We start from the raw sequence: 114,549 nt of genomic DNA on the forward strand, positions 1-114,549 counted from the left end.
CGTATGGCAACACCACTGGAGGCTTGCAAAACCTGTCTGTCACACTGCTCCCGCCGCCGAACGACGACTTCGACTATGCCTTCGCGGCCGGTGACTCCTATGTGGACTACGAAAACACGGGCAATGCCACGACCACCGACGACGATCCGTCGTTCACCTGCGGTAACTACTTCAATGGTCAGGGTTCGCACAGCGTCTGGTACACGATCACGTCGCCTTACAGCCGCGTTTTAACGGCGAGCACGCTAACCAGCAACTACGACACCGTGCTCGGCATCTGGACCGGCAGCCGAGGCGCGCTCAGCCTGGCCGCATGCAACGATGACACCGGCGGCGGCTACCAGTCGCAAACGCAGGTGGCCATGCAGGCCGGCACGACCTATTCCATCGAAGCGTTGGGTTACGGCGCCGGCAACGGTGCACTGAACTTTGCCACCAGCTTAGGCCCGATCTGCCCGGACTTCACCGCCCCGGCCGGCGTTGGCGTCGAGGACGTCGCGCTGATCTCCAGCTTGTGGGGACAAGCCGCCGGCCCGCCCTACGATTATGACGGCGACGGCATGATCACCATCTACGACATCACCCAGGTCACGCCGCTGTGGGACCAGGACTGCCTGGGAGTGGTCGCCCCGCCCGAAGCCTCCCCCAAACCGTAGGTCACGCCTCCGGCGTGACAACGCTGTCTGCGCCGGAGCACACTTCCCTGCGCCTGTAACGCAAGCCTCTGGCTTGCGTTACAGGCGCACGTCTTCTGATTTGGCGCACATCCAATCAAGGAGCGCGGCGATACATCGAAGCCTAACGCAATTTATGATTCCTTTGCGGTGAAAAATACGGTTGGGGCTGCAATTGTCGTGCTCGGTTCCCCAGGCTTTCCCATCATTATACTTTCAAGTATAATACTTGAAAGTATAATCTGTCACACGGAAAACAGGTATGATCGGTAACCGATTCGTTGGCCGCGAGCAAGAACTGGGTCTTTTCGATGCGCAGTGGCGGGCTGCCGGGCCGCGGTTCCTGGTGCTTTACGGCCGGCGGCGCGTGGGGAAGACATCGCTCATCTCCACCTGGCTTGAGCGCAGCGGCGCGCGTGCCCTCTACTGGGTCGCCTCACCCACCTCGGCCGCGGCCCAACTGCGTTCCTTCTCCCAGGTGGTGTATGAGTTCGCCAATCCGAATGTGCCGTTCGGCAGCGATTTCACGTACAGCACCTGGGAGCAGGCCTGGCGTGAAGCGGCCAATCTGACGCGTGCAGGCCGTCTATTCCTGGTCATTGACGAATTCACCTATTTGCTGGAAGTGACGCCGGGCATCGCCGGGCAGCTGCAAAATTTCTGGGATCAGGTGCTCAGCAAAACCGATTTGCTCCTGTGCCTTTCTGGCTCGCATCTCGGCATGATGAAGCACGAATTCCTTTCCTACCAGGCGCCGCTGTATGGTCGTGCAACCATGCAGATTCACCTGCAGCCTCTGCCCTTTGGCTTGACCAGGGACTATTTCCCGAGTTACAGCGCCGTGGACCGCGTGGCGATCTACGCCATCTTCGGCGGCATCCCTGCTTACTGGGAACGCATTGATCCGAACCAGTCAGTCTCACAGAACATCAAAACCCAACTGCTGACCCCCAACAACCTGATGCAGGCCGAGCCGGCCCTGCTCCTGCACGATTTTGTCTCCGATCTGCACAACTACGCGGCAATCCTGACTGCCATCGCCAACGGCGCACGCACGCCCAAAGAGATTGCCGACCTGACCGGTCTGCCAAACGTGCAGGCGCCCAAATACCTGGGTGTGCTGGCCGAAGCGGGATTCGTCGAACGGCGCGTGTCGGTCACCGCACCAACTGCGTCACGCACGGGACGCCATCACATCACAGACCCGTACCTGCGTTTCTACTTTCGTTTCCTGGCGACCCGGCAGCATCAGTTCGCATTGAAAATTCAAGATCAGGCATTGGCCGAGATCAGCCGCCATCTGATTGACTTTATCGGTACTTACACCTGGGAAGAATTGTGTCGTGAGTGGACGCTACGCGCGGGCGCACGCGGAGTGCTGCCGTTCATGCCCGATGAGGTCGGCAGCGCCTGGAATCGCACGGTGCAGGTGGATGTGGTCGGCATCAACACCATGCACAAGACGTTGATCCTGGGAGAATCGAAATGGACGCTCGAAGCCGCGTCGCGCAAGGTGATGACCGAACTGGTCGAGGAAAAGGCAGATCGGGTAGTGCCAGAGCAGGGGAGTTGGAGAGTGTTTTTCGTTGGCTTTTCGCGCAGCGGCTGGACGGACGCGGCGCAGGCATACGCCGCAGAGCTTCAGGACAGGCCGCCCGCAGGCAGAAATTGGACCTGCGCCGGAATGCGCCTGCTCGATCTGACGCAGGTGGATGACGACCTGACCGCCTGGTCAGAGTAGCATGAATCCGGCGTGCGGGGCGCCGGATTCATGCACAGCCTATGTTACGCTCGCCCCAGCGCGGCCAGCATCTCGGCCACGCTGGTGAACTTCACACGCGGGCGACCTTGTTCCTGGCCGCGGCGCAATTCCATCTCGTTCAGGCGCTGCCAGTCCGCGTAGGAGAAATAGTTCGACTGCCGCGCCTTGACCAGGTCAGCCAGGGCCGCGACATCGGGCCGGGCCGGCGTGAGGGTCTGGCCGTGCGCCAAATCCTCGAGCATACACATCACCGTTTCGACCGCATCCGGTTTGTTGGTGCCAATCACGCCATTGGGGCCGCGCTTGATCCAGCCCGCGGTGTATTCGCCCACCTGCGGCTGCTGCGTTTCCGGGTTCAACACACGTCCCTTTTGATTCAAGATCACGCCCCAACTTTCTTTGAAGGGCACACCCGGCACCGGCACCCCGCGGTAGCCAACCGAGCGAAAGACCAGGCCAACCGGAATCTCCTCGGTCTCCCCGGTCGCTTTCGGGCGCAGCGTGCCGGTGTCCGTGGCCACCAGCTTGTTGTGTGCCAGGCGCATCGTCTTGACATGCCCGGTCTCATCGCCTTCGAGCGCCGTGGGCGAGACCAGGAAGCGGAAGATCAGGCGGCGTGACTTGCCGGTTGGCTCGTGTCGCCCATACTCCTGCAAAATCTCGACCTTCCTGAACAGGGTGCGGTCGTTGTTGCGATCAAGCTCGGCCTGACTCAACGGATCCAGCGTCACCTCGGCGGGCGGTACGATGACATCTACGTCGGCCATCTCGCCAACCTCCCTGATCTCCGGGTTGCTGAAGGCAGCCTGCACCGGGCCGCGGCGCCCCAACACGTAAACGGTGCGCACACGGCTGTGGCGCAAAGCCTCCAGCGCGTAATCGGCAATGTCCGACTTGAGCAGTTCATCAGGCGTGCGGCATAAAATACGGGCCACATCAATCGCCACGTTGCCAATGCCCACGACCGCGGCCACCTCCTGTGAAAGGTCGAACTGCAGGTCGCGGTAGTCAGGATGGCCGTTGTACCAGGCCACGAAGTCGGTGGCCGGGTGGCTGCCGGCCAAATCCTCGCCCGGAATGTCCATGCGGCGGTCGGTCTGCGCGCCGGTGGTATAAACGATCTGATGGTAGTGCATCTTCAGTTCGTCCACCGTCAGATGCTTGCCGATCTCGACGTTGCCATAAAAACGAACATGCGGATGGGTCGCGGTCTTGTCGAAGACTGCGGTCACGGTCTTGATCTTCAGGTGGTCGGGCGCCACTCCTGCGCGCACCAGGCCAAAGGGCGTGGGTACGCGATCGAACAGGTCAATCTCAACGCTGAGATTGGTTTGCTTGAGTAAATGCTCGGCGGTGTAGAAGCCGGTCGGGCCAGCGCCGATGATGGCCACGCGTAGGGGATTGCCGGCTGTACCTGGTTGTGTCATTCGATGCTCCTTTGCCTCGAACTCTGGGTGAATGATTGCCATCAGACCTGTGCGCACACCGGCGTCTCAGGCCTAGCTGCCCATCATTTCGATTTGCAGGCGATCCACCTCGCCCATGTACGTGTCGCGCTCGGCCTTCAGAATGTCGCCAATGGAAACGATGCCCACCAACTCGCCATCTTCCAGGATGGGCACATGGCGGGTGCGCGTCTCGGTCATCGTGTGCACCAACATGCGCAAATCATCATGCGGCGAACCGATCACCATGTCCTTCTTCATCACCTCGCCCACGCGGCGCTCGAAAATGGCCTCATCGCTGGCCGCGCGGCGGATGATGTCGTGCTCTTCCAGAATGCCAACCGGGCGGCGGTTGTCATCCACCACCACCAGCGACCCAATGTTGTGCATCGCCAGGACCCCGATCGCGTCCCTGATGGTGAGTTCGGGGTGAATCGTTGCCACATTCGGCCCTTTTTTTGCCAGAACCAGACTGGTTTTCATCGTTACCTGCTCCTTTCACTGCTCTGCGTCTCACTGCCTGTCACAGCATTCATTCTATCACTTTGTGGGCAGTTTTGCCACTTGGGGGGAATGGAGATTGGGGAGTGATGAGTGCAAAGTGATGAGTGCAAAGTGCAAAGTGATGAGTGCAAAGTGATGAGTGCAAAGTGCAAAGTGATGAGTGCAAAATGCAGAGTGCGTGGGACATTCTGCGTTTTGTACTTTGCACTTTGCACTTTGTACTATTCAGCCTCCCTCGCTCAGCGCGCCAATGACGGCGAATACAGGCTGAGGGCCAGGGATTGGCCTGTTTCGATGATTGACTGTGATACCGAGTCAACCGACCCGATTTCCAATACACCCGCATCCACACCCCCGTGTCCCCCGGCCGTTGCTACCAGGGTCAGATAGAACGAGTAGGTCTGCTGGCTTTTCATGGTTCCGAACCAGTAATACACGCCCTCTCTATAACTGGAGAATCTGAGGGCGGCCGCCAGGGCGGTGTCTTCTACCTCTACGCGCGGCTCGCTCGATTGCAGGCCGCCGATGGAAGTCACGATGCCAACCGATGCGTGCTGCAAATCCACCAACGGCGTCACTTCGTAGACCACGGTCACCGGTTGGTTCAAGGCCAGTGTGCCCGACAGATACAGCCGGTTCTGGATCAACCCAGGTTGAAGCCCCGGTCCTCCTCCTGGGACGCTTGCGTGCGCCGACTCCCAATGATTGGGCGGCGGGTCATGGCTGACCCAGGTGTCTTCGCCTTCTACCAGGAGGTACAGGGCATCTGGACCAGGGAAAGAACTTCCATAGGGAGTGTCTTTGCGACCAAGCCCTACGATCTTGTAGTATCCATTTTCCAATACCCGAGCAGTTGCGGTGAAGACATAGGTTTGGTCTGCCTCCATGTTCTCGATCCGCCATTCGCCGGGTGTGTCCAGCAATTCGACGCCCGCCGGCAAGACGAAGCTCACCGCCACATCGGTGAAGGCCATCGAGGTGCGCAGTTCCAGTCGCAGCATGAAAGGTTCGCCCAGGGCGGGTCTTCCCTCCAGCGCTAACGATCCTGTCATGGGTGAGCTGGGCGCCGTACATGCAACCAGCAGCAGCAGCATACACAGCCCCACGGCCACGGTCGCGGCCGTGATCCAATGTCGTGCCTGCACGATCCGCAGGTCCTTGTTCCACAACGTTATCATGAGATCCTCCTTGTATCTGACATCGAGTAGCGGGCAGGCCTTGCACCTGCCCGCCTGGGCGACCGCAAGGGTGCGCCCCTACGGACAGGAGATGGCATCGGGGTTGATCTTGAACTTGCTGGCAGACACCAGGCAGAAGTAGAAACCGGGATGGTTGTCGGTCTCCTGCACCACGTTGCCCCAAGGGGCCCACGTTCCCTGCCTGAACTCGAGTTCCTGGAATGTCGTGCCTGACTGGTCGCAGGTGTTGCGGGCGCGTCCCAGGGCGAGGGGGTACAGATTCGTCAGGTTCAGCGTCGTAGCCGCTGCCGGCAGCCCGGCCACGTCCACCCCATCCACCCGGTAATGCCACACCCCGCCTTCCTGGACGATCTCGAAACGAGGCGTCGTTCCCACGGCCAGGGGGGCGCCCACATAGCGCGCAGGGATAGGAGTGGCAAGTGGCGAATCAAACAGCCCTGACCCAAGAACCACACCAAGTGGGGACTGAGCAAGGAGAACGGCGGCCAGCACGGCCAACGCCAACACTAGAGCCATAGAGAACACTCTGCGAGAAAGGGATTCGTTGCGCATCCTTACACTGTCGTTATGGAATATTGTGCGAAACCGAAGCAATTACAGTCCCGTTTACAACTACGTTGAACGTGGCATCCCCATCCCAGGTACCCACCTTCTGCACCTGAACCAAATGATAGGGTGAGGTTACTATGTCATTTTTCTTCCTATCAGGTGGGGGTTCTTGAAGCCGGACGAAGACGGTGACTTTGTCTCTCAGGTGAGTGATACGCTCGACCTGAATATCGTAACCATCGGTTGGTTTCCAACCCTGGAACACTGCAAGGACGAAATCTGCATCGTAATTCAGACTCTGTAGTCGTGCCTGGGCCTCGGGCGTAACCCGGGCGTCTAGGTTAGCCACCTCTTCCAGCGTGGTAATAACTATTAAGCCAGGTTGCTTGTCCTGGTAAATTTGCCTGGTGCCAGAAGCATCGCGCTGCTCGATAGTCTCGAAAGACAGATCGGTTTCCTGAGGTTGACAGGCGTTCAGCCCGGCCAAGGCAAAAAGAAGGCAAAGCATAGATATAGTCTTGTACTTCATTTCAAAACTCTCCATTCGTCAAGGCAAATCACTTGATGAAACGCCTCCTTCTTGGGGTAGCCTAACGCGAATTAGCGTCCAAAGTTCGCGCGCCCGCTGCTGCGATGTCAGCCGACCTGGGCGCAGCTGGCTTAGGCCGCGCCACCGTCAAATCCCTTGCGGTAAATAGCCAATGCCAGTAAAATGGGTCGTCTCGATTCTGTGTTCAGGAGTCTGCCCTTGTCTATTGCTGCTTTCATCGAGGCCATGCCCAAGGCCGAGCTGCACATTCACCTGGAAGGGGCCATTGCGCCGGCCACCCTTCTGCGCCTGGCCGAACGTCACGGCCGGCCGCTGCCTGCGGACGATGTGAAGGGCCTGCAGGCGTGGTACCATTTCACCACCTTTCGCCATTTCATCGAAGTCTACCTGATGGGCCAGGCCTGCCTGCGCCAGGCCGACGACTTCGCCTTGATCGCGTATGAGCTGGGCGCGGACCGCAGCCGCCAGGCCATCCGCTACTCCGAGGTGACGGTCACGCCCTACACCCACATCTGGCAGCAGAAGGGCATCCGGCCCGAGGAGATCATCGAAGGGCTGGAGGATGGCCGGGCGCGGGCGCGGCGTGATTTTGGCGTGGAGATGCGCTGGGTGTTCGACATCCCGCGCAACCTGCCTGAACCGGCCGGCGCCTGGACCGCCGATTTTGCCATCCAGCATATGGACAAGGGCGTCGTGGGGTTTGGCCTGGGCGGCGACGAGTCCAAAGCGCCGCCAGAGCTGTGGATCGCCCCGTTCCAGCGCGCCATCGCGGCCGGCCTCTACAGCGTTCCTCATGCCGGTGAAGTGGCCGGCCCGGTCAGCGTGTGGGGCGCGCTGCGCCATCTCGGCGCGCGGCGCCTGGGGCACGGCGTGCGCAGCAGCGAAGACCCGGCCCTGGTGGCCTACCTGGTGGAGCACCAGGTTCCCCTGGAGGTCAACCCCACCAGCAACCTGCGCCTCAACGTCTACCCCGATTTTGCCCACCATCCGCTGCGCCGCCTGTGGGACGCGGGCGTCTACCTGACGGTCAACTCCGACGATCCGCCGATGTTCGACACCACCCTGACCGCGGAATACGGCGTGCTGGCTGCGCATTTTGACTTCACGCCCGCGGAACTGGAGCAAATCAGCCTGAACGCCGTGGCCGCGGCCGCGCCCCTGGGCCTGGACGCGGCCGGCCGGCGCCAGATGCAGGGTGAATTTCGCGGCCGCTGCGCCGACCTGCGCCAGGCGCTGCACATGCCGGCCGCGGAGGCGCCCCATGCCTGAGGTGCGCCTGACCGCGGCAGATTACCTGCCCCTGACCGCGCTGACCGCGCTGCTCAACGCGGTCTATGCCGATTACGCGCTGCCGGTGCAGCGCTCCAGCCAGCAGGTGGCGATCCACCATGCGGTGTGGGATATCGAGCCGGCGCTGTCGGTCATCGCGTGGATGGAGAACGAGCCAGTGGGCGTGGCGCTGCTGGGTCGCCGCGGGCAGGCCGGTTGGATCGGCAGCATGGGCGTGCTGCCTGCCTGGCGCCGGCAGGGGATCGGCCTGCACATGCTGCACCAGGTTCAAGCCAATGCCCGGCGTGCGGGCCTGAGTCACGTTGATCTGGAGGTTCTTACCCGCAACACGCAGGCGCAGGCGCTGTACGAAGTCGCCGGGTTCCAGGTGCAGCGGGAGCTGCTCACCTGGCAGCGCCGCGTGGAACAGGGCGCGCTGCCGGATCCGTACTTCAAACTGCAGCCGACCAGCGTAGCCTGGGCCTTGCAGCAGGCGTCCGCCTGGCACACCACACCGCCCTGCTGGCAGCGCAGCGTTGGCTCGCTCCTGCACATGACCGATCTCAGGGCGTTCACCGTGACCGATCAGAGCGGAGAAACGCCGGTCTACCTGCTCATGCGGCATCTGATGCAGGGTCAAATTCGCCTGGCCGATATCGGCATCGCGTCCGGCCACGAGCCGCGAGGCCTGGGACGCGAACTCCTGCAAGGCTTTCATCTGCGTCACTTCGACGCGACCGTCATCCTGGGCAATGAGCCGGTGGAGAGTCCCTGGAACCGGGTCTTTGTGGCCCTGGGCTACTACGTCATCGAACGCCAGCATGAGATGCGCTGGCTGGTGACCTGAAAGCGGTCAGGAATTACAGCATGGCCCAAAAACCAACAGAACCGACCGACTATCGGCGTTACCGTCGCGAAACCGACCGCAAGCTGCTGATCGCGGTGCTGGCCCTCCTCGTGGTGGGCGGCGGCGCCTTGATCGGCCTCATCTACGGCGGCTGGGCCGCGGCCACCGCGCTGATCTGCCTCCTGGCCGGCGCCGGCGTCATCCTCGTCCTCTGGCTGCTGCTGAGCCTGCTCGAACGCTGGATCAACGAATCGGAATGAGCAGCCGGGCGCCTACCGCAGCACCGCGCTGCAATCGTAGGGCGCGGCATCGAGCGGCCCAAAACTCACGCAGGGAATGCACAGACCGCTGCCGGTGAGGGCAACGGCGGTCAACGGCTGTCGGACGCGCACAGCAAACAGGCGCTTGACAGCCGGGTTATCGGTGTCAATTTCGCTACCGCGAGCCACCTGTGCGCCATCGGCGCCATAACCGGCCATTTGCACCGGGTTGTCCTGCGGCGCGCCGGTGGCGGCGACCGAGTTGAAGGATACGATGGACACCTGACGCATCTGACACTTCAGGCTGCTGAACTCCATGCGCAGGGTGGCGCCGTAGAGCGCGGGCAGCGGGAAATTGCCGCCGCAGTAGGCGCCCGCGTACTGTCCTTCGCCCAGGGTGAAGACCACGTATCCCTCGCCCGTAGGCGCCGGCATACGGAACTTGCTCCAGTCGTCGGTCTGTGCGTCCTGAAAATTGAGCACGAAATTGCAGTCTGGCGCCGCACTGCCCGTTGCGCCCGGCATCCCATCCGGAAAAACGGCCTCCTGCACATCTTGCACCGTGCTCCCGGCGCTGGCGCTCCGGTACCAGGCCAGCAACCGCGCCCACCGCTCCTCGCCCAGCGTCACCGGTTCGTTGGCCGGGCCGCTGGGATCGGTCCAGGAGGCCTGCCCCGCGCCGACGCTCCACTCGACCTGCGGCTCGTTCCAGGAATGCACGCGCACGCTGTCCTTGAACCCAAACACCCAATCGCGACCGCTGCCGGCTTCACTCACCACCAGGAACTCGGTGCCGGTGGAGACCACCTCCAACAGATTGGTCTGCACACTGACGCGGGACGTGGCCGCGGCTTGATCCACGCGGCCAAACAGCGCGCCGAAGCTCAACAGTACCGTTACCACCGGATCGCTATCGCGTACCGGCACGCTCTTGAGCGCCAGGTCGCCATCGCGAAACACCTCCAGGGTGATCGCGTCGCCAAAACGCAGCAGCGCCCGCCCGCTGGCGCTGACATCCAACTGATCGCCCGTGCGCAGATCGGTCGTTGCGCTCGTCGCCAGAGGCTGAAAAGCGCGATTACCGCCGGTGCGCACGGTTACCGCGTCCAGCTCCGCCTCCGCCTTGACCGTCTCCGACCGGCGGCCGCCGCAGCCGGCCAACAGCAGGCCGATGCAAAGCATCATCGTGCCAACGCGTAACATGCGAGACGCCATGATTCCCTCCCCTTCAATCTTTAGAAAAAGCGCCGAGCGCCCACGCCAGGCTGGCGCCGATCACAGCGCCGGTCAAACCGGCCTCCAGATCGAGAAAATCCAGGGCCAGGCCAAAGCGATTCGCCAGGATCATCCCCGCCGCGCCGGCCGCCAGGGCCGTGATGATCCGCAGGCGAAAATTGCCCGACGCCAGGCCCACCCCCAACAGGAGCGCCAGGCCCAGGCTGCTGACCAGCCACAGGGGCGGCGCCTGCGCGGCGATCAGGCCGACCGCGCCCAGGATCAGGCTGAAGGCCAGGCTGCCGCCCACGGCCCCGCCCAGCGCCGCGCCGGCCCACGGCCTTTCCTGCCAGATGACCTGGCCCAACGCCCGCGCCGCGCTGACCAGAGCGCCCCCGCCCGCGCCCAGCAGCCCCATGACGACGGCCACCACGAAAATTGCCGCCGGCGCCATCGTCTCGGTCAGCGTCTGGCGCCGGTCGTAATAGAGCAGGGCCAGCAGGCCAAAACCGAGGCCAAAGCCCAGCGCGCCGCCGACGACGCCGGCGATCGTTTGCCGGCGAACGAAGGCCGCCGCGCGCTGATAGCGCCGCCGGCTGGTCAGCCAGAACGCGGCGCGCTGATCGGCCGCGGGCAGGCCGGCCAGCGCGCGGGGGTTGACATCCCGCGCCGCGCCCAGGGCCAGGAGGGCGGCCGGGCGCTGCGCCGGGTCGGCCAGGGCCGCGGCCAGGGATGGCTCGCGCGCGTCGCCGGCCAGGCGGCCAAAGGCCTCCGCGGCCGCGGTGCGCACCGCCGGCTCCGCGTCGGTCAGCGCTGCCTGCACCAGCGCGGGGAGAATGGCGGGCGTCATGGCATCCGGCGCGCTGACGCCCAGGCGCGCGGCGGCTTGCATGCGGCCCTCCGCCTCGCGGTGCGTCAGCAGGTCGAGCAGCACCTGCGTGCGCAGGCCGGCGTCGGGCGTCAGCGCCAGCCAGGCATCCACCTGGCGGTTGTAGCGCACCGCGCAGCGCAGCAAGAAGGCGGCGGCTTCCGGCGTCAGGCGCAGGCGGCCGCGCTGCGCGTCGAGCAGATCGAAATCGCCCTGCGAGGCGAACGAGCGCCGCGCCTGCCAATCGGCCAGCAGCCGCGCCAGCAGTTCCTGCGCCTGTTTGAGCGCCACCTCTTGGGCGTCCAGCCAGCCGGCAATGCGCGCAGCCAGGTAATCATGCGCCAGCTCGAAGCGATCATCGTCCAGGCGGCGCAGCAGGCGCTGACCGAGCAGGCGATTCAGCAGGGCCGCGGCAATGGGGACCGGCAGACCGCTGGCCGCGGCGACTTCGTCCACGCTCAGCACCGCCTTCGTCTGGTTGGATGTCACCAGGCTGGCGAGCACCGCCTGCACCTGCGGTCGTTCCTCATCGCTGTACGCGGCCAGCGCGTCGCTGAGATACGCGGCCAGAATGCCCGCGGCGCCGCTCACCTGCTGGTAGTCGGCCAGGGTGATGGCCGCGCCGGGCCGGCCAAACTGGCGGTAGAGGCGGTCGCACACCAGTTGCAATTGCGGCGGCGCCACGCCGTCCTGCCACAGATCGCGCAGCAGGCGCTCTACCAGCGCCGGCTCGAAGGTCACGCCAAAACGAGCGGCCGGGCCGCTGATGGCCTCGCCCGCGCCTTCCCACGACAGGCGGTCCAGCCAGTAGCGGCGGTCGAACAGGCCGGGCAGTTGCCTTTCCAGGCCGGCCAACTGCGGCAAGAAATCGCTGCGCAGGGCCAGCACCACCCGCCAATCGCGGCCGCGGTCGGCCAGGGCGGCCATCAACGCCTGCGCAAAGGCCGGGCGCCGGGCCTCGCCCCACAGCAGCACCATTTCCTCGGCCTGGTCCAGGATCAACACCGCCGCAGGGGGCAGATCGGGCAGGGCGCCGGCGCTTGCCTCCAGGTCTCGCACCCGCAGCAGGCGGACGTGAAAGCCGGCGCGGACCAGCCGCGGGGTTACGCCGGCGGCCAGCAGGGAAGTTTTGCCGCTGCCCGATTCGCCGTAGAGCACGACCAGGGGATTGGCCAGGATCTTGTTTGCCAGCCGCGCGCTGTCCTCCTCGCGGCCAAAGAAGATGGCCGCGTCGCCGGCCGCGAACGCGTCCAGGCCCTTGTAGGGCGAAGCGGGCAGGGGCGCGTCCGGCGCAGGTTCGACCGCGGCCGCGACCGCCATCGCCGCTGGCGAGGTCAGCGCCTGGATGTCGGCCAGCAACCGCTGCAAGAACTGCGCCGCGTTTTCGGACAGCAGCATCACCCCTTTTTGCGCCCAGTACTGCTGATCGGCCGGCGTGAGCGGCTGTTCGATGACCGCGTAGGCCTGGCGCCGGTGCTGGCGCACGCTGCGCGTCACCTGGGCAAAGAGGCGTCTGAAGGCCGGGGAACTGAGATCATAGCCCAGGAAGATCAGCGTTTTGGTGGCGAAGAAGGCGCGCATCAGGTCGGACAGGGTGGGCAGCCGGGCCAGGAATTCATCGAAGTCGTCTTCGGTGATGACCAGGGAGTCAGGCTGGCTGAGATCGCCCTGCATTTTGATGACGACCACTTTGCTCTCATCGAAGTAGGGCACGTCCGCGTCGCGCACGATGAGGACATAGGATTTACCGGCCATGCGCAGCGCCTCTTCGAGCAGGGCGTCATAGGCGGTGGTGATGATCTTGGAAGAAGGGAGCACGGCTTGGGCCAACAGTTCGTGCAGCGCGGAAGGTTGCAGGGCCAGGCTGTGCAGCGCATCGCGCAGGGCCTGCACCAGGGGTTGGCGCCCGCGCAGGGCTTCGAAGTCACGCGCCACCGCGGCCAGCGAACGATCCGGCCGGTCGTAGCCGATCTGCTGGGCCAGCAACTCGGTGATTTGCGTCAGCGGCAGGGGCGCGGCGTCCCCGCGCAGACTGTCGCCCACGAAGAGCAGTGCGTTGTCGGCCGCCAGCTCGGCGGCCAGGTCACGTGTCAGGGTCATTGGCTGTGCTCGCACCAGTGTAAGGCAGAGGGGATTTACCGGCCGGGAACATTCGTCGAACTGATTGTACCACCAAACAACGGGTCACGAAAAGTTGCACGCATACCCAATTTGCGTTATGCTTGTGCGAATCGCTGGCTTGTAATTGAGGGAAAAATGTTCCATCAGTTATATCAGGTTGTAGATTTCGACATCTTGCATGACTACGTCATTTGGATCAGATTCAACGATGACGCGGAGCAGGTTATTGATTTCGAGCCGATGCTTCACGGAGAAATCTGGGGTCCTTTGCGCGACAAGGACATGTTCAACCAGGCGATGATTGACCCAATTGCACGCACACTGTGCTGGCCGACTGGCGCCGATTTTGATCCCGAGACTCTGCGACACTGGCCGATCTATCAGGATGAATTGGTAGTGCGAGCACGGCAATGGGACGCTGTTTTGGCTTAGGCAGATAACAGATCACGAACAATTGCACATATATCCTATTTGCGTATGCTTGTGTTTCGTTAGTATTGGAGGAGCGATGACAACTGCGATTCTGACCAGACCAGCACCAACTCGATATGAGCATGTTTCACTGGATGACCAACGGGTGCCGTGGATTGCCGGAACCACCATGAAGGTCATCGAGCTTGTCCTGGATTATCAGACGCATGGCTGGAGTCCTGAGGAACTGCGTTTTCAGCATCCCTACTTGACGCTTGGTCAAATCCATTCGGCTCTGGCCTACTATTGGGATCATCAGGAACAACTCGATGACGACATTCAGCGACGCCTGCGAAAAGTCGAACGGCTGCGGCGTCAGGCGCGAGTCTCATCATTGCAGGCTCGCTTGAGAAGTGAGCAAATCCAGTGACGCTTGCACTGTTTCTTCCGCTTTAGCGCGAACATCCCTGAACATTGTGATAAGAAGAGGTTTGAGTACACGATGGCAAATTTCACCCATAACCAGTATGGCTCGCGCGCGGTGCTCGAAACCGCGGGCGGGCCTGTTCATTATTATCGGCTGGCGGCCCTGGAAGAGGCCGGCCTGGCCGCGGTCTCGCGTCTGCCGTTTTCGATCAAAATCCTGCTCGAAACCGCGCTGCGCAACTGGGACGACTTCCTGGTGACAGAGAAGGACATCCTCAACCTGGCGACCTGGAACCCGCAGGCGCCGGCGCAGGTGGAGATTCCGTTCATGACCGGGCGCGTCATCATGCAGGACTTCACCGGCGTGCCGGCCGTGGTTGACCTGGCCGCGCTGCGCGCCGCGATGGCGCGGCTGGGCGGCGATCCGCAGCGCATCAACCCACTGATTCCGGCCGACCTGGTGATTGACCATTCGGTGCAGGTGGATAACTTCGCCACCAGCACCGCCCTGCTCTTCAACGCCGAGCGCGAGTTCGAACGTAACCGCGAGCGCTACGAGTTCCTGCGCTGGGGTCAGCAGTCCTTCAGCAATTTCCGCGTCGTGCCGCCCGCCACCGGCATCGTTCACCAGGTCAACCTGGAATACCTGGCCTCGGTGGTGCGCACAGAAACCACCGCGCAGGGGGACATCGTGGCCTTCCCCGATACCCTGGTGGGCACCGATTCGCACACCACCATGATCAACGGCCTGGGCGTGCTCGGTTGGGGCGTGGGCGGCATCGAGGCCGAGGCTGCCATGCTCGGCCAGCCGATGTACATGCTGCTGCCCGAAGTGATCGGCGTCAAAATCACAGGCCAACTGCCGCAGGGCGCCACCGCCACCGACCTGGCCCTGCGCGTGACGCAGATCCTGCGCGCCCGCGGGGTTGTGGGCAAGTTCGTCGAGTTCTACGGCGATGGCGTGGGCCGCATGAGCCTGGCCGACCGCGCCACGATTGCCAACATGGCGCCCGAATACGGCGCGACCATGGGCTTCTTCCCGGTGGATGCCGAAACGCTGCGCTACCTGGCCGGCACCGGCCGCAGCGCCGGGCTGGTGGACCTGGTCGAACGCTACTGCCGGGCGCAGGGCCTTTTCCGCACCGATGGCATGGCCGAGCCGCAGTTCACCGACACGCTGACGCTTGACCTGGCGACGATCGAGCCGAGCCTGGCCGGGCCGAAGCGGCCGCAGGACCGCGTGGCCCTGGCCAACGCCAAGCAGTCGTTCGAGGCGGCGCTGACCGCGCCGATTGCCCAACGCGGCTTCGCGCTCAGTCCGGAGTCCACCGGCGCCGCGGCCACCGTCAGCTACGAACACGAAACGATTGATCTGCGCCACGGTTCGGTGGTCATCGCGGCCATCACGAGCTGCACCAACACCTCCAACCCATCGGTCATGATCGGCGCCGGGCTGGTGGCGAAAAAGGCCGTGGAACGCGGGCTGCGCGTTGCGCCCTACGTCAAGACCAGCCTGGCGCCCGGTTCGCGGGTCGTCACCGATTACCTGGCCGAGGCTGGTCTGACGCCCTACCTGGAGGCGCTGGGCTTCCACACCGTGGGCTACGGCTGCACCACCTGCATCGGCAACAGCGGCCCGGTGCCCGACGTCGTGGCCGATGCGATCAGGGAGGAGAACCTGGTTGCCGTGGCCGTGTTGAGCGGCAACCGCAACTTCGAGGGACGCATCAGCCCCTCGGTGCGCGCCAATTATCTGACCTCGCCGCCGCTGGTGGTGGCCTTTGCCCTGGCCGGACGGATAGACGTGGATCTGACCACAGAGCCGGTCGGTACGGACCGCAACGGCAATCCGGTCTTCCTGCACGAAATCTGGCCGAGCCAGGCAGAGGTGCAGGCGACTGTCGCCAGGGCGCTCAAGCCGGAGATGTACGAAAGACAGTATGGCAACGTCTTTGGCGCGAACGAAACCTGGAACGCGATCAAGATTCCCGAAGGCAAGCTGTACGACTGGGACGCCGCTTCCACCTACATCCAGGAACCGACTTTCTTCGAGGCGCTCTCGCCTGAACCGGGAGCGATGGAGAACATTCTGGGTGCGCGCGTGCTGGTCATGGTGGGCGATTCGGTCACCACCGATCACATCTCGCCCGCGGGCAACATCGCGAAGAACAGCCCGGCCGGACGCTATCTGATGTCGCTGGGCGTGCAGCCGGCCGATTTCAACTCCTACGGCGCGCGCCGCGGCAACCATGAGGTGATGATGCGCGGCACCTTTGCCAACATCCGCCTCAAGAACCTGATGCTGAACGGCGTCGAGGGCGGTTACACGCTCTACCTGCCGACCGGCGAACAGATGAGCATCTACGACGCGGCCATGCAGTACAAGGCCGACGGCACGCCGCTGGTTATCCTGGCCGGCAAGGAGTACGGCTCCGGCAGTTCACGCGACTGGGCGGCCAAGGGCGCCATGCTCCTGGGCGTCAGGGCGGTCATCGTGGAGAGCTTCGAGCGCATCCATCGCAGCAACCTGGTGGGCATGGGCGTCCTGCCGCTGCAGTTCCTGCCCGGCGAAAATGTCCAGACCCTGGGACTGAGCGGCCAGGAGACCTTCGACATCAGCGGCGTGGATGACGCCATGCAGCCCGGCCAGACCCTGACCGTGCGTGCCACGCGCCCCGATGGCGCGGTGATCCGATTCCAGGCGCTGTCGCGCATTGACACGCCGGTCGAGGTGGAATACTACCGCCACGGAGGGATCTTGCAGTTCGTCCTGCGCAAGATGTTGAGAGGATAACGCCAGGATCCGAAGGCATGGCTCATGTCAATTGGAATTCCTGCATCTATGGGGTTACGTTCATGTCGCTAAATCGGGCGGTAGATCGCGGGGTTGCAGCAGCAGGTTGATGCCGGCAATGATCTCGCGCACGCGCGTGGGTGACAAAGCGCCGATGACCTCATCCAATTGGTCGCGATCCACGGTGAAGACCTGCGAGATATTGACCACACTGCGCTTGGACAGATTGCCTTCGTTCGCATCCAACAGCACATTGCCGGGCGCGTTGGCCCGCTTCAGGTTCGACGTCAGTGCGCAAACCACGACGGTCCGAATCTGGCTGCGATTGAACAGATTATTCTGCACGACCACGTGCGGATGCCGATAGCCCGGCTCGGATCCTGAGGGTTCACCCAGTTCAACCCAGTAGATGTCGCCCTGGCTGATTACCATTCGCCCTCCACGGTGCGGCGGTGAGTGCGCCGCGCAGCCTGACGCAGTGTATCTTCGGCCGGGTTCGGTTCATCGGCATACGCCGCATTGATCTTGGCGAGCAGTTCCCTGTTCTGCTGGCGATGGATGTAATCTTCCAACGCAAGGACGAACAGGCGGCTGCGCGAAATATGCAGTTGCCGCGCCAGGATATCTGCTTGATCGAAGAGCGCCTTGGGTAATGAAATGGTCGTCTTGACGTTTTGCATGATTGGTTATACCTTTCTTTCTAAATCCGCGGCCAATGTTGATTGACCGGCGGCGTCATGGTACAATTCTATCGTTGGAGTGTATCCGATCTGTGCGCCACAGAATGTGAAGGAAAACGCCGATGCGATTTTTCAATACCGAAGGCCCGGTCAACTGCCAGTATCATTATTGCCTGCCGCCGTTGGACCGCATCGGCCTCGACGAATTGCTGACGCTGATCGAGCGCCAGAAGTACTTTCTGCTCCATGCGCCGCGGCAAACCGGCAAGACCACCTATCTGTTGGCTTTGACCGAGTACCTGAACCAGGGCGGCCGCTACCAGGCGGTCTACGCCAATCTGGAGGATGTTCAGGCCGCGCGTGAAGATGTCGAAGCCGGGATGAAAGCCGCGGTGCAGTTGATTGCCCGTCGTGCAGCTCAATATTTTCCGGATAGCGAGGCCGAGCAACTGGCGCAGGCGGTCTTGCGCCAGCAATCGGGTTATGTGGCACTGGGCGCGTTCCTGACCGCCTGGTGCAAGCGCTCGCCCAAGCCGGTCGTTCTGTTGCTCGATGAGGTGGACTCCTTGATCGGCGATACCCTCATCTCACTCCTGCGCCAATTGCGCAGTGGCTATGACACGCGTCCGGCGCTCTTTCCCCAGAGCGTCATGTTGTGCGGAGTGCGGGACATCCAGGACTATCGCATTCACTCAAGCATCGAGAAAGCGATCATCACCGGCGGCAGCGCGTTCAACATCAAGGCCAAATCGCTGCGCCTGGGAGATTTCAACCAGGAAGAAATCTTCCTTCTGCTCGGCCAGCATGAGCAGGAAACCGGTCAACCCTTCACACCAGAAGCCCTTGCACTGATCTGGCAATTCACCAACGGCCAGCCCTGGCTGGTCAACGCGCTCGCCTACGAAGCCTGCTTCGAGATGAAGGTCGGTCGCATTCGAACGCAGCCGATCACCGCTGAGTTGATCCAGGAAGCGAAAGAGCGCCTCATCTTGCGCCGGGTCACGCACCTTCATCAGCTCTCGGACAAACTCAAGGAACCACGCGTGCGGCGTGTGATCGAGCCGATGCTGCGCGGGGATGAGTTGACGCCTGACATCAGCGAGGACGATGTCCAGTACACCCTGGACCTGGGGCTGGTGCGGCGCGGGCCGAACGGACTCGAGGTGGCTAATCGGATCTACGCGGAAGTCATTCCGCGTGAACTGACCGTCGTACAACAGATCAAGCTGGAGACGATCGAGCGACCGGCCTGGTACATCGAGGCGGATGGTCAACTGAACATGCCGAAGCTCCTGGCAGCCTTCCAACAGTTCTTCCGAGAAAACTCAGAGTTCTGGCTGGAGCGGTATGAGTACCGCGAGGCGGGGCCGCATTTGCTGTTGCAGGCGTTCTTGCAGCGCATCGTCAACGGCGGCGGTCGCGTGGATCGTGAATACGGCCTGGGGCGCCGGCGCACCGATTTGCTCGTCATCTGGCCGCATGCGGGCGGCGTTCAGCGCGTGGTGATCGAGATCAAACTGCTGCGCAAAGCGCCTGACGCCATTCTGCGCGAAAGCCTGGCGCAGACGGCAGATTATGCGGACAAAGTCGGCGCCACCGACGCCCACCTTCTCCTGTTCGACATTCGCCCCAACCGGCCATGGGACGAGAGAATCTTTCACCGCCAAGAGTCACACCAGGGCCGCACGATCACCGTTTGGGGGATGTGAGGGGGCGCATGGGCCAGGGTGAGGCGACTTCACCCATAGCGCCCGGTCACGTAATCCTCGGTGCGCTGATCTTGCGGTCGTGAGAAGATGACCGGCGTGGCGTCAATCTCGATGATGGTGCCGGATTTGCGATCTTCGGTCAGCATCATCATCGCGGTCAGATCCGACACGCGGGCCGCCTGCTGCATGTTGTGGGTCACGATCACGATGGCGTAGTCCTGCGCCAGCTCCCGCATCAGGTCTTCGACCTTCAACGTCGCAATCGGATCCAGCGCAGAGCACGGTTCATCCATCAGGATCACTTCGGGCTTGACCGCAATCCCGCGCGCGATGCACAGCCGCTGCTGTTGGCCGAGCGAAAGCCCCAACGCATCCCCGCGCAGGTTATCCTTGACCTCATCCCACAGATGGGCGCTGCGCAGACTGGCCTCGACGATGTCCGCCAGCTCGCCTCCCCGCGCCATGCCCAGCACGGTGGGTCCAAACGCCACGTTGGCAAAGATGGACTGCGGGAAAGGGTTGGGCCGCTGAAAGATCATGCCGACCCGGCGCCGCAGCGCAACCACGTCCGCGCCCGGCGCGTAGATGTCCACATCATCCAGCAGCACCTTGCCCACCACCCGCGTGCCCGCAATGGTATCGTTCATGCGGTTGAGGCAGCGCAGAAACGTGGATTTGCCGCAGCCCGACGGCCCAATCAGCGCCGTGATCTTCCGATCGGGTACGTTGATGGCCACATCGGTCAGGGCGCGCTTGGCCCCGTAATAGAAGCCCAGTTGGTCAACGGTGATTTTGTTCATCAGGATCGCTCATCCAAACCTGCCGGTGATGTAGTCTTCGGTGCGTTGATCGGTCGGCGCCACGAACATCTCCTTGCCGCGGCGGTATTCGATCAGTTCACCCATGAGCAAGAAGGCGCTGTAATCCGCGACGCGCGCAGCCTGCTGAACGCTGTGCGGGACGATCACGATCGTGTACTGGCGTTTCAACTGGTACAGCGAATCCTCGACCTTGGCGGTCGAGATGGGGTCCAGCCCAGAGGTTGGCTCGTCCAGCAGCAGCACTTCCGGCTCCAGCGCCAGGCTGCGCGCAATGCACAGCCGCTGCTGTTGGCCGCCTGACAAAGCGCTGGCCGGCGCATCCAGGCGATCCTTGACCTCATCCCACAGCGCGGCCTGCGTCAGGCTGCGCACGACGATCTCCTCCAGCCGCGACCGATCGCGCTCGCCCGCCAGCTTCGGCCCGTAGACGATGTTCTCACGGATGGTCCCCGGCAGCGGCAGCGGCAGGGCGAAGACCATGCCGACGCGGCGGCGCAGGGCCGACACATCAACGCCGGGCGCGTAGATGTCCTGCCCGTCAATCAGCACCTTGCCCGTCATCTTCGTGTTGTCCACCAGGTCGTTCAGGCGGTTGATGAGCCGCAGCAGGGTGCTCTTGCCGCTGCCGGCCGGCCCAAAGAGCGCGGTGACCGCGTGTTCGGGGATTTCCAGGGTGATATCGCGCAAGACCGCTTGGTCGGCATACGCGTAGGTGATGTGATCCAGGTAGATTTTAGGCGGTGTTGTCGTTCGAGCAAGCATGGATTGACCGTGTTTTACCATTGTCTCTGCCGCCGGAAGCGGCTGCGGATCAGGGTGGCGACCAGGTTGAGCGAGAGAACCAGGACCAACAGCACCAGCGCAGTGCCGTACTGGATCTCGGCCGGCATACCGGGCACCTGGGTGACGATGACGTAGAGATGATAGGGCAACGCCATCGTTTGATCGAGGGGCGAGGCGGGCAGCTGCGGCAGGTAGAAGGCGGCCACGGTGAAGAGGATCGGCGCGGTTTCGCCGGCCGCGCGCAGCAGGCCAAGGATCACGCCGGTGATGATGCCGGGCAGCGCCTGCGGCAGCACGACCGTGCGCGTGGCCTGCCAGCGCGTGCCGCCCAGGCTGGCGCTGACCGTGCGAAATTCGACCGGCACCGCGCGCAGCGCCTCTTCGGACGTGCTGATGATGACCGGCAGCGTCATGATCGCCAGGGTCAGCGAGCCGGCCAGGATCGAAGTGCCGAACTGCAAGAAGAGCACGAACAGCCCCAACCCGAACAGCCCATACACGACCGACGGAATGCCGGCCAGGTTGATCACCGCCAGGCGGATCGCGCGCGTCAGCCAGGTGTCGCGGGCATACTCGGCCAAGTAGATGGCGCCGGCCACGCCGACAGGAATGGCGGCCAGCGCCGTGCCCAGGGTGAGCAGCAGGGTGCCAACGATCGCCGGGAAGATGCCGCCAGCCTTCATGCCATCCCTGGGCATGGCGGTTAGAAACTCCCAGTTGATGGCGCTGATGCCGCGCACCAGGATAGCGACGATGACCAACAGGATCGGCAACACGACCAGCAGCGCGGCCACGGCGAGCAGTGCGAAGCCGGCGCGTTCAACCTGCTGGCGACGAATGGGGTTTGTCATCATCGCAGCCCTCCCCGCCGGCGCTTCTGGAACATGGTCGAGGCGGCTGCCAGGTTGATCGCAAAGGTCAGTAGAAACAGGATGATGCCGATGCCGAAGAGGATGTGATAGTGCGTGCTGCCCTGGGCTACCTCGCCCATCTCCGCGGCGATGGTCGCGGTCATCGTGCGCACGGGGCGAAAGAGCGAGTCGAGCGAGAGCGGCAGCCGCGCCGCGTTGCCGGTGACCATCATCACCGCCATCGTTTCGCCGATGGCCCGGCCCATCCCCAGCATCGCCGCGGTCAAGATGCCGGAGCGGGCGGCCGGCACCACCACGCGCCAGATCGTCTGCCAACGAGTCGCACCCATCGCGAGCGCCGCGTCGCGATAGCTCTTAGGCACCGCGTCCAGCGCGTCTTCAGCCACGCTGATCATGGTGGGCAGCGCCATGTAGGCCAAAATCAGTGCGCCGGTAAAAGCGGTCAGCCCGGTCGGCGCGCCAAGCACCTGACGGACGAGCGGCGCCAGCACGATGATGCCGAAAAAGCCCAGCACCACCGACGGGATGCCCGCCAACACCTCGATCATCGGCTTGAGCAGATCGCGCGCCCAGCCCGGCGCCACCTCGCGCACGAAGACCGCCGTCGCCAGTCCCAATGGCAGCGCGATGGCAATCGCCGTCACCGTCACCACGACTGAGCCGAGAATCAGCGGCAGCGTACCAAACAGGTCGAAAGTGGGATACCAGCGGGCGCCGAAGAGGTTGGCCGCATCCACCGTGAAAAACGCCGGCAACCCTTCGCGCAGCAGAAAGAGAAAGATCAGCAGGACAAAGGCAACGGTCGAAAAGCCTAAGACGCGAATCAGCGTTTCGACAGCAAATTCACCCCAACGAGCGTACAAGGACCTGAACATGAACACCTACCTCAGCGGAACGAACCCCAACTCCACGACCAGCGCCTGACCGTCGCGCAGGATCCAATCCAGGTAATCCTTCACCTGGCCCGTGGGCTGACCGGCCGTAATCATGAAGAGGGGACGCGAGACGGGATAGGAGCCGTCATTGACAGTAGCAACGGACGGCTTGACGTAAGGTCCGTCGGGGTCCTGGGCCACGGCGATCACCTTTTGGTCAGAGGTCACATATCCCAGGCCATCGTAGCCGATGGCGTTCGGATTCTGCCGCACTTCGGCGCTGATTCCTTCGGAGGACGGCATCAGGAGCGTATCCGGCGAGAAGAGGATGTCGCTCTTCTGGCCCAGCCGCAGTACGTTTTCCAGGAAGTAAACGTAAGTGCCGGAGTTCGATTCGCGTGACAGCAGCACGATGGGCCGATCCTCGCCGCCCACCTGCCGCCAGTTGGTGATCTTGCCCTGATAGATGTCGGAGATCTGCGCCAGGGTCAGCCCGTTGACGGGGTTGGAGGGATTGACTACGACCGCAATCGCATCCCGCGCCACGGCGAATTCTATTGGCGTGATGCCGTTCTTCCGGGCCGCGTCGAACTCCTCCTGCTTCATGGCTCGCGACGCGTTGGCAATGTCGGTCGTGCCATTGATCAACGCCGCGATCCCGGTGCCCGACCCGCCCCCGGTCACAGAAATCCGCACGCCGGGGTGCGCGGGCATGTAACGCTCGGCCCAGGCCAGCGCCAGGTTGACCAACGTGTCGGAGCCGGTATTTTGGATCACGCTGGCGACCGTGGTCGTCGTTTCGCCCGCCGCCGCGGGGCGCGACGCACATCCGGGCAGCAGCGCGAGTAGGCCTAGCCCGAGCAGAGCCAGCCCAACCCAAGTTCCTTTTCTGGACATCCAACCTCCGGTGAAAGGGTAAAAAGTCGCCATGACGAGGTCTGTCTTCGGCATATCTCTATTATAACCGCTCTGACCGTTCGCGCTAGTACGGCCTCAACGGTTGCATGGCTGCCAGGTGTTTTGGGCACATGAAACCTGGTTCTCCCGCACTGCGCGTGGTTATCGCCAGATTTGACATATTCCCATATCGAAATATGATGTCGGCATGGCACGCTTAGCAACAACTTCAGACGCCTTCAACGCGGTGGCGGAACCACAACGCCGCCACATCCTCGACCTGCTCGCGCAAGGCGAGCGATCGGTGAATGAGATCGCCGCCTTGCTCGAGCTCAAGCAGCCGCAAGTTTCCAACCACCTGCGGGTCTTACGCGAGGTCGAACTGGTCAGCGTGCGTGAGTTGGGACAGCAGCGGCTGTATCGGCTGCAAGGCGAAGGTCTGAAGCCCGTCCACGATTGGGTTAAGCCATTCGAGCACTTATGGCGCGAGCGTTTTGATCGCCTGGCCGACTATCTCAAAGAATGGCAGACACAAGGAGACCGTATGCAGAAAATCACCCCATTCCTGTGGTTCGACGACAATGCCGAAGAGGCGGCGAACTTCTATGTCTCAGTCTTCAAAAATTCGAAGATCCTAAGCGTTACTCGACAGCAGAAAGACGGGCCACATCCAGAGGGAGCGACTTTTACTGTGTCGTTCCAGCTCGATGGGCAAGAATTTACCGCACTTAACGGCGGCCCGCACTTCATCTTCACGGAGGCCATCTCGCTTTTCGTGAACTGTGAGACGCAGGAAGAAGTGGACGAGCTGTGGGAAAAGCTGACGGAAGGCGGAGAAGAATCAAGGTGCGGCTGGTTAAGAGATAAATATGGACTGTCGTGGCAAATCATTCCCACCATTTTGGGCGAGTTGCTGCAAGACAAAGACCCTACGAAGTCAGGAAGGGTCATGCAGGCCATGCTGCAAATGAGCAAAATTGACATCAAAGCGTTGCAACAAGCCTATGACGCGGCCTAAGCAAGCGCACAACCATCGAATTGCACTTGCTCGGCTGGCAAATCAAGGCATCGCCCACCCCACATTTGCCGAGGCTGGCGATGTCGTAGCCTGGTTGGGCGCACTGCAGGCCCAGGATTATGGCGGGACACTGTGGGCGATTGGGCTGCGCATGGCTGGCGCGACCGAGCAAGGCATCGAACAGACGATAGCCGAGCGAACCATCGTGCGCACCTGGCCGATGCGCGGCACGCTGCATTTTGTCGCCGCAAACGATGTGCGTTGGATGCTTGCGCTGCTCGCCCCGCGGGTGATTGCCGGGAGTGTCGGCCGCTCTCGCCAGCTTGAATTGGACGAAGCGACCTTTGCGCGCAGCAAAGAGGTGTTTGCCAAAGCCCTTCAGGGCGGCAAGCAGCTCACCCGCGACGAAATGCTTCAAGCGCTGGAGCAAGCCACTATCTCCACGACCGGCCAGCGTGGCTACCATCTCCTCGCGCGGTCGGCGCAGGATGGGCTGATCTGCTTTGGATCGAGACGTGGAAAACAGCATACGTTTGCGCTACTCGACGATTGGGTTCCACAGACCAGGCCCCTGGCGCGCGACGAGGCGTTGGCTGAGCTGACCAGGCGTTATTTCAGCGGACATGGGCCGGCCACGGTGCAAGATTTGATGCGGTGGGCAGGGCTTACGGCGGCAGAGGCGAAAATAGGCTTGGAGGCAGCCGGGAAGGATCTGATCCACGAAACCATCGCGGAACGCGTTTATTGGCTGGCGCGCGACCTGCCAGACTTGATTAATGGAATCAAAACTACTTATTTGCTGCCTGGCTTTGACGAATATGTGCTTGGCTATGGTGATCGCAGCGCCGTGCTCGATCCGGCCAACGCCCAAAGCATCTGCCCCGGCAGCAACGGCATGTTCATCCCAACCCTGGTGATAGATGGCGAGGTTACAGGGACATGGAAACGCACCTTCAAGAAGAACGCCGTCGTCATCGAAGTAGCGCCCTTCCGACCTTTGACCCCAGCGGAGAATCATGCGATAGACGCCGAGGCCGAGCGGTATGGTGAGTTTCTCGATCTGCCAGTCGTGTTGCCTCACACAAGCAGTCCCTAACCGGGCTAGACAGAACCATTTGACAAAATAGAACAAACATTCTATAATCCGTAACACTTTGTAATCTGCGATACTTAATGACGTGCGGGAGAACCATGTCCACTCACATTCAGACCGATCATGGTGCCATTGAAAGGTGAAAGGGATGAACCTCTCAGATAGTCAGCGTTCGTTCTTGGAGAGCAATCAGTCGGCGGCGATGATAACCATAGGTGATGACGGCGCACCTCGGGCAGTACGTGTCGGCGTTGCGCTGGTTGACGGAAAGCTGTGGAGCAGCGGAACGCAGGATCGTGTACGCACTGCGAGGTTGCGTCGTGACCCTCGCTGCACGCTGTTCGTGTTCGATGCCCGTTGGGGGTGGTTGACTCTGGACACGACTGTGCGTATTCTTGAAGGGGCGGATGCACCCAAGATGAATCTGCGTCTCTTCCAGCAAATGCAGAATCGCCCGACTGGGAATCTTAATTGGTTCGGAAGGGAGCTGAGCCTCGAGGAGTTTCTGCATGTGATGGTTGAGGAAAATCGGCTGATTTACGAGTTCGAAGTCATTCGCGGCTACGGATTGATGTAGTTCAGGAGCAGACACGATGACAAACCGTGCCGCTGGGACTCTCGAGGTTGTCATGCAACCACTTGAAAGGAGTAACTTATGAGCAGCGTACGTGTACTGGTTGGGACGCGCAAGGGCGCGTTCATTCTGACGTCGGACGAACGGCGCAAAGAATGGGACGTCGCCGGGCCTCACTTTGCGGGCTGGGAAATTTACCACATTCAGGGGTCACCCGCTGACCCGAATCGGCTGTATGCGTCGCAATCCACCGGTTGGTTCGGGCAGTTGATCCAGCGCTCCGATGATGGCGGCGCGACCTGGGAGCCGGTGGGCAATGAGTTCGTCTACCAGGGCGTTCCCGGTACGCACCAGTGGTACGACGGCACCCCGCATCCGTGGGAGTTCAAGCGCGTCTGGCGCCTGGAACCATCGCTGACGGATCCGGACACGGTCTACGCGGGAGTGGAAGACGCGGCCATGTTCAAGTCAAGCGACGGCGGGAAGACGTGGCAGGAGCTGGCCGGTCTGCGCAGCGTCAAGGGGAACCTGTGGGCGCCCGGCGCGGGCGGGATGTGTCTGCACACGATTGTGCTGGACCCAAGCGATCCGCAGCGCATGTTCATCGCGATCTCGGCGGCGGGCGCGTTCCGCACCGACGATGGCGGCGAGACCTGGCGGCCGATCAACCGCGGCCTGGTGTCCAACTACGAAATGCCCGACCCTCATGCTGAGGTGGGGCACTGTGTTCACAGTATCGCCATGCATCCGGCGCGTCCGGGTGTGTTGTTCATGCAGAAGCATTGGGATGTGATGCGCAGCGATGACGCCGGCGAGATGTGGCGCGAGGTCAGCGGCAATCTGCCGAGTGACTTTGGCTTTCCAATCGCCATGCATGCGCATGAGCCGGAGACCGTCTATGTCGTGCCGATCAAAAGCGACTCGGAGCATTACCCGCCCGATGGCAAGCTGCGCGTCTACCGCAGCCGCACGGGCGGGAACGAGTGGGAGGCGCTGACCAACGGGCTGCCGCAGAGCAACTGCTACGTCAACGTGCTGCGCAGCGCGCTGGCCGTTGATCGCCTCGACGCGTGCGGCGTCTACTTTGGCACGACCGGCGGGCAGGTGTACGCATCGGCCGATGCTGGCGACAACTGGGCGCCCATCGTGCGTGATCTTCCGGCTGTCCTGTCTATCGCGGTGCAAACCCTGCCATGATACGCATCGTGCTCCCCTTCCATCTGCGCAGGCTGGCGAACGTTCGCCAAGAGGTGGAGCTTCAGGTCGCCGGGCCGGTGACGCAGCGTTCGATCCTGGACGCGTTGGAGGCGCAGTACCCGATGCTGCGCGGGACCCTCCGCGATCACGTCAGTCAGCGGCGACGAGCGCTGGTCCGCTTCTTCGCCTGCGGCCAGGATGTGTCGCATGAGGCGCCGGATGCCCCGCTGCCCGCTGCAATCGCGACGGGCGCCGAGCCTTTTCTGATCATCGGGGCGATTGCGGGCGGCTGATGGAGTCAGGCGAAAAGCCGGCAGGCACAAGAGGACTTGCTGCACGCGATGGGAGAAGATGGGTGGCTGAAGGGTTGACACAAGTCATGATGCGTTATATGATACCCCCAGAGAGATCATAAATGAGGCAACCCATGTCACGCTATCCTTTGAACCTACCGCAACAACTCAAGCAAGAAGCGGAAGTCTGGGCACTGAAGCAGGGCGTTTCGCTCAACCAGTTCATTCTCTGGGCTACCGCGGAGAAAATCGGCGCCCTCAATCAACAGTTGGACGATCCTCGCTTTCCACAAGTGACCTATCGTCGCGGAGCCAGTGGCATCCCGACGCCGGTATTGCGGGGAACCGGCATCCGCGTGCAGGCTGCTGCCATTGCTGGCGAGCAGTGGGGCATGACGCCGGCTGAACTTGCCAAAGAATACGGCGTACCTGTGCAACAGATCGAGGAGGCGCTTGCCTTTGCTCGCGTCCATCGCCAGGAAATCGAGACGCATTTGACACTGGAAGCGCGTATGAGCGCGGCGGAGGCGCATGGCTAAGCCCCGACTCCATCTCGACGCTGACGCATCGTACCGCACTTTGCAGAAAGTGTTGGGGGAGCGGGGACACAACGTCACGCGCACGCCCTGCGAGTGGATGCTGTTGGATGCCAGCGACGAGCAGCAACTGCTGGGCGCTACCGCCCAGGGACGCTGCATCTTCACGTTCAATATCGCCGACTTCATGCGACTGGCCCGAAAATATCCGGGGCACGGCGGCATCGTGTTAGCCAACCAGCAGGACTGGACGCTTTCGGATTTGATTGCAGCCCTTGACGACATGCTTTCGAACACCCGCGCTGCGGACTGGCCCGGACAGGTGCGCTGGCTCAACCAGTGGCGCAACACGAATACACGATTGTGAGACCGCGCAGGCGGGCAAGATCTTCGGGCAGTTGGCGTAGACTTCCGCAGTCTTGAAGACTGCGGAAGTCTGGCGCCTAACCTTTCAACGCCGCGTCCACCTCATCCAGGTGCTCGTTACGATGTAATGCACGCACGACCCAGCGCTGATTGTACACGTTGATTTCATCGAGCAAGGCTGGCGGATAACCTTCCAGCCGTGCGTCCAGCGCCTCTGCGGTTTCGATAGCAATCTGCGCCGCGGCGCGCGGCGGGATGGCGGCCCACAGGGGCAGCGACAGGTCGTTCACGAAGATGTCAATCTCCGGGACGAACAGCGTGCCCTCGCGTTCGGTCCTGTCCAGGACATACAGCACGCGCCGATCCCAGAAGGCCAGGTGCGCCAGCGCAATCGCCACGGTCCAGTGTTCGCCCACCGGGTGCTGCATTTCCGCATCGCTCAAGCGCGCGGCCAGCGCGCGGATGCGGTCGGTTGACGCGCGGTTGCGTTCGACAAAAAAGCGGTCCAGTGTCATATGAGAATCTCCCTTCACGAAACAAATGAATACAGCCAGAGCATGGCCGCGCCTGCGGTAGCGCGCATGCCTTCCGTCGTCCATGTGAGCGGTATTTTACGACAGCGCGGGGGGCAAAGCAAAGAATGCAGACAGCGGCGTACCGAAGCCTCACCCCTGGGGTTGACATTCGCAATAGCTTTGCAGTAAGATATGTATCAGGATTTGTATTCTACCACTAAGTGAGGTCTGCGAATTATGCAAAAAATCATTGGCGTCACCGACCTGCAAAGAAACTTCCGATCTGTGTTCGATGAGGTGACCAAGGACCACATGCCCTACGTGCTGACGCGAGGCAGCCGGCCAGAAGCCGCCATCGTCCCCTACGAGGAGTTCACCCGCTTTCTGGCCTGGAAAGAGCAGGAGATCGTGGCTGAATTCGACCGCGCGATGATGCGGCTGGCGGAGCAAAACGCCGTCTACGGCGACGACGAAATCGCGGCGGATGTGGACGCGGCTATGGCCGAGGTGCGCGCAGCGCCAGGTCAACAACAATGAGGGCTGTCGTTGACACGAACATCCTTGTGCGGGCCGTGATCAAGCCTCAAGGGAGTGTAGGCCCCGTGCTGTATCGGCTACGCCGGCGCGACTACACGCTGCTGCAGAGCCGCGCAACGCTGGATGAGATCGTGGAGGTTCTCCATCGCCCGCGGTTACGGACTAAGTATCAGTTGAGCGATGGTGTGCTGCGCGCGACGATTCGGCTCATCGTCGCGCGCAGCGAGTTGGTGCATCCCGACGTGCAGATAGCTGCCTGCCGCGATCCCAAGGATGACAAGTTTCTGGAGGTTGCGGTCACCGGCCAGGCCGATGTCATTGTCAGTGGGGACGAGGATTTGCTCACGCTCACGCCTTTCGCCAACATCCCGATTGTGTCTCCCGCTCGATTTCTAGCCTTGTTGGATCGCGCAGAATGAGCCTTCAAATGAGGCTCTCTATCTGTTCCTATTTGCCATAGACCTCGATTTCAGCAAATCCCAGTCCATAGAAATTTGCGGTGCGAAGGCTTCTTATAGGTGATAACAACACGATCCTGATACGATCGGCCTCTGTTTGCACAAGAGGAAAGTAAGACCAGCCCGTTTTCTGCAGTTGGGCGGGCGTTAGGTGCAGTTTCTGGGCTGTATCGTTCGAAAAAATCAGCATAGCATCTTGGAAGGCAGGGACACAGCCATCACAAACCAAAAACTTGATTCCCGTAATGGTATATACACGATCCAGCTTGAGCTCAATCCATGGCTTGTCCAGATCGGCTGTGTCCGCAGGCCACACTGTCGCATTGTTGGAATCAATAGCTTTGTCCGGTGTGTAGATCGGCTTCTCGTTTTGGTCTAGAACATACAGTGTCGAGGAGGCGGTTGCCCCCTCAATGGCCAACTTGCTATCAACGGGAATTCCCTCTTGGGCCAACACGGTAGGGAGTGTCAGCGGTTCTGGCGTGCCATACGCCTGAATCGTCTTTTCCAGGTCCACGACACGGTTTCGAAGAGCCTCCAAGTCACCCGCAGACACAAGGGGTCCCGGTAATGGCGTGGGCGATGGACGTGCGTTGAGGGCTGCCACTTGCTGTTCCAGGGTCGAAATCTGCTCCGTCAGTTTTTTTAGATCGGCCAATTCGATCCCCGGCTGCGGTGTCCCCGTTGATGAAGGTGACGTGCTATACGCTTCAACAGTTGAGCGAATCTGATTAACTCGGTCAACAAGACGGTTCACCTCTTGGGATAACGTAGATGTGTCATTCTTCTGCAGTTCAGCGTTACGATTGGTCGCGTTCCAAACCACCAATGGGCCAACTACCGACATAATCACAGCCACCGCAATTGCCACCCAAGCAGGCTGATTCGTGCTTGATCCGTAATCATTGGCAGGCTTCATTGTCATTACACTCCTACAGAATCGAAGACCGTTCCGTTGCATGTCTCATAAATCAAGCATAACCTATCTTTTCGGTTTCGGCAAGTCCATCTTGCTGGTGCCCGGACGTTCACGGATAAAATGCTTTCGGTCCACGGGTTCAATTTCCAGGATGATCCATCACCAGCGCCTCTGCCGCAACCAGGCGCACATTCTCGTCCGCCGCGCGGGCGACCAGCGCGGGCGTGAAACCGGACTTGGCAAAGAGCGCATAGGAAACAGCCGGCCAGCGGCCCTGGGGATCCACCAGGTGCGCCTTGCGTTGGAGATCATCCAGGATGTCCGTGCCTACCGGGTTAACTGACCACTTGCACTCGCCCAGCAGCAGCGCGCCATCTGCCTCGCTGACCGCGACAACGTCCACCTCGCCCGTGCTGTCCCACCAGGAGCCAACCCGTTCAGGCAAGAAGGTGAGCTGCCCCGCGCGCGCCAGGCGCGCGACGTAAGCCCGTGCCGCTTCTTCGAAGGCATAACCGACGAACTGATCGAATGTCGGCCGCAGGCGCTGCGCCAGCACCGCGTCCGCCAGGCCCAGGTCAAGCGATCCCTGGTTGGGATGCACATATACGAATCGCGATTATTATAATCGTGATTCGTATAATAACAACTCCAGACCAAGCGCGAGCAAAAGGCTTGACATCGCTCTCAGCTTGTGATACTAAGGATATGCCCATGCAACCGGAATGAGCAGTCGTTTCAGAAAGGCGGTTTCACAAACCAAAATGGTAGAGCCATCGAGTTTGCAGAACCAGGTTTGCCTGGTCACCGGCGCCACGGCCGGCCTGGGCAAGGCGGCCGCCGTGCAACTGGCGCAGCGCGGCGCAACCGTCGTGATCGTCGCGCGCACCCAAGCCAAGGGCGATGCCGCTGTGGCCGAGATCAAGGCCAAGACCGACAGCGCGGCCGTCAGCGCGCTGACCGGAGACCTCTCCTCGCTGGCCGCGGTGCGCCGCGTGGCCGCGCAGTTCCGTGAGCAGCACGATCGGCTGCACGTCCTGATCAACAACGCGGCTGTCTTCAAGCAGCAGCGAATCTTGACCGGCGAAGGGCTGGAGCTGATGTTTGCCACCAATCACCTGGCGCCCTTCCTGCTCACCAACCTGCTGCTCGACATGCTGCAGGCTGGTACCCCATCCACGATCATCACCGTTAGCGCGCCCTCCACGAGCAAACTGAGCTTCGATGACCTGCAGGGTGTGCGCAGCTTCTCCGCCCTCAACGCGTTCGGCGCTTCCAAGGCGGCCAATCTGCTCTTCACCTGCGCGCTGGCGCGACGGTTGGCAGGTAAGCGCGTCACGGCCAATGCCTACCATCCTGGCATCGTGCGCACCAGTCTCATGCGCGAGGCGCCCGCGCCGATGCGCCTGCTTCTCAGTCTCTTCAGCTTTATGGCGCAGCCGCCCGAGAAAGCCGCCGAAGGTTTGGTCTGGCTGGCAGAAACACAGGCCGGCGGAGCCAATGGGCAGCTTTTCCGCGGCCAGAAGCCCATGGCGACCAGCGACTACGTGCGCGACGAGGCCGTACAGGAACACCTTTGGGCGGAGAGCGCACGCCTGGCAGGATCGGGCGAGGAGGATGCAGGATGACACCGCCTTTCGGCGCGCTGCGCTTTCTCTACGTCGGCACGACCGACTTCGACCATGACCTGGCGTTCTATCTGGATCAATTAGGCGCGGAGCGCGTCTGGCAGTTTGCTCGTTTTGGCGCGCTGGTGGCGGCGCTGCGCCTGGGTGACGGCCCACTGCTGCTGTTGGCCGATCACCGTCCCGCGCCCAGCTGCCTTCCCGTCTACGAGGTTGCCGATCTGGGAGCGACGATCCGGGAGCTGCGGGCGCGCGGCTGGCAGCCGCAGGGCGCCCGCTTCGAGATCCCCAACGGCCCCTGCCAGACCTTTGCCGATCCCAGCGGCAATCAGTTTGCCATCTTCGAGGACGTTCGGCCGGGCGCAATGGAAGGCGCCTACGCCGATCCCGCCAATCTTCACGCGGTTCGGAAGTGAGATTTCGAGCTCGTCAACAAATTGAACAGAATGAAAGCAAACGGGGAGAGTCATGCGACTCTCCCCGCTCTCTTCAGATCATGCGCAAGGGTATTACCAATCCAGATTCCAAAACGGAGAGGGGACGCTAATGGTCAGGTCCTTACTGGCTACCTCAGATTGGTGTCGTTGTACAATCAACGTACGTAGCTCAACTTCTGACGTGTCCACCAAATAAATGCGAGGATCGGCAAGAAGGCTGGCCAGACCTGCGGCGTCAGCCACCGTGCCATGGATCACCATGACGCCTTCAAGAACGAGTTGTTCGCCATTGACACCCGCCGGATCCATGCTCTGTGTCCCTGGAATGGTCCGGTCAAGCCCGCCAAATTCCCAATGCCCGCCGCGCTTGCTGTGATTCAGGGATGATCTACCAACAAAAGCGAAACTGTCCACCTGAACATGAGCCTCTGAGACCAGGATTCGCGCATCTTGCAGCGAGACAGGCGTTGCGAAGGTGATTTGCAGAGGCAATGGGTACATCGCGTATCGTGAAAGCAGCGTTTGGCCGCGCTGCCGATTCGCATCGAGGTAACCCTGGTGAGCGATCGGGTTATCGAAATCAACGCTTATTGTCACGTAGTAACTTCCGTTCGATTGGCCTTGACCCGCGTAGCGAAACGAACTGGTTTCTCCTTCGAAATAGGGAGAAGCAACCAGGGCCGCTCGAGTCTGCGCTACAAAGGCAAGAGCGAGGACAACGACAATCAAGCATAAACTCCACAGCCAACGAGATGAGACACGCATAGTTGTTTCCTTTCACAAAACTCAGTTTGAAGGGTTCTAGTTGACCATGCCTTGGGGGTCGCTATATTTCCAGTGAAAACACCTGGCAATGACAATTTTGCCCAGCCAACTGTCACTCGATGTGTGATTATGAGAAAATGAGTAATTCACCTGACCTTCGCCGTACAAAGTGCTACATTGCGCGGGGTTGATCTCATCAGTCGTACAATGCCTTTCAAGCCTTAAACCCGTATCACAGGCTGGTAACAGTATTGCGTCATTTGTGTATCAGAGTGACAGACGCGACGGGGGACCCGTCGCGTCGTCTGTTATGATGATGCTATGACCGATAGGTGCATGCCCAGCACCTATGGCATTATCTGGAGAAGCGCTTCGAACTCTGTTGCGGCATTGCTCAGGCTGCCGATCTGTTTGCTCAAACTAAACTCATCCCACTGCGCATCGGGCAGGTCATCCATGAACCAACACAGCGCCACGACCTGAGGTTCAACATTGATTTCCGCTAATGCATGAGTCAACCAACCATCTGGGTAGTTTCGAGCTGGTCGAACATTCGTGTCGGTCGTAAAAGTATTGGTGGATGTAATAAAAACTGGCAATCCGCGCGTGGCCGGGTGTGCATTGATGATCGCAAGCCAATCTCGGTATACACGAAAGCCAGACTGGGCGCCGTTCCAGGCTGGTTGACGCAGATCGGTTACTGGTTCCAAGGCCCGGCCTTTGCCTGTAAGTTCCAATGCCTCTGGCCGACCGGGAGCTTGCACAGCAAAGCCATCCGGGCTGGCGAAAGGTATGCCGGCAGCAGCCTTCTCTTGTGCTGTCTGGCTTATTGCGTAAACAAGCGTGTTCATGTAATTCAGCCAGGGGGCATCACTCGACCATGCCAATTCTCCATCTTGATCGGTGTTCCAGGGGCGCACTGGGCCAACCAGGATGCGAGCGCTCGAATGCTCCTGGCGTATGATCTGCACAACATTGTCTGTGCGAGTCATCGCGACACCATGCCCATTGAAAACGCGCGCATACCAATCAGGGGTCACCTCGTAGCCGGTCGTCAGTTCATTACTACCCTGTTCGTTATAACCACTGCCAATGATGAACGCATAGACGTTGCGCAAACGAGCATCACGCGCTAAACGACGAACGTAAACCAAGTATTCAGCCAATGCGGCCTCATTCTCACGTGGGGGAATGCTCTGCCCTTTCTGGTAGTCAACACGTACGAGCACGCGCAGCCCTTGTTCGTTTGCACGTTGGATACGAGTTGCCAATTCGTCAATCGTATAGCCGGGGTTTGTCTGGGCGACGAAGGTCAACTCCACATCCCATCCGCTGCGCTGATGCCAGTTTCGCAGTGGGTTGGCAAAAACGACACCGAGTTTCGTTGGTCCTGACATGGGCACCGGTGTCGGCGTCACCCTGGCAGACGGAAATGATAGACGGGTCCATTCCACACAGCCTGTATGACAATCATGGTAGAAGACCAATTGATAGTCTCGTTCCGAAGGAACGGTAGTGCGCCAAATCCAGGTCCAACTTTCCAAACCAGGGTTCTCGTGCCAGGCGTCAATTACCAATGGACGATCATTGAGAGTAAGCAATACATTGGACCACGGAACAATATCGGAAATAATAATCTGGAGAGATGAAGGCGCATTAGTTGATTCTGCAACGAGTGATACGCGCGGCCATGCCAATTGGTCAATCGAAGATGACGGCGCGATCATGACATAACCCGGGGTATGCGCCATGAAAAGAATAACGCTACAAAATCCAATGAAAATCAATCCATACACAACACGTCGAGTTTTCATGATGTCATCCCCCGGTGCAAATTTACGAATCCACGGCGGGCATCAAGACGAAGCGAACGGTGGTGCCAGTCGTAGGCCCGTCTGTCTGGCTCTGAATATCCAGGCTACTCTGATGCTTGTGCAATATCTCCTGGGCAAGCGCGAGGCCAAGCCCGCTTCCATCCATATCGTGGCGACCACGATACAGTCGTTGACAAACAAAAGGCAAATGCTCTGTAGCAATGCCAGGCCCTGTATCGCTGATCGCACAGACAATTCCAGTTTCATTGCGGCTCAAAACAACATCCACCCGATCACCCGGACGGCTGTACTTCACAGCATTGTCGAGAACATTCACGAAAACACGCATGAGCTGATCCGCATCGCCCAGAGTCCGCGGTAAGGGTGTGGCAACACGAAACGATAATTCGATTTCGCGTTGCTCTGCCAGGGGAATCATCTGGGCAACCGCTCCTTCAGCCAACACAACCAGGTCTATCGGCTGTTGGGTCAGGTCGGTCGTCATCTCCAAACGAATGAGTTCGACAGCTCCCTGTATCAGCCGCATCAGTCGCCTGGTTTCTCGTTGAATGACCTTTCTGGAAGCTTCGCGACCGGAAGGAGGTATTTCCGCATCATCCAAAAGATCGGAGTGAGCTAAAATAGAGGTCAGAGGGGTCCGTAACTCATGCGCCAGGCTGTTGACAAAAGCATGATAGGTTTGTCTCACTTGCCAAGTAACGTTGACATCCGTGACAAACACAACGCATCCTTCAGCATATCGTTGTATCTCCCATTGAATACGACGGATTGATGGCAACGTAAGCTGACGCGTGGAACCTCTGGAATTTGGTGAGTGAAGGGTTTCCAACACATCGTGACGCAGCAGTGCCATCCAGGATGCACCGTCCGGGTTCGTTAGTGCAAAGGGCGTCGTTGGAAGTTCTAGCAGGCGATGGGCAGCAGCATTGACATAGTGACAATCCTCCGAAGTTCGGAACAAGAGAATACCGACAGGCGCGAGGTCGAATATCGTGTTGGGCAAGGTTTGTGTTATGTGACCAGGGGTCAGATATTTGTGCCGCCACCATATGCCCGCACATACTGCCAGGGCAAGAACCAGTAACAGCAGGAAAAGCGCAGTTCTCAACTCAAGCAAGATTATCACGGGGAGAATCCCAGCGATCCGTTTTTTTCCAGTTCCTCGGGAGTGACCAGGCGATACCCAAACCCTCGTACAGTACGAATGAGCTCGGGTTGTGCAGGATCGGTCTCCACTTTGGCGCGCAGACGCTGAACATGAACATCTACGGTGCGCGAATCGCCATCGTACGCGTAGCCCCAAACCTGCCGCAACAGTGTTTCTCGACCGAAGGCGCGTCCCGGATCACGCAATAAACACAGAAGCAGTTCTTGTTCGGTGGGAGTCAGGTCGAGTGGTTGATTGTGTAGTTCGATACGCCGTTGCGAAGGCCAGGCTGTCAATGGTCCACAAACCAGGGGTAACTCTCGCACGTTGCGACGGTCATGGGCATGCTCCAGTAGGCGGAAGAGCGCCTTGATATGAGCAAGCAACTCACGCGGCTCAAAAGGCTTGGTTAAATAAACATCAGCGCCAGCCTCGATACCAATCAGTTTGTCAGTCAATTCATCGCGCGCCGTCAACATCACCACCGGAACATACTGCTCGGCATTCCGTACACGACGACAGATTTCTAGCCCATCCATGCCGGAGAGCATGATATCAAGAACAACCAGATCAACCTGCTGCATAGTCAATACGGCCAAAGATTCCTGCCCGTTCTGTGCAGATACCACAACGTAACCCGCTCTTGTCAATAGAACAGACAGAACGTGAATAATGGCTTGGTCATCGTCAACAATGAGGATCTTTTTCGGCATCATCGGTCAGAACCATTCGATTATAGCAGGAGAGCAGAACCGTACAAAAAAAACACCGTGGATAACGTCACACCCTGGGACAGTGGGCATCTCGCCCGCTGTCCATGTTCCCAATATGTTACGCTCACTACCGGGCGCCCATGCGGTGCCCATGCAATAGAACAAGTCTATCTCTCGATCCTTAATACTTTGTCACAGTCTTGTAACAGACGAAAGCAAACGGGGAGAGTCGAACGACTCTCCCCGTTGTGATTGCGAACACGCAGGCTGCAACCAGCCCGCGCCCTACCGACTATTACTTCTTCTTCCCGCCCTTGTGCTCCACGGCCGCGGTGGCGGCGGCGAAGTTGCCGCCCTTGCGGCTGCGCTGCACGGCCCAGCCGATGATCAGCAGGCCGATGACGATGATCAGTCCGGTGGTCAGAGTCAGTTCTTTGTACTGAACGATGATCGGCGCAATGATCAGGCTAACCAGGTTGATCACCTTGATCATCGGGTTGAGCGCCGGGCCGGCGGTGTCCTTCAGTGGATCGCCGACGGTGTCGCCGACCACGCTGGCCTTGTGACGTTCAGACCCCTTACCGGTGTTCTTGGCCAGGTTGCGCGGCTCATCTTCGATCGTCTTCTTGGCATTGTCCCAGGCGCCGCCGGCGCTGGCCATGAAGACGGCCAGCAGTTGACCGGATAAGATGATGCCGGCCAGGAAGCCACCCAGGGCCTCAACTTGCAGCGCCAGACCAACCACCACCGGCGTGACGATGGCGAGCAGCGCCAGGTTGACCAGTTCGCTCTGCGCAGCCACCGTGGAGATGGTCACAGCCTGGCGATAGTCTGGCTTGACCTTGCCTTCCATCAGACCCGGAATCTTGAACTGGCGACGGACCTCTTCCACAATCAGGCCGGCGGCGCGCGCCACCGCCTTGATCGCGAGCGCGGAGAAGAGCCACGGTACCGCGCCGCCGATCATGAAGCCGATGAAGACGTTCGGCTCTGAGACACGGATGCCATTGGCCAGGGCGAGGGGATCAATCTTGGAAACGTCGGTGATGTAAGAGCCAAAGAGCGAGACCGCCGCGATGACGGCCGAACCGATGGCGATACCCTTGGTGATAGCCTTGGTCGTGTTACCCACGCCGTCCAGGTCGGCCATGATCTGGCGGGCGTCCTTGTCCAGGCCGGCCATTTCACCGATGCCGTTGGCATTGTCGGAGATGGGGCCGAAGGAGTCCATCGCGACGTTGTTGCCGGTCAGGGTCAACATACCGATGCCGGTCAGGGCCACGCCGTAGAGGATGTACGCCACGCCCATGCCAGAGTAGATCAAAACTGAAGCCAGGATGGTGAGCGCAATCACGAGGGCTGCCCACACACTGGACTCATAACCGACAGCCAGGCCGGATAGGATCGTGGTGGCCGGGCCGCCGCTGGTTGAGGCGCGAATCTCACGCACAGGCGTCGCTTCGGTGCCGGTAAAATAATCGGTCAGCCGGTCAAGCACGATTGCCAGCAGAACGCCGGCACTGGTCGAGAGGAACGGTCGCCACCAACCACCGGGAACATCCCGCATATAGAAGAAGGCGACAATCATGAAGAGCACGGTGGAGATGGCGGCTGAGGTCAGGAAGCCGCGGAAGATGGCGGCCATCGCATCGCCCGACTTTCCGGGGCCGGCCTTGACCAGGTAAGTGCCGATGATCGAGGAGACGACACCAATGCCGCGCACCAGCAGCGGGTAGATGATCCAGTTGATCTGGTCGGTGGCGGCGACCAGGGTCAAGCCCAAGATCAGGGCGGAAACGATGGTGACTTCATACGACTCGAAGATGTCGGCGGCCATACCGGCGCAGTCACCGACGTTGTCACCCACCAAGTCGGCGATCACGGCGGCGTTGCGTGGGTCATCTTCGGGGATGTCTTGCTCCACCTTGCCGACCAGGTCGGCGCCGACGTCAGCCGCCTTGGTGAAGATACCGCCGCCCACGCGCATGAAGAGCGCCAGCAGGGTGCCGCCAAAACCGAAGCCCAGCAGGGCATCCGGCGCCGCGACGCCAAAGATCATGAAGATGATGGTGCCGCCGAACAGGCCCAGGCCATCGGTCAACATGCCGGTGATGGTGCCGGCACGGTAGGCAATCTGCAGGGCGCCGGCAAAACTCTTACGTGATTCGGCTGCCACGCGCACGTTGGCCTCGACCGCCATGCGCATGCCGATCTGACCGACCGCCAGACTGAAACCGGCGCCCATGATAAAGGCGATGGCGCGACCGAAACCGATCAGCAGTTTCAACGAATTCTCATCCATGCCAGGGAAGCGTTGCAAAGCCTCACGCGACGGCGGCACGATGTATACGCTCAAGAAGAGCGCAATGGTCAGCAGGCCAATAAATGGCAGAATGCTGCGTAACTGGCGACTAAGATAGGCATCGGCGCCCTGCTTGATCGCTTCCCACACTTCCTGCATCTTGGCGGTGCCCTTGTCTGCAGCCAACACCTGACGGCGTAGGAAGAGGGCGTAGACCAAGCCCAAGACGGCGACGACCAGAACGCCCCACAGCGAGAACGCTTCAAATGTCGTCAGGTTCAAATGTTGCAACATGCTCTTTCCTTTCTCCTTGCATTTTCTTCGCGCAAAACGAGATGAGAGATAACGAACCGAGCGGTAGGTGGGTCTGACAGATGTCGAGTCGGAACAAGAAAAAAGCCCCCCTGCGTAACCTGGCGGTACGCCAAAGAGGCCCTGGAAACGCAACAGACCACTGAAGGACACAAACGCGGCGAGTAACGAATGCCCACAGGGGCACATTCGGAAGAAGGCCTCTTTGCCGCTAACAGAATCATTGTAAAGGCGATGACGCGAAATGTCAAAACAAAAAACCGCAGCCGATGAGCGCACAGCGGCGGTCCCCATGCACCGAAACGCCTTGCTCTGTGCCCGAAGTTGTGTTACACTTGTCGTCGCATGACGCCAGTAAAAGGAGCATTATCTTGAGTGTTCGACCTCAGGTTCAATCCGCAGAAGGTGCTTTGCCGCGGGTTGCGTTAGAATCCACTGTGATTGCACACGGTCTGCCCTATCCGCACAATCTGAGATTGGCGCGCCGTCTGGAAGCGCATGTCCGCGAGCACGGCGCCGAACCGGCCACTATTGCTATCTTACACGGCGAATTGCGCGCCGGACTGACCGATTCGGAGCTGCATTACCTGGCAACCGCGACGACGGTGCGCAAGGTCAGCCGGCGAGATTTGCCTATCGTTGTCGCGCAGAAGCTGGATGGCGCCACGACCGTGGCCAGCACGATGTTCATCGCGCACCGCTTCGGCATCGAAGTGTTCGCCACGGGCGGCATTGGCGGCGTCCACCGGGGCACCGTGTTCGATGTGTCGGCTGATCTACCGGAACTGGCGCAAACCCCGGTCACCGTGGTCTGCGCCGGCGCGAAGGCCATTCTCGACCTGCCGGCCACCCTGGAATGGCTGGAGACGCACGGCGTCACGGTGCTTGGCTATGGCACAGACCAATTCCCGGCTTTCTACAGCCGGGAAAGCGGTCTGACGGTAGATGCGCGCGTGGATTCACCGGCTGAGGTGGCTGCCATTGTAAGGGCAAAGCGGCAATTGGGGATGACGAGCGGGCTGTTGGTGTGCGTGCCGGTGCCGGCGGCCGCCGAACTACCAGCGCTGGCGGTCGAACCGTTTATTCAGCAGGCGCTGAGTGAGGCGGATCAACGCGGTATCCGCGGCAAGGCGATCACCCCGTTCCTCCTGGCGCGTGTCAGCGAGTTAACCGGAGAGGCCAGTCTGCGCACCAACCTGGCGTTACTGGAGAACAATGCGCGCGTCGCGGCACAGATTGCCGTGGCCCTGACCGAGCGTTAGCGATTCATCGCGACGCGCAGCAGGGAGAGAGTGTCCGGACAAAAAAGAACCAGGGCAGAAGTCCCCCGCTCCTCTGCCCTGGCCGCAAACTCCCGAAAGAGCTTACATTGTTAGCATATACGCACTCGCACAAAAAGTCAATCAGGATTGCATAACAAACCCATAACAAATCGCCTGTTTTGGAGCCATTGTTACAGGTTTATTGCACGGCATCAGACGCTGGCAGCCGGTATGAACTGTGAAAGATCCACCGCGATCGGCTGCTCAGGCTGCTTGCTGAAAATCAGATCATCGCCGCCCGTCGTATCCACATCTACGTAGACCACATCACCGGTCTTGAATTCGCCTTTCAACAGGCTCTTGCTCAAGGGGCTTTCCACATAGCGTTGCAAAGCCCGGCGCAGCGGCCGCGCCCCAAACTGCGCGTCGAAGCCCTTCTCGGCCAACCAGCGCCGCGCGGCCAGGCTGAGATCAATGGTCAGGCCCTGTTCCACGAGGCGGGAGGCGATATCCTTGACCTGGATGTCCACAATGCGGATCACGTGCTCCAGCTTCAACGGCTCGAAGATGATCACTTCATCAATACGATTCAGAAATTCGGGGCGGAAGGTCTGCTTCAGGCCGCGCTCGATCTGGTTGTGCAGTTCGCGCGTTTCGTTGGCATCGCCGGCTTCGCCGCCCGACCGGATGAAGCCTAAAGCGCCGCCCTTCTTGGCATACGCCGTACCGATGTTGGAGGTCATGATGATGACCGTGTTGCGGAAGTCCACCGTGCGGCCCTGGCCGTCGGTCAAGCGCCCATCCTCCAGGATCTGCAGCAGCGCGTTCCAAACCTCCGGGTGCGCCTTCTCGATTTCATCGAAGAGAATAACCCGGTAAGGACGCCGGCGCACTGCCTCTGTCAACTGCCCGCCTTCGTCGTACCCCACATAACCGGGCGGCGCGCCAAGCAAGCGGCTGACCGTATGCGCCTCGCGATACTCGCTCATGTCAATGCGCAGCAGAGCATCTTCGTCATCGAACATGAAGGCCGCCAACGCCTTGGCCAGTTCCGTCTTGCCCACACCGCTGGTACCCAGGAAGATGAAAGAACCAATCGGCCGGCGCGGGTCTTTGAGACCGCTGCGCGCACGCCGAATCGCATCAGCCACCGCGTTGATCGCTTCGTCCTGACCGATGATGCGCTCGTGCAGCACCTCTTCCATGCGCAACAGTTTTTGAGCCTCGGTTTCCAGCATTTGCGTCAACGGAATGCCAGTCCAACTGGCAATCACCTGTGCAATGTCCTCATCGCTGACCACCTCATCCAGGCCCGTCTCAGACCGCCAGGTGGCGCGCTCAACGGTAAACTCCTGCTCCAACTTCAGACGCTCGGCTTTATACGTGGCCGCGCGCTCGTAATCGCGGGCTGCCCAGGCGGCCTCTTCATCGGCGGTCAGCTTTTGCAGGCTGCCCTTCCTCTCTTTGAGGCCGTCCGGCATGGTGTACAGTGCCACCCGCAGTTTGGCTGCCGCCTCATCCATCAGGTCAATGGCCTTGTCCGGCAGTTTGCGGTCGGCCACGTAACGATGCGACAGCCGCGCGGCTGCAACCAGGGCTTTGTCGTCAATGGTTACTTTGTGGTGCGCCTCGTAGCGATCACGCAGGCCGTGCAGGATGCTGATCGTATCCTCGACGCTCGGTTCTTCGACCCAAATGGGGGAGAAACGCCGTTCCAGGGCGCTATCCTTCTCGATGTACTGGCGGTACTCGTCTGGCGTCGTGGCGCCGACGCAGCGCAATTCACCGCGAGCCAGGGCCGGCTTCATCATGTTGCTGGCATCCATCGCACCCGACGCGGCGCCCGCACCCACCACGGTGTGGATTTCGTCAATGAACAGGATGATTTCACCTTCGGCGCGCTGCACTTCTTCGATCGTCGCCTTCAGGCGCTCCTCGAACTCGCCGCGAAAACGAGTCCCGGCCACCATGGCGCCCAGGTCAAGCGAAAGCACGCGCTTGCCCATGAGAATTTCTGGCACCTCATCGGTGGCGATCTTCTGTGCCAGGCCTTCGACAATGGCGGTTTTACCCACGCCGGCCTCACCGATGAGCACGGGGTTGTTCTTGGTGCGGCGGCTGAGCACCTGAATCACGCGCAGAATTTCGGCATCGCGCCCGATCACAGGATCGAGCTTACCCTCAGTAGCCAGCTTGGTCAGGTCGCGGCTGAATTTCTCCAACGTGCGATAACGGCTATCGGTGGCCTGGCTGGTGATCCGTTGTCCCCCGCGCAGTTGCTCAACCGCCTGGCTGATCCTGTCCCTGGTGATACCATGTTCTTTCAGGATGCGAGCCGTCGGCGTATTGCGCTCGGCCGAGATGGCCAGGAAGAGGTGTTCCGTTGAAACAAACTCGTCCTTCATCCGGCTGGCCTCTTCATTGGCTGTATCGGTCACCCGCTTGAGTCGCGGGGTGATGAACACCTGTGAGACTCCCCCGCCATAGGGCGCGTTCGTCAGCCGGGGCGCTGTTTGCAGCACTTCGTCCAGCTTGGCCGCAACCACGCTGGGCGGCACCGCCAGGCGATCCAAAATCTGCGGCACCATGCCGTTGGCCTGCTCGACCAGGGCCAGGAAGAGGTGCTCGGTGTCTACCTGGGTGTGTTGATAGCGCTGCAGAATTTCATACGCACGCATCGCCGCATCCTGCGCGCGGTCGGTAAAACGATCGAATCGCATCATATGTCTAAAACCACAAGCCTCTGTTTCTTAATTTGTCAGCGTTATCGCGCCGCGATGAAAAACGCTGTGTAGCGCGTGTTCCCATCGTCTCCATCTCTAACGGAACGCTAACACAGGGTTGTTGACAGCAGAGACACAAAGAACACAGGGCCGAAATCAGCTCGCATTCTTTGTGCCTCTGCCGAGCGGGCAATCAGTCGGGCCGTGCCCAGGTCATGGCTGACCTGGGGCGGCCGTCATCAGTTAGGGCGGTCAATAGCGCAACAGCGCGCCGATGTTTCCGAGGAGAGAGAGATCGGGAGAATCGTCGCCGCTGACAACCACCACACTATTGCCAGCCTCCAGGGTGCGACGCACCAGGGTGTTGATGACATCAGGCACCGGCAGCATGGGGCCGCCACAGAAGTCGCACGTGGCGGCTGTGACTATCGAGATGTAACTGCAATTCTGACACCGATAGGCCGGCGCCTCGTAGCCCTCCGTCATCACCAACTGCATCACCCGGCCATCCTGCAGCGCAGTCACCGTGTCCGCCAGCCCCATGACGGCCGGGCCGCCCTTGCTGGCGGTGGTCACAACCTGTTCGACCAGGGCACGCTCGCGCTCCACGGCCACCTGGCGAGCCACATTCAGAGCCAACTCGCCGATTTCGGCCGCGCTGGCGTTCGCGTCCACATTGAACGTGCCCACCACGCGCTCTTGCCACGACCGGGGCAGTTGGCTGCGGAACAGCGACACATTATCGTCGGTCCCGGCCACCATGATGCGTTTGCAGCTACTCTCGAAGAAATGGATGGCCTCCTCGACGGCATCCTTGACATTGCGCTCGACCGTTTCTTCGGCGGCGCGCTGGAAACGCGCGGCGGAGCGACCACCGGCCCGATGATGCTTGACGTCCTCGCCCAACATACCGCTGACATCTTCCAGGGTTCCCATGTAAAACAGGAAGAGACGCACACCCTCATGGTCCACAACGGCCACACCGTGACGGGCATAGTTGTCCACAAGATTGCTCAGGGGTTTGATGTACGGACGAGGGTTGACGAATACACTGTCCTCGATTGGCACAAAGAGTGGGTAGGCCCGCCAGAAACCATCGGCCTGACAACTGAAGCAGGCGACCCCGCGGCCGTGCCAGTTGTACTCAAAGTCAAAGTAGCGCAGCACACGCTGCAGGTCAGCGCTGCTTGCCTGATCGTCCACAGAGGCAAGCAAACGCCGCAGCGCCAACTTATACTTCTCGACGGTGCGACGGTGCGGGTCCACATTGAGGTAGAGGCTCAGGACCGGCCCCTTCTTTCCCATCATCTCAACCAATTCTTGCAGTTCAGTATCGCGAATCATATATTCCCTCGATTCTGTCGTGCGCGCCTTCGCCATCCCTACGGAATGACCAGGCGCTGACCTTCGTAGATCTTGCTGGCGTCACTGATCCCATTGGCTTGGGCAATGGCGGCGGTGCTCACACCATAACGGGCGGCGATCTGTGAAAGGGTGTCGCCACGGCGCACTATGTAGATGCGCTCGCCGCCACTGCTGCCACCACTGCTGCTACTGCCGCCGGAGCTGCCGGGAACCTTGATGACCTGGCCGGGATGAATGAGGTTCGGGTTGGAAATACTGTTGATGCGCTGCAACTCGGCCACGGTCGTGTTATAGCGGGCCGCAATCGAACCGAGCGTTTCGCCCCGCTGCACGGTGTGCGTGCCATACGGCTGCGTGCTCACATCGGCCGGCTGCTTGCCCGGAATCTTGATCACCTGACCGGCGCGAATGTCACCCGCATCCTTGAGATTGTTGAGGGCCATCAGGGTGTTGACTTCGGTGCCAAATCGTGTAGCAATGTCGGTCAGGGTGTCGCCGTCCTTGATCACATACGACCAGGTGTCGGCCGGGGCGGGGAGGGTGGCGATGACCGAGGGTGGCGGTGTAACCACGGCCACACCGCCATCAGGCGCAGGCTGCGTGGCAGGTACCGCGGCCTGACCGCCGGTCGTTCCGCCAAGGGGACTGGTGTTGGGTGCGGGCTGCAGACCGCCCACGGACGGCGTCTGCGTCCAGGTTGCTTCCTGATTGGCCACGGGCCGGTCACGCGTGCAACCGAGCAGCGCGGCAGCCATGAGCAGCAAGCTCAGCGCCACCAATAGTGTCAAGCGAAGTCGTTGTGGATGCATCATGTTTCCTCATTCTCCCTTCAATGGGTGCCTTCTCCCGATTCGTCCACGGTGGACAGTTCCGCTCTTGCCATTCTCCCTGAGAATGGCTGTGCAAACCACTGTCCGAGCCTGCACCGGAGATTACCACGCCTTGGGGACAGCGTCAAGTCACTTCGGCGGCGGATCAGATGACGCCGAGCTGCTTGCCAACCGTGCCGAAAATATCCAGCGCCTGCACCAGGTCGGCCTGGCTGTGGCTGGCGCTGATCATGACGCGGATGCGCGCCTGGCCACGCGCCACGGTGGGAAAGCCGATGGCCATGGCAAACAGGCCATGTGCGAAGAGCGTGCGACTGAACTGCTGTGCTAACGGCGCCTCGCCCAGCATGACGGGCGTGATGGGGGTCTGGCTGCGGCCGGTATCGAAGCCCAGGCGTTGCATCTCGGCCTTGAAGAAGCGCGCATTGCTCCACAGACGGTCCACCAGCTCGGTGGATTGCTCAAGCAGGTCCACAGCAGCCAGGCAGGCCGCGGTGTCGGCCGGCGTGACCGCACTGGAAAAGAGGAACGGTCGCGCCTTCTGGCGCACAAAGTCAATGACGGTCTTCTTGCCGGCAATCACGCCGCCTACGACGCCAAAAGCCTTGGACAAAGTTCCCACTTCGACATCGAGTCTGCCATGCAGGCCGAAATGATCCACGATGCCGCGCCCGCCGCGCCCCAAAACCCCTTCGCCGTGCGCGTCGTCCACCATCGTCATCACGCCCTGGCGCGCGGCCACGGCGTAGAGATCAGCGAGCGGGGCAATGTCGCCATCCATGGAAAAGACGCCATCGCTGATCAACAGGCCGCGGCGAAAGTTGGGCAAGTTTTCCTGGATGACACGTTCGGCATCTGCCGCGTCGCCATGGGCATAGGGCACGATCTTGGCGCCCGACAAACGGCAGCCATCAATGATAGAGGCGTGATTGAGGCGATCGGAGAAAATGACATCCTCCTTGCCCACCAGCGGCGCGATGACCGCTTGATTGGCGCAGAAGCCAGACTGCACGTAGAGCGCATCTTCCACGCCTTTGAACTGGGCCAGGCGTTTTTCTAACTGCACATGCAGCGCCGTGGTGCCGGCAATCGAGCGCACCGCGGCCGGGCCGACACCCCACTCGGCTATGGCGGCCTGCGCCGCCTGGCGCAGCGCCGCATGATTGGCCAGCCCCAGGTAGTCATTGGTACACATATTGAGCACGCGCTGACCATCCACCACCATCCACGGCCCCACAGCGGAGCCAATGGTGCGCAAATTGATCAACAACCCCTGCCGTTCGAGACTCGCAACCTCTTCGGCAATCCAAGCCAATTGCTCGGCCATGGTCTATTCCTCCTTATTCATTATCAGGTCGTCATCAGGCCGTCCGGGAACATGATCACCTTGCCGCTCTGCCCGCTCTGCATGACGCTTAGTGCATCCTGGAAATCATCCAGGGCAAAACGATGGGTGATAATGGGCGCCAGATCCACCGCGCCGGACCGCAACAAGCCACGCATCTGGTACCAGGTTTGCCAGAGCCGGCGGCCCACAATGCCGTAGACGGTGGCCCCCTTGAAGATGATGTGGTTATTGAGGTCGAAGCCGATGGCCGCCGGCGCCAGCCCCAACAGGGCCGCCTCGCCGCCATCACGCAGCGCATGGAAGCCCTGATCCAGTGCGGACGCGGCCCCTGACATTTCCAGCAACACGTCCACGCCTTCGCCGTCGGTCAGGGCCATGATCGCAGCTACCGGGTCGGTTTCGCTGACATTGTAAGCCTCGTGCGCGCCCATGCGCAGTGCCAGGCGCAGGCGATAGGGGGAGATGTCGGTGGCGAAAATCTGGCGGGCGCCGGCCGCTTTGCACACCGCGATCGTCATCAGGCCCACCGGCCCGCAGCCGGAGACGAGCACCTTGCGCGCCGTCACATCGGTGGCAAACGCGGTGTGGACAGCGTTGCCAAAGTTCTCCTGCAAGCTGGCAATTTCCACCGGCATGTCTGGTGGGTTCAGCCACAGGTTGAACTCCGGCATGGCGATGTATTCAGCCCAGCAGCCATCGCGACCGACGCCAATGATCCGGGTGTTTTTGCAGATATGTCCGTTGCCAGTGCGACACTGCGCGCAGGTCTGACAGGTGATATGGCTTTCGGCCGAGACAAAATCGCCCACCTTCACCTGGGTCACTTCACTGCCCACCTCCACTACTTCGCCGCAAAATTCGTGGCCAACCACGATGGGCGGGTTGATATGCGCCCGCGCCCAGGGGTCCCACTTGAAGATGTGCAGATCGGTGCCACAGATAGATGTGGCCTTGACTTGGATGAGGGCGTCATGGGGACCGATCCGGGGAATGTCAACCAGGGCCATCTCCAAACCAGGGGAACGTTCGGGTTTGATCACGGCCCGCATCTTGCCACTGTGGGTCATAGAAAGCCTCTCCTTTGAGGTTAGTCAGGGCGAAGTTGGCTCCGCCAGGTGAATCTTACTGCTTCTGATTACTACGGACTGTCAGCACGGCTTGGGAGATCGTTCATCCTTGTGCTACTGAAATCATAACACGGGTTATGCCGTCCGTCAAGGGTCGTCATAACCGCCAGGCGCACCGCGCCATCTTCGTGTAATCTTCATGATTTTCACATCCAATCTTGATAGGTGTTATGATATAATGAACGCAGAGTAGATATTACCCTCAACAGGAGCGCCGCACCATGAACCGTCGAATTCTGATTGTAGACGACGACAAGAAAACCGTTGACCTGATTCGAATGTACCTGGAAAAAGACGGCTACCGTGTGCTGACGGCCAACGACGGGCAGCAGGCACTGCTCGCCGCACGGCACAAACGGCCCAATCTCGTCATCCTCGACCTGATGCTGCCCACCGTGGATGGCCTGGACGTGTGCCGCATCTTGCGCAGCGAATCGAAAGTCCCCATCATTATGCTCACCGCCAAATCCACCGAACACGACAAGCTGGTCGGGCTTGACCTGGGCGCCGATGATTATGTCACCAAGCCGTTCAGTCCGCGTGAATTGTTGGCGCGGGTGCGTGCGGTTCTGCGCCGCTTGAGCGAAAACGAAGCACGTGAGGTAGATGAAGTGCGCTTCGGCGACCTGCTGGTCAACTTCGTGCGCCATGAGGTGCGCCTGCGGGGAGAGCTTATTCGCCTGACACCCAAAGAGTTCAAGGTGCTGGAGATACTCATCATGGAGCCAGGGCGCGCCTTCAGTCGCCTGGAGCTGCTGGAGCAGGCCTTTGGCTACGATTACGATGGCCTGGAACGCACCGTAGATGTACACGTCATGAACTTGCGCCGCAAGATCGAAGCAAATCTGGAACAGCCCATCTACGTGCAGACCGTGTACGGAATTGGCTATAAGTTCGCCTTCGCGGGAGGTAACGATGTCCAATAGTCTGCGCTTGCGCTTGCCGCCGCACACTCTGCCGCCAGGCAATGCCCCGCTCGTTTCGATGTTCAACAGTCTGCGCTTTCGTCTGCTCCTGATGCTGGCTGTGGTCGTGGTGGTGACGATCGGCATCGCCGCGCTGGTCGGCGGTTGGGCCATTACCAACCAGTTCGAGAGCTATGTCAACATGGGCGGCACGATGAGCATACGCTGTTTCGATGTGGCCGTCGCCGCCGGTACGCGTGTCGGTGAGGATGTCTTCATCCGCTCGGTCAATCGCACCCTGCTCACAGCCATCGTGGCCGCCGGCGTCATGGCCGTCCTTCTCACCCTGGCCTTTACGCGCCGCATCCTGGGGCCTGTCAGCGCGCTGACTAAAGCGGTACGTCGCCTGGAGGCCGGCGATTTGCGCCAACGCGTGAAGGTGGAGAGTACGGACGAACTGGGCGCGCTGGCGCATGCCTTCAACGCGATGGCCGACGGACTGGCGCGCACCGAGCAACTGCGGCGCCACCTGGTGACCGATGTCGCACATGAGCTGCGCACGCCGCTGACCAACATTCGGGGTTACATCGAAGCCCTGCAGGATGGCGTGGCCGATCCAAGCCCGATCGTGCTCGACTCCATCCATGAAGAGGCCATGCTCCTCAATCGCCTGGTGGAGGATTTGCAGGAACTGGCCCTGGTGGAGGCCGGCCAACTTAAGTTGGTGTGCCAGGCCGTAGCGCCAGACGATCTCATTCTGCGCGCGGTCACTTCCGTGCAACCGGCCGCCGTCGCCAAGCAGATCAAGATCGCGGCGGACCTGCCGGAGACCTTGCCGCCCGTCTACGCCGATCGCGAACGGATTGGGCAGGTGCTGCATAACCTGCTGGACAACGCCATCACCCACACCACCGCGCAGGGAGAGGTCACCGTCAGCGCGCGCGTCAGTGGCCCGGAGATAGAGATTGATGTGCGTGATACCGGCGCGGGAATTGCTTATCAGGACCTACCCAATGTTTTCGAGCGTTTCTATCGAGCCGATCGTTCACGGGCGCGCGACACGGGTGGCTTTGGACTGGGTCTGGCCATCGTCAAACAGTTGGTGGAGGCCCATGGTGGCCGTGTCTGGGTGCGCAGCACAGTGGGCGTTGGTTCCACGTTTCTCTTTACCTTGCCCATCGCCTCGTCAGTCGAAACGGGTTGACACTGGCCGGTTGGCTGCGGCTTCCTACGGTGCACATGAGGCTCCGTGACGAATATCGGGGCGTTGGCGTCCAAGTGTCTGAAATTGAAAATTCAGATAGCCAGTAGGGAGAAACATTCATGAAAAATAAATGGTTGATGGGGATTATTGTGGCGGCGGTCGTCATTGGGAGCGGCGTCGTGATCCTGGGACGCGGCGCCGGGCAACAGACGCCGTCCCTGGAAGCCGCGCCCATCGCTCAACAGACGACGAGCGCCATTGTGGCCGAGGGCCGCGTCGTGCCGGTGCAGTCTGCCGGGCTGAGTTTCGCCGCGAGTGGGATTGTGGCCGAGGTGTTGGTAAAGGAGGGCGACGTGGTGTCAGCCAATCAGGCGCTGCTACGGCTGAACGGAGCGCGGGCGCAGGCCAACGTCGCGCAGGCCCAGGCCAGCTTGAGCCGGGCCGAGGCACGTTTGGCCGAATTGAAGGCCGGCCCCCGCGCACCGGAAATTGCGTCGGTGGCCGCGGCGCTGGACGCGGCGAGCGCGCAGTTAGCGCGCATTCAGGCGCCGGCGCGCGCAGAAGACCTGGCCGCCGCGCAGGCCGAACTGACGGCTGCGCGCGCCACCCTGCAGAAGGTTCTGGAAGGGTCGAGTCAAAAGCAACTGATTGCAGCCGCAGCAGAACTGGCCAATGCAGAAGCGGCCGTGCGTCAGGCGCAAGCAGCCTATGATCGGGTGCAGGGCGATCCCAACATCGGCGCACGACCGGAAGCGTTGCAGCTTCAACAGGCGACTAATAATTACAACGCGGCCGCGGCGCGCTATGAAGATTTGAAGCAGGGCGCCAGCGCCGCGGACATTGCCCAGGCGCGCGCCCAGATGCAGCGGGCGCAGGCAACGTTGGACAAAGTAAAGGTGCCGGCGCGAGCCGAGGACATTGCCGCAGCCCAGGCCGATGTGCGGCGGGCGCAGGCGCAGCTTGACTTGATCGAAGCGGGGACGCGGCCAGAGGTCGTGGCTGCGGCGGCCGCCGATGTGGAAGCCGCCCGCGCCGGGCTTGACCAAGCCCAGGCCGCGCTGGCCGACACCGAACTGCGGGCGCCGTTTGCCGGCGCCGTGGCGGTGTTGAGCGCCAAAGTGGGCGAGAATGTCGCGCCTGGCGTGGTGGCCGTGCAACTGGCCGACCTGAGCGCCTGGCAGATCGAGACCGAAGACCTGACCGAGATCGCGGTGGTCAAGGTGAGCGCGGGCGACACGGTCAAGCTAACCTTCGATGCCATTCCTGACCTGGAAATGACGGGTAAGGTGTTGACGATCGGCGCGCTTGGCGTCAGCAAACAGGGCGACATCACTTACAAGGTGGTCGTTGCGCCAGAGAAGAGCGATTCCCGCCTGCGCTGGAACATGACCGCGTCAGTCACGCTGAGCAAGTAATCTCCTGAAGGAATTCTCACACAAGACACAAAGATACAAAGAAGACAATTTGCATCTCGATGTCTCTATGTTCCTGTGTGAGACATTCGATCCGGAATGTCCAGATTCTTGGTAACTGCTCACCCTGCAGACCGATTTGGACAGGATGAACAGGATGTACAGGATTCTTGCTCTGTGGTGTGCAAAACTATCGGCACAAGAGTGTAACTGCTCACCCTGCAAGTTGATTTGACCAGGATGAACAGGATTCTTGCTCTGTGGCGTGCAAAACTACCGCCACGAGAGTTCGAATATCCTGTCAATCCTGTGAATCCTGTCTGAATTCCAGGCAGGCTGAGCAGTTACGATTCTTGCAGGAATCTACGAAACGCCGATCGTCTCGCCACGCTCGCTCACAAGCACCTTGTCCACGCGCCGGCCATCCATATCAACCACTTCGAACTCGCAGTTTTCCCAGGTAAAGCGGTCGCCGGCGCTGGGGATATGACCGAGCTGGCGCATGATGAAACCGGCCACGGTCAGGTAATCGCCGGCGCCGGGCAGATCATCCAGGTCGAGCAGTTCCTGCATCTCGTCCACCGGCAGCGCGCCGTCGAGGAGCCAGGAGCCATCCAGCCGGCGCACCGCCTCGGTTGGTTGGGCCTCGTCCGAAATGTCGCCCACGATGGCCTGCAGGATATCTTCGAGGGTCACCAGGCCGGACACGCCGCCGTACTCATCCAGAATCAGCGCCATCTGGCTGCGCGCCCGCTTGAGGATTTCCAGGACACGCAGCGCGGGGGTGCTTTCAGGCACCAGCAGCGGCGGCTGCAGCACCGATTCGAGCGACAGACTGTCACCGCGGCCCGCGCTGGTCAGCAGGTCACGGGCGCGCACCACGCCGGCGATGGCATCGAGCGCGCCGCGGGCCACGGGAAAACGCGTGAAGGTAGTCGTAGTGATCTTGCGCCAGACCTCTGCCGGGTCGTCGTCGAGGTCCAGCCAGACGATGTCCGGCCGCGGGGTCATCAGCGTGGCTGCGGTGCGGTCGCCCAGGCGCAGGGTGCGGCGCATGATGTTCTGCTCGGCCGCGTCAAAAACGCCGGCCGCGGTGCCTTGTGCGATCAGCACTTTGAGTTCATCCTCGGTGACAGGCGCATCCTTGATGTCAGTTATGCCAAACAGGCGCAGGACCAGGGAAGCAGAGAAACTCAAGAAACGCACGGCCGGAGAGGCCCATCGCGACAGCACGCGCATCGGTGGCGCCACCAGGCTGGCCAGGCGCTCTGGATTGTAGAGCGCCAGACGCTTGGGCGCCAGTTCGCCCAACACCAGCGAAATGTAAGCCACGATGATGACCACAATCACCAGGCTCAGCGCCTGGCTGTAGGGCGCTAGGAGCGGCGCCCGTTCCAGAAGAGTCACCAACTGGCCGGCCAGGGTTGCCTCGCCAAAAGCGCCGGCCAGGATGCCCACCAGGGTGATGCCAATCTGCACGGTGGAGAGAAAGGCCATCGGTTCGTTGGCTAACTCAAGCGCGATTTGGGCCGCTTTGTCGCCATCATCGGCCAGGCTCTGCAGCCGCGCCTTGCGCGCGGACATCAGCGCGGCTTCGGCCAGGGCCAAGACGCCGTTGAGTAGAATGAGAAAGAATAAGACAGCGACGTTGGTCATGAATGATCCTCTTCACGGCCAGGGGCGACCGGGCGTCCCGACCAGGTTCGGGACGCCGAACCGTTACGGATCGAGCAGCACGGCCGCGCTGTACGGCGGCAGGGTGACGCTGGTCACAGCCTGATAGGTGAGGCTGCCGGTTGGAATCCCATTGGCGGGCAGCGTTCCTCCCCCGCTGGCAACGGCGCGCTGAAAGCTGCCGCCCAGGTTGATCGTCACCGTGATGCCGCTGCCATCCCAGGGGTTGGTGGGGTTGACCAGGACAAAGCCGTTGTTGAAATTGCGTCGGTAGACCTGGTTGTTTGCATCATACAGGTTGGCAATGCTGACGCCGGCGCTCTGCGTCGGTGCGCCAATGGGAATATCATACTCCGGCCACCACTCCGGTTCCAAATCCAGGTCAACGTTCATAAAAGTGCGATTGCCCTTGATGAGCAAGTAGGAACCCAGGGCAAACATCCGCTCCTGAACACCCCCCACATAGGTTTGACCCAGAATCGCCTGCCCGCGGTTGACCGCGCCCAGGATACGGTTCATCTGGAGCTGCCAGTCATCATAGGCATAGGGGCTGGCGTCGGCCTCCAGGCCGAAGCCTTCGATCATCAGCCCATCGGCCGCGGCGTAACCGGTGGTCTCACGGCTGGTGATCCAACTGCCGACATTGGGCACCAGGTAGTAGGCGCCCAACGGCTGCGTCTGCAGCCAGGTCAGCCAGGCATCGAGGCGGCCGGCCCAGGCGCTTTCGAATGTTTCATCCACGACGGGTAAAGGCGGGCTATAGTGGTCGGCGCCCAGGTAATTGGGCACGCTCAGGCTATCCATGAAGAGGCCGTCGTCAGCATTGGCCTGCAGTTGGCGCAGCACCTCGGCTTGCCAGTAGGAACGCCAGGCGCTGTTGTTCAATTCCACCAGGTACCAACCCCAGTCGCAGTTGAGAACGCGTGGGCCGCCCGTCTCCGGCCAGTGAAAGAACCAGGGTTCCTGCACCACGCCGTTGCCCGGCCATTCCTGCACCCAGGCGTTGCCTTCGATGATGTGCAACCAGCCGCCGGTGGGCTGGCAGCCGTTCTGAACGGCGCGGTAGCCCAGGCCGTGACCCAGCCGGTAGTGCAGGATGAGGAAATTGGGGTTGACCGCGCGCAGGCGATCGGCTTCGGAGCGGATCATCTTCTGCGTGCCGGCGTAGTGCGTGGCGATGAACTGAACCTGCGCCTGCGTCATGCCCTGGCTCAACTGGTCGTTGAACACATGCACGCCGCTGCTGGTATCCGGCCAGGCGCGTGGCGCGCCGCCACCCGGTGTGACGGTGGGGGTGGGCGTGGCGGTTGATCCCGCTGTCGGAGTGGCCGTGAGCGTCCGCGTCGCGGTGACCGTGGGCGTCCGCGTCGCGGTGGCCGTGGGCGTCCGCGTCGCGGTGGCCGTAGGCAATGGCGAGGCGGTGGACGTTGCGGTCGTCCAGGGCTGCTGCCAGCGGCTGGCAACGAGCACGATGAAGCTGTGGCAGGACGGACTGACCGTCGCGGCCATGATGTCGAGAATGTCAACCACGCCATTGCCATTGGCATCAGTGACGCACTGGCCCTGGCCGGGCGTGGGCGTCGCGGTGGGGGTGGGCGTCGGCGTCGGCGTGGGACCGGTTGGCGCCAGAAGGAGGCGATTACCGGCCGCGCTGACGGCGAAACCGCTGACGGTGACGAGGCCCTGACCGGTGGCGACCACGGTTCCACTGGCGACGAGTCCGTTGTCGTTGACGCGGCGGTTCTGCCAGGCATAGGTGGCGCCCGGCATGATCGTGAAGGTCTGCAAGCGCCGGGGCGTGATATCCACGGTTTGGTTGGAGCTGTCCGTGGTGCGCAGGCTGATGCGCCACTGGCCGGCCGTGTCGAGCGGCGCGCCGTCCCAGGGGTTCCAACTGGCGGACCAATCGAGGGTTTGATTGTAGCCGCCGGTGGGGCCGGGCGGGTTGGGCGGAGGCAGCGCCAGATCGCCGCTGGCGTTGCTCAAGCCGGGCACGCTTTCGTTGAGCAGCGCCTGCAGAGCAAAGAAGGGAACCAACGAGGAATCGGGCGCGAGGGTGGGCGGCAGGCCGTTGAAGCCCAACCAGGTGTGCCCGGCATCCACCACGACGCCGCCCCAGGCGCGGCGCCCGGCGTTGAACGGGACATAGGCCGGGCGGCCCTGCGTGGCCCATTCGATGGTATCGTCCAGGCGCCCGTGGCCAACCCCAAAGGGCGCCATCTCATCGGCCAGGCGATTCTGCACCTGCGCCTGGTGATTCTGCCAATCCCAGACGCCCGTGCCGTTGTAGCCCTGCAGATGGTCGGCCCAGGCGCCCGGGCCGCGGATCAACACCGGCAGATTGAGCGCCGGCGCGCCCCACTTGGGCGTCAGATCAGGGCGCCAATCCAGACCGCCGCCATCGCCCGCCGTGGCGTAGTTGGTCATCGGCTCACTGGCGTAGGCGGCGGCAAAAACATTGGGGTAGCGCAGCGCAAACGCCAGCGTGCCACTGCCGCCCATCGAGGTGCCGTAGATGTAGAGGCGGTTGCGGTCCACCTTCGGCCCCAGGGTTGGATGGCGCAGCAGGTCGTAGAGCATACGCAGGATGCGCTGCTCGGTGTAGTTGACAATGGTGTCGCCGGCCAGCGGTGTGGTGGTCAGGCGGTAGTCTCGATCCTGGTCGAAGCCAAAGTACCAGGTTTGGCTGACATCCACCGGGTAAACGTTGAACGAGCACCAGTAGGGGTCGGGATGACTGCTGGGCGGGTCGTAGGCATTGTCACCCCAGCCGTGCAATGACACGAGGAGGGGCGCCTGTGCGGGCACGCTGCCGTCACACAGGCTGGCGATCGGCTCATAAACGACATAGTCATAGGCATATTGAAGGGCGCCCGCGATGGCCGGCGCATTGGCATCCAGGCCGTAGTAGGCGTTGGTGGGATTGGGCGCATGAAACGTGGGGTTCCACTGCTGCAGATCCATGTACTGAATGAAGACATGCCCGCCGGCGCCCACGTTCGCGTTGATCGCGACCGGCAACGGGTCGTTGACTGTTTCGGGCAGCGGCCCAATGCTGTTGGCGCTGGCAAAATCGCTGCGATTCTCCTGACCCTGGCCATCCACCGTGGTGACGGCGTAGTAGCCCGCGCCAGAGGTGAAGCCGCCCAATTCGGCGGTGTGCAGTTGCCAGACCAGGAGACCCACGCCGGCCGCCAGCGGCGCGGCCTGATCGCTGATGACAAAGCGGTCAACGTAGCGCGGCTGCCAGGTACCGCCGCCGCCCACATTGTAACGGTTGGCGTAGAAGCGGCTGGAATCCTCGGCCACCTCGAACAGGGGACGCGCCAGCGACAGGTTTGCGGCGTTGATCGGCAGATAGTGGCGATAGATGCGATAATGCTCGCCGGTCAGGTCGCCGCGCTCGCTCCAGGTGATGAAGGTTTGGCCGCTGCGGTGCATGGCGGTGACGTTGGTGGGCTGCGGCGGCGAGGCGCTGACGCCTTCGACAGGCGCACAGCCGAACCAAAGCAGGGTGACGAATAGCAAGGGAAAAAGTTTCAGGTGATGTCTCGACATGGTGTCCTCCAAATTGGCTGACGAGGGTCGCGTCTGCCTGTTACAAGGCGCAGGCCACGAGCAGCAGCAGTGAGGTCGTCAAGTTGGGTGCGCTGGCGAGTATCGTACATCCGTCGGGCGGCGCGGTCAAGCGTACTATCGGGTGAACAGCAGTGAAGAATCGTAACTGCTCACCCTGCAAGTTGATTTGGACAGGATGAACAGGATGAACAGGATTCTTGCTCTGTGGTGTGCAAAACTACCGCCACGAGAGTTCGAATATCCTGTCAACCCTGTGAATCCTGTCTGAATTCCAGGCAGGCTGATCAGTTACGAAGAATCCGGCTATGTTCGGAATTGCCGCCGGGTGAGTGAGCAGGCGCGAGGCGCATGTTATCGTTCGAGCCGTGAATGTGCTAAAATAGCCGCCAGGTGAGGCGATGTCAAGGGAGAACGCGCTGTCAGGAGAAAGACATGAACACGGCCGAAATTGCAACTCTGTTCGATTACAACTATTGGGCCAACGGCCGTGTGCTGAACGCGGCGTCCAGGGTGACGCCGGCGCAGTTCGTCGCGCCGGCCGGGCTGAGTCACGGCAGCGTGCGTGGCGCGCTGGTGCATGTGCTCAGCGCGGAGGTCGTCTGGCGCCTGCGCTGTCAGGAAGGCATCTCGCCGCCGGCCATGCTGCTGGAGACCGGCTTCCCAACGCTTGATTCCCTGCGCGAGTTCTGGAATGAAGAAGAACAAGCGATGCGCGCCTACCTCGCCGGGCTGACCGATGATGACATCAACGGCACAGTCCGATACAAGACGACCAAGCGGGTGTCGCATCAAAACCCGCTGTGGCACCTGCTGGCGCATGTGGTCAATCATGGCACCCAATTTCGCGGCGAGGCAGCCGTGGCGTTGACCGCCTACGGTCAATCGCCGGGCGACTTGGATTTGATCTTCTTCCTCAGGGCGATGCCGGCCATTCCCGCGCCGCCAGCCTGATTTGCGCTCGCATCCATGGAATAGCAATTCCTAATGTAACACACACTTGACCACATAGAACGCATAGAACGCATAGAACGCATAGAACGCATAGAACGCATAGAACGCATAGAACGCAAAGAACACAAAGAAACGGCAGAAGAGTCGCGGATTGGCGGCGTCTTTGTGCTCTTTGTGCTCTTTGTGCTCTATGTGGTTGAAAAATCGCTCAAACTTGGAATTCCTGTCCTATGGAAACGAGCGCTGCCAAACGCCAAAATCATGGTCGCGGCGGGAAGATACCCTGGAGAGCGATGTAGTAGCCTGTGTTCGGGATGGGCGCTTTGTTGCGCAAGTCAGGCAGCGCGAAGGTCGTCTTGCCGTCGCCGCCAAAATTAGTGCCTAACAGCGAGAACAAGGCTGTATTTTGACTGATGGGCAGCAATTGGCCCGCGCAGGGCGCCCAGTACTCGGGCGCGAAGTTATAAGGGAATAATTCGATCTGACCGATAAACGATTCCATGTGAGTCTCCTTTGCTCATGCGCTGGTGCCCATGAGCCATTTTCATCCGCAACGGTGAGCCTGTGGCTCATAGACAACTCCTGGTGGGTCGCAGGTTTCTGGGTGGTGATCTGCCACGCTACGAGCGAGATGGGAAAATGCCGTAAATGGCGATGCAGTAGTGCGAGTCGGGGGTAGGCTCTTTACCGCGCAGGTCCGGTAGGGCGAAGGTTGTCTGTCCGTCGCCGCCAAAGGTGGTTCCGATCAACGAGTAGAGGGCTTCGTTTTCGCTGATCTGCAGCAGCTGGCCCTCGCACAGCGCCCAGTTTTGCGGGGCAAAGGTGAAGGGCAGCAATTCGATCTGACCAATATATGGTCGGTACATGGGTAACTCCTTTCGGTTGAACGGTTCTTAACAGAACTACTTTCCGTCAATTCCTGCTCGGGAAAATTCCCTGCAGGGCGATGCAATACTGGGTGGATGACACGGGTTTTTTGCCGCGCAAATCCGGCAGGGCGAAGGTCGTACGGCCATCGCCCCCAAAATTGGTGCCGAGAAGCGCGAACAAGGCCGGGTTCTGGTTGACGGGCAGCAGTTGACCTGCACAAGGCGCCCAATAGAGCGGGGCAAAGTCGAAGGCGAACAACGTGATCTGACCGAGGAACGGTTCCATGAATGTCTCCTTGGAATCAATGGGATGTTTCGATGCCGGATCAGTATAGCTATGCTGATGGTTGGAAGTAAAGTGGTAAATCTTCCGAATTCAAGAACATAAAACTACTCCGAATCGAGACCCACTCACCCCCGTCGCAGCGCAACCATCGGCCGCGGCCGTCAGCCGCTGACCGACGGTGCCGCCGGCCAATTGTGGCACGCGCGGGCCGAACGTCGCGGCCAGGTCCGGGCTCATATCGGGGTTGATGTAGAGCGGGATGGGCATGACACTCACGGGTTGATTGTGCTGCGCCTGCTTGCCCAGCGCCGGGCAGCCCCAGGCTTCCTCGTCCGTCGCGCGGCGCTGTTCCTTGAACTGACCCAGGATGCCGCAGCTAAAGCAGTGATCCCTGCAGTCGTCAATCACCGCGCCGACCTGGCTGTGGCGATACTCCTGAATCAGGAATTCCTTGTTCAGGCCCAGACTGATGTGATCCCAGGGCAGCACTTCATCCGTGCTGCGTTCGCGTCGCGCATACCAATCCGGGTCCAGCCCCTGCTCGGCAAAGGCCTGCATCCAGACGTCGTCGCGGAACTGATCGCCCCAGGCATCGAACTTGGCGCCGAGCTGCCAGGCGCGCTCGATGACATCGGCCAGGCGCCGGTCGCCGCGGCTGAGGTAGGCTTCCATGAGGGTTTCGCGCGGATTGTTCCAGTTGAAATGAAAACCAACGCCGCGCAGGCTGTCCTGCAAATAGGCGATCTGGCGGCGCACCGTCTCCTCGGCCTCTAACGGCACCCACTGGAAGGGCGTGTGCGGCTTGGGCACCAGCGTGCTGACGCCCACGCGCACCTTCGCCTTGCGGCCGATCAGGCGGCGGCCCACGCGCATCACCGCCCAGGCCAGGTCGGCAATGGCCTTCACATCTTCATCGGTCTGCGTCGGATGGCCGATCATGAAGTACATCTTGATCGTGGTCCAGCCGCGGCTGAACACCTCTTCAGCCGTCTGGAGCAGTTCGTCGGTGGCAATCGGCTTGTTGATGACATCGCGCAGGCGGTCGGTCGCGGCTTCGGGCGCAAAGGTGAAGCCGCTGCGCCGGCGCCCTTTTTCCAGCAGGTTCATCAAGTCCACGGAGAACGATTCGATGCGCAGGCTGGGCAGGCCGATGCTCAGCTTGTCCGCGCCGTGCTTGTCTACCACCGCTTTGACCAGCTCACTAATGTGGGTGTAATCGCTGGAGCTAAGCGAGAGGAACGAGACTTCCTCGAAGCCACAGCTCGCAATCATCTTGTCCACCGCCTCCAACACTTCCTGCACTGGCCGCTCGCGCACCGGGCGATAGGCCATGCCCGCGTGGCAGAAACGGCAGCCGCGCGTGCAGCCGCGCTGAATTTCAATCGCGGCGCGGTTATGCACCACATCCAGGTAGGGCACGATGAAATCGGTGGTGGGCGGCGGCAGCGTCGCCACGATGCGCTTGGTCACCACCGGCGGCGCCACATCGGCAAATTCTGGCCGCAGCGTGGTGGCGATCAGCGCGCCGTCGGGGTGATAGGTGGCTTCGTAAAACGAAGGAATGTACACGCCGGGGATGCGCGCCACGCGGCGCAGCAGGTCGGTGCGCGTGACGGCGGCGGGGTTGACCTGGCGTGCGCGTTTCCAGGTCTGCTGGGCGCGCATGATCTCCAGGATGACCTCTTCGCCCTCGCCGATCAGAAACGCGTCTATGAACGGCCACATCGGCTCCGGGTTGGTGCCCGCGCTGCCGCCCGCCAGGATCAACGGATCGTCCGCGCTGCGATCGGCGGTGCGCAGCGGGATGCCGGCCAGGTCCAGGCAGTTGAGCGTATTGGTGAACAGTTGCTCATAAGGCAGGCCAAAGCCGATCATGTCGAAATCGCGCAGGGGGTGGCGCGTCTCCAGGCTGAAGAGCGGCATGGACTTCCTGGCGCATGAGCGCTTCCATGTCCACCCAGGGCGCGTACGCTCGTTCGGCCAGCATATCAGGCTGGCGGTTGACGATGTCGTAGAGCAGCATCAGGCCCAGGTTGGACATGCCCAGTTCGTAGGTGTCAGGGAAAGGTCAGGGCCAGGCGCATAGGGATCGCGTCCCAGTCTTTGATCACGCTGTTGTGCTCGCCGCCGGTGTAGCGGGGCGGCTTTTGCACCTTCCAGAGGATACGATCGAGGCGCGCGCTGATGCGCGCCGGAGTCCAGGTGTTCATGTTATTTTCTCCTACGTCTGCCCGGTCAAGCCGGGGCGGGGTTGGTACCCGCTGCAATCGAGGGTTGGTTCAAGATGCAGATGGCTGCGGCGCTGATTCTACCACAATCAGGCATGTCTAACCAATAGCGGAGCACGAAGGCACGTAGCGTTTGGAGCACGAAGTCGCGAAGCAGCGCGAAGGGCGCGAAGCGCGAAGGGCGCGAAGCGCGAAGGGGTCGCGCTATGTCTTGCCACGCGGCAGCAGGCGATGTACAATCCACCTGGGTGGGTATGACGATGAAGGATAACGGAGGCAAACTACCATGTCAGACACAGACAAGATCACCTGGATCATCGGCGACATTCACGGCATGTATGACCCTTTAGCCGCGCTGGTGAGCCACTTGGATAACGAACGACTCGCTAAATTTGTGTTCGTCGGTGACTACATTGATCACGGGCCATCCTCCAAAGAGGTCTTGGACCTGGTCATGGGGCTGGGAGACCGCGCCATTCCACTGATGGGTAATCATGAGCACTTGCTGCTGCAAACACTCTATGATGCACGCCATCGGGAACACTTCGGCAAGCGAATCTGGCTGGAGAATGGCGCCCAAAGCACGATAACCTCGTTTGGCTGCAAGAGTTTTGAAGAATTCGAGGCCAAGATTGATGAAAAATACACCGGGTTCTTACGCGGCCTGAAGTTGTTTCACGTCGAGCCTCTGCTCAGTGGAGAGGCCAACCTGAACGTCTTGATTACCCATGCCGGTGTGATGCTCCGCGTGTCGCTCGCGGAACAACTGGCCGCCAACAACTATGCCGATTTCAACCAACTTATCACGAAAGAGCGCATCTGGATCGAGGATTCGTCGGTCTGGATCAGAGAAGATTTCTTCGGGGGTAATCCGGACCACTGGAAAGGCCACCTCATCATCCACGGGCACACGCCGACCCACCTGCTCAACCATTTTGCCAAAGACTTTCCGATTGACGCTGAACGCCACTTCCTCTTCCTGAGAAAGCATCCCAAAAACGAAACTGTCGTCTCGATCGGACTGGACACGGGGGCAGCTTTTGGCAATCGTTTGACGGCACTGGGCGTAGCTCAGGATCAGCTTCGAGGGGACACCTTGCCCAAGCTGACCCTCTACGTGGCTCAACTCGACATCAAGCGCGGGTATTATCGCCAGCAGCCGATCACCCTGAGCACGCTGACGGTACCGTGTAACGTGGCTTGAAACCTAAAAGTGAAATCCAACGATGGCCGGCGGGCAAGCGCGTGACCCGCGGAATGGGGCGCCGAAACGATCGCGGCGCCGAGGTGCTTGGAGCACGTAGCGTTTGGAGCACGAAGTCGCGAAGCAGAGCGAATGGCGCGAAGCGCGAAGGGCACGAAGGGGTTGCGCTATGTCTTGCCTCGCGGCGGCAGGCGATGTAGAATCTGCGGCACTGGCAGAACCACGAGGGGATGACCCTTAAAATGGGGTGAATGAAGAATGGTATGACGGCGTTACTCAAATTCCGTTGGACTCCAGAAACCTACCTGGCGCACGAGCGAACCGCCGCCACCAAGAGCGAGTATCTCGCGGGTGAGATTTTTGCGATGGCCGGCGCCAGTGAAGCTCACAATCTGATCGTGACGAACCTGATTGCGTGCCTGCGTCCGCAGCTGCGCGCCCGTGGCTGTAAGATATATCCGAGCGACATGCGCATCAAGATCAGCGCCACTGGTCTCTATACCTATCCCGATCTGACCATCGTTTGTGGTCCGGCTCGCTTTGATGACAAGCAGCACGATGTCTTGCTGAATCCAACCGTGCTCTGTGAGGTTCTTTCGCCGGCGACTGAAGCCTATGATCGCGGCAAGAAATTCGAGCACTATCGCCGGCTGCGCTCATTGACCGAATACCTGTTGATTGCACAGGATGTCAGCCATGTCGAGCATTACGTCCGTCAGCCGGATGATCGCTGGCTGCTCACCGAAGTGAGGGAGACGCAGGATGTCATCACCCTGTCATCAGTGGGTTGTCGCGTTGCCTTGGCTGATGTCTACGAGCAGGTTGAGATTCCCGCCGGCCGGCTTGGTAGTTGGATCCAGCACTGAATGATGACATCTATCACCAAACGTTGGCAAACCGTTATCCCTGCGCCAATTCGTAAACGTCATGCGATCCGCGAAGGGGATTACCTGGTATGGCTGGATGACGGCGAGACGATCAAGGTGATCCCCGTTCCGGCCGATCCTGTTACACTTCGGCAGTCTTGCTGATCATCTGACTCAACTTCCGAATGAGTTGGACATTCGCCGGCTCCACCAGCACCTCGCCATCAGGAAACACGATCGTGGGGACACTGCGATAACCTCAATTGAGCTGCTGCACCCATTCCGCGGCGTCCACGTCCTGGTCAATGTCTACATACTGGTAAGGAACGTTTAGTCGCTTGAACACCTGCGTCGCCCGCCAACAATCACCACACCACGCTGTCCCATACAACACAATCTGCTGCGCCGGTGCTTCGTTTCCCATTGAGTTCTCCTTTCGCTCAAATTCTATCATGAAGAAGCGCATCCGTCACAACCTGACGCCCCGGACAAGAATTGGTCAAGGTGTACGTCACATTTCGCCCCAATTGCACTGATGGACACGCGATGAATAATCGGGTATAATCTTACGTGAGCAATTCCATGCACAAGGTGAGACAGCCGTGCAAATCATTGACATCCTGTGGCTTCCGGATATCGTCGAAAAACTAGCGAGTAAGCATGGCATTGAATCGGCCGAGGTCGAAGAGTTATTTGCAGGCCGACCTCAATTTCGACGCATTCAGCGAGGTAAAATACACGGCGAAGATCTGTACTCAACAATGGGACGAACCGGGTCGGGTCGTTATGTGATCGTCTATTTCATTCGCAAGTCAAGCGGCACGGCCCTGGTCATCAGCGCCCGTGACATGGACTCGGGAGAACGAAAACAATATGGACGCAAATAAGACGATGGATCTAATCCCTGAAGAATTCGAGAGCCTGGAAGCTGCCGCTGAGTTCTGGGATACGCACAGCTTGGCCGACTATTGGGGTCAAACTGTGGCAGTGCATTTCGATGTCGAGCTACAGCGCCGTGTTTTCCTGGTGCCGCTGGAATGGAGTCTGGCCAATCGTTTGATGGCGGCCGCACGCCGGCAAGGTCTCACAGCCGAGACGTTGGCCAACCTTTGGTTGAACGAACACTTACAGCAGGTGGCGTGAGATCGTCTTTACCGCCACTCTACGGCCCTGATTCTTCCTGACACTTCCCACATGCTTCACCACGAACGCTGTCCCCAATAGGCCTGCCTGCAGCAGGGCGCCCTGACCGCCTCACGCTGATCCGCGTCATCCATCCAAACCTTCGCTGGAACGTCACAAACCCTGCATATGGAATTTGACTTAGTGTATTTTTTACACTATAATAATAGTGTAGATTTGACACTAAAAGTGTGAAGGAAACTACCGTGAACCAGGCGTTGTCCGAGTTGTTGCAGCAGTTGCGCGCGGCTACCCGCGTTCAGGAGGTCTTTGGCGCCGCGCATCTGACCTCGGCGCAGGCGCTGAAACGACGCTACCGCGCCCTGGCCGGCCAGGCTCACCCCGATCATCACCCGAATGACGCGGCGGCCGCCAACGAGGCGTTCAAGCGGCTGCAGGACTGGTACGAGATGGCGCAGCGGTATGCGGCGGCCGCTGACCCCGCCGCGCCGCTCATCGCAGCGACCAGTCGCCTGCACCGCTATCGCGGGGACCAGCCGCCGCTGAGCGGCGACCTGTGCGATCTCTATCCGGCCCTGGCCGACGGCGCGCCGGTTCTGCTCAAAGTGGCGCGGCAGCCAGCCAACCACGATCTGCTGCGCGTGGAAGCGGCGACGCTGGCGCGCCTGGCGCGGGAGCTGGACGGTCAGCCTGTCGCTGCGCACTTCCCCACGTTGATCGAACATTTCCTGCTGCGCGGCGGCGACGGCGCCTTGCGCCATGTCAACGTCCTGCGCCAGGAGGTTGGTTACGTGACTCTCGCGGCCGTGCAGGGAGCCTTTCCCGGCGGGCTCTCCCTGGCCGATGCGGCCTGGATGTTCAACCGCATCCTGGCGGCCCTGGGTGTCATCCACGGGCTGGGGCTGGTTCACGGCGCGCTGACACCTGCGCACGTGTTGGTGCGGCCGGCCGATCACAACGGGCTGCTGCTCGATTGGTGCTATTGTGTGCCGATGGGCCAGCCGATCAAGGCAATCTCTCCGGCCTATGCCGCCGATTATGCGCCGGAGATCGAAGCACGTCAGCCGGCCACCCCCGCCACCGACCTGTTCATGGCCGCGCGCTGCCTGCTGCACCTGCTGGGCGGTCAAAACAATCCTGATGACCTGCCGATTGGTGTTCCGCCGGCCATTCGCGCCTTGCTGCGCGCCTGCCTCATCCCCTCGCCCCAGCGCCGGGTCAGCGTGGCCTGGGAGCTTTTCGACGATTTCCAGGACATCTTGCAGCAGACTTACGGGGCGCGCACGTTTCGACCGTTTCACATGCCGTCAGCGTAGGGCAAACTGGCCGTTTGCCCCAACTTGCCAATAAACGGACTTGCGACAGATCGAGAAAGGATCAGAAAGGACAATCTCATGGGATACTCGAATTGGAGTGACGCCGCCTATCAGTCGCGGCAGGGCTATCGGCAACAAACACAGCAAACCGCGTTCACCTACGATCAGCAGGTGCGCGCAACAGGCATCGTGCAGATTCACGATCAGATGAACCCTTTCGGCAAGATGCGCGAGAGCCGCGACAGCGATCAGCATCCGGATTCGGTTGCCATCGCCGTCCTCTTCGACGTGACCGGTTCGATGGGCAGTGTGCCCCGCGTCCTGCAAACCAAGCTGGGCAAGCTGATGCGCGTGCTGGTGCAGCGCGGCTACGTCGCGCATCCGCAGGTCCTCTTCGGCGCAATTGGCGACGCCAACTGCGACAAGATTCCATTGCAAATCGGGCAGTTCGAGTCCGGCCTGGAGATGGATGACGACCTGGGCAAAATTTACCTGGAAGGCGGCGGCGGCGGCCAGGTGCATGAGACCTACGAGCTGGGACTGTACTTCATGGCCCGCCACACCGCCATGGACTGCTATGACCGGCGCGGCCACAAGGGCTATCTCTTCACCATCGGCGACGAGAAGCCCTATCCGGCCGTGCGGCGCAGCCAGGTGCAACATCTGATCGGCGATCACCTGCTGCTGCGCATTCCGACCGAGGCGTTGGTGGCCGAAGTACAGAAGCGTTACGAATACTTCCACATCATCCCCACCAACACGTCGCATGGCAGCAGCGCGGAGGTGCAGGCGCGCTGGCGAACGCTGCTTGGCGAGCGCGTACTGCTGTTGGACGACGAGGCGGCCGTGTGCGAAACCATCGCCCTCGCCGTCGGCCTGTGCGAAGGCACGCTGGACAGTCTCGACACGGCCGGCCAGGACATGCAGAGCGCCGGCTACGATCCCGGCGCGACCGCGGTCGCCATGACGGCGCTCACCCGTTACGCGGCGTCGCGGCCGTCAACCCCGGCCGTCATCACCGGCGTTTTACCGGCGATCAAGCACGCGCTGCCCGACGGCCGCTTGATCTAGGCAATTGAGTCGCCTGCCTGACCGGACGGCGCTAACGCAGGGGGGCGTGATCTGTCGCAGAGAGCGCCGTCACGCCGGAGGCGTGACCTACGGTTGAGGGGACGTTATTTTCGCAGCGGGAGAGATCATCATGCAGCAAGCCATTCTGACGGTGGATCTGGGCTTTGGCGATGCGGGCAAAGGCTCGATCGTAGACTACCTGACGCGGCAACACGACGCGCACACCGTGGTGCGCTACAACGGCGGCGCCCAGGCCGGCCACCGTGTGGTGACGCCAGGCGCTGCCGGCCAGGCGCACGTCTTCGCCCAGTTCGGCAGCGGCACGCTGGCCGGCGCGGCCACGCACCTGTCGCGCTTCATGCTGCTGGACCCGTTGGCGATGATGGTCGAAGCGCAGCACCTGCACGAACTGGGCGTGCCCGATCCGTTCGCTCACACCACCATCGACGCGCGCGCCCTGGTCATCACCCCGTTCCAGCGCGCCGCCAACCGCCTGAAGGAGTTGAGCCGGGGCGCGGGGCGCCACGGCAGTTGCGGCATGGGCATCGGTGAAACGCAGGCCGACGCCCTGGCTTTTGGCGAGCGTGTGCTGCGCGTGGGCGACCTGGCCCGGCCCGATGTCCTGCACGATAAACTGCAGTTTCTGCGCGCCGTCAACCTGGCGAAGGCGCCGTTCTTCAGCGACGAACGCCGCGCCGACGCACAAGTCGCCGCGGAATGGGACATGCTGACCGCGGCCGATTGGGCCGACTGGCTGCTGCCAACCTACGCCGATTTTGCGGCGACGGCGCAGATCGTGCCCGGCGGCCATCTCCACGCCATTCTGCGCCAGCCCGGCGCGGTCATCTTCGAAGGCGCGCAAGGCGTGCTGCTGGACGAATGGCGCGGCTTTCACCCGCACACCACCTGGAGCACCACCACGCTGGCAAACGCCGATCAACTGCTGGGCGAAGCCGCCTACGCCGGCCGCGTCACACGCCTGGGCATCACCCGCGCCTACGCCACGCGTCACGGCGCCGGGCCGTTGGTCAGCGGGGATGACAGCCTGACCCGCGCCCTGCCCGATGTCGCCAACGGATTTGGCGCCTGGCAGCGTGACTTTCGCAGCGGCTGGCTCGATCTGGTGATGCTGCGTTACGCGCGGGATGTGGTCGGCCCGCTCGACGCGCTGGCGGTCACCTGCCTCGATCGCCTGGCTGAGCTGCCGGCCATTCAGGTGTGCGATCATTACCGCAGCGGCGACGCCATCATCGAACGGCTGACCCCTGCGCCGGCCCCCTACGATCTCGATTATCAGGCCGCCTTGACGCAGACCCTGGCGCGCTGCCGACCCGTTCTGACGTCGGTGACAGACGGCGACGCCTTGCTGGCTTTGGCGAGCGCCGCGTTGGGCGTCCCCATCGGCCTGGTCTCATTCGGGCCTACCGCCGCAGACAAGCAAAGCGTGAGAAAGAGCGTGAGGGGGATGGGATAGACTGGCGGACTGGCTGCAGGCGAGACGCCCGCGCTCCCGGACTTCCAGCCTGTTGCGTTCTCGGTCGGTCAATTGGCGCACGCGCGCTTTTGGGCTATAATCGGCCCCATGCCAGCCAACAGACAGACCGCCGCCCGGCGGATCATTTTTCTCTTTCTCGATGGCGTCGGCCTGGGAAGCGACGACCCGGCCGTCAATCCGCTGGCACGCGCCCATCTACCCACGCTGTCCAATTTGCTCGCCGGCGCACCGCTGACCGCGTCCAGCGGGCGGGTCACCACGTCGGACGCTTCCCTGACCCCGCTCGACGCCACGCTCGGTGTGCCGGGCCGGCCGCAGAGCGCCACCGGCCAGGCTACGCTGTTGACCGGCCGCAATGTGCCCCAACTGGTCGGCGAACATTACGGCCCGCGGCCACATGCGCCCGTGCGCACCATCGTGCAGGCGGGCACCCTGCTGAGCCAGGTACGCGACGCTGGCAAACGCTTCATCTTCGTCAACGCCTATCCCCCCGGCTATTTCGAGGTGGTGAACCGGGGCAAACGCGTGCTGTCGGTCATGCCGCTGGCAGCCGTCTCGGCCGGGCAGGCGCTCTTGACGCATGAAGATTTGCTGGCCGGCCGCGGCTTCTCGGCCGATTTCACCAACGAGGGCTGGCGCACGCACCTCAGCTTCGCCGATGCTCCGCTGCTGACACCGGAACAGGCCGGACGCAACCTGGCCGCGCTGGCGCAAGCGTTCGATTTTGTTCTATTCGAGCATTGGCTGACCGATGTGCAGGGGCATAGGCAGGAGATGGACGCGGCCGTAGCCAACCTGGAGGCGTTCGATGGCTTTCTGGGTGGACTCATCGCAGCCAGTGACCTGGCGCAGACCCTGATCGTGGTCACCAGCGATCATGGCAATGTGGAAGACCTGGGCGTGCGGCAGCATACCATGAACGCCGTGCCCGGCCTATTCATCGGCGCCGACCACGCCGCCGTCGCCGCGCAGATGCATGACCTGACCGACCTGGCGCCCGCGCTGCGCCGCGCACTTGCGTTAACGGACTGAAGCACCGCCGGAGGGTGAAACCCGTCCGGCTACGAGATGCAAGCCCCAGTAAGGGCTACAAGACCGCACTTTGCACTCTGCGCTTTGCACTTCTGACAGACAGGTTGCTCTATGACAAACCAACTGAAAGTGGGCCTGCTCGTGGGCCGTGAACGTTCCTTTCCTGATGCCCTGATTGCCGAAATCAACCGGCGTAACCAGGGGGTGACGGCTGACTACGTCAGCGCCGGCGGGGTAACAATGGATGATCTGCTGGGCTATCGCGTGCTCGTGGATCGCATCTCGCACGATGTGCCATTCTACCAACCGCTACTCAAATACGCGGTCTTGCAGGGCACTTATGTCATCAACAACCCCTTCTGGCGCATCGCCGACGACAAGTTCTTCGGCACCGCGCTGGCGCACCGCCTGGGGGTCGCGGTTCCCAAGACCGTCGTCCTGCCCAATCACAGCCACAGCCCGGACGTGTCGAGTGAAAGCCTGCGCAACCTGATCTACCCGCTGGGCTGGGAACGCATCGTGAACTACGTGGGGCTACCCGCCATTCTCAAGCCTCACTGGGGCGGCGGCTGGCGCCATGTCCACCTGGTGCATGACATGGAGGAACTGTGGCGCGCGTATGACAACAGCGGCCGCCTGACCATGATCCTGCAAGAGTACATCCAGTGGGATCAGTACATTCGCTGCCTGTGCATCGGCCAGGACAACATCCTGCCGGTGCGCTGGGACCCCACCCGGCCCCATTTCGAGCGTTACGCGGGCGGCCACGAACCGTTGGCGCCGGAATTGCACGGCCGCGTGGTGGCCGATGCGCGTGCGTTGAATCAAGCCCTGGGCTATGACATGAACACGGTCGAATTTGCCGTGCGCGACGGCATCCCCTACGCGATTGACTTCATGAACTCCGCGCCCGATTTCGACATCACCTCGCTCACGGTGATCTACTTCGACTGGGTGGTCAACGCGATGGCCGACCTGATCATCGCCAAAGCCCTGGCGCCAGCCGGTGGGGCGCCCATGCGTTGGGATGCACTCCTGCGTGGCGAGAGCCGCGCCTGAGATATCGCAGGCCGCGGGCGAATTCCTCGTGGCCCCCCCAAAGCAGGAGGAAAAATGTCGCTGCAAGCAGCCATTGATTTCTGGCATGAGTTGCTGGCCGCCGATCCGCTGACGACGTGGGAACAGTTTCAATCCGCCACGCAGACCGATCGGCTCTATTTCGGCACGCGTCCCGTTTGCTCGGTCCTGCGTCCGCATTTCCTTTCCCCGCGGGCCTACAGCTACCTGGTGGAAGCGTCGCGCATCGTGCGCGGCGCGTTGGGCAAGGCCTACGACTATCTGTTGACCCACGATGCCTTGCGCGCCAGTCTGGGAGTCAGCAGCCAGGAGGATGCCCTGCTCGCCCTGGAACCGACGCGTGGGCCTGGCGACTACAGCGGGCGCCTGGACGCGTTCTATCTCGCCGACGCCGTGCCGGCAGCCGGCCAGCATCCCACGCTCAACTTCGTCGAGTACAACGCGGAAAGTCCCGGCGGCCTGGCTTTTGGCGAATCGCTCAGCGCCATTTTCCGCGGCCTTCCGCTGTTCGCCGCCTTTGCTCAGCACTACCAGGTGACCTCCTTCGCCCCGCGCCCGCGCATCCTGGCTGAACTGCTGGCCGGCTATCGTGCGTGGGGCGGCCAGGGTAAGCCGCGCATCGCCATCGTGGACTGGCGCGGCGTGCGCACCTACCGCGAGTTCGAGCTGTGCCAGGACTACTTCCGCAGCCAGGGCTACGACGTCGGCATCTTCGACCCCGACGAGTTGGAGCAAGCCCCCGACGGCCGCCTGACCGCGGGCGACTTTGCCATTGACCTGGTCTACAAGCGCGTGGTCACGTTGGAACTGCTGGCAAAGTATGGCACGGAGCATCCGCTGATGCGAGCCGTCGGCCAACACACCGTCTGCATGGTGAATTCCTTCAACGCGGTGCTGCTCTTCAACAAAGGCCTCTTCGCTCTGCTCAGCGACAGCGCCTTTCCGCTCGACCTCAGCCCGGTCGAGCGCCTGGTGATTCGACGCCATCTGCCCTGGACGCGGCTGTTGGTGGATGGCCCCACAAAGGTGGACGGCCGCACCGTGGATCTGCTCGCCTACGCCGCGGCCAATCGAGACAGCCTGGTCATCAAACCGACGAATGACTACGGCGGGCGCGGCGTCATCCTGGGCTGGGAGTGTGACCAGGCCGCCTGGGATGCCGCGCTCAGCGCCGGGCTGCAGACGCCGGCCATCGTGCAAAAGCGTGTGCCTGTGCCGCAGGCGAACTTCCCCAGCATCGTAGACGGCCGGCTTGACCTCTCCCCGCGCCTGGTGGATGTGGACCCCTACGTCTGGGGCTGTGCCGACATCGCGGGGGGCGGCGTCCGCCTCAGCACCAGTTCACTGCTCAACGTCAGCGCCGGCGACGGATCCGCCGCGCCGCTGTTTGTGATCGAGCCGGTGATGCGCGGCCTCGCCTCAACCCCCGACCCCTTCTCCTCTCCGCACAATGGAGAGGAGAAGGGGGGAAGAGGGCGGCTGTTTACCTGATCTCTGACCTCCGCTCTCCGCCCCAACAGCCATCCCCACAGCGCATACGCTCCGTACACCCGCGGATAGGCCAGCAAGGCCCACCAGCCGGCGCTGAGCTGTGGTGATTGATAAGGCCAGGGGGCGCTGAGCAGCAGGGCGGCCAGCGCCAAGAGCGCCCACTGTGACCAGGGTAAGCGCGCCGTCCACGCCCACCAGGCAGCGATGAGCAGCGCGGGCAGGATCAGCGTGTAATGATAGCCTTCGCCCAGCGGTGCGTTCGCGATCGCCAGGGATAGCAGCAGCGCCAGGCTCAGCACGCGCCCGGCGTGGTCAGTCCCCAGCATCCGTTGCCCCCGTGCGGTGATTACCAACGTGGTCATCTGCACCGTCAGTGTGAGCGCCGTGGCCAGCGCAGGCAGATGAGCCACCGGCGCCGGGCTGAAGGGCGGCGCGGCGACGAACAGATGGCCGAACAGACTGGTGATGGTCTGATAGCCGGTGGCGTAGCGATCGGGCATCGTGAAGAGCAAGGGCATCTGATTTAGATAAGCACGCCAGGGCGCAAGGCCGAGATAGAACAGGCTGAGCAATGCCACGGCCGCGGCCGTGATCCCTCCCCATAACAGAATTTGCCAGCGGCGCGCCAGCGCCAGCAGCGGCCACAGCCAGATCACGGCCGTCTTGAAAATCAACAGCAGGCCCAACATCACGCCGCCCAGCGCGTAGGCGCGTGGCCGCGCCGGCCCGGTTGCCAGCGCCCACAGCGCCAGGCACAGCCAAACCAGCAGCCAGAGGTACATCTGTCCCTGGCGTAAATTCTCATACACGGGGCGATACAACAGGCACAGAGGGGCAATCCACAGGCCTGCCCGCGCCGGCCAGCGCACGGCCCGCGCCAGCAGCATGAGGCTGACGACCAGGAAGCCCAGGTTGAGCAGCAGCCAGACCAGTCGAGCCGTGGGATAGGGCAGCCAGACCAACGGCGCCAGCAGCAGGCTGCCCGGCGGCGGCTGGTTCTTGAATACTTCGCGCACGCCGGGCGCGGTCAACAGAACCACTTGCGGTCCGTACCAGGCTTCGTCATAGGCCAACGCCAACTGCTCTGGCGTGTAGACCGCGATGTGACCGATGGTGTAGTACCCGGCAAAGCCGTCGGTATGCAATCGCGCCAGCGGCCGCACAACGGTCAGCGCAAAGAACAGCAGCGCCAGCAGAGCCAGACCTGTGGCAAGGTGTGTTAGCCAGCGATCATTCCGTTGATCGAGCATCACGCGGCCCTCTCAAGAGATCCGGGCGGTTGGGAAACGGGTTGGACGAATCAACCAGGGGCAGGGCCAGCCATAGAACCACCAGCGGTGTCACATGCGTCAGTAGGCGATCAATCGAATTGCTGACGTGCTGCCAGTAGGGCTGATAGTCCGAAAAGACAAACCCCAGGCTGACCAGGGCGATGTAGATGGCCGGCATGAGCAGCCAGAGATCAGGCCAGGCCAGCCGGCGCGCCGCGCCCGGCGCTTGTCCACGCGGCCAGATGACCCGCGCCAGCACCAGCAGCGCCGCCAGCGGCCACGCGTAGCTCCCGCGCGCGCCGGCCAGCGCGGCCCCTACCTGGCGCAGGATGGTGGGCAGGCGATGGGCGTTGGTCTGCCAGGCGGCCCAGGTCACTGGGACAAAGGCGTCGTTCAGCACGGGGTGGGCGCGCAGGAAAAGTTGCCAGGGCACATTGATAACCAACGCCGCCGCCAACAACGCGCCGACAGCCGGCCAGATCGGTCGTTGCTGTGCCTGCGCCCAACGCCCGTACAGACTCAGCAGTAACAGAACTGCAACCGACGCCAGCCACAGCAGCAATCCCTCGTTTTTTGTCCACGGCAGCAGGCCTGCGGCCAGCGCTGCAATCCAAAGCGCGCCGGCCGCCTCGCCTTGCAGCCAGGCCACCAGGTAGAGGCCGGCCACGGTGGCGAAGAGCGCCAGCGGCACATCGCTGAGCACCGCGCCGGTCCAGGTTGCCAGGTTGGGCAGCAGGGCGATGGCCGTCACAGTCGCCAGGACGATCAGGCGTGGGGCGCTCCGTCGTTGCAAGGCCGCGGCACAGAGGCCGAGCAGGGCGAGATAGTGAAGAACCGATAGCACGCCCACCAGGCGGTCATCGGCCGCGCCCAGCCAGCCGTAGAGCCAGGCCTGGCTCAGCGGCGCCAGCAGCGGATAGCCGAGCAGAGTGACGGCGCGGGAGGGGTCCGCATAGACCGCGGCCGAGACATGACCATCCAGAAAGATGATGCGTGACTTCATACCCCAGGTCACCCAACTATCCCAGATGCGCAGGGGCGCGCCGCAGGCCGCCAACACCAGCGCCGCGATTTGGAAAACCAGGAGAGCCGACAAAAAGATAGCGATGACGTGAGTCCAACGCCCGCGCGGCGGAGGGCTGTAGAGGCGCACGGCGGCTGGCCTGGCGCGCCTGGCAATCCATGCCCAGGCGCGCCAGGCCAGGATGGCAACGGCGGCCAGCGTCAGCCACTGAATTTGTCCGGCAAGGGTCACGCTCAGGCGGTCGAGCGACCACATACCGAACGAGACCGCGCCCACGCCCAGCGCCCAGGCCAGGGACAGCATCTCCAGGTCGCTGGCGCGATAGCCCAGCCAGGCTGCGGGCTGCAAGGCGCCTAATCCGAGCAACCAGATGACGGCCAGGGCCAGCGGCAGCGCGGCCAGGGAGGGGCTGCGCTGCGTCGGGCTGGCAGGCCGGCCTAGTGGATTTGGCGGGCCGGTGTCCACGCTGAGCAGATAACCTTGATCCCAGGAAGCCAGTTTATGGCCCCAGGGCAGATCGAGGGCCGGGCTGTCCATCGGTTGAAAAACCAGGATGTGCGTGGCCTGGCGATCGCGGGCGACGGCTTGCACGGCCGGCGCGGTCAGCGGCGCTGAGATCCACCAGCGCGATTCCCAGGCGCCGTCCGCGGGCGCGGGCGTCAGCCACCAGACGCTGCGCGGCGCCAGGAAGTAGAGCGCACGGTGAAACAACGTGTATTCGAGGCGACGGGCATCGCGGCCGGGGGTGACGAGTAAAACACGCGCACTGGGCGGAAGCAAAGCATCAGTCTCACGCAGCAGGTCGTAGGGTGCGTCGCCGAGCAAGGCGCGATACTGGGCGTCCGGCTGGTTCCACAAGCGCAACAGAGGAAGAACAGGGCGCACCAGCAGCTCGAATTGAGCCGGCTGCTGCAACAGGCCGCTGAGCAGGACGATCGTCAACGCCAGGCCAGACCAGGCCGCAAGCGGCATCGCCTGGATGCGCGCCAGCAAGCGCACGGTCGTCGGCCTTACTTGAATCTGCGGCTTCATGGCTGCACCCAGTAGATGTCGAGCGCGCCGTAAGTCGCATCCGCGATGGACGCGACGCGACGGCCGTGATGCTGCGCCAACCAGGCGTTCAACTCAACCTCTTGTTCAGGATGGTGCGCGAAATAGTCACGCAGATGCGCGTCGAGCAGGATGACCGTCGGCGCCGCCCGGCTGAGCGCCGCGCCAAACGTCAGCGGCGGCGAGGTGTAGACCGGATCGGCCCACAAGATGGGCACGGCAAACGAATGGTAATCGTAGTCCTCCAGGCCCAACCAATAGTTGTGCAAGCCCAGGACACGGCCCCCGGACGGGAGCCATTGGCGCACCTGTTGGATGAAGGCCGGGTAGGGCGTGGTCTGAGCCGCGGCCGTTTCCAGCGCGGCCAGCCGCGTGACCCCTTCGACGCCAACAGCGAGCAGGAGCGCGACCAGGAGCCAACGCGTGGCGCGCAGGCCAAGGCGAGCCGTTGCCAGCCTGTCCCACAAGGCCACACTGCCCCAGGCCAGCGTCAGGCACCAGACCGGCGTGAAGAGCACCAGGTAGTTGGGCAGCTTGAGGAAGATCAACAGCGCCATCAGCGCGGGCAAGAGCACCGTGGGCAGCAGAAGCGCGCGCGCGGCGAAGTCATGCCGGCGCCAGGAACGCCGCATCAGGGCCAGGGCGGCCGCCGGTAGACCGAGCAGGTGCAGCCAGGCGCCGATGCGCGCCAGGCGAGGCAGGAGATCATCCGGCAACCAGAGAGCGTAGCGCAGCGGCTCCTGGCGCAGATTGTTCAGGTACCAGCGCCAGTCGAGCAGTCGGAAGCGTTCGCCGTAGAAACTGGTTTGTGCGCGCCAGGCGGGGAGATCGGCCAAGACGTAGGGCAGGTAGAGCAGCCAGGGAATGAGAAAGCCGGCCAGCAGCCAGATTGCGCGCCTCAGCCGGCCGGGTGACGGCGTCCAGAGGGTCAAGATCAAGAGCACCGGCAGCCAGAAGGCGCCGTAGAGATGGCCCAGGCTGGCGAGGGCGGTCAGCAGGCCGGCCAGCAGATAACCGAAGACCGCGCCGCGCTTTGATCCTGTAGGCCGGGCTGTGGTGCGCCAGAAGACGTACCAGGCGGCCAGGCCAAAAACCGGCACCGTCATGTCGTAGCGAGCGATGCGCGCCGTATCCAGGAGCGGAATGCCAGTGAGGCGAAATGGGCCGGCGCTATTCAGCCGCAGGAGCAGAAGCAAGATCAGCGCCAGCAGCCCCACGCGCCGATCGCGAAAGAGGGCTTGCGCCAGGGTCGCGGTGAGCGCCAGCGTCAGCAGGCCCAGGGCCACCGGTTCCAGGCGGGTTTGCAGCAGGCCAATGCCGGCCATGCGGTAGATGACGGCCAGCAGCAGGGGGTGCAGCGGCAGGTAGCCGTAGTAATGCCGATCCATGTCATAGAGACCGGCAAACAGGTCGCTGCCAAAAATACCGGTCGTCGCCAGCTTCCAGCCGGTGGAGGCCTGCCAGGGCTCGTCCTCGTAGACCGGCGGCGCCACAGTCAGATGGCGCAGTGAAATCAGCCAGAAGGCGAGCAGGAGAACGACCAGGATGGCCCGTCTCGTCCCTGGCGAGATGGCCGTGGTCATCTCGCCCCGTCGGGTTGGCGGCCTGCCCGGCGCCGGCGCAGCGATTGGTAAATGTTCAAGGCCTGGCGTCCCACCGCGGGAATGCTCAAATGGGCGTCAAAGAAGTCAGTCACGGCCGCCCGCGGAGGCTCCAGGGGGCGCTGCGCACACGAAACCAACGCCGCGGCCAGGGCGCGGCTGTCGTCAGGCGGCCAAAGCGCGCCCAACGCGCCGTTGTTGGTCAGCACACGGAATGAAGGAATGTCGGTGACGATGGGCACGACGCCGCAGGCCAGGGCGTCCAACAGCGCGTACCCCGTGCTCTCATGATGACTGCCCTGCACGAAAAAATCGGCGCTGTTGTAGTAAGGCTCGATGTCCGCGCGCGGCAGGTTGCCCAGAAGTTCGACGGTTTCTCGCAGGGCCGGGCGTTGGGCGATGCGCGCCCGCACCGCCGGCAGCAGGTCGGCGAAACGAAAGGCCATGTAGAGCCGCGCCGTGGGCAAATGGGCCAACGCCAGCTCGAAACCATCCAGGATGGTCAGCGGGTCTTTGTTGGCGTCCAGGTTGCCGGCCCAGAACAGCACGGGATCGCCGGTCAGGCCGGTGATGGCACGCGCCTCTGCTCGCGGCCGCGTGCGAAAATCGCTCGTGCCTTCCATGATCTCGAAAACGGGTTGGGTAGGGTGGATGATGCCGGCCGCCTGCCAGGGTTGGGCCAGGGCCAGGGCTGTGAAGAGGAATCCGTCGCACGACCGCAGCGCCAGGCGCTGCGCCGCGCCGCGGGGACCTGTCCACGGGCGCTCGGCATGGTGCTGAACGACCAATGGGCAGGTGCGCGGTAAGCGTTGGCGCAAGGCCCAGGTTTGCAGGGGAAACAACAGGCCGTTGACATGAACGACGTCGGGGCGCGCCTGCGTCACTGCACCGTGTAAGCGCCGCGGGATCTGCCAGGCGCGGGGATGAGGGCCAAGCCCATCGTTGACGAAGAGGTAAGTGACACCCCGGCGGTGGCGCTGCGCGTCCAGGGCGGTGGCCTGCACCACCGTGACCTGCGCGCCGGCCAGCGCCAGCCCGTCCGCCCAACTGACCAGGCTGAAGTAGCGATCGAGCAGCTCGTCCGGATTCTGCAAATCAGGCGCGCAGGCGTAGTTGACGATAACCAGGTGCGTCACAACTGCAGGCCAGGAATGCTCACGATTCCGAGAGTCGCTTCTCAGGCCGGTACAGGTTCTGCCATTCGATCAGATTTTTCGCCGTCCTCAGGCCTTGCTGCAATGCACGCAAAACATCCACATCTTCGATCTTGTAGACTTCTGGCAAAACACTCACAGCCTCGAAGCCGAACTTCAACTCCAGGCCTAACGCAATGCCTGTCAACAAGCCCTGGCGGAGGCCGATCTCTTCGCCCTGCTGAATGCCTTCCAGCCTGCCAGTCTCATAGCCGCGCTTCATGCCAATACGTTCGATACTGGTAATGTAGGTCATATGCTGTGCTTCGTCCATCGGCGCCTCGCTGAATCTATTTGGTGGTATGCACCCCTATTTTACGTCAAATGCGCACGCTGTCAAGGTCAGATTTCGAGAGGCAGCTAGAATCCCGATGTCTCCGGGCGCTGATAGCGGATGCGCCTTTGCACGGCCTCCAGTTCGAAGGGCCAGCGGTAGACGCGCAGGCTGTAGCGCCAACCGCTCAGGGCCTTGAGAACCGGACGCCAAAGGGGGCTGCGCAAACGACGGTCGGTAGTCGTCGGGTAATAGGCGTTGAGCACGGTCTCGAAGTTACGCATCAGCTCGCGATCGTTGTGCTTGAACCACGGCGTGTCTGCGCTGCGGCGCAGTTGCACGCGCACCCATTTGGGGTCCGCCCACTCGTCCAGGGTCTGCGGAAAAGCAAAGCCAGACTGCTCGGCCGCCAGCCACATCTCGCCCGCCAACGGCACGGGGTCGTAGCGGTACATGATGATCTCCACGGCCGGATTGATCTCTTTGATCTTGCGAATGAACTCGATGCCACGCTCGATATCCTTGTGCGGATCGGGCGGATTGCCCAGGATGAAGCTGAACTCCGGCACGATGTCGTACTTGGCTGCGCGTGCAGCCAGGGCCAGCGTCTTGTCCGCGGTCAGCGTGCCGCCCTTGTTCATCTTCTTGAGCGTCTCATCGTCGGCGCTCTCCGCGCCCATGAAGACCATCTTCAGACCGCTGTCGCGCAACAACCGCCAGGTGCGGTCGCTAAATTTGAGCATGGTATCAATGCGCCCTTCGCCCCACCAGGCCAGGAGCAAATCACGACGCAGCAGGTTCTCAGCGTACGCGGCGGTCCGGCTCTCGCTGGTGAAGAAGTTGTTGTCATGAAACTCCAGGGCGTTGATGTGCCATTTGTCCATAAAATACTGCGTCAACTCGCCCAGGCGCTCGGCGCTTTCTGGCAGCCACTTGCCTTCGGCCATGTTGACCACCGCGCAGAAGTTGCAGAAGAACGGGCAGCCAAAACTGCTGTGATGGCTCAGGGTGCGCGTGCCCAGGTGCGTGCGGTTGACGTAGCGCTCCACCGGAACCTTGTGGTAGGGATACCAGGGCAAGTCGTTCGGGTGATGGGGCGGCCGCGGGGGGGTATGAATCACCTGACCGTCGCGGGCAAAGGCCAGCCCGGCCACGGTGGTTGGATCGCCGCCCTGCTCCAGGGTGTCCAGCAGGGCCGGCAGCGTATCTTCGCCCGCGCTGAGCACCACGTAATCAATGGCCGGATCGTTGGCGCAGGTGTTCGGATGATTGGTGGGAAAATAGCCGCCCACAATGATGGTCAGGTCCGGACAGGCCGTCTTGATGCGCTTGATGTCCGGCACCGCCTGCTGCAGTTGCGGGCCGGGCATGATGGTCACGCCCAGGTAACGGATGCCCTCGCGGCGCACGCGTTCGATGATCTCGCCCGCGCGATCTCGTTCCTGGTCGAGATTGCCATCCACGATCTCATACGGATAGCGCCCTTCCAACAGGGTGCCCAGTTGCAGCAGGGAATGAGGCAGGCGATGATAGCCCGGCTTGGCGACTTTCGGGTTATACAGTAGGATCAGCGGTGTTTCAGATGTCATCTCGTGTTACTCCCAACGGAGGTGAATGGGCACAAAGCCCCTCTCATCAATCGCGGCTCAGCGTATGACGTGTACGCCGGCCCCACAGATACGCCAGACCGTCAGTCCACGGGCCGGCGCGCAGGCTGCGAAAAACGATCGGCCAGGTAGATGGTGCGCCGGCATGCAGTCGTTGATACCTGGCCGCGGTCATTTCCCAAAACGCCTCGGCCTCGCCAGGCAGGCCGCAGGCGACGGCGGTGTAGCGCCGCATGCGCTGCGTGCGCGCCGTACTGTAAACCTGCGACGCGTGCGCGGCGATGGCGGCCCGGTGTTGCTCCCCAACGCTTGCGGTGCTGCTTACCAGGTTCGTCAGCGCCGAACCGAGGGGAACCTGCAGGGCCATGACGCGCACCCGCGGCGTTCCCGGCCACTGCGCCAGCGCCACAGCCAGCGCATGCGCCACCTTCCAGTGTTCGGGATGAAAATCCACCCGCGACGGCGCGTAGATCACGTCTGGCTGGCCGGTTTCAAGCTCTGCCAACAGGCGCGGCGCCAGGTCCTCGATCTCCCACTCCCACTCTGGCAGGCCCAGCCAATGCCAGACCGTGACGCCCAAAACCGCCGCGGCCTGCGCCGCCTCGGCCCGGCGCCGAGCGGCCATCTCGTCAGGCGACAGGCCCAGGCTGCGAGAGCGGCGGCCATCGGTGACAACCACGATCGTCACCGCGTCGCCGGCCGCCCGATGACGCAGCAGCGCGCCGCCGCAGCCGCACGCTTCATCATCAGGATGGGGCGCGAGGGCCAGCACGCGTTGGCCGCCCGGCGTTGACCATGGCTTTACCCGCGGGCCAACCGCCCTGGTCGCTCGCCTGACCGCGCCGGCCAGCCAGAATGCCAGCCACCATCCCTGTTCGGCGATAACCGCCGCCCGGCGCTTGAACCAACGCAAAACCATTCTGCATCATCAGATCACATCGAAATCGCTGCCGGTCAGATACCAACTGGCCGGTTGGCGCAGGGTGTCCAGATCAAGCGCCTGCGCCAGCGGCCGCGCCTTGACCGTGAACGCGCCCAGGGCCGGTCGCAGCCCGGCCTGCGCCAGGCTGCCATGCAGCGGCGTGGCCGGCACTGCCAGGGCGGCCGCTTTTTCCACGCCCAGGTCGTAGAACAGGCGCAGCGCGTGCGCCAAGAGCGTTCGCCGCGCCGGCTCATCGGCCGGGGCCGACCACAGATCGGCGATGAACGCCGTGGCGTGACCGGCCTCATCCTGCACGCGATAGGCCAGGTAGCCCACCGGCTCGTCGCCGCGCTGAGCCAGCAAGAGTTGATAGCGCCAGCGCGGCTCCGCGGCCGGCGCGGAGAGAAAGCGCCATTCGACCCAATGCCGGTCGCGCTGCACGCAGAAGCCGTGCGCCGGCTGGCTGGTCTGCCACAGGCGATCGAAGCGGCCATCGGCCTGGGCGACCGGCTGCACGACGATGCCGGCCGCGTCCGGCGTTTGCCAACGGCGCTGCCACAAGCGGCCGATGATCGCCGCCCGCGCCAGGAACGGCAGGCGCAAGCGGCGGGCGATGAGCGCCTCCGGGCGCAGGGGCCGGATCAGCCAGGCCAGGGGCAGCAGCGGCTGCCAGCCCAGGTGATCCGCGCGCGATCCCCAGCGCTCGTTGGGCAGCCCAACTGTACACGGCAGCCCGGCCTGGCTCCAGGTTTCATAGATCTGCGGCGCGTACGCGGTGAGCAGCCCGCGACGCCGCTGATCGGGCGTGGTCATCAGATCTGCGCCGGTCATCAGGATGGCCGGGCCGTCCGGCGTCCGGTACGGGGTTGGGATGCTGGCGTAGTGAAAGATCGGTCTGTCTTGCTCCCAGGCCGTCCACACATTGGGCGTCGGCGTGGACAGGCCGGTCAGTTTCCAGCGGTAGAGCGCCTCGGACAGCGGGTGGCCGTAGGCTGCGGCAAAAAGGGCAGTCAACGCGGCTTCGTCCCCGGCCTGGTAAGGGCGCAGCGCGGGGAGCCTGGCGTCCGGCTGCGGTTGATCTGCGCTCACCCGATCACCTCCTGATAAATGGCCTCGAACGCGGCGGCGGTCCAATCGGCGTCGAACGCCTGCGCCCAGGCCTGCGCGGCGCGGCCGCGGCGGTCGCGCTCCGCAGGATCGGCCAGCAAGGTCAGGATGCCTGCGGCCAGCCCGGCCGCATCGCCGACCGGTGCGGCCCAGGCGGCTTGCGGCGCCAGTTCCGCCACCAGCCCCACGGCCGTGCCGACGGTGGGCGCGCCCGCGGCCGCGGCTTCGCACACCGCCACCCCCTGGCTCTCGTGCCGGGACGACTGCACGTACAGGTGCGCCTGGCGAAAATAGGGCGCCAGCACGTCGCTTGGCTGCACACCATGCAGGGTGACGTGGCGCTCCAAACCAAGCGCAGATACCTGCCGTTGCAACTCGCCGCCCAGGGTATCCCCGCCAAACCAGTCCAAATGCACCTCCGCGGCCTGATCCGCCAGCAGACGCAGCGCCTGCAGGAGCGTGGCCTGATCCTTGACGCGGTTGATGCTGGCCGCGTGCAGCAGGCGCCAGGGCGGGCCGGGCGGCCGGGCGACGGCCGGCAGGTCGCCGGCGACGCGGCGCACATCCACGCCCAGCGGGACCAGGCGCGCATCGGGCCGAATGGGCAAGACGGGCGCCAGCACGAAGCGGCTGCCGCCGGTGATCGCCTGGGCAAATCGCAGCGCCAGCCTGACCTGCTGCCGATGGCGCCAGGAACCGGCTCCGCCATAGCCGATGTCGGGCAGCCAGGTCAACTCACCGCCGCCGATACTGGCAACCACCGGAATGTTGCGCCAGCGGCCAACGCCCAGGGCCAGGGTGCTGGTGGCGCCCAGCCAGAAGGCGTGGATGACATCGGCCCCGCCGTGGGCCGCGAGGGCCGCCAGGCTTTGGCGCAAACGCTGCCCAAACCCGAATCCGGGCAGCCGGGCCGGGCTGCGCCCCAGGTTGATCACCTGCGCGCCCAAAAGCTCGTAGCTGGCAGGCGCTGCTTCCTGCTCCAGCGCAATCACCAGCAGGCGATGCCGGGCCGCCAGGCGCTCGATCAAGCAGAGCAGCGCGGGAATCACCCGCTCGCGGCCGCTGCGATCTACGCCACCGGGCACAATCAGGGCGATTCTCATGGCCGCGCCCCGCTACCGCGTGATCAGGTACGCGGTCAGGATTTCGTTGATCAAATCCTGCCGCGCCGCCACCTGCTGTTCAAACCCGGCCGCCTGCAGACTAGCGAGCAGCTCGTCGCCCGCGCCGTCCGAAGACAGGATCAACAGCGCCTGCCCGCCCGGCTTGAGATGCGCGGCCAGGCCGGCCGTGAAACGCTCGAAAACATCTTCCCCGCGCCAGGCATGGTCGAGCGGGCGGCGGGGACGGCCGCGGTAGAACGGGGGATTGAACAGGATCAGGTCGAAGCGCGCCGCGGCCACCGGCGCGAACAGGTCGCCCTGACGCGCTTCGATGGCGTGCTCCAGGTGATTGAGCAGCGCGTTGATCCGCGCGCAACGCACCGCCTCCGGGTTGATGTCCACGGCGATCACGGATGCGCCGGCCCGCGCTGCGAAGATGGCCCCTACGCCCGAACCCGCGCCCAGGTCGAGCACCTCAGCCCCCGCCGGCAGCGGCAGGGTCGTCACGGTGCGCGCCAGGAACGCGCCGGTGCGCAGCAGCACCGGATTGAAGACCTGCGGCAGAACCACCAACGGCACGCCGTCAATCTCCTCCAGCACCAGGCGGCCATAGCGACGGCTCAGCACACGGTAACGCAGCGCCAACCACCCCCGCGCGACAACCGCCAACAGCCGGCGATTGAAATCGCACCTAAAGGGCGTACCGCCGGGCGTCCACCTTCGTGGACGCAAAGCCCGGTCGGCGTAGGCCGACCTCGTGGCGGAACACCCCTTCGCCCCGAATTCATTCGGCGGCGATCGGCCTGCGATTTTCAATCTCCACTCCCCACTCTCCACTCTCCCCCGACGCATCATCGCCCTCCCGTGACCCAATCTCAGGTCTCCGATCTCTGCTCTCCCCCTCACGACAACCTCTGCGCCGGCCAGAGCCAGCGGCTGACCACCTGTTCCAGCGGCAAGGCGTACAGGTCGCGTTGACAGCGCCACTGCGCCAGCACCTGGAATGGGCGCTTCAACGGGGTGGGATGGTCCCACGCCAGTTGCGCGTAGAACTTGAATCGCTCCACCTGCCGGTAGCGCTGCGGGCTGACCCAGGGCCCGGCCGAGCCGATGAAATCAAAATCAGCCCATTCGTCCAGCGTGACCGGCAGTTGATAGCCCTGGCGCACCGCTTCGTCGGTGATGGGGGAGCCGGGATAGGGCTTGAAGAAGAAAATCGGCGTCTCGAAGTCGGGGCTGAGGCGACGCAGCCGCTTGATGACATCGAGCGAGGCCTGCACGCTCTCGTCGGTCTCGTTGGGAAAACCCACGATGAACGGAAAGATCACCCGGATGCCGTGGCGCAGGCATTTCTCGGCGCTGATGAAAACCTGCTCCAATTGAATGTCCTTGCGAATCCAATCCATCATGGCCTGCGAGCCGGATTCCACGCCAATGATGACGCGGCGCAGGCCCGACTGCTTGCAGCGCTGCAAGACCCGGTCGGGCAGGCGGTCGCCCTGATCCGCGCGCATGGTGCCGGCCCAGGTGATGGGCAGCCGCCGGCGGATGAACTCCTCGGCGATGGCCTCGACGCGATCGGCGCGTGTGAAGAAGGTTTCATCTTGCAGCGACAGGTCATCGAAGCGGTAGCGCTGCCAGAGCGCATCCACCTCGGCGGCCACGCGCGACGGCTCGAACCCGACCCACTTGCGCTTGTAGACAAACGGGTCGGCGCAGAAGGCGCAGCGGAAGTTACAGCCTTGCGATGAGATGTAGTCGAGCTGGCGCTTGCCCTTGAGCTGATAGTAGCGTTCGACCGGCAGCAAGCCGTAATTGTGCGTCCGAAACGTGTTGATGTTGCGCAGCGGCCGCGGGGGATTGACCTGTATTTCGCCGGCGGGGGTGCGGTAGGTGCAGCCCAGGCAGCCCTCCAGGCTCTCGTGGTTGACCAGGCGCCGCACGATCTCGCGCAGGGTCTCCTCACCCTGCGCTTGAACGGTGATGTCAACCGCCGCTTCTGCCAGGCACGCCGCGCCAAACAGCGACGGGTGCCAGCCGCCCCAAATCACCGGCAGGTCGGACCGGCGCGCTTTGGCGGCCCGCGAGATGCGAATGGCATCCCGAATGGGCGCGCCGGTCAACACGCTGACTCCCAGGCAGAGCGCATCATCCACGTGCGCCAGCACCGCGGCCACCGGGTCGCGCTCCAGGCGGCCATCAATGATGACCACCTCGACCTGCTCCGGGTCCAGGTCAGAGCCGACGGCCAGCAGGCCCAGGGGCATGGTGAAGAAAACGGCCTGCGGGTTGTAGAGGACGACTTTGTGGCGGCGCATCAGGTTCATGAGGCACGCAGAGCAAGAGAGCAGACGCACTTGCGGCAGATGGCGTCACGGTGGGTATCGAGGCCCTGGCGCCAGGCCACGGCCGCGGGCGCGTTGAGCAGGCTGGTCAGACTGGGCGCCTGGTAGATGTTGCCCAGGGGCGGCTGGAAGAAACAGGGGCGCACCGTGCCGTCTGCTTCGATGACCGTGGAAACCCAGGGCGCGTTGCACGACACGGGCGGGAATTCGCCCTGGCCGAGCAGGGCCGTGTAGTAGTGCAGGATGCGCCGGCGCAGCTTGGCCGGCGACTCGGCGATGAAACCGGCGGCAAAATCGGCCGCAAAATCGGCTTCCAGCGCGTCCAGTTCCTGCGCCAGGCGGGGCAGATCATCGGCCGCCAGCGCCACCTGCATGACCCGTTCGTCATCCCAACCGAGCGGCCGGTTGAAGGCGTCTGTGCTGACATCGGCCGCCAGGAAGCTGATGCGATCCAGACCCAGCTCGTGCGCCGCGGTCACCACGTCACGCAAATGGTGATAGTTTGCGCGCTGCACGGTGCAGCGGGCCGCAGCGGTCGTGCGGGGATCGGCGGCCTTGACCGCGGCCACCCCTGCCGCCAGCTTTTCGTAGGCGCGGGGAATGTTGCGAACCCGGTTGTGGATCGCGGCCGGGCCATCGAGGCTGACGATCACCTCGTCGCAATAGGTCACCACCTGCGCGGCGTGCCTGGCCAGCAGCAAACCGGTGGTGAGCAGGGTGATGCTGATGTCGGCCCGCCGCAGATGGGCGCACAGTTCCCACAGGTGCGAGTGCATCAGGGCCTCGCCGCCGCTCAACACCACCTGGCGCACGCCCAACTGCTGCCATTCGTCCAGCCAGCGCGCCACAGCGGCCGCGGGCACCTCGTCACGCGTGGTCGCGCGCCAGATGTCGCACATCAGGCAGCGGCAGTTGCAGTGACTGTGCGGGAACAGGATCAGGATGGGCAGCTGCGTGATCGGGTCCACGCGCGGCAGCGGCAAAACCGCTTCCCGGCGAGGGCCAGACAGTGACTGGGGTTGCGACGTTGTCATATCAGTGAAGCACCATTTCGATCAAGTAGTGGTCCGCCAGCCAGGGCAGCGGCCAGGCTGTTTCCAACCGGCGCTCGATGCGATTCAGCCGGGCCAGCAGGGCTGGATGGCGAGCCGCCCACGGTTCGACGTATGATGGTGGCAGCAGGGCGCCGATGGCGCTGACGCGCTGCACCGTAAACATGGGGGCAAACGCTCGCCGCAGCGCAGCAATGGACGGATAGCGAATCGTCAGCCCGCGCCAGGGAACGCCGTCACGCCGCAGACGCCTGAACGCCTTGCCCGCCTGCCCCTGGCGCAAATACCAAGCCCATTCCCAGGGCGCCAACGGCCCCATGATGCACAGAATCGCCCGGCCCCCCGGCTTGAGCAATCCGGCCAGCGCCTGCGCCACCCCAGCCAGGTCAGCAACGCAGTTCAGCCCGCCGAAGTTCGACAAGACGCCGTCGAAAGAAGAGAATGGAGACCGGAGACCGGAGATTGGGTCACGGGAGGGCGACGAGTCATTGTCTTGCGATCTCTGATCTCTGGTCTCTGATCTCAGTGAACTCCCCCATGCGGCCAAATCGGCGATGTCCAATTTTGCCACCTGAACCAATTCCTCCATCCCAGCCTGCGCCACCTTGCGGCGGGTCACGGCCAGCATCGCCTCTGAAATGTCCGTCGCCAGCACGTGGACGCCGCGCTGCGCCAGGTGGATGGCGTCGGCGCCGGTGCCGCAGTTGAGCTCCAGCACGCGATCGCCGGCGCGGAACTGCGCATCCAGCCGTCGCCAGACCGCGGCGCGCAGCAGGCGACCGATGGTGCTCTCCGTAAACGCGTCATCGTAGGTCGCGGCCGAGTCATCGAAGGCGGCGGCGCTCAACATTCCTGTTCTGCTGCCGTCGCCAGCAAACCGGATCGCGCTTCCTGTGCCAGGGTCTGCAGGCGCAGGGCCTCGCCGGCATCCTGACCGTTCAAACGATGGGCCGCGACCTCGTTGCGCAGCCACTGGTCTGCAAAGCGGTAATACTGACGCGTGTGCCGTCCGCGCACCACGTAATCGCGGTCGGTGGCCTCCACCCAGTCACGATCCAGGCGCAGCGTGTCCTTGATGGTCTCATAGTATGGCGTGTTCTTGATTGGGTAGGCCACGGTGGTGAAGAAGATGTTGGGATTGGCCTTCTTCACATGCTCGATCGTAGCCTCGATATCCTCGATCTCTTCGCCGTCATAGCCCCACATCAGAAACATGCCCACCTCGATACCGTGCCGCTGGGCCGCCTGGGTTGCCCATTGCACCTGCTCCACGGTGACGCCGCGCTGCATCGCGTCCAGGATGCGCTGGCTGCCGCTTTCGGAGCCAATCCAGATGCGGTAGCAGCCCATCTCGGCCAGGGTGGCGAGCACATCCTCTTTCAGCAGGCGGTCCGCGCGAGAGATCGTCTCGAAGGGCAGGCGCAGATTGCGCCGCTTCAACTCGGCGGCATATTCGTACAGCCAGCGGTGGTTGATCGTAAACACATCGTCCGCGTACCAGACCTGATCTGGCTTGTAGGTCTCCACGATGTGCTGCACTTCGGCCGCGCAGTCGAGGTAGCTGCGGCGGCGGTGTGAATAGCCGAAGACCGCGTGCGAACACCATTTGCACTTGTAGGGGCAGCCGCGGGCCGTGATCAGATTGACGCTGCCCATGCCGTGGTGCGTGCGCCAGACATCCACATACTGGCTGATGTTGATCTGCTCCCGGTCCGGCCAGGGCAGGCTGTCAATGTCCGCGATCTGTGCGCGCTCGGCGTTGCGGACAATTTGCCCTTCTTCATCCAAAAAGACAGTGCCGGCAATCCCGTGCAGACGATGCGGCCCCTGCTGCGCTAAGGCGGGCAACAGTTCCGCCAGGGTGACTTCCCCTTCGCCGACCACCACCACATCGGCGCCCTGGGCGATATACTCGTGCGTGTAGTTGGCCGACTCCGGCCCGCCACAAATGACCGTCCAGCCGTGGCGCTTGGCTTCGCCGATGATCCAGACCACCTGGCCGCGTGTCACCAGGTTGGTGTAGATGCCGAGCACGCCGCCGGGCGTCTGCGCCAGGCGTGCGGCCAGGTCGGCCTTGCTGCTGAAGGTCGTGTCGAAAATCTCCACATCGAAGCCGGCGCGGCGCAGATAGGCCGAGTTGTACAGAAGCCCCAGGGTCGGGTAAGGCTTCATGATCTGCCGCTCTTTTTCGTCCTCCCACAGGAAGTAGCCATGGGTCAGTAATAGGTCAGGCATCTTGACTATGCATGCAGCCCCCTTTTTCATGTTCAACCTGGCGGCGCCAGGCTGGTTCAATTCCAATCGCGGCTGAGATCGGGTGCGGCCAACTCACCGTACGGTTTCACGATCGTGGTGGGGGCATCGCTGCGATGCAGCACTTCCAGGCGCCCCAAGTCAAGCCACTCATGACTGAGGTGATCGAGCGAGGCCAGCAACGCCACGTCATCAACGGGACCGTGGCCGTTGGTAGAAAGCTGGGACAGGCGCTGGCGCAGTTCCAGATCACGGTGCAGCACCCGGTGCAGCTTGCGATAGAAAGGAGACTGATAGGAACCCTGGAACATCATTGCCAGGTCGTTGCTGTCTACCCAATTCGTCTTTGGCCCCAACTGCTCCTTGACCAGGTCGTGGAACTTGGTGCCCGGCAGGGGATAGCTCACGCTGATGCCAATGTTGTCAGGCAAGGTCTCGCGCACCAGTTGGACAGTTGACATGATGTCCTCGAAGGTCTCGCCGGGATAGCCAAACTGGATGAAGAAGCAGGCCTTGATACCCGCGTGTTTCAGGCGCTGGCGGGCGAGCTTGATCTGGCTGACCTGCGTGCCCTTGTCCATGGCATCGAGAATCTTCTGGCTACCGCTCTCCGCGCCCATCCACACCTCGACGCAGCCCGCCTGCTTGAGGCCGGCCACCGCGTCCTCGGTCATCAGGTCCACGCGCGACTGAATCATGAAGGGGATGGCCGCATCGCGCTGCGCCACCTCACGCCCCAGCTCGGCGACCCAGGCGGGGCGCAGGCCAAAAATGTCATCGGCAAACCAGATGTGATCGGGCCGCAGGTGCTGCTTGATCCAGGCCATCTCCGCGGCCACATTGGCGGGCGAGCGCATGGCGTAGCGCTGGCCCCAGATCGGCTTGGCGCACCAGTTGCAGTGAAAAGGGCAGCCGCGCGTGCTGACCATGTTCAGGCTGAAGAAGCCGTGCGCCTGCATCCACGCGGCGCGATAGCGTTCGACATCGAGCAAATCCCAGGCGGGGAAGGGGAAAACATCCGGGTAACGTTCGGGATTGCGCCTGGCGGTGTGGTGCAAACCGCCGGGCGCCTGCGGGTCAGGCAAAATCAGGCCGGGGATGAGCGAGGCGCGCGCCGGTTGACCGGCGCGCAAGGCATCGAGCAGTTCGCGCAAGGTGTGCTCTGGTTCGCCGAGGATGACATACTGCGTGCCGTGCTGCAGATAAATCTCTGGATGATCGGTGACATCGGAGCCAGAGGCAATGACGGTGGCGCCGCGGCGATGGGCGGCCTGGCTCATGGTGCAGGCCGCCTCGCGCATGCGGGTCAGGCACATCTTACTGAGGAAATTGAAATTGTCTTCGTACAACACGACAAAGCGCGGTGCGTATGTCGCCAGGGCGGCTTCGAATTCGTGCTCACCGGTGGCCAGCATCGCATCGAAGAGCGCAACCGAGTAACCGACGCTGCGCAGATAGCTGGCTGCATACAGCGTGGCCAGTGGCGGGTAAGGCCGCATCTTCTCAACCTGCTTTTGGTCGTAGCGCAAGAAATAGGAATGGGCAAGTAGCACATCAAGCATGTTTCGTTTCTCCGCCTGAAACGGGTACGCATGTGGGGCAATTCACCAGACCGTGCCAGGTTGCAGGGCACGGGCCGGCGAAAAGGAATGCTGCGCAAGTCGTGGCACAAGGGCCGAATCACACAGGGGTCAGATGGGCGGCTATCATACGCGCTTTGCGGGCGGCTGTCAAGTTTGCAATAAAGTCAACAGATGTTAGAAAAATTCGGGCGACGGCGATCAGCGATTGAAATCGCCCCTGAGGGGCGTACCAGCGCCGCGTCCACTTGCGTGGGTGCGGCGCCGGTCGCTGCAGGCCAACCTTGTGGCGGAACGCCCCTTCACCCCGAATTCATTGGGCGGCGGCCGCCTATTTCTGTTTGCGCGGTGTCGGATCACCCAAGATTCCGGCATGAATAAAATGATCCATGGGGATCATGAAGATCAACCCGACGAAGAAAGTCGTTCCGATCAGAAAACTGATTCCAAAGCGTTCGGCCGGAATGCCCAGCAGCGCAATGATCAGATAGGCCGCGATCAAACCGGCCAACATGGAAGCGACCCACACGGCAATTTTTTTGCTCATACGTCCTTTTGTCCTCCTGAAACAATGCAGGGCGGGTGTGCCGCCCGACCCGGTTGGGGGTGATGCGAGAGAAATTCATGTTTACTCAGGGCTTGTCAGGGAACGCCTGCCTATTCTGGTGCGCATCTCGCTCAAGAAAAGCGGGAGCCTGTTCTTTGACCAGCCCCTGCAGCCTGTCGGAGAGGCATGTCTAGGCGCAACTTTGTGGCTGCATGTAGTGTTCGTATCTCTAATGCATACTACATACAGGGTGACAAGGTGTTCTCTCCGACAGGCTGCTAGGATGCGATTTGGGCATCATGCCAGGTGGCGTGCAGCAAGGCCGGCAACACCTGTCCGGCCGATCCCGTCAAGGCATACATGACATGCTCAGTCAGAGCCGTGGCCGATGGGTTCACCTCTACCGTGATGGCGCCATGCTCCAGGGCCTCATATGGCAGGGATGCAGCCGGCTGCACAATCGCCGATGTGCCCACGCTCAGGAAAACATCGCAATCACGAGCCGCGTCCAGCGCCGCCTGCAGGGCGCGGAACGGCAGGCTCTCGCCAAACCAGACCACATCCGGGCGCAACAGGGCCTGGCACTGCGGGCAGCGGGGCGGTACATCGTCCGTCTCCACCCAGGAGGTCGCAACCTGGTGATCGCGTGAGCAGACAATGCGCTGCAAGTTGCCGTGCAGCTCGATCACATCGCTGCTGCCAGCCCGCTGATGCAGGCCGTCCACATTCTGGGTGATGAGGGTCAGGCGGGGAACCAGCGTCTCCAGCGCCGCCAACGCTCGATGGGCAGCGTTAGGCTCGGCCGCGGCCACCAGGCGGCGGCGCCAGGCGTACCACTCCCACACCAGCGCGGGCTGACGGCGGAAAGCCTCCGGCGTCGCCAGGTCTTCGGGATTGTACTGGCTCCAGAGTCCGGTCTGTGCCTCGCGGAAGGTGGGCACGCCGCTTTCGGCCGAAACGCCCGCGCCTGTCAACACGGCCACATGTTGGGCGCTGCGCAGGGCGTGAATCAAACCGAGGGGAATATCAAGTGAAATGGTATGCATGGTGTCGTTCGATCGTTGCGTAAACGTAGCCTGTGCAGCCTTGCAATCGGCATAGGCTCAGGGCTATTTTACTCTGAGACGGTTTATTGGGCAACCCGCGGCCCTATGGTAAAATCGTCCTTGAAGCAGACCGCTTCAACCGAACCTTCCGTGGATGAGATGCATGAGATCACACATCCCGGAATCAAGAGCTGGTGCAACCATGGCTGAGAACATACTTGTCTGTGTCGCCTGGCCCTACGTCAACGGGCTACAACATATCGGGCACATTGCCGGCGCCTACCTGCCGCCGGACATCTTTGCGCGCTATCATCGCCTGCGGGGTAACAACGTCCTCATGGTATCCGGCTCCGATACGCACGGGACGCCCATCACCGTGCGCGCCGACCAGGAGAAGGTGACGCCCGCGGAGATCGTCGAACGCTTTCATCCCCTGATGATCCAATGCTATCTCAAGCTCGGCTTGACGTTCGACCTGTTCACGCACACCGACACGGCCAACCATTGGGCTGTGACCCAGGACATGTTCCTGACCCATCTGCGCAAAGGGTATATTTACCGGGACACACAGAAGCAGATCTACAGCCTGAGCGATCAGCGCTGGCTGCCGGACCGCTATGTGGAAGGCACCTGCCCGGTGTGCGGTTACACCGAGGCGCGCGGGGATCAGTGCGATAACTGCGGCAGCACCTATGACGCGACCGAACTGAAGAATCCGCGCAGTAAGATCAGCGGCAGCACGGACCTCGAAGCGCGCGATACGGAGCATTTCTTCCTGGACCTCGCGCGGCTCAACCCCGCGCTGGAGGCCTGGATCAACGATGGCCGTAAGGCCCACTGGCGCGCCAGCGTCCTCAACTTCAGCAAGGCGCAAATCGAGAGCCATGAGCTGCGCGGCCGGCCCATCACGCGCGATATTGACTGGGGTGTGGAAATCCCCGTGCCGGGGTTCGAGACTAAGCGCATCTACGTCTGGTACGACGCGGTGATCGGCTATCTGTCCGCGACGCAGGAATGGGCGCAGATCAGCGGTCAACCGGACGCCTGGCACGCCTGGTGGGATGCAGGCGTGGATGTGCGCATCTACAACTTCATCGGCAAGGACAACATCCCCTTCCACACCATCATCTGGCCGGCGATGCTGCTGGGCTATGGCGGTCTGGGGACGCCGTACGATGTGCCGGCCAATGAGTATCTGACGATGTCGGGCAGCAAGTTCAGCAAGAGCCGCGGCCGCGTCATTGCCATTCTCGATGTGCTGGAGCGGTATGATCCTGATCCGTGGCGCTACGTGCTAACCGCGATGGCGCCGGAGAGCAACGATAGCGATTTCACCTGGGAAGAGTTCGTGGCGAGGATCAACAACGAGCTGTTAGCCAACTGGGGTAACCTGGTCAACCGCATGCTCAGCTTTGCCTACAAGCGCTATGAGCAGCGCGTGCCCGCGCCCGCGGCCCTGGACGCCAGCGATGAGGCGCTGCTCGCCACCGTGCGCAGCGGCTTCGAGTCGGTGGGCAGTCTCTACGCCGCGTGCAAGTTCAAGGCTGCCCTGGCCGAGACGCAGCGCCTGTCGCAGGAGGTCAACCGCTATCTGAACGACAAGGAACCCTGGAAGACGATCAAGACCGACGCCCAGGCCGCGGCCACCAGCGTGTACGTGGCCCTGCAGGCGATTGACTGGCTGAAGACGCTCTACAGCCCGGTGCTGCCCCACACGTCGCAGTTGGTGCATGAGTACCTGGGCTATGACGGGCAACTGTTTGGCCGCCAGGTCACCGAAACCGTCAGCGACGCCCGCGGCGCGCACCAGGTGCTGCGTTACGACGGCAGCCCGGCGATCGGCCGCTGGGAGCCGGGCAGCCTGCCCGTGGGCCAGGCGCTGCGCGAACCCGCGGCGCTGTACAAGAAACTGGACGAGAGCGTGGTCGCCAACGAAATTGGGGTGTGAGCGCGGTCGAACCGGCAACGAATCACCACAAAGCCCGACCGGAACTGGTCGGGCTTTGTAGTTGACAGCGATGTCGGGTTATCTGGCCCAGCTTGCGCCGGGGCGGGCGCGGCCGCTCAGCAGTACAGCGGGCCAACCTCTGGATGTAGCAACCCGCAAATAGCGCTGCTCCCTGATCACCAGCAGGTCAACATCAATCAGCCAGCGCAGATAATCCTGGACGCTCGATGGTTTGCGATGCAGCCGACTTGCCGCTTGGGTCAATGTCAGCCCGTCCTCCTCGGCAAGGATCTGGAGCAGCGCCTTGAGAGCGGCATACCGCGCTGGCGAGATCCAAATAGCGGCAATAATTGTAGATCTGTCCGCGGGCGTCGAGCGTTTCTAGCACGAAAGCCTGTGCGACCTGCTCCGGGCTGATTGCCTCCGGCTCATCCGGCGCCAGCTCACGCAGGCGCTCGGCTATCGCCGTCACGTAAAACGGATGGCCGGCCGTATGCACGTACACTTCGGCCTGGGCAGCGGAGTTCAGCGGCCGGCCGATGATCTTTGTGGTCAAGGCCTGCGTGTCTTCGGCGGTGAGCGGTGGCAGTTCAATCGCGCGCAACTGCAAGAAGAGGGGAGACTTGTGGTCGCGCACCATCTGCTCCATGGCTGTGATGGCGGAGCCGGTCACCACGTAGCTTACGTGGGCGTGCTGCTGCATCGCCGAGCGGAAGAGCTTGTACGGATTGCCGACCTGCGGGAACTTCGCCAGGGCCGACAATTCGGTGAATTCGTCCAGGAAGCACATGATGGGCCGTTCCAGGGCGATTGCCAGGCGATCTGGAAAGTCGAAGGCCAGGTGCAGCAGCACGCCAGGGTCGGTCACTTCGCGTCCCAGTGCAGTAATCAGAAAGCGAATAGCTTCCAGGACAACAGGGACGGCCGCAGCCGGGGTCTGGAGCAGATCCACGACGCGCAGGTACGGTTCAACACTGCCCTGTCCGCCGGCCACAGCCCAGAAGCAGGCCAGGCCAATGTAGCGCTGGACGAACAACTCCGGGGAGGTGCAGATGCCTTCGAGGTTCATGTAGACAGGGATCACCCGCCCCTGCGCAGCCAGGTGGCGCATCTGTTCCTGGCAGAGCAGCGTTTTGCCGATACGGCGCAAGCCAAACAAGGCAATGTGGCGTGGCCGGCCGCGCTCCAAATCCGCGGCCGCCTGCGCCAGGATATCCAGCTCGTGGACACGATTGGTGAATACTTCCAGGGAGGGACTTGCCCGCCAGCCGTTCATGATGTGCTCCTTTCGGTCATTTAACCTATCGGGCGATTGACCGAATCATAGCATAGAACCGCCTGGTAGACAAAAAAACAGAACCATTCGTCTCCTCAGGGAGTGAGTATTTGCTCAATCAATCTGTATGCGCGGCCACTACGGCGGCCGGCCATCGCGCGCAGTTGTTCTTGCGTGGTCAGTGTACGTCGCAGCGCCTCCAGGACGGCTTGCCAGATCAATTCTTCGGGCAGCCCGCTGGCAGCGAGATCGCTGATCGTGCGCGCAACGGTCGTGACGGGTAAACCTGCATAAGTAGTGACGTCGCCAGGTTCTAGCCGATTGGTGTGCAGGCGCAGGCCAGGATGGCGGCGTGAAGCGGTACGTGATACAGTCAAATGAATCTCACTGGGCAGCAGGTCCGAGAGGTCATAGAGCGCCAACGCGCTATCGTGCGATATGACAGCATTCTGGCCAGCGCGCAACCAAGCGACAAAGAGGTCCTCATGAGTCGAGGACGGAAAACGTTTCAAGCGATAGATGCCCGGGTAGATGCGCTCGAAGAGGTCTGCTCGCACATGGTGCGACAGCAAGGCGTGACTGAATCCGGCCTGCCTGGCCTGGGCGGCAGTGAAGTAACCGGCCTGGGCTTCGGCGCTTTGATAAAGCTGATCGTGATCGGGTGAAGAGGCGTTCTTGTTCATGTGTGTAAAAAACAAAATGAAACTTTACAATTTGCACACATTATCCTCAGAAAGAAAGAACGTGTCAAATTAGACAAGCGATTCCTGTTGAAAACCCTTCTTGACGCCAAGGGCTATCTCCCCACGAGAGTACACACGTCCATCGCCCCCCCATCCACCAGGTTCCGATTATCCGGATGCGCCAACGTGTAGACCGGCTTGCCCCAGCCGATCACCTCGGTCGCCAGGGCCTCGGTGCGGCCGCCGGGCGCGGCGTGGATGAAGATCACGCGCGCCGCCAGCGCGGCGACGAAGCGGTTGCGCGCGGCCGCCAGCTCGGCCGTGACGCGGCGCTCGCTTTCGGCGAACGGCGAGAGCAAGAGCAGCCGGCCGGCCGCCAACGGCTGGCGAAATTCAGCAGGAATCGTCTTGACCATCCCCCGCGCGGGACAGACGATGAGCGGTCCGGCGCCGGCCAGCAGAATCTCCAGGCAGGCGCGCTCCACCGGCGTGTGGAAGCCGCCGATGACGGCCGCGCCGCGGTCGGCCAGCGCGTGGGCCAGGTCGGTGGCCTGCACGATGAGGCTGCCGGGACAGCGCGCTGAGCAGAAGAGCGCCAGCGGTGGGCTGTCGAACAGGGCCGGGTCGCCCAGCGCGGAGACGACCGCAGGGGCCGTCTGGCCGAGAAAAGCCCTGAGCGCCGCGGGATAGCGGGCATCGGCGCTCACCAGAGACAGCAGTGATTTTCCTGTCTGATGTAAAAAACCCATTGACATTTGGCTTCCGTGTGCTATAATAAAATTAGCTCATCTACCATGAGTAGAAGGAGTAACGATGTCGGCCTTCGGGCCGGCATCGGCTATTTCTGGAAGTCACCGAATCTGCGAGATCTGCCAAGGCAAGCGCCGAGACTCAGGCATAGGCAAAAACATCGGCGCACAGATCTGACGGGAGGCGTTTGGCCGTGGACCATGCGCCGAATCCGTTCGGTCGTCACGCGGCTGAACGTTGCGTCGCCGCAACGCGCACAAACAACTGCGGGGATATCCTCGACCAACACCGGCAGTCCGTCAACCAGAAACACTTCGCTCACTACCTCAGAACGAGCCTCAGTGCTGCCGCACACCTGACAACGAAACATGCTCACCTCCGTTCGACGTAATTATACCACTCGGCAGGGTCCGGCTCATAAAGCGTGATGATGCGGACCAGTTCGGCGTCGGCGCGAGAGACCTGTAGATGTAAGGGGCGCTCCGCGTCGGTGAATCCGAGCAGCAGACAACTCGGCGTGTACTTGTCATCGGCATAGTCCTCGATGATCCGGGCGCGCCTTCCAGCCTGCCGGATTTCGGCCTCGCTGATGTTGCGTTCCACCGCGCGCCGGAGGGCGTGCCGGCTGAACTCGAATTGCCCGGCCACCAGTCGGGCGCGAATTTCAGCTAACGTTTCCATGCGTTACCGCCATTTGTAGATTCGCCCATCCGTTCATCCGTTTCCTCCAGCGTCAGTACCCGGGGGGCGAGCCTTGTCTGATTTGCCATCGCGCCTCCAACTTCTTCAGAGGAACGGTCGGATGTCGCTCAAGGCGCTGGCTCTGGCAAAGCGCCGACATCCTTCAGGTATCGCTCCATACGCGCCACGAACTCCTCGGCTTCGGCCAAAATAAGGAGCTTGGTGTCCTCGTCCATAATTCGACTCCCTCCCGTTGGACATTTCCGTACAACGGCTCCCCCAATCGGCGCATTAGGTTGTAGTGTGCTGGACCTACCAACATCATGCCCAAAATAAGGTCGTATTTCAATTCGATGTCCGAGGCAATCAAGTACATGTTCGCGTAGGCCTGCCGGTTGTCCTGCTCCACCCGCACCAACAGATCGAGATCGGAATCTTCGTGATGATCTCCCCGCGCTTTGGAGCCATAGAGCTTGATAGAGAGCACTTCGCTGCCGAATACCTGTCGCAGCCGCAGCAGGTATTCCCGCAGGGCCAGCTTCTCCTTGGCCGTCAGATGACGCAACTGATCATGAGTCATTGCCTACCTCCCATGGGATCCTGACAGCGCAATACGGCAAAATTTCACTGGTCGTTAGTATACAGCGAGCATCTATTTGGGTCAATCGAAAGTCTGCGCAGAAGTTAGGTTGTCATTCGTCTTGTAGATGATGATAAGTTAGTTGTAGTAGTAGGGGCTGTGGATTTGTGGATAAGGGGGTCGTCTGCTGGTCTTTACCACAAGGGATTGGGGTGACAAGGCGCTGGGGCACTACATCTTGTGGCCTGCTGCGGGGGCCTGTTCTGGATAGATTGTGGATTCAAGTAGAATAACTGACCGGCCAAATTTCACCCTCGTGGCCTGGTGCAACCGTGGTACAAATCGTTGACCACTAGATGTAGTGGCGCGCGGGGTGTGCAAGGCACATATCTAGGGCTGCCGGCGGTTGGGATAGGGTTGGGAAAAAGATGCACTTATCCCCAGTATCCACGACGCGGTAGGGGTTTTTCCCCAAAGTTATCCACATCTCGTGGCTGTTATCCCAAATGCGATCAGCAGACGGATTTCTCTACGGTTTCTCCCAATTCCCGGGGTCAGTGGGATCAATGGCTGCTTTGAGCTGCTTGATCAGCGCACGCAGGGCCAGGATGGGGTCGGTGGTTGGCTGGCTGCCGGTGTATTCCGTGACCAGGAGGGCCACCTGGTCACGCCAGATATCGGCTTGCTCGCGCAGGTCAGCGCGCTCCACGTCGAACTGCTCCTGCAGCGCGGCCACGCGGCGCGTCAGTTGCTCGCGCTGCTGTTTCTCGTTGCTCCAGGCCGTGCGGTACCAGCCCAGCGGCTGCGTGTCGCCAGGCAGCACCAGCGCCAGGCAGGTCTGTGGCGTCTGTTCACCGGGGAGTTGCTGCGTACCGGCCAGGTAAGGCTCAGGGTCGCTGAAGCCGCCCCAGCCATCCTTGCGCGAGTAGGGATTGATGCGAACTCCAAAGTGCAGGTGCGGCCCGGTGGAGGCGCCCGTGTTGTCCGAGATGCCGATGACTGCGCCTGCTGTGAATCTGTCCGCCTCTTTGGCCGTCGTACTTTCCAGGTGCGCATACAGGCTCTCGCCCCAACGGTGCTGCAGTTTGACGTAGTTGCCGAAGCCGTTGGCCTCGAAGCCTGTTTCGATCACGTCGCCGTCGTCCACCGCCACGATTGCGGTGCCGTTAGGCATGCCATAATCGAGTCCATTGTGGCCTTTCAGGGGCACGCCGTCGTACGAGAATTGGCCATAGAAAGCGGGGTTACCGCCAAACTTCTGGCTCATGTGAAAAGTGCCGTTGAAGGGAAAACGAATGGGCATGAGTCCTCCTGCCTTGCCGAGCGTTTGTTTCAGGCCGTATCTTCGGTCTCTGCTGCCGGCGCGTCGGCGTTTGACTGCGCAGGGACAGCGGCACGCGCCAGGCGCTGTTGCAACCCTTGCCAGGCGCTGGTCAGCCGCTGCCGCCAGCCAGGCGGCGTCCCCGCGCTTGGCGCGTCAGGCGCGGGGAAGGGCGGCAGATCGAGCAGCTTGGCGTACATGTAACCGGCCACCACGCGCAGGGTGGCCAGCACCGGCGCGGCCAGAAAGGCTCCCAGGATGCCGGCCTGGGTGGCGCCGACGATAACGCCAACCAGCACCACCAACGGGTGCAGATTGACGCTCTGGCCGATGATGCGCGGCACCAGGATGTTGTTCTCGGCCTGCTGAATCAACACGTAGACCCCCACGGTCAAGAGGGCAAATGAGGTATTTGACATCTCGATCGTGATCGAGCCTTGCAGCAGGGCGACCAGCAGCGCGGGGACCATGGCGATGATGGGGCCGAGGTTGGGGATGATCTCCAGGATGCCGGCCAACAGGCCGAGCAGGATGGCGCCGGGCATGCCGATGATGGCCAGGGCCAGGGTGGTGACGGTGCCGATGGTCAAACAGAGCACGAGCTGCCCACGAAAGAACGATTGCCAGATGCGTCCCAGGCGCTGCATCAGCTCTTGCATCTCTGGCTGGTAGGTGGCGGGGAACAAGCCCTCAACCCAGGCGCGCATGCGAGGCGCGTCCTTGACCATGTAGAACGAATAGAGCAGCGTGAGGAGGAAGGCCAGCAGTGATGTGAAGATCCCGACGACCACATTTGAGGCCACGCCGGTCGCCACGCCCACCACGGTGGAGGCAGAACGCAGCGCCTGGGAGATGTAATTGATGACCGTTTCCGGGCTGAAGATCTGGTCAATCTGAAATTGTGAAAATCCGTTGTTGATGCGCTGGTACCAGGGGCCGAGATCGAATTCGAAGCCCAACAAACGCAGGGACGGGTGGGTCAGGGGGAAGTCCTCGAACCATTTCAGGAACCCGACGTATAGATCGTTCCAGGGGATCTGAATGGTGCTGATCTGCTCGATGAGCACCGGGATCAGAATGATGGGGACGAAGATCAGCAGCAAAACGACGAACAGGTAGACCAGGCCGGTCACGAGGCCGCGCGGCAGGCGCAGGTGCATCAACCGGTTAACCATCGGATGAATGAGGTAAGCCAGGATGGCGGCCATGATCAGCGTGGCAATCACGGCCCGGCTCAGGTAGATCAGCAGCAGGCCGGTGAGGATCATGCCAACGGCCACGTTGCGCTTGAAGTTGCGATCCCAGCGCGTCAGCGGTGCATGCACCGGCGCGGCGTTGTTGATTGGGGTTTCATCGTTCATGCTCAATGTCCAGTTCGATTTTTTCAAGGGTTGACCAGACGGCCAACCAGGTGTGTACGACGCATGACTTCGTTCGCTCAATCGGAGGGCGATAATGTCTTGCTATGCTGCAAGCGGGAATAGACTTCACTTTTTCGCCTAAGGAAACAGACGCAATTCGTGCCCGCTTGCAGTATAACTTTAACCCAACATGCATACGGTGTCAAGAGCGGAGTTGCAATGTTGCCAAAAGGTTGGCAACTCAGGCGTGCCCGTGATACGTTGGGGACATGAGCGGCGGGCGAGACGCCCGCACTCCCCGGCGGTGACGCTCTCTCAGGCTCTTTTCCGTGATCGCGGTGAAGATGGTATAATGCGAGTATAATGCGAGTGAGCGGGCATGGCCTTGCACCTGCCCGCGTGGGCGACCGCAAGGGTGCGCCCCTATAAATTGAGAAGATACCCTTACTCAACGAGTTGACCATGACCCAATACCAAGTTGTCATCGGCATGGAAGTCCACGCCCAACTACAAACAGCGTCGAAGATGTTCTGCGCGTGCGATGCGGCCGTCTTTGGCGCGCCGCCCAACTCACACGTCTGTCCGGTCTGCCTGGGCATGCCGGGCGTGCTGCCGGTCATCAACCGCCGCGCGGTGGAGCAGACCATTCGCACCGGCCTGGCCCTCGCTGCTGAGATTGCCGAAACAGCCGTTTTTGCGCGCAAGAACTACAACTACCCCGACCTGCCCAAAGGCTATCAGATCAGTCAATATGAGCTGCCATTGTGCCTGGGCGGCAGTCTGACGATCACCGGCGATGACGGCCGGCCGAAGGTGATTCGCGTACGGCGCGCGCACCTGGAGGAAGATACCGGCAAGTCCAAGCACATGAACCAGAATGGCGTCACCTACAGCTTGCTCGACTACAATCGGTCGGGCATGCCGCTGTTGGAGATCGTGACCGAAGCGGATCTCAACAGCGCGCAGGAGGCGTATGACTACCTGACCAAGCTGCGCACGATTCTGCGCTACATCGGCGCCAGCAGCGGCGACATGGAGAAGGGCGCCATGCGCTGCGAGGCGAACGTTTCGGTGCGTACGCTGTTGCAGGCCGCCCAGGGTGAATACGGCGTCAAGGTGGAGATCAAGAACTTGAACTCCTTCAGCGCGGTGCGCGGCGCGGTGGAGTACGAAGTCAAGCGCCACATCGAGACGATCGAGCGGGGCGGCACGCTGCAGCAGGTGACGCTGGGGTGGAATGAGGCGGAAGGACGCACGTTTGTGCAGCGCAGCAAGGAATCGGCGCATGATTATCGCTATTTCCCGGAGCCAGACCTGCCACCGTTGCGTATTACGCGGGAGTTGGTGGAGCAGTTGCGCGCGACCCTGCCCGAACTGCCCGACGCCAAGCAGGCGCGCTTCATGGCGCAGTATGGACTCAATCTCAACGATGCAGCAACCCTGGTCGCGACGCAGGCGGTAGCCGCGTACTTCGAAGCGACGGTTGCTGCCTATGGCGGCGCGGGTCGTGAGGTCTGCAACTGGATCACTGGGCCTCTCTTCAGCGCCATGTCCAGTGCGAACCAGGACATCAGGTCGCTCAAGGTAACGCCCGACAACCTGGCGGCGCTGCTGACCCTGCTTGATCGCGGCATCATCAACCGCAACATCGGGCAACGGGTCATCGCGACCATGCTGGAAACCGGCCAGGCGGCCGCGGACATTGTGGAGACGGAAGGCCTTGCCCAGGTGAGCGATAGCGATGCGCTGCACGCGATCGTACGCGAGGTCATCGTGGCTAACCCCACGGAGGCAACCAAGTATCGGGCGGGCAACCTCAATCTGCTCAACTTTCTGATCGGCCAGGTGATGAGGGCCACGCGCGGCAAGGCCAATCAAACGGTGGTGCGCCAGTTGCTGGAACAAGCGCTGGCTGAGTAAACTTTTCGACACGGAGTGAAGCGTATGTCAAAGACAATCATCTCGACCCCGCACGCGCCCGCGGCGCTCGGTCCCTATTCGCAAGGGGTGAAAGTGGGACACCTGATCTACACCGCCGGGCAGTTGGGCCTGGACCCGGCAACGGGCAAGCTGGTGGATGGCCTGGAAGCACAGACCGAGCAGGCGCTCAGGAACCTGGCCGCGATTCTGGAGGCCGCCGGCAGCCGCATGGAAAATGTCGTCAAGACCACCTGTTTCCTGGCCGACATCGCCGATTTCAAAGCCTTCAACGGCGTGTACGCGCGCTTTTTTGCTTCCAACCCGCCCGCGCGTTCCACCATTCAGGCGGGGGCGCTGCCGGCTGATGCGCGTGTGGAGATCGAAGTTGTGGCGTTTGTGGAGTGAATCGGAAAGCGATTGAAATCGCGCCTGGGGGGGGGGGGGGGGGGGGCCCCCCCGGGGGGGGGCAATGTCGGTCGGCGTAGGATGCCTGAATAGTTACATCTGAAAGAAAATGGAGACGCCCTTGACGCCCAACGTGCGTGTACCCAGTGGTTGGCGGCGCTTGATTCTGCCCCTCGCCTGGTCGAAGCCCGGTTCCTGGTTGTTTGCCCGGCTGATGCATCGCCTGGATCGGCCGGTTCTGCGTTGGACACAGGGCCGCGCCTCTTTCACCAGTCTGCTGGCCGGGTTGCCCATCATCTCGCTGACGACGACCGGCGCCAAGAGCGGTCAACCGCGCACCGTGCCGTTGGTGGCCGTCGAAGATGGCGAACGCCTGGTGGTTTTTGCCTCTAACTTCGGTCAGGCGCACTACCCGGCCTGGTATCACAACCTGCGCGCCCATCCGCAGGCCCGCGTCTTGCTGCGCGGGCAGGAGCGCGTCTACCTCGCGCGGGAGACCGAGGGCGCGGAACGCGACGCCTATTGGGCGGCCGCGGTCAAGCTCTATCCCGGTTATCAGGCCTACAAGGTGCGCACCGGCGGGCGACCCATCCCGGTCATCGTGCTGACACCTGTTACCTCAACGGTTTAGGCGCAGATAGAGATCGAAGAAATCGGCAATCCGACGATTGACCTCGTCAATGCTGGGACTGAGTTCGCCGCCCTCGGGCACGAGGCCGTGTGCGGCATTCTTGACCAGAATCAGCTCCGTGGGCACGCCGGCGGCTTTCAACTGATCGTAGAAACGTTGTGATTGCTGCAAGGGTACGGTTGTATCCTGTTCACCATGCACGATGAGGGTGGGCGGGTCATCGGGCGTGACCTGAAACAGGGGGCTGGCGCGCCACAGCAAGTCTGACGTGGAGTCGGTCAGTCCAAACACCTGTTGGATCATGCGCTTGAATTCCGGTTTCTCGGTGATTTCGGGTGCAGTCAGGTCGGTGGGGCCGTACATGTCCACGGCCACTTGGACCCGGCTGGACTGCTCGGCATAGCCGCCGGCGCCGTCGAAGCCGGCGCGTTCATCGGTGACGGCTGCCAGGGCGGCCAGGTGCCCGCCCGCGCTGTTGCCCAGGATGCCGAAGCGGGTCGGATCGAGATTGTACTCCGCGGCGTGCGCACGCAAGAAGCGGATGTTGCATTTGATGTCTTCGATCATGGCCGGGAATTTGGCCTCTGGCGCCAGGCGATAGGTGATGGCGATGAAGGAGTAGCCGCGCACGACCAACTGCGGCATCACCGATAGTCCATAACCGCCCTTTTTGCTGCCATTCATCCACGCACCGCCATGAATGTAGATGATCGTCGGGGTCGGGCCTTTGACTTCGGGCAGGCGGTAGAGGTCAATGCGCAGGGTGACGCCGTCCACGACGCAGGTGGGCAGGTTCTTCTGTTTGATGTTGCGCGTGGACTTGTCCAGGGCGGCCGGGTCGAGCGTGGGCCGGGCGGTCGGTTCGACTGTGGGCGTTTCTGTTGGCGGCGCCGGTGTTGCCGTCGGCGCTGTGGTTGGTTCAGATGTCCGCGTGGCCGCAGGTTCGCTGGTGGCCGTGGCGACCGCTGGCGGCGTAACCGGCGATGCGGTGGGGGGCGCAACCTGGTTGCACGCGGCGAGAGATAGGATCAGCAGCAGCATGAGCATGGGTCTCATCTTAATCTTTTTGATCTTCTTGATCGTCTTGATCGTCTTGATCGTCTTCAATTCGTCTGTTGTCTCCTGAACTGACTGTGTCTGCCCGCCCGGCAGAACGGGCCTATTGTAACATAGAGCGTGCGATTCGCGAAGCAAGCCCCAAAAAGAAAGATGGTCAAGGACGTGGGCCTTGACCATCTTTTTGTTGTTGGTTCGCCGCGGGACGGCGCCGCGTTAGCGGGTCTTGACGAAAACGACCGCGAAGGAGTTATGGAACAGGGTGTTGCCGCCTTCGCCAGGGGCGCATTCGGCTTCGTCAATGAAGTTGGAGTGCATCGGGCGGGCGATGTCGCTACCGCTGGGGCTTTGCCCGTCGTTGGTGGCAAAGACCGCGTACTGCGCGCCCTTCCACATAACGAATTCGAACTTGCCCGGCCCCTTGGAGCCGCTGACGTTCTTGTCCAGAACCTCGCCCGGGTTATCGCCCGGCGTCTGAATGAAGGTGATGCCGTCAATGGGGTTGCCGGCCGCATCAATGACCAGGCCGAAGATGTTGTGGTTGCCCTTGTTCTCGCACGGGGTCAGACGGCGCATTTCCTTCAGCACGTACTGATTGCCAGATTTTGGCGCTTCGGACTGGGGGGCCGCCTTTTGCTGCGCCGGCGCCACGCGTGCGGCCGCGGGCGCAGGGCGTGCCGTGGCGGTAGGGGCCGGCGTGTTGGTCGGCGTTGCGGTCGGCAGGGGTGTCGTGGTGGGCAGCGGTGTCTCCGTGGGGGTCGCGGTCGGCAGCGGCGTCTCCGTTGGAATCAGCGTTTCGGTGGGGGCCGGCGTCCAGGTGGGGGTTGTCGGCAGGCTGGGGAGTGCGGGCGCCAGGGCGATGGTCTGGCCGCTCTTGAGCGCCAACGCCGGCGCGGATGAACCGACGGTGTTGCGCCAGCTCCGCTGCGTCAGCGCCACCAGGTTGGCCGCGCCCAAGCTGGCGTTGCGCTGGCTGATGGCATTGAACAGACTGAGCGGCGCTGCAATGCCACACAGCCAGATGAAGAGCAGAATGACAGCCACCAGGCGCAGTTTGGTGCCGGTGGTGCGTGACTGGAACCAGATGGAGAGATTGTTGGCCGACTGTCCCAGGCCCCAGATCGCGCCAAAGAGGCCGGCCGGCGCTTGCGATGCGGCGGCCGACGCCATTGGCGCAGGGCGGCGCGATGGCGCCGCTGGCATGGGCGCCGTCGCGCGGGGCGCCATGAGCGGGTGTGCCGGTGCGACCGGCAGCGACGCCGTGACGGTTGTCTGCGCCTGGCGCACCTGCATGGGGCGGTTTTCGCTCTGGTGCAGGCGCCGCGTCAGGGCACGGCTGATATTCAGGGCCAGGCTTGGATAGTGCTGCACCAGGGACTCGAAGTCCTCGCGGCCCAGCGTCCATAAATCCACATCGGTCTGCGCCACGACGGAGGTGGTGTGTGAGTCCCCGGTGAGCAAGGATCGCTCGCCGAAGAAATCGCCGCTGTGCAGCGTGGGCAGTTCGTACTCTTGCCCGCCGTCCACAGTGGTCAGGCTGACGCGACCGGTTTCGATCAGATACAGCGTGTGGCCCGGCTCGCCTTGCACAAAGATCGTCTCGCCGCGACGGAAGCGCTCCGGCGTCAAATGAGAGGCCACGTCGTCCAACTGCTGACTGGACAGGCCGGCAAACAGCGGCAGTCTCTGCAGGTGCCGATCAACGAAACGTTCGTCGGCATCGGCCAGGCGTGCGGCCAGGGCACGGCTGATGGCCATGCTCAGCGCAGGATACTGACCGGTCAGTTCCTCGAAGTCCTTGCGGTAGAGAACCCAGAGATTGGTTTCGTTGACGGCACGTGCGTTGACCGCGCTGGGGCGGCCGGTGAGCAGAGACATTTCGCCAAAAAAGCCGCCCACGCCCACGCGTGCCAGCACATCGTCCGGGCTTTCCAGGGACGATGTCAGCTCGATGTCGCCATTTTCTACCAGGTAGAGGGCTTCGCCTGCGCTGCCCTGGCGGAAGATGATCTGGCGTGCGGGCACGTGCTGCAGCAGCATCCGCCGCGCGATGGCCCGCAGGACCTCGTCAGACACACCGGCGAAGAGGGGCATCGTGCGCAGTTGATTGACGGCGCTGGTTTGATCGGCCGCGGACAGTGTGCTGCGCAGGTTGCGGCTGAGGACGGTGCGTAGTTCAGGAATGACTGTGGTGAGGGCGCTGAAGTCATTGCGGGGCAGGAACCACAGCAGGGTCTCTTCCACCGCGCGGGCATCCTGCGTATGCGGCTTGTCGGCCAAGAGCGCCATTTCACCGGCGATTTGGCCGGGCATCAGTTCTACGAAGCTGTCACCGCTGCCAATCTGCAGGGCGCCCTGTTCGATGATGTACAGGCCCTTGCTCTTCTCGCCGCGTTGGAAAACGCTGCGGCCCTGTGCGATGGTTTGCGACCGCAGATGGTGTACCACCTGCGCCAGTTGGTCGCTGCGCAGGTCGCCGAAGCCGGGGAGATCGCTCAAGCGCTGGGCCAGATAGCTTTCCATCTGCGCCAGGTTGCCCCCAAAGGCCTGGCTGAGGCGCACACCCATCTGTGGGTTGCGCTCCAGCAAGGCGCTCAGGTCTCTGCTGTGCAGAACAAAGGCTTCGATGTTGGCCACGGCCAGGGCGGATGTGCTGCGCGTGCGCCCCAGGAACACATCGGCTTCGCCGAAGACACTGCCCGGCCCGAGGCTGGCCAGGGCCGCGCCTTCGGGACCGACAATGCGCACCCAGCCTGACTGGATCAGATACAGGTGCTCTGCCGGGTCTCCTTGTTCGAAGATCGGCGCGCCACGTGCAAACTGCTCTGGATACAGCCGTTCGCAGATGGCCTCCTGCTCTGCCGCCGTCAGGTCGGCAAAGAGTGGGGTGTTTCGGATCAAGTCTTGTTTCAAAGTTGCTACCCTCCCGTCGTGCTGATTTCTGTAGCGGGATGATGGCGCGACCTGCGGGTTGAGTCGCTGATATTGATTGCGTGACCGGCGGGGCAAGGTCACACGTCGGTATTGTCTGCCCTTACCAGGTTCGCTGGAATATGACTTCGTAGGAGTAGTGGAAGCGGCAGAGATGGTTTTCAGCCACCAACTGTGTACATTCCGCTTCAGAACTACAATAGCCGGCGCCGATGAGTTCAGGAATCGGGATTTCCTCATCGCGAACACCCATCGCGCGCGTGACTTCGCTGGCTACTTCGCCTTTGGACGGGTCAGCGATCACTTTCAGTTGATCGCCGTTCTTGTAGATGTCGAATTGTCCCCAGCCCTGGTCCTGCGTGCCAAGCATCCAGGGGGAGTCTTTGCTGCCCGCAACGCTGGTTTCGCCAGAGTAGATGCGCAGCACAACCGCGCCGTTGACCGGCGCCCCGTTGACATCAATGACCTGGAAGTAGAAGTTATGGTTGCCTTCACAACCATGATTTTCATCTTTGGATAACAGCCGGGCCTTGATGACACGATAATCTACCGACGGTTTCGGGGTAGCCGTGGGGGGCCGCGGCGTAGACGTCGCCCTCACCACGGTTGGTTTTGGCGGCGCCTTCGTTGCCGTGGGCGCGGCGGTCGGCGTTTCGGTTGGTAAAGGTGTCGCAGTGGCCGTCGCGGTGGGGGACGCTGTGGGCGAAGGCGTTGGTGTGGCCGTCGGCAGCGGCGTCGGTGAGTGAGTCGGTGTGGGCGTGGCGACAAAGAGCGCCATGCGTGTGCTGCCACTGCCCAGGGCCTGGGCGAGTAAGACCAGCGCACGGGTTTGCTCACGGTCGCGCTGCTCGCCGATGTACTTCTCGGCCACCAGCGCCACCCACTGCGCGCTATTGGGTAAGCGCAGATCTGTCAGGCTCGATTTCGCCTTGTCTACATTCTGATCGGCCACATACTCCTGGGCAATCTGGAGCGCACGCGCTTCTTTGTCATCCAGGCTGAGATTCGCGGCATTGGATGCGATCTGCGGCAGCGCACACCCCGTCAGCAGCGCGGTTATGACCACGAGCATGAGCACGGGGCCGCACACTGACACAAACCAGGCCAAGTGTCGCTGGTGTAAGTCCATAAAATAAAGGGCTGCTTGGTCTGGTGGGCAACAACACCGCACCGGAGCCGGGCCAGCCCCTTCATTCCTCCAAAAAGGTTTAGCGTCTTTCGTAAACACCTGGTATAATCCGATGCCGAAGGTGGGACTCGAACCCACACGAGGTTCGCACCTCAACGGTTTTTGAGACCGTCGCGTCTGCCTATTCCGCCACTTCGGCGTGCTGGAGGCAGGTGTTTACGAAAGCGCTGTAAGACTATAGTGCAGTATAGTGCAAGATGAACGTTTCGTCAAGTAGACTAAAACGCCAGGCGGCGCCAGCAGGCAAGCTGACGTCGGCCGGCACCAGGCCAACCGACTATGGATGAACAAGCCTTGATAGCCGCCGCTGTGCGCGGCGAACTGCGAGCCTTCAACCAACTGCTTCAACATCACCAGGCATTGGCCTACAATGTGGCCTATCGCATGTTGGATGACACCGACGCGGCCGCGGATGCCGTGCAGGAAGCCGCGATCAAGGCCTTTCGGGGGTTGAAGACCTACCGCGGCGGCTCGTTCAAGGCGTGGTTCCTGCGCATCGTCACCAATAATTGCTACGATTGGCTGCGGGCGCGAGGCCGTCACGGCGTCAGTTCGTTGGACGACCTGGCCGAAGACCCGGACTACGCGGAGGCGTTGGTTCATCCCGGTGAAGGCCCGGAGGCGCGCGCCCTGCGCGAGGAACTGAGCGCCTTCATCAGCCGCAGCGTCAACAGCCTGCCGCCCGATCAACGCCTGACCCTCGTGTTGGCCGACATCGAGGGCGTTCCCTACCAGGAAGTGGCCGACATTTGCAATGTGCCCCTGGGGACTGTCAAATCGCGCCTCAGTCGCGCCCGCGCGCGTCTGCGCGATCTGCTGATGCAGCGTGCGGAACTATTGCCCCAGCGTTACCGTCTGGAAAATGACATTGATGGCCGGTGACCGCCCGCGCACAGCCCGGTGTCGAATGTGATACGCCATGAACAGCAATCATCTTGATCGCCAACCCCAACTGAAGATCGCCGACGAACTGCTTTCGGCCTACCTCGACGGCGAGGTGACCGCGCAGGAGCGCGCCCAGGTCGAACGCGCGCTTGCGCAAGACTCAGAGACCGCCTGGCGCCTGGCCTCCTTGCAGCAGACCGTGACCCTGGTCAAGGCGCTGCCGCGCGCGAGTTTGCCGCGTTCGTTCACCCTGCGTGAGGTGGATGTCATGCCGACGCGGGGAGCGGGTGACGCGGCCGCGCCCTGGTGGCGCACGCTGTTCTCCCCCGCCCTGCTGCGCAATGGCATGGCCATCGCCGCGCTGCTATTCATCGTGCTTTCTGTGGGTGACCTGACGCTGAGTCGGACGATGCCTTCGGCCAGCGCGCCCATGGCGCTCAAGGCGTCTGAGACGGTGGTGGTTGAAATGGTTCCAGCGGCCACGCCGGCCATTGCGGCGGCCAAAGAAGCAATCCCGTCGCCGACTGCTGCCACAGAGATTGTCGTCGCGGCCGCCGCGCAGGCGACGACGACGCCGACGGCCACCACGGTTGTGATGGCGTCGCGCGCACCGGGCACTGAAGTTGCTACAACCATGCCCCCACCCGCACCATCCGCCGGCGCGTCGGGTGCGCTGGTCACCACGGTGCCCGCGACCGGCGCCCCCATCATCGAACTGATGGCGCCGCCGGCTGACCGCGCGGTCACGGCGCAAGATTCATCGGCGCATACCCCCGCGGCTCCCGCCGGCCCCAACTTGCTGCGCAGCGCACAGGTTCTCCTGGCGCTGCTGACGACCGGCTTGTTCGTGGCCTGGAGACGCAGCCTGCTGCGGGCGCGCTAGCCCGCAGAAAGTGCAGTGAAACACACTCGTGTCTGTTGCCATTGTCCATGATTGGCTCAACCAGGTTGGGGGCGCTGAAAACGTGCTGGAAGCGCTGACCCAATTCTGGCCGCGCCCGCCCATCTACACCAGCATCTACTGGTCGGCCCTGGCCCGGCAGCGTCCCGCGTTTGCCACCTGGGACATTCACACCTCGTTCATGCAGCGCCTGCCTGGCGTCTTCACCCATCATCAGACCTATCTGCCGCTCTATCCGCTGGCCTTCGAGCAGTTCGATCTGAGTCGCTACGAATTGGTCGTCAGCAACAAGAGCGGTTTTTGCCACGGCGTCATCACCGGTCCGGAAACCCTGCACCTCTGCTACTGCCTGACCCCCACCCGCTTCATTTGGAACTTCGATTCGTATGCGCAGCGCGAGGGCGGCCTCTCCCGCCTGGCTAATCTGGCCCTACGCCCGCTACTCAGCTATTTTCGCCTGTGGGATCGGCTGGCGGCTGATCGGGTGGACCATTTCATCGCCATCTCGCGCGCGGTGCAGCGGCGCATTGAAAAATACTACGGCCGCGCCAGCACCATCATCTACCCGCCGGTGGACACCGAGCGCTTCGTCCCCTCTGGCCGGCCGCCGGGCGATTACTACCTGGCCGGCGGCCGGCTGATTCCTTACAAACGGGTTGACCTGGCCGTGCGCGCCTTCACCCAGCTTGGACTCCCCCTGCTGGTCTATGGTGAAGGCCGCGACCTCGACAGCCTGCGCGCCATTGCCGGGCCGAACGTCACCTTCCTGGGCCGGGTCTCCTGGGCGCGCCTGGTCGAGCTTTTTCAGAACTGTCGCGCCTTCATCTTTCCTGGCCTGGAAGATTTTGGCATTGCCCCGCTGGAAGCGCAGGCGTGCGGCCGCCCGGTCATCGCCTTTGCCGGCGGCGGCTCGTTCGACACCGTTGTGGATGGCGAAACCGGCATCCTTTTCAGTGAACAGCGCGTCGAGTCATTGCAGGCGGCCGTGCGTCGCTTCGAATCGCTGACTCTTGATCCTGACCAGATTCGGCGCCATGCTGAACGTTTCAGCGCCGCGCGCTTCCGTCGCGACATGGAAACCATCATCGCCCAAAAGCTGGACGCGCATCGCGCGGCCCTGCGCCAGGCGACCCGCCCCCTACGCGACGCCGCGCCCTGACGCTACCGCGTCCGCCTGCGTCAGGCAGGCTTCGCAATCGTCAGCCTGCGTCAGGCAGGCTTCGCAATCGTTGCTGCGGTTTCAACCGCCGAACCTATCGAGGCGATCTTACGAGGCGATCTTACTATGGAATTACGTCACTATTGGAACATCATCTTACGCCGCTGGTGGTTGCCGCTGGCCCTGGTTGTGCTGGTCGCCCTGTTCAGCCTGATCACGCTGCGTCCCTGGCAAGCGCCGCCCCCTATCTACACGGCGTCCATGCGCTACAACGTTGGTTTGCAGCCAGAGCCGCGGCCGGCCAGCGTTTACACCTACGACCGCTACTACACCTGGTTGGGCAGCGAGTACCTGATTGACGACCTGAGCGAGATTGTCAAGGGCAGCGCATTTGCTGCGGCCGTCAGCCGTCACCTCGCGGACAGCGGATTGGCCCTCTCCCCTGGCGCCATTCAAGGCAGCACCCAGACCGGCAAACTGCACCGCATTCTGACCCTCAGCGTCAGCCGGGGCCATGCCGGGGAACTGAATCAGATCATGGTCGCCATCAGCCAGACGATGCAGGCCGACCTGGGCGCCTTCTACGCGGGCCTGCTCAATCGCGACGCCGAGCCGGTGCCGATCGCGGCCATCTTGATTGACGGCCCCCAGGTGAGCGCGGCCGGGCCGGGCCTGCGCGCGCAGCTCGAATTACCACTGCGCCTGGCCCTGGCGCTGCTGGTCGGGCTGGCGTTGTGCTTCTTCCTGGATTACCTGGATACCTGCGTGCGCGACCGCGCCGACCTTGAAGCCCTGGGGCTGGCGGTGCTTGCTGAGATTCCCCGGCGCTAACGGCCCTGATTGCTGGGGATTGGGGCTTTTTCATTCGTGTGGTAGAATCACAGACGCCCCCCATTACCCAAACGGAGATCAGACGTTTGGCTTGCACAGCCAGATAACGGAAGCGAGACGTCGGCAAGGCTCATGGAACTACAAGATTATCTGAATATCCTGCGTAAACGCGGCTGGATCATCATCGCCCTGGCGCTGCTGGCGGCCGCGGCCGCGTTTGGCTTCAGCCTGACGCAGACCAAAATTTACCGCGCCAGCGCCAAGGTGAGCGTGGTGCCAGGCACGCCAGATTGGGGCCTGGGGAATACCGCGAAGGACCTGCTGCGCAATTTCGTCATCAACATTGACACCCATGACATGGCGCAGAAGGTCATTGACCGCGCACAGTTGGACATGACCACCTACGATCTGCTGGAGCGCACGGAGGTCAGCTCCGACTCCTCGAATTTCACCATCCAGATTGATGCCAAAGATGAACGCCCGGATGTGGCCCGGCAGATTGCCCTGACCCTGTCCGACATCTTTGTGGAGGAACGCACTGCATACTACAACCAACAGGACAAGCGTGACCGCATCGAGGTCAAGGTGATTGACCATGTCATTGATGCGCCGCTGTTCCGGCCCAATCCCACCCTGAACGGCGCGGCCGGCTTGGTGTTGGGCGCGGTTCTGGGCACGATCCTGATCTTGTGGCTGGAGTGGCTGGATGCCGATGTGCTGCGCACCCCGCAGGCGGTTGAAAAGCACCTGGGGCTGCCGGTGCTCGGCGCCATTCCCGCGCAGGCCGACTAGCGAGCGAGAGGGAAACGAATCATGACAACGAAAGACCTGGTGACCCTGCAAGACCCGCGGTCACCCATTGCCGAAGCGTATCGTGGCCTGCGCACCAATCTCACCTTCTCCAGCCTTGACCGGCCCTTGCGCACCATGCTCATCACCTCAGCCGGGCCAGAAGAGGGCAAATCCACCGTGCTGGCTAACCTGGCCGTGACCGAGGCGCAGGCGGGGCGCCGGGTTATCATTGTGGATGCCGACTTACGCCGCCCGCGCCAGCACGAGCTGTTTGGCATCAGTAATGCCACCGGGTTGACCACGGCGCTGGCAGATGAAAAGGGCCTGCAGAACCTCTCTCTGCAAGCGACCGTTTTGCAGGCGACGGAGGTGCCAGGGCTGCGCGTGTTGACCAGCGGCCCCCTGCCGCCCAACCCCACCGAACTGCTGGCGTCGCAGCGCATGGCCGCGCTGCTGACCGCGCTCAGCGCGCTGTCCGATCTGGTCCTCTTCGATGCACCGCCGGTGGTGGTGGTGACCGATGCGGCTATTCTGGCCTCGCAGGTGGATGGGGTGCTCCTGGTTGTCAATGCCAACGGGACGCGGCGGGAGCATGCACAGCGCGCCCAGCAACTGCTCGCCAAGGTCAACGCGCGCATCGTGGGCA

Annotated in this window: 104 protein-coding genes, 1 tRNA gene and 3 pseudogenes (2 of these 108 cut by a window edge); 45 read left to right on the forward strand and 63 right to left on the reverse strand. The window is 62.2% G+C overall.

The genetic code is table 11. The features are described 5' to 3' along the window. Window positions 1-656 carry the final stretch of a hypothetical protein gene (locus IPM84_02030; protein ID MBK9091552.1) on the forward strand. It extends 2,152 nt beyond the left edge of the window, so only the last 656 of its 2,808 coding nucleotides appear in the window; the start codon falls outside the window, past its left edge; the stop codon is at window positions 654-656. Window positions 657-936: 280 nt separating this feature from the next. After that, a complete protein-coding gene (locus IPM84_02035; protein MBK9091553.1) occupies window positions 937-2,415 on the forward strand; it encodes an ATP-binding protein in 1,479 nt (492 codons plus the stop codon). Window positions 2,416-2,459: 44 nt separating this feature from the next. Here IPM84_02035 and IPM84_02040 read toward each other — a convergent pair whose 3' ends face one another. The 5 genes from IPM84_02040 to IPM84_02060 form a co-directional block, all read right to left on the reverse strand. Next, complete coding sequence (locus IPM84_02040; GenBank protein ID MBK9091554.1) at window positions 2,460-3,863, reverse strand: FAD-dependent oxidoreductase; 1,404 nt, start codon at window positions 3,861-3,863, stop codon at window positions 2,460-2,462. Between the two features lie 72 nt (window positions 3,864-3,935). After that, window positions 3,936-4,364: a CBS domain-containing protein gene (locus tag IPM84_02045; protein ID MBK9091555.1), complete on the reverse strand. Its 429-nt coding sequence runs from the start codon at window positions 4,362-4,364 to the stop codon at window positions 3,936-3,938. A 260-nt stretch (window positions 4,365-4,624) separates the two neighbouring features. Then, window positions 4,625-5,563, reverse strand: a complete 939-nt coding sequence (locus IPM84_02050) for a hypothetical protein (protein MBK9091556.1) — start codon at window positions 5,561-5,563, stop codon at window positions 4,625-4,627. Window positions 5,564-5,641: 78 nt separating this feature from the next. Further along, the gene (locus tag IPM84_02055) at window positions 5,642-6,100 is read right to left on the reverse strand and encodes a hypothetical protein (GenBank protein ID MBK9091557.1); all 459 of its coding nucleotides are present in this window, start codon (window positions 6,098-6,100) and stop codon (window positions 5,642-5,644) included. A 49-nt stretch (window positions 6,101-6,149) separates the two neighbouring features. Continuing rightward, window positions 6,150-6,662 carry a protease complex subunit PrcB family protein gene (locus IPM84_02060; protein ID MBK9091558.1) on the reverse strand — a complete coding sequence of 171 codons (513 nt, stop codon included), beginning with the start codon at window positions 6,660-6,662 and terminating at the stop codon, window positions 6,150-6,152. Between the two features lie 219 nt (window positions 6,663-6,881). Between IPM84_02060 and add the strand changes: the two genes are divergently transcribed. Genes add through IPM84_02075 form a run of 3 tightly spaced genes read left to right on the forward strand, consistent with a single transcriptional unit; the run spans window position 6,882 to window position 9,059 of the window. Further along, window positions 6,882-7,952: an adenosine deaminase gene (gene add, locus IPM84_02065; GenBank protein ID MBK9091559.1), complete on the forward strand. Its 1,071-nt coding sequence runs from the start codon at window positions 6,882-6,884 to the stop codon at window positions 7,950-7,952. Continuing rightward, a complete protein-coding gene (locus IPM84_02070; GenBank protein MBK9091560.1) occupies window positions 7,945-8,799 on the forward strand; it encodes a GNAT family N-acetyltransferase in 855 nt (284 codons plus the stop codon). Before add ends, IPM84_02070 begins: the two co-directional genes overlap by 8 nt. 20 nt (window positions 8,800-8,819) lie before the next feature. After that, window positions 8,820-9,059, forward strand: coding sequence for a hypothetical protein (locus IPM84_02075; GenBank protein ID MBK9091561.1), 240 nt, complete (start codon window positions 8,820-8,822; stop codon window positions 9,057-9,059). A gap of 12 nt (window positions 9,060-9,071) precedes the next feature. Here IPM84_02075 and IPM84_02080 read toward each other — a convergent pair whose 3' ends face one another. Further along, window positions 9,072-10,274: a hypothetical protein gene (locus IPM84_02080; protein ID MBK9091562.1), complete on the reverse strand. Its 1,203-nt coding sequence runs from the start codon at window positions 10,272-10,274 to the stop codon at window positions 9,072-9,074. A gap of 13 nt (window positions 10,275-10,287) precedes the next feature. Further along, window positions 10,288-13,242 (reverse strand): SIR2 family protein, encoded by a 2,955-nt coding sequence (locus IPM84_02085; protein MBK9091563.1) that lies wholly within the window; start codon window positions 13,240-13,242, stop codon window positions 10,288-10,290. A 156-nt stretch (window positions 13,243-13,398) separates the two neighbouring features. Here IPM84_02085 and IPM84_02090 point away from each other — a divergent pair, with 156 nt between their 5' ends. The 3 genes from IPM84_02090 (at window position 13,399) to acnA (ending at window position 16,894) form a co-directional block, all read left to right on the forward strand. Next, complete coding sequence (locus IPM84_02090) at window positions 13,399-13,695, forward strand: DUF2442 domain-containing protein (GenBank protein ID MBK9091564.1); 297 nt, start codon at window positions 13,399-13,401, stop codon at window positions 13,693-13,695. A gap of 76 nt (window positions 13,696-13,771) precedes the next feature. Then, entirely contained in the window at window positions 13,772-14,104 is a 333-nt protein-coding gene (locus IPM84_02095) for a DUF433 domain-containing protein (protein MBK9091565.1), read from the forward strand. A 72-nt stretch (window positions 14,105-14,176) separates the two neighbouring features. Next, window positions 14,177-16,894: an aconitate hydratase AcnA gene (gene acnA, locus IPM84_02100; protein ID MBK9091566.1), complete on the forward strand. Its 2,718-nt coding sequence runs from the start codon at window positions 14,177-14,179 to the stop codon at window positions 16,892-16,894. A gap of 60 nt (window positions 16,895-16,954) precedes the next feature. Here the strand turns inward: acnA and IPM84_02105 are convergent, their stop codons facing one another. Further along, window positions 16,955-17,326 carry a type II toxin-antitoxin system PemK/MazF family toxin gene (locus tag IPM84_02105; GenBank protein MBK9091567.1) on the reverse strand — a complete coding sequence of 124 codons (372 nt, stop codon included), beginning with the start codon at window positions 17,324-17,326 and terminating at the stop codon, window positions 16,955-16,957. Then, window positions 17,320-17,574 (reverse strand): hypothetical protein, encoded by a 255-nt coding sequence (locus tag IPM84_02110; protein ID MBK9091568.1) that lies wholly within the window; start codon window positions 17,572-17,574, stop codon window positions 17,320-17,322. Before IPM84_02110 ends, IPM84_02105 begins: the two co-directional genes overlap by 7 nt. 122 nt (window positions 17,575-17,696) lie before the next feature. Here IPM84_02110 and IPM84_02115 point away from each other — a divergent pair, with 122 nt between their 5' ends. Beyond that, window positions 17,697-19,283 (forward strand): ATP-binding protein, encoded by a 1,587-nt coding sequence (locus IPM84_02115; protein MBK9091569.1) that lies wholly within the window; start codon window positions 17,697-17,699, stop codon window positions 19,281-19,283. A 29-nt stretch (window positions 19,284-19,312) separates the two neighbouring features. On the opposite strand, the gene pstB is transcribed toward IPM84_02115, so the two are convergent. Genes pstB through IPM84_02140 form a run of 5 tightly spaced genes read right to left on the reverse strand, consistent with a single transcriptional unit; the run spans window position 19,313 to window position 23,585 of the window. Then, window positions 19,313-20,083, reverse strand: a complete 771-nt coding sequence (gene pstB, locus IPM84_02120; GenBank protein MBK9091570.1) for a phosphate ABC transporter ATP-binding protein — start codon at window positions 20,081-20,083, stop codon at window positions 19,313-19,315. A 9-nt stretch (window positions 20,084-20,092) separates the two neighbouring features. After that, a complete protein-coding gene (locus IPM84_02125) occupies window positions 20,093-20,866 on the reverse strand; it encodes a phosphate ABC transporter ATP-binding protein (protein MBK9091571.1) in 774 nt (257 codons plus the stop codon). 14 nt (window positions 20,867-20,880) lie between these two features. Beyond that, a complete protein-coding gene (gene pstA / locus IPM84_02130) occupies window positions 20,881-21,738 on the reverse strand; it encodes a phosphate ABC transporter permease PstA (protein ID MBK9091572.1) in 858 nt (285 codons plus the stop codon). Further along, window positions 21,738-22,634 carry a phosphate ABC transporter permease subunit PstC gene (pstC, locus tag IPM84_02135; GenBank protein ID MBK9091573.1) on the reverse strand — a complete coding sequence of 299 codons (897 nt, stop codon included), beginning with the start codon at window positions 22,632-22,634 and terminating at the stop codon, window positions 21,738-21,740. The genes pstA and pstC overlap by 1 nt, the downstream gene beginning before the upstream one ends. A 6-nt stretch (window positions 22,635-22,640) precedes the next feature. After that, window positions 22,641-23,585, reverse strand: coding sequence for a PstS family phosphate ABC transporter substrate-binding protein (locus tag IPM84_02140; protein MBK9091574.1), 945 nt, complete (start codon window positions 23,583-23,585; stop codon window positions 22,641-22,643). A 154-nt stretch (window positions 23,586-23,739) separates the two neighbouring features. Between IPM84_02140 and IPM84_02145 the strand changes: the two genes are divergently transcribed. From IPM84_02145 to IPM84_02175, 7 genes are all read left to right on the forward strand, one after another. Next, on the forward strand, window positions 23,740-24,549 hold the full coding sequence (locus IPM84_02145; GenBank protein ID MBK9091575.1) for a metalloregulator ArsR/SmtB family transcription factor: 810 nt from the start codon (window positions 23,740-23,742) through the stop codon (window positions 24,547-24,549). Next, on the forward strand, window positions 24,536-25,645 hold the full coding sequence (locus tag IPM84_02150) for an AlkZ family DNA glycosylase (GenBank protein MBK9091576.1): 1,110 nt from the start codon (window positions 24,536-24,538) through the stop codon (window positions 25,643-25,645). Before IPM84_02145 ends, IPM84_02150 begins: the two co-directional genes overlap by 14 nt. A gap of 145 nt (window positions 25,646-25,790) precedes the next feature. Continuing rightward, complete coding sequence (locus IPM84_02155; protein ID MBK9091577.1) at window positions 25,791-26,219, forward strand: pyridoxamine 5'-phosphate oxidase family protein; 429 nt, start codon at window positions 25,791-25,793, stop codon at window positions 26,217-26,219. 78 nt (window positions 26,220-26,297) lie between these two features. Further along, on the forward strand, window positions 26,298-27,413 hold the full coding sequence (locus IPM84_02160) for an exo-alpha-sialidase (GenBank protein MBK9091578.1): 1,116 nt from the start codon (window positions 26,298-26,300) through the stop codon (window positions 27,411-27,413). After that, window positions 27,410-27,706, forward strand: coding sequence for a MoaD/ThiS family protein (locus IPM84_02165; GenBank protein MBK9091579.1), 297 nt, complete (start codon window positions 27,410-27,412; stop codon window positions 27,704-27,706). The genes IPM84_02160 and IPM84_02165 overlap by 4 nt, the downstream gene beginning before the upstream one ends. Before the next feature lie 134 nt (window positions 27,707-27,840). After that, window positions 27,841-28,245 carry a DUF433 domain-containing protein gene (locus IPM84_02170; GenBank protein MBK9091580.1) on the forward strand — a complete coding sequence of 135 codons (405 nt, stop codon included), beginning with the start codon at window positions 27,841-27,843 and terminating at the stop codon, window positions 28,243-28,245. After that, entirely contained in the window at window positions 28,238-28,609 is a 372-nt protein-coding gene (locus tag IPM84_02175) for a DUF5615 family PIN-like protein (protein ID MBK9091581.1), read from the forward strand. The genes IPM84_02170 and IPM84_02175 overlap by 8 nt, the downstream gene beginning before the upstream one ends. Window positions 28,610-28,685: 76 nt before the next feature. On the opposite strand, the gene IPM84_02180 is transcribed toward IPM84_02175, so the two are convergent. After that, entirely contained in the window at window positions 28,686-29,123 is a 438-nt protein-coding gene (locus IPM84_02180; protein MBK9091582.1) for a maleylpyruvate isomerase N-terminal domain-containing protein, read from the reverse strand. 237 nt (window positions 29,124-29,360) lie between these two features. On the opposite strand from IPM84_02180, the gene IPM84_02185 reads away from it, so the two are divergent. Together IPM84_02185 and IPM84_02190 are read left to right on the forward strand one after the other, a co-directional pair. Continuing rightward, window positions 29,361-29,660: a type II toxin-antitoxin system Phd/YefM family antitoxin gene (locus IPM84_02185; protein ID MBK9091583.1), complete on the forward strand. Its 300-nt coding sequence runs from the start codon at window positions 29,361-29,363 to the stop codon at window positions 29,658-29,660. Window positions 29,661-29,695: 35 nt separating this feature from the next. Next, window positions 29,696-30,079 (forward strand): putative toxin-antitoxin system toxin component, PIN family, encoded by a 384-nt coding sequence (locus IPM84_02190; GenBank protein ID MBK9091584.1) that lies wholly within the window; start codon window positions 29,696-29,698, stop codon window positions 30,077-30,079. Window positions 30,080-30,107: 28 nt separating this feature from the next. Here the strand turns inward: IPM84_02190 and IPM84_02195 are convergent, their stop codons facing one another. Both IPM84_02195 and IPM84_02200 read right to left on the reverse strand, forming a co-directional pair. Further along, window positions 30,108-31,043, reverse strand: coding sequence for a discoidin domain-containing protein (locus IPM84_02195; GenBank protein ID MBK9091585.1), 936 nt, complete (start codon window positions 31,041-31,043; stop codon window positions 30,108-30,110). Window positions 31,044-31,176: 133 nt separating this feature from the next. Further along, window positions 31,177-31,638, reverse strand: coding sequence for a DUF234 domain-containing protein (locus IPM84_02200; GenBank protein ID MBK9091586.1), 462 nt, complete (start codon window positions 31,636-31,638; stop codon window positions 31,177-31,179). Window positions 31,639-31,798: 160 nt separating this feature from the next. On the opposite strand from IPM84_02200, the gene IPM84_02205 reads away from it, so the two are divergent. Further along, window positions 31,799-32,662, forward strand: a complete 864-nt coding sequence (locus IPM84_02205; protein ID MBK9091587.1) for an SDR family NAD(P)-dependent oxidoreductase — start codon at window positions 31,799-31,801, stop codon at window positions 32,660-32,662. Then, window positions 32,659-33,075 (forward strand): hypothetical protein, encoded by a 417-nt coding sequence (locus IPM84_02210; protein MBK9091588.1) that lies wholly within the window; start codon window positions 32,659-32,661, stop codon window positions 33,073-33,075. The genes IPM84_02205 and IPM84_02210 overlap by 4 nt, the downstream gene beginning before the upstream one ends. Window positions 33,076-33,168: 93 nt before the next feature. Here the strand turns inward: IPM84_02210 and IPM84_02215 are convergent, their stop codons facing one another. The 5 genes from IPM84_02215 to IPM84_02235 form a co-directional block, all read right to left on the reverse strand. Next, window positions 33,169-33,825 carry a hypothetical protein gene (locus tag IPM84_02215; GenBank protein MBK9091589.1) on the reverse strand — a complete coding sequence of 219 codons (657 nt, stop codon included), beginning with the start codon at window positions 33,823-33,825 and terminating at the stop codon, window positions 33,169-33,171. 383 nt (window positions 33,826-34,208) lie between these two features. Continuing rightward, on the reverse strand, window positions 34,209-35,675 hold the full coding sequence (locus tag IPM84_02220) for a hypothetical protein (GenBank protein ID MBK9091590.1): 1,467 nt from the start codon (window positions 35,673-35,675) through the stop codon (window positions 34,209-34,211). A 22-nt stretch (window positions 35,676-35,697) separates the two neighbouring features. Further along, a complete protein-coding gene (locus IPM84_02225; GenBank protein ID MBK9091591.1) occupies window positions 35,698-36,822 on the reverse strand; it encodes a hypothetical protein in 1,125 nt (374 codons plus the stop codon). Continuing rightward, on the reverse strand, window positions 36,819-37,559 hold the full coding sequence (locus tag IPM84_02230; GenBank protein ID MBK9091592.1) for a response regulator transcription factor: 741 nt from the start codon (window positions 37,557-37,559) through the stop codon (window positions 36,819-36,821). Before IPM84_02230 ends, IPM84_02225 begins: the two co-directional genes overlap by 4 nt. Window positions 37,560-37,851: 292 nt before the next feature. After that, window positions 37,852-40,152 carry a sodium-translocating pyrophosphatase gene (locus IPM84_02235; protein ID MBK9091593.1) on the reverse strand — a complete coding sequence of 767 codons (2,301 nt, stop codon included), beginning with the start codon at window positions 40,150-40,152 and terminating at the stop codon, window positions 37,852-37,854. Between the two features lie 287 nt (window positions 40,153-40,439). Here IPM84_02235 and IPM84_02240 point away from each other — a divergent pair, with 287 nt between their 5' ends. Further along, a complete protein-coding gene (locus IPM84_02240; GenBank protein ID MBK9091594.1) occupies window positions 40,440-41,432 on the forward strand; it encodes a pseudouridine-5'-phosphate glycosidase in 993 nt (330 codons plus the stop codon). Window positions 41,433-41,644: 212 nt separating this feature from the next. On the opposite strand, the gene IPM84_02245 is transcribed toward IPM84_02240, so the two are convergent. The 5 genes from IPM84_02245 to tdh all read right to left on the reverse strand — a co-directional run bounded on the left by IPM84_02245 (window position 41,645) and on the right by tdh (window position 48,747). After that, entirely contained in the window at window positions 41,645-44,152 is a 2,508-nt protein-coding gene (locus tag IPM84_02245) for an AAA family ATPase (protein MBK9091595.1), read from the reverse strand. A gap of 255 nt (window positions 44,153-44,407) precedes the next feature. Further along, window positions 44,408-45,499, reverse strand: coding sequence for a hypothetical protein (locus IPM84_02250; GenBank protein MBK9091596.1), 1,092 nt, complete (start codon window positions 45,497-45,499; stop codon window positions 44,408-44,410). Window positions 45,500-45,537: 38 nt separating this feature from the next. After that, the gene (locus tag IPM84_02255; GenBank protein ID MBK9091597.1) at window positions 45,538-46,332 is read right to left on the reverse strand and encodes a LysM peptidoglycan-binding domain-containing protein; all 795 of its coding nucleotides are present in this window, start codon (window positions 46,330-46,332) and stop codon (window positions 45,538-45,540) included. A gap of 163 nt (window positions 46,333-46,495) precedes the next feature. Further along, window positions 46,496-47,677 carry a glycine C-acetyltransferase gene (locus IPM84_02260; protein ID MBK9091598.1) on the reverse strand — a complete coding sequence of 394 codons (1,182 nt, stop codon included), beginning with the start codon at window positions 47,675-47,677 and terminating at the stop codon, window positions 46,496-46,498. Between the two features lie 23 nt (window positions 47,678-47,700). Then, entirely contained in the window at window positions 47,701-48,747 is a 1,047-nt protein-coding gene (tdh, locus tag IPM84_02265) for an L-threonine 3-dehydrogenase (protein MBK9091599.1), read from the reverse strand. A gap of 299 nt (window positions 48,748-49,046) precedes the next feature. Between tdh and IPM84_02270 the strand changes: the two genes are divergently transcribed. From IPM84_02270 to IPM84_02280, 3 genes are all read left to right on the forward strand, one after another. Continuing rightward, window positions 49,047-49,751, forward strand: a complete 705-nt coding sequence (locus IPM84_02270; protein ID MBK9091600.1) for a response regulator transcription factor — start codon at window positions 49,047-49,049, stop codon at window positions 49,749-49,751. Then, window positions 49,741-50,934, forward strand: coding sequence for a HAMP domain-containing protein (locus IPM84_02275; protein MBK9091601.1), 1,194 nt, complete (start codon window positions 49,741-49,743; stop codon window positions 50,932-50,934). Before IPM84_02270 ends, IPM84_02275 begins: the two co-directional genes overlap by 11 nt. Window positions 50,935-51,053: 119 nt before the next feature. Continuing rightward, window positions 51,054-52,349: an HlyD family efflux transporter periplasmic adaptor subunit gene (locus tag IPM84_02280; protein MBK9091602.1), complete on the forward strand. Its 1,296-nt coding sequence runs from the start codon at window positions 51,054-51,056 to the stop codon at window positions 52,347-52,349. 360 nt (window positions 52,350-52,709) lie between these two features. Here IPM84_02280 and IPM84_02285 read toward each other — a convergent pair whose 3' ends face one another. Beyond that, window positions 52,710-54,002, reverse strand: coding sequence for an HlyC/CorC family transporter (locus tag IPM84_02285; GenBank protein ID MBK9091603.1), 1,293 nt, complete (start codon window positions 54,000-54,002; stop codon window positions 52,710-52,712). Window positions 54,003-54,065: 63 nt separating this feature from the next. Next, window positions 54,066-57,578, reverse strand: a complete 3,513-nt coding sequence (locus IPM84_02290; protein ID MBK9091604.1) for a hypothetical protein — start codon at window positions 57,576-57,578, stop codon at window positions 54,066-54,068. Between the two features lie 453 nt (window positions 57,579-58,031). Here IPM84_02290 and IPM84_02295 point away from each other — a divergent pair, with 453 nt between their 5' ends. Continuing rightward, window positions 58,032-58,550, forward strand: a complete 519-nt coding sequence (locus IPM84_02295) for a DinB family protein (protein ID MBK9091605.1) — start codon at window positions 58,032-58,034, stop codon at window positions 58,548-58,550. Window positions 58,551-58,809: 259 nt separating this feature from the next. Here the strand turns inward: IPM84_02295 and IPM84_02300 are convergent, their stop codons facing one another. The 4 genes and pseudogenes from IPM84_02300 to IPM84_02315 form a co-directional block, all read right to left on the reverse strand. Then, window positions 58,810-59,052: a tail fiber protein gene (locus IPM84_02300; protein ID MBK9091606.1), complete on the reverse strand. Its 243-nt coding sequence runs from the start codon at window positions 59,050-59,052 to the stop codon at window positions 58,810-58,812. A 118-nt stretch (window positions 59,053-59,170) separates the two neighbouring features. Beyond that, the gene (locus IPM84_02305) at window positions 59,171-59,416 is read right to left on the reverse strand and encodes a tail fiber protein (GenBank protein MBK9091607.1); all 246 of its coding nucleotides are present in this window, start codon (window positions 59,414-59,416) and stop codon (window positions 59,171-59,173) included. 46 nt (window positions 59,417-59,462) lie between these two features. Beyond that, on the reverse strand, window positions 59,463-59,705 hold the full coding sequence (locus tag IPM84_02310) for a tail fiber protein (GenBank protein MBK9091608.1): 243 nt from the start codon (window positions 59,703-59,705) through the stop codon (window positions 59,463-59,465). Between the two features lie 90 nt (window positions 59,706-59,795). Next, a pseudogene (locus IPM84_02315) lies at window positions 59,796-61,915 on the reverse strand (TIGR03960 family B12-binding radical SAM protein). 304 nt (window positions 61,916-62,219) lie between these two features. Between IPM84_02315 and IPM84_02320 the strand changes: the two are divergent. From IPM84_02320 to IPM84_02330, 3 genes are all read left to right on the forward strand, one after another. Then, window positions 62,220-63,137, forward strand: a complete 918-nt coding sequence (locus tag IPM84_02320) for a metallophosphoesterase (protein ID MBK9091609.1) — start codon at window positions 62,220-62,222, stop codon at window positions 63,135-63,137. Window positions 63,138-63,400: 263 nt separating this feature from the next. Then, window positions 63,401-64,003 carry a Uma2 family endonuclease gene (locus tag IPM84_02325; protein MBK9091610.1) on the forward strand — a complete coding sequence of 201 codons (603 nt, stop codon included), beginning with the start codon at window positions 63,401-63,403 and terminating at the stop codon, window positions 64,001-64,003. Beyond that, a complete protein-coding gene (locus IPM84_02330) occupies window positions 64,004-64,168 on the forward strand; it encodes an AbrB/MazE/SpoVT family DNA-binding domain-containing protein (GenBank protein ID MBK9091611.1) in 165 nt (54 codons plus the stop codon). On the opposite strand, the pseudogene IPM84_02335 reads toward IPM84_02330, so the two are convergent. Beyond that, window positions 64,146-64,427, reverse strand: a pseudogene (locus tag IPM84_02335) (glutathione S-transferase N-terminal domain-containing protein). The gene IPM84_02330 and the pseudogene IPM84_02335 overlap by 23 nt on opposite strands. A gap of 178 nt (window positions 64,428-64,605) precedes the next feature. Between IPM84_02335 and IPM84_02340 the strand changes: the two are divergent. The 7 genes from IPM84_02340 to IPM84_02370 all read left to right on the forward strand — a co-directional run bounded on the left by IPM84_02340 (window position 64,606) and on the right by IPM84_02370 (window position 71,119). After that, entirely contained in the window at window positions 64,606-64,890 is a 285-nt protein-coding gene (locus tag IPM84_02340) for a BrnT family toxin (GenBank protein ID MBK9091612.1), read from the forward strand. Between the two features lie 4 nt (window positions 64,891-64,894). Beyond that, window positions 64,895-65,146 (forward strand): hypothetical protein, encoded by a 252-nt coding sequence (locus IPM84_02345; protein MBK9091613.1) that lies wholly within the window; start codon window positions 64,895-64,897, stop codon window positions 65,144-65,146. Window positions 65,147-65,391: 245 nt separating this feature from the next. Next, window positions 65,392-66,462 carry a DnaJ domain-containing protein gene (locus tag IPM84_02350; protein MBK9091614.1) on the forward strand — a complete coding sequence of 357 codons (1,071 nt, stop codon included), beginning with the start codon at window positions 65,392-65,394 and terminating at the stop codon, window positions 66,460-66,462. 78 nt (window positions 66,463-66,540) lie between these two features. Continuing rightward, complete coding sequence (locus IPM84_02355) at window positions 66,541-67,533, forward strand: hypothetical protein (protein MBK9091615.1); 993 nt, start codon at window positions 66,541-66,543, stop codon at window positions 67,531-67,533. Between the two features lie 130 nt (window positions 67,534-67,663). Then, the gene (locus IPM84_02360) at window positions 67,664-69,007 is read left to right on the forward strand and encodes an adenylosuccinate synthetase (GenBank protein MBK9091616.1); all 1,344 of its coding nucleotides are present in this window, start codon (window positions 67,664-67,666) and stop codon (window positions 69,005-69,007) included. A gap of 108 nt (window positions 69,008-69,115) precedes the next feature. Then, on the forward strand, window positions 69,116-70,060 hold the full coding sequence (locus IPM84_02365) for an alkaline phosphatase family protein (GenBank protein MBK9091617.1): 945 nt from the start codon (window positions 69,116-69,118) through the stop codon (window positions 70,058-70,060). A 141-nt stretch (window positions 70,061-70,201) separates the two neighbouring features. Continuing rightward, a complete protein-coding gene (locus IPM84_02370) occupies window positions 70,202-71,119 on the forward strand; it encodes a hypothetical protein (protein MBK9091618.1) in 918 nt (305 codons plus the stop codon). A gap of 1,304 nt (window positions 71,120-72,423) precedes the next feature. On the opposite strand, the gene IPM84_02375 is transcribed toward IPM84_02370, so the two are convergent. The 17 genes from IPM84_02375 to IPM84_02455 form a co-directional block, all read right to left on the reverse strand. Next, window positions 72,424-73,878, reverse strand: a complete 1,455-nt coding sequence (locus IPM84_02375; protein ID MBK9091619.1) for a DUF2029 domain-containing protein — start codon at window positions 73,876-73,878, stop codon at window positions 72,424-72,426. After that, complete coding sequence (locus tag IPM84_02380) at window positions 73,859-75,955, reverse strand: hypothetical protein (GenBank protein MBK9091620.1); 2,097 nt, start codon at window positions 75,953-75,955, stop codon at window positions 73,859-73,861. The genes IPM84_02375 and IPM84_02380 overlap by 20 nt, the downstream gene beginning before the upstream one ends. Next, on the reverse strand, window positions 75,952-77,556 hold the full coding sequence (locus IPM84_02385; GenBank protein MBK9091621.1) for a hypothetical protein: 1,605 nt from the start codon (window positions 77,554-77,556) through the stop codon (window positions 75,952-75,954). Before IPM84_02385 ends, IPM84_02380 begins: the two co-directional genes overlap by 4 nt. Further along, window positions 77,553-78,710, reverse strand: coding sequence for a glycosyltransferase family 4 protein (locus tag IPM84_02390; GenBank protein MBK9091622.1), 1,158 nt, complete (start codon window positions 78,708-78,710; stop codon window positions 77,553-77,555). The genes IPM84_02385 and IPM84_02390 overlap by 4 nt, the downstream gene beginning before the upstream one ends. Before the next feature lie 19 nt (window positions 78,711-78,729). Beyond that, window positions 78,730-79,041 carry a hypothetical protein gene (locus IPM84_02395; protein MBK9091623.1) on the reverse strand — a complete coding sequence of 104 codons (312 nt, stop codon included), beginning with the start codon at window positions 79,039-79,041 and terminating at the stop codon, window positions 78,730-78,732. An 86-nt stretch (window positions 79,042-79,127) separates the two neighbouring features. Further along, window positions 79,128-80,630 (reverse strand): B12-binding domain-containing radical SAM protein, encoded by a 1,503-nt coding sequence (locus IPM84_02400; protein MBK9091624.1) that lies wholly within the window; start codon window positions 80,628-80,630, stop codon window positions 79,128-79,130. A 46-nt stretch (window positions 80,631-80,676) separates the two neighbouring features. Next, the gene (locus IPM84_02405; protein ID MBK9091625.1) at window positions 80,677-81,567 is read right to left on the reverse strand and encodes a PIG-L family deacetylase; all 891 of its coding nucleotides are present in this window, start codon (window positions 81,565-81,567) and stop codon (window positions 80,677-80,679) included. 9 nt (window positions 81,568-81,576) lie between these two features. Then, window positions 81,577-82,659, reverse strand: coding sequence for a GNAT family N-acetyltransferase (locus IPM84_02410; GenBank protein ID MBK9091626.1), 1,083 nt, complete (start codon window positions 82,657-82,659; stop codon window positions 81,577-81,579). Continuing rightward, window positions 82,656-83,780 carry a glycosyltransferase gene (locus IPM84_02415; protein ID MBK9091627.1) on the reverse strand — a complete coding sequence of 375 codons (1,125 nt, stop codon included), beginning with the start codon at window positions 83,778-83,780 and terminating at the stop codon, window positions 82,656-82,658. Before IPM84_02415 ends, IPM84_02410 begins: the two co-directional genes overlap by 4 nt. 12 nt (window positions 83,781-83,792) lie before the next feature. After that, entirely contained in the window at window positions 83,793-84,425 is a 633-nt protein-coding gene (locus IPM84_02420; protein ID MBK9091628.1) for a methyltransferase, read from the reverse strand. Between the two features lie 257 nt (window positions 84,426-84,682). Next, window positions 84,683-86,098: a B12-binding domain-containing radical SAM protein gene (locus IPM84_02425; GenBank protein ID MBK9091629.1), complete on the reverse strand. Its 1,416-nt coding sequence runs from the start codon at window positions 86,096-86,098 to the stop codon at window positions 84,683-84,685. 5 nt (window positions 86,099-86,103) lie between these two features. Then, entirely contained in the window at window positions 86,104-87,159 is a 1,056-nt protein-coding gene (locus IPM84_02430; GenBank protein MBK9091630.1) for a radical SAM protein, read from the reverse strand. Between the two features lies 1 nt (window position 87,160). Further along, a complete protein-coding gene (locus IPM84_02435) occupies window positions 87,161-88,027 on the reverse strand; it encodes a class I SAM-dependent methyltransferase (protein MBK9091631.1) in 867 nt (288 codons plus the stop codon). Further along, window positions 88,021-89,412: a B12-binding domain-containing radical SAM protein gene (locus tag IPM84_02440; GenBank protein MBK9091632.1), complete on the reverse strand. Its 1,392-nt coding sequence runs from the start codon at window positions 89,410-89,412 to the stop codon at window positions 88,021-88,023. Before IPM84_02440 ends, IPM84_02435 begins: the two co-directional genes overlap by 7 nt. Window positions 89,413-89,468: 56 nt before the next feature. Continuing rightward, window positions 89,469-90,992, reverse strand: coding sequence for a B12-binding domain-containing radical SAM protein (locus tag IPM84_02445; GenBank protein MBK9091633.1), 1,524 nt, complete (start codon window positions 90,990-90,992; stop codon window positions 89,469-89,471). Between the two features lie 349 nt (window positions 90,993-91,341). Further along, window positions 91,342-91,557 carry a hypothetical protein gene (locus tag IPM84_02450; protein ID MBK9091634.1) on the reverse strand — a complete coding sequence of 72 codons (216 nt, stop codon included), beginning with the start codon at window positions 91,555-91,557 and terminating at the stop codon, window positions 91,342-91,344. 278 nt (window positions 91,558-91,835) lie between these two features. Further along, a complete protein-coding gene (locus IPM84_02455; protein ID MBK9091635.1) occupies window positions 91,836-92,603 on the reverse strand; it encodes an NAD-dependent deacylase in 768 nt (255 codons plus the stop codon). 202 nt (window positions 92,604-92,805) lie between these two features. On the opposite strand from IPM84_02455, the gene IPM84_02460 reads away from it, so the two are divergent. Beyond that, a complete protein-coding gene (locus IPM84_02460; protein MBK9091636.1) occupies window positions 92,806-94,551 on the forward strand; it encodes a methionine--tRNA ligase in 1,746 nt (581 codons plus the stop codon). A 193-nt stretch (window positions 94,552-94,744) separates the two neighbouring features. Here the strand turns inward: IPM84_02460 and IPM84_02465 are convergent, their stop codons facing one another. The 8 genes and pseudogenes from IPM84_02465 to IPM84_02500 form a co-directional block, all read right to left on the reverse strand. Further along, a complete protein-coding gene (locus IPM84_02465) occupies window positions 94,745-95,827 on the reverse strand; it encodes an ATP-binding protein (protein MBK9091637.1) in 1,083 nt (360 codons plus the stop codon). Between the two features lie 95 nt (window positions 95,828-95,922). After that, the gene (locus IPM84_02470) at window positions 95,923-96,510 is read right to left on the reverse strand and encodes a type IV toxin-antitoxin system AbiEi family antitoxin domain-containing protein (protein ID MBK9091638.1); all 588 of its coding nucleotides are present in this window, start codon (window positions 96,508-96,510) and stop codon (window positions 95,923-95,925) included. Window positions 96,511-96,623: 113 nt separating this feature from the next. After that, window positions 96,624-97,259, reverse strand: a complete 636-nt coding sequence (locus IPM84_02475) for a DNA-processing protein DprA (GenBank protein MBK9091639.1) — start codon at window positions 97,257-97,259, stop codon at window positions 96,624-96,626. A gap of 142 nt (window positions 97,260-97,401) precedes the next feature. Further along, window positions 97,402-97,630, reverse strand: a pseudogene (locus IPM84_02480) (YgiT-type zinc finger protein). 2 nt (window positions 97,631-97,632) lie between these two features. Beyond that, window positions 97,633-97,941, reverse strand: coding sequence for a DUF4258 domain-containing protein (locus IPM84_02485; GenBank protein MBK9091640.1), 309 nt, complete (start codon window positions 97,939-97,941; stop codon window positions 97,633-97,635). Window positions 97,942-98,104: 163 nt separating this feature from the next. Next, entirely contained in the window at window positions 98,105-98,521 is a 417-nt protein-coding gene (locus IPM84_02490; protein ID MBK9091641.1) for a nucleotidyltransferase domain-containing protein, read from the reverse strand. Window positions 98,522-99,050: 529 nt separating this feature from the next. Next, entirely contained in the window at window positions 99,051-99,824 is a 774-nt protein-coding gene (locus IPM84_02495; GenBank protein MBK9091642.1) for a M23 family metallopeptidase, read from the reverse strand. 29 nt (window positions 99,825-99,853) lie between these two features. Next, on the reverse strand, window positions 99,854-101,203 hold the full coding sequence (locus IPM84_02500) for an AI-2E family transporter (protein MBK9091643.1): 1,350 nt from the start codon (window positions 101,201-101,203) through the stop codon (window positions 99,854-99,856). Between the two features lie 456 nt (window positions 101,204-101,659). Here IPM84_02500 and gatB point away from each other — a divergent pair, with 456 nt between their 5' ends. The 3 genes from gatB (at window position 101,660) to IPM84_02515 (ending at window position 104,159) form a co-directional block, all read left to right on the forward strand. Beyond that, entirely contained in the window at window positions 101,660-103,123 is a 1,464-nt protein-coding gene (gene gatB, locus IPM84_02505) for an Asp-tRNA(Asn)/Glu-tRNA(Gln) amidotransferase subunit GatB (protein ID MBK9091644.1), read from the forward strand. Between the two features lie 24 nt (window positions 103,124-103,147). Next, entirely contained in the window at window positions 103,148-103,528 is a 381-nt protein-coding gene (locus tag IPM84_02510) for a RidA family protein (protein MBK9091645.1), read from the forward strand. Window positions 103,529-103,649: 121 nt separating this feature from the next. Beyond that, window positions 103,650-104,159: a nitroreductase family deazaflavin-dependent oxidoreductase gene (locus IPM84_02515; protein MBK9091646.1), complete on the forward strand. Its 510-nt coding sequence runs from the start codon at window positions 103,650-103,652 to the stop codon at window positions 104,157-104,159. On the opposite strand, the gene IPM84_02520 is transcribed toward IPM84_02515, so the two are convergent. From IPM84_02520 to IPM84_02535, 4 genes are all read right to left on the reverse strand, one after another. Next, window positions 104,148-105,266: an alpha/beta hydrolase gene (locus IPM84_02520; GenBank protein ID MBK9091647.1), complete on the reverse strand. Its 1,119-nt coding sequence runs from the start codon at window positions 105,264-105,266 to the stop codon at window positions 104,148-104,150. The two genes, IPM84_02515 and IPM84_02520, sit on opposite strands and share 12 nt — an antisense overlap. 165 nt (window positions 105,267-105,431) lie before the next feature. Beyond that, window positions 105,432-108,128: a cyclic nucleotide-binding domain-containing protein gene (locus IPM84_02525; GenBank protein MBK9091648.1), complete on the reverse strand. Its 2,697-nt coding sequence runs from the start codon at window positions 108,126-108,128 to the stop codon at window positions 105,432-105,434. Between the two features lie 121 nt (window positions 108,129-108,249). Next, entirely contained in the window at window positions 108,250-109,218 is a 969-nt protein-coding gene (locus IPM84_02530; GenBank protein MBK9091649.1) for a hypothetical protein, read from the reverse strand. Window positions 109,219-109,388: 170 nt separating this feature from the next. After that, a tRNA-Leu gene (locus IPM84_02535) sits at window positions 109,389-109,474 on the reverse strand. Between the two features lie 140 nt (window positions 109,475-109,614). Between IPM84_02535 and IPM84_02540 the strand changes: the two genes are divergently transcribed. The 6 genes from IPM84_02540 to IPM84_02565 form a co-directional block, all read left to right on the forward strand. Beyond that, window positions 109,615-110,217 carry a sigma-70 family RNA polymerase sigma factor gene (locus IPM84_02540; protein ID MBK9091650.1) on the forward strand — a complete coding sequence of 201 codons (603 nt, stop codon included), beginning with the start codon at window positions 109,615-109,617 and terminating at the stop codon, window positions 110,215-110,217. A gap of 37 nt (window positions 110,218-110,254) precedes the next feature. Further along, window positions 110,255-111,103, forward strand: a complete 849-nt coding sequence (locus IPM84_02545; GenBank protein MBK9091651.1) for a zf-HC2 domain-containing protein — start codon at window positions 110,255-110,257, stop codon at window positions 111,101-111,103. A 28-nt stretch (window positions 111,104-111,131) separates the two neighbouring features. Next, on the forward strand, window positions 111,132-112,280 hold the full coding sequence (locus tag IPM84_02550; protein MBK9091652.1) for a glycosyltransferase: 1,149 nt from the start codon (window positions 111,132-111,134) through the stop codon (window positions 112,278-112,280). Window positions 112,281-112,406: 126 nt separating this feature from the next. Further along, window positions 112,407-113,111 (forward strand): hypothetical protein, encoded by a 705-nt coding sequence (locus IPM84_02555; GenBank protein ID MBK9091653.1) that lies wholly within the window; start codon window positions 112,407-112,409, stop codon window positions 113,109-113,111. 132 nt (window positions 113,112-113,243) lie between these two features. Next, window positions 113,244-113,903 (forward strand): hypothetical protein, encoded by a 660-nt coding sequence (locus IPM84_02560; protein MBK9091654.1) that lies wholly within the window; start codon window positions 113,244-113,246, stop codon window positions 113,901-113,903. Window positions 113,904-113,924: 21 nt separating this feature from the next. Beyond that, window positions 113,925-114,549: the 5' portion of a CpsD/CapB family tyrosine-protein kinase gene (locus IPM84_02565; protein MBK9091655.1), read on the forward strand. 53 nt of this gene lie beyond the right edge of the window; only the first 625 of its 678 coding nucleotides appear in the window; its start codon is at window positions 113,925-113,927; its stop codon lies beyond the right edge, outside the window.

It is taken from the genome of Candidatus Amarolinea dominans, assembly GCA_016719785.1.
GTDB lineage: Bacteria > Chloroflexota > Anaerolineae > SSC4 > Amarolineaceae > Amarolinea > Amarolinea dominans.

What these genes read in the sequence shown, in the direction of transcription:
- IPM84_02345 (MBK9091613.1), top strand. Translation starts at nt 64,895, where the DNA reads ATGGATCTAATCCCTGAAGAATTCGAGAGCCTGGAAGCTGCCGCTGAG.
- IPM84_02140 (MBK9091574.1), bottom strand. Translation starts at nt 23,585, where the DNA reads ATGCCGAAGACAGACCTCGTCATGGCGACTTTTTACCCTTTCACCGGA.
- IPM84_02470 (MBK9091638.1), bottom strand. Translation starts at nt 96,510, where the DNA reads ATGAACAAGAACGCCTCTTCACCCGATCACGATCAGCTTTATCAAAGC.
- IPM84_02305 (MBK9091607.1), bottom strand. Translation starts at nt 59,416, where the DNA reads ATGTACCGACCATATATTGGTCAGATCGAATTGCTGCCCTTCACCTTT.
- IPM84_02380 (MBK9091620.1), bottom strand. Translation starts at nt 75,955, where the DNA reads ATGAAGCCGCAGATTCAAGTAAGGCCGACGACCGTGCGCTTGCTGGCG.
- IPM84_02500 (MBK9091643.1), bottom strand. Translation starts at nt 101,203, where the DNA reads ATGAACGATGAAACCCCAATCAACAACGCCGCGCCGGTGCATGCACCG.
- IPM84_02145 (MBK9091575.1), top strand. Translation starts at nt 23,740, where the DNA reads ATGGCACGCTTAGCAACAACTTCAGACGCCTTCAACGCGGTGGCGGAA.
- IPM84_02035 (MBK9091553.1), top strand. Translation starts at nt 937, where the DNA reads ATGATCGGTAACCGATTCGTTGGCCGCGAGCAAGAACTGGGTCTTTTC.
- IPM84_02170 (MBK9091580.1), top strand. Translation starts at nt 27,841, where the DNA reads ATGTCACGCTATCCTTTGAACCTACCGCAACAACTCAAGCAAGAAGCG.
- IPM84_02385 (MBK9091621.1), bottom strand. Translation starts at nt 77,556, where the DNA reads ATGACCACGGCCATCTCGCCAGGGACGAGACGGGCCATCCTGGTCGTT.
- IPM84_02260 (MBK9091598.1), bottom strand. Translation starts at nt 47,677, where the DNA reads ATGGCCGAGCAATTGGCTTGGATTGCCGAAGAGGTTGCGAGTCTCGAA.
- IPM84_02185 (MBK9091583.1), top strand. Translation starts at nt 29,361, where the DNA reads ATGCAAAAAATCATTGGCGTCACCGACCTGCAAAGAAACTTCCGATCT.
- IPM84_02375 (MBK9091619.1), bottom strand. Translation starts at nt 73,878, where the DNA reads ATGCTCGATCAACGGAATGATCGCTGGCTAACACACCTTGCCACAGGT.
- IPM84_02475 (MBK9091639.1), bottom strand. Translation starts at nt 97,259, where the DNA reads ATGGGTTTTTTACATCAGACAGGAAAATCACTGCTGTCTCTGGTGAGC.
- IPM84_02545 (MBK9091651.1), top strand. Translation starts at nt 110,255, where the DNA reads ATGAACAGCAATCATCTTGATCGCCAACCCCAACTGAAGATCGCCGAC.
- IPM84_02355 (MBK9091615.1), top strand. Translation starts at nt 66,541, where the DNA reads ATGGGATACTCGAATTGGAGTGACGCCGCCTATCAGTCGCGGCAGGGC.
- IPM84_02055 (MBK9091557.1), bottom strand. Translation starts at nt 6,100, where the DNA reads ATGGCTCTAGTGTTGGCGTTGGCCGTGCTGGCCGCCGTTCTCCTTGCT.
- IPM84_02110 (MBK9091568.1), bottom strand. Translation starts at nt 17,574, where the DNA reads ATGCAAAACGTCAAGACGACCATTTCATTACCCAAGGCGCTCTTCGAT.
- IPM84_02095 (MBK9091565.1), top strand. Translation starts at nt 13,772, where the DNA reads ATGACAACTGCGATTCTGACCAGACCAGCACCAACTCGATATGAGCAT.
- IPM84_02510 (MBK9091645.1), top strand. Translation starts at nt 103,148, where the DNA reads ATGTCAAAGACAATCATCTCGACCCCGCACGCGCCCGCGGCGCTCGGT.
- IPM84_02070 (MBK9091560.1), top strand. Translation starts at nt 7,945, where the DNA reads ATGCCTGAGGTGCGCCTGACCGCGGCAGATTACCTGCCCCTGACCGCG.
- IPM84_02230 (MBK9091592.1), bottom strand. Translation starts at nt 37,559, where the DNA reads ATGATGCCGAAAAAGATCCTCATTGTTGACGATGACCAAGCCATTATT.
- pstB (MBK9091570.1), bottom strand. Translation starts at nt 20,083, where the DNA reads ATGAACAAAATCACCGTTGACCAACTGGGCTTCTATTACGGGGCCAAG.
- IPM84_02490 (MBK9091641.1), bottom strand. Translation starts at nt 98,521, where the DNA reads ATGACTCATGATCAGTTGCGTCATCTGACGGCCAAGGAGAAGCTGGCC.
- IPM84_02295 (MBK9091605.1), top strand. Translation starts at nt 58,032, where the DNA reads ATGAACACGGCCGAAATTGCAACTCTGTTCGATTACAACTATTGGGCC.
- IPM84_02155 (MBK9091577.1), top strand. Translation starts at nt 25,791, where the DNA reads ATGAACCTCTCAGATAGTCAGCGTTCGTTCTTGGAGAGCAATCAGTCG.
- IPM84_02275 (MBK9091601.1), top strand. Translation starts at nt 49,741, where the DNA reads ATGTCCAATAGTCTGCGCTTGCGCTTGCCGCCGCACACTCTGCCGCCA.
- IPM84_02400 (MBK9091624.1), bottom strand. Translation starts at nt 80,630, where the DNA reads ATGACATCTGAAACACCGCTGATCCTACTGTATAACCCGAAAGTCGCC.
- IPM84_02050 (MBK9091556.1), bottom strand. Translation starts at nt 5,563, where the DNA reads ATGATAACGTTGTGGAACAAGGACCTGCGGATCGTGCAGGCACGACAT.
- IPM84_02205 (MBK9091587.1), top strand. Translation starts at nt 31,799, where the DNA reads ATGGTAGAGCCATCGAGTTTGCAGAACCAGGTTTGCCTGGTCACCGGC.
- IPM84_02160 (MBK9091578.1), top strand. Translation starts at nt 26,298, where the DNA reads ATGAGCAGCGTACGTGTACTGGTTGGGACGCGCAAGGGCGCGTTCATT.
- IPM84_02320 (MBK9091609.1), top strand. Translation starts at nt 62,220, where the DNA reads ATGTCAGACACAGACAAGATCACCTGGATCATCGGCGACATTCACGGC.
- IPM84_02040 (MBK9091554.1), bottom strand. Translation starts at nt 3,863, where the DNA reads ATGACACAACCAGGTACAGCCGGCAATCCCCTACGCGTGGCCATCATC.
- IPM84_02445 (MBK9091633.1), bottom strand. Translation starts at nt 90,992, where the DNA reads ATGCTTGATGTGCTACTTGCCCATTCCTATTTCTTGCGCTACGACCAA.
- IPM84_02440 (MBK9091632.1), bottom strand. Translation starts at nt 89,412, where the DNA reads ATGCCTGACCTATTACTGACCCATGGCTACTTCCTGTGGGAGGACGAA.
- IPM84_02395 (MBK9091623.1), bottom strand. Translation starts at nt 79,041, where the DNA reads ATGGACGAAGCACAGCATATGACCTACATTACCAGTATCGAACGTATT.
- IPM84_02235 (MBK9091593.1), bottom strand. Translation starts at nt 40,152, where the DNA reads ATGTTGCAACATTTGAACCTGACGACATTTGAAGCGTTCTCGCTGTGG.
- IPM84_02425 (MBK9091629.1), bottom strand. Translation starts at nt 86,098, where the DNA reads ATGCGCCGCCACAAAGTCGTCCTCTACAACCCGCAGGCCGTTTTCTTC.
- IPM84_02450 (MBK9091634.1), bottom strand. Translation starts at nt 91,557, where the DNA reads ATGAGCAAAAAAATTGCCGTGTGGGTCGCTTCCATGTTGGCCGGTTTG.
- IPM84_02485 (MBK9091640.1), bottom strand. Translation starts at nt 97,941, where the DNA reads ATGGAAACGTTAGCTGAAATTCGCGCCCGACTGGTGGCCGGGCAATTC.
- IPM84_02560 (MBK9091654.1), top strand. Translation starts at nt 113,244, where the DNA reads ATGGAACTACAAGATTATCTGAATATCCTGCGTAAACGCGGCTGGATC.
- IPM84_02530 (MBK9091649.1), bottom strand. Translation starts at nt 109,218, where the DNA reads ATGCTCGTGGTCATAACCGCGCTGCTGACGGGGTGTGCGCTGCCGCAG.
- IPM84_02080 (MBK9091562.1), bottom strand. Translation starts at nt 10,274, where the DNA reads ATGGCGTCTCGCATGTTACGCGTTGGCACGATGATGCTTTGCATCGGC.
- IPM84_02180 (MBK9091582.1), bottom strand. Translation starts at nt 29,123, where the DNA reads ATGACACTGGACCGCTTTTTTGTCGAACGCAACCGCGCGTCAACCGAC.
- IPM84_02240 (MBK9091594.1), top strand. Translation starts at nt 40,440, where the DNA reads ATGAGCGCACAGCGGCGGTCCCCATGCACCGAAACGCCTTGCTCTGTG.
- IPM84_02045 (MBK9091555.1), bottom strand. Translation starts at nt 4,364, where the DNA reads ATGAAAACCAGTCTGGTTCTGGCAAAAAAAGGGCCGAATGTGGCAACG.
- IPM84_02325 (MBK9091610.1), top strand. Translation starts at nt 63,401, where the DNA reads ATGACGGCGTTACTCAAATTCCGTTGGACTCCAGAAACCTACCTGGCG.
- IPM84_02075 (MBK9091561.1), top strand. Translation starts at nt 8,820, where the DNA reads ATGGCCCAAAAACCAACAGAACCGACCGACTATCGGCGTTACCGTCGC.
- IPM84_02090 (MBK9091564.1), top strand. Translation starts at nt 13,399, where the DNA reads ATGTTCCATCAGTTATATCAGGTTGTAGATTTCGACATCTTGCATGAC.
- IPM84_02255 (MBK9091597.1), bottom strand. Translation starts at nt 46,332, where the DNA reads ATGATGCATCCACAACGACTTCGCTTGACACTATTGGTGGCGCTGAGC.
- tdh (MBK9091599.1), bottom strand. Translation starts at nt 48,747, where the DNA reads ATGCGGGCCGTGATCAAACCCGAACGTTCCCCTGGTTTGGAGATGGCC.
- IPM84_02085 (MBK9091563.1), bottom strand. Translation starts at nt 13,242, where the DNA reads ATGACCCTGACACGTGACCTGGCCGCCGAGCTGGCGGCCGACAACGCA.
- IPM84_02150 (MBK9091576.1), top strand. Translation starts at nt 24,536, where the DNA reads ATGACGCGGCCTAAGCAAGCGCACAACCATCGAATTGCACTTGCTCGG.
- IPM84_02210 (MBK9091588.1), top strand. Translation starts at nt 32,659, where the DNA reads ATGACACCGCCTTTCGGCGCGCTGCGCTTTCTCTACGTCGGCACGACC.
- IPM84_02300 (MBK9091606.1), bottom strand. Translation starts at nt 59,052, where the DNA reads ATGGAATCGTTTATCGGTCAGATCGAATTATTCCCTTATAACTTCGCG.
- IPM84_02115 (MBK9091569.1), top strand. Translation starts at nt 17,697, where the DNA reads ATGCGATTTTTCAATACCGAAGGCCCGGTCAACTGCCAGTATCATTAT.
- IPM84_02460 (MBK9091636.1), top strand. Translation starts at nt 92,806, where the DNA reads ATGGCTGAGAACATACTTGTCTGTGTCGCCTGGCCCTACGTCAACGGG.
- IPM84_02250 (MBK9091596.1), bottom strand. Translation starts at nt 45,499, where the DNA reads ATGATTCGCGATACTGAACTGCAAGAATTGGTTGAGATGATGGGAAAG.
- IPM84_02280 (MBK9091602.1), top strand. Translation starts at nt 51,054, where the DNA reads ATGAAAAATAAATGGTTGATGGGGATTATTGTGGCGGCGGTCGTCATT.
- IPM84_02285 (MBK9091603.1), bottom strand. Translation starts at nt 54,002, where the DNA reads ATGACCAACGTCGCTGTCTTATTCTTTCTCATTCTACTCAACGGCGTC.
- IPM84_02365 (MBK9091617.1), top strand. Translation starts at nt 69,116, where the DNA reads ATGCCAGCCAACAGACAGACCGCCGCCCGGCGGATCATTTTTCTCTTT.
- IPM84_02555 (MBK9091653.1), top strand. Translation starts at nt 112,407, where the DNA reads ATGGAATTACGTCACTATTGGAACATCATCTTACGCCGCTGGTGGTTG.
- IPM84_02175 (MBK9091581.1), top strand. Translation starts at nt 28,238, where the DNA reads ATGGCTAAGCCCCGACTCCATCTCGACGCTGACGCATCGTACCGCACT.
- IPM84_02245 (MBK9091595.1), bottom strand. Translation starts at nt 44,152, where the DNA reads ATGCGATTCGATCGTTTTACCGACCGCGCGCAGGATGCGGCGATGCGT.
- pstA (MBK9091572.1), bottom strand. Translation starts at nt 21,738, where the DNA reads ATGACAAACCCCATTCGTCGCCAGCAGGTTGAACGCGCCGGCTTCGCA.
- IPM84_02220 (MBK9091590.1), bottom strand. Translation starts at nt 35,675, where the DNA reads ATGAAAACTCGACGTGTTGTGTATGGATTGATTTTCATTGGATTTTGT.
- IPM84_02415 (MBK9091627.1), bottom strand. Translation starts at nt 83,780, where the DNA reads ATGAGAATCGCCCTGATTGTGCCCGGTGGCGTAGATCGCAGCGGCCGC.
- IPM84_02195 (MBK9091585.1), bottom strand. Translation starts at nt 31,043, where the DNA reads ATGACAATGAAGCCTGCCAATGATTACGGATCAAGCACGAATCAGCCT.
- IPM84_02290 (MBK9091604.1), bottom strand. Translation starts at nt 57,578, where the DNA reads ATGTCGAGACATCACCTGAAACTTTTTCCCTTGCTATTCGTCACCCTG.
- IPM84_02495 (MBK9091642.1), bottom strand. Translation starts at nt 99,824, where the DNA reads ATGCCCATTCGTTTTCCCTTCAACGGCACTTTTCACATGAGCCAGAAG.
- IPM84_02465 (MBK9091637.1), bottom strand. Translation starts at nt 95,827, where the DNA reads ATGAACGGCTGGCGGGCAAGTCCCTCCCTGGAAGTATTCACCAATCGT.
- IPM84_02455 (MBK9091635.1), bottom strand. Translation starts at nt 92,603, where the DNA reads ATGCATACCATTTCACTTGATATTCCCCTCGGTTTGATTCACGCCCTG.
- IPM84_02060 (MBK9091558.1), bottom strand. Translation starts at nt 6,662, where the DNA reads ATGAAGTACAAGACTATATCTATGCTTTGCCTTCTTTTTGCCTTGGCC.
- IPM84_02125 (MBK9091571.1), bottom strand. Translation starts at nt 20,866, where the DNA reads ATGCTTGCTCGAACGACAACACCGCCTAAAATCTACCTGGATCACATC.
- acnA (MBK9091566.1), top strand. Translation starts at nt 14,177, where the DNA reads ATGGCAAATTTCACCCATAACCAGTATGGCTCGCGCGCGGTGCTCGAA.
- IPM84_02105 (MBK9091567.1), bottom strand. Translation starts at nt 17,326, where the DNA reads ATGGTAATCAGCCAGGGCGACATCTACTGGGTTGAACTGGGTGAACCC.
- IPM84_02310 (MBK9091608.1), bottom strand. Translation starts at nt 59,705, where the DNA reads ATGGAACCGTTCCTCGGTCAGATCACGTTGTTCGCCTTCGACTTTGCC.
- IPM84_02165 (MBK9091579.1), top strand. Translation starts at nt 27,410, where the DNA reads ATGATACGCATCGTGCTCCCCTTCCATCTGCGCAGGCTGGCGAACGTT.
- IPM84_02435 (MBK9091631.1), bottom strand. Translation starts at nt 88,027, where the DNA reads ATGTTGAGCGCCGCCGCCTTCGATGACTCGGCCGCGACCTACGATGAC.
- IPM84_02360 (MBK9091616.1), top strand. Translation starts at nt 67,664, where the DNA reads ATGCAGCAAGCCATTCTGACGGTGGATCTGGGCTTTGGCGATGCGGGC.
- IPM84_02540 (MBK9091650.1), top strand. Translation starts at nt 109,615, where the DNA reads ATGGATGAACAAGCCTTGATAGCCGCCGCTGTGCGCGGCGAACTGCGA.
- IPM84_02405 (MBK9091625.1), bottom strand. Translation starts at nt 81,567, where the DNA reads ATGGTTTTGCGTTGGTTCAAGCGCCGGGCGGCGGTTATCGCCGAACAG.
- IPM84_02270 (MBK9091600.1), top strand. Translation starts at nt 49,047, where the DNA reads ATGAACCGTCGAATTCTGATTGTAGACGACGACAAGAAAACCGTTGAC.
- pstC (MBK9091573.1), bottom strand. Translation starts at nt 22,634, where the DNA reads ATGTTCAGGTCCTTGTACGCTCGTTGGGGTGAATTTGCTGTCGAAACG.
- IPM84_02330 (MBK9091611.1), top strand. Translation starts at nt 64,004, where the DNA reads ATGATGACATCTATCACCAAACGTTGGCAAACCGTTATCCCTGCGCCA.
- IPM84_02430 (MBK9091630.1), bottom strand. Translation starts at nt 87,159, where the DNA reads ATGACAACGTCGCAACCCCAGTCACTGTCTGGCCCTCGCCGGGAAGCG.